General features: G+C 77.2%; 82 protein-coding genes, 1 pseudogene and 1 riboswitch. Of the genes and pseudogenes, 33 read left to right on the top strand and 50 right to left on the bottom strand.

Annotated elements, in window-relative coordinates; genetic code table 11:
* Positions 1–120 precede the first annotated feature (120 nt).
* Genes recD through recC form a run of 3 tightly spaced genes read right to left on the bottom strand, consistent with a single transcriptional unit; the run spans position 121 to position 9,193 of the window.
* Positions 121–2,205 carry an exodeoxyribonuclease V subunit alpha gene (gene recD, locus AB8M62_RS13010; RefSeq protein ID WP_369069829.1) on the bottom strand — a complete coding sequence of 695 codons (2,085 nt, stop codon included), beginning with the start codon at positions 2,203–2,205 and terminating at the stop codon, positions 121–123.
* Positions 2,202–5,690, bottom strand: a complete 3,489-nt coding sequence (locus AB8M62_RS13005; protein WP_444881715.1) for a UvrD-helicase domain-containing protein — start codon at positions 5,688–5,690, stop codon at positions 2,202–2,204. Before AB8M62_RS13005 ends, recD begins: the two co-directional genes overlap by 4 nt.
* Positions 5,691–5,722: 32 nt before the next feature.
* Complete coding sequence (gene recC / locus AB8M62_RS13000) at positions 5,723–9,193, bottom strand: exodeoxyribonuclease V subunit gamma (RefSeq protein ID WP_369069828.1); 3,471 nt, start codon at positions 9,191–9,193, stop codon at positions 5,723–5,725.
* A gap of 87 nt (positions 9,194–9,280) precedes the next feature.
* Here recC and AB8M62_RS12995 point away from each other — a divergent pair, with 87 nt between their 5' ends.
* Positions 9,281–10,306: an MsnO8 family LLM class oxidoreductase gene (locus AB8M62_RS12995; RefSeq protein ID WP_369069827.1), complete on the top strand. Its 1,026-nt coding sequence runs from the start codon at positions 9,281–9,283 to the stop codon at positions 10,304–10,306.
* 18 nt (positions 10,307–10,324) lie between these two features.
* On the opposite strand, the gene AB8M62_RS12990 is transcribed toward AB8M62_RS12995, so the two are convergent.
* Positions 10,325–11,911, bottom strand: coding sequence for a threonine/serine exporter family protein (locus AB8M62_RS12990; RefSeq protein ID WP_369069826.1), 1,587 nt, complete (start codon positions 11,909–11,911; stop codon positions 10,325–10,327).
* A gap of 124 nt (positions 11,912–12,035) precedes the next feature.
* Between AB8M62_RS12990 and AB8M62_RS12985 the strand changes: the two genes are divergently transcribed.
* On the top strand, positions 12,036–13,292 hold the full coding sequence (locus AB8M62_RS12985; protein ID WP_369069824.1) for an acetamidase/formamidase family protein: 1,257 nt from the start codon (positions 12,036–12,038) through the stop codon (positions 13,290–13,292).
* A gap of 40 nt (positions 13,293–13,332) precedes the next feature.
* Here AB8M62_RS12985 and AB8M62_RS12980 read toward each other — a convergent pair whose 3' ends face one another.
* The 10 genes from AB8M62_RS12980 to AB8M62_RS12935 form a co-directional block, all read right to left on the bottom strand.
* On the bottom strand, positions 13,333–13,731 hold the full coding sequence (locus AB8M62_RS12980; RefSeq protein ID WP_369069823.1) for a hypothetical protein: 399 nt from the start codon (positions 13,729–13,731) through the stop codon (positions 13,333–13,335).
* Positions 13,732–14,060: 329 nt separating this feature from the next.
* Complete coding sequence (locus AB8M62_RS12975; protein WP_369069821.1) at positions 14,061–15,116, bottom strand: zinc-binding dehydrogenase; 1,056 nt, start codon at positions 15,114–15,116, stop codon at positions 14,061–14,063.
* Positions 15,113–15,886, bottom strand: coding sequence for an SDR family oxidoreductase (locus AB8M62_RS12970; protein WP_369069834.1), 774 nt, complete (start codon positions 15,884–15,886; stop codon positions 15,113–15,115). The genes AB8M62_RS12975 and AB8M62_RS12970 overlap by 4 nt, the downstream gene beginning before the upstream one ends.
* A gap of 31 nt (positions 15,887–15,917) precedes the next feature.
* On the bottom strand, positions 15,918–17,831 hold the full coding sequence (gene ggt / locus AB8M62_RS12965; protein ID WP_369069820.1) for a gamma-glutamyltransferase: 1,914 nt from the start codon (positions 17,829–17,831) through the stop codon (positions 15,918–15,920).
* Between the two features lie 131 nt (positions 17,832–17,962).
* A complete protein-coding gene (locus AB8M62_RS12960) occupies positions 17,963–18,613 on the bottom strand; it encodes a nucleoside/nucleotide kinase family protein (RefSeq protein ID WP_369069819.1) in 651 nt (216 codons plus the stop codon).
* Positions 18,614–18,616: 3 nt separating this feature from the next.
* Positions 18,617–19,297, bottom strand: coding sequence for a histidine phosphatase family protein (locus tag AB8M62_RS12955; RefSeq protein WP_369055451.1), 681 nt, complete (start codon positions 19,295–19,297; stop codon positions 18,617–18,619).
* Between the two features lie 52 nt (positions 19,298–19,349).
* A complete protein-coding gene (locus AB8M62_RS12950) occupies positions 19,350–19,808 on the bottom strand; it encodes a hypothetical protein (RefSeq protein WP_369069818.1) in 459 nt (152 codons plus the stop codon).
* 142 nt (positions 19,809–19,950) lie between these two features.
* Positions 19,951–20,925, bottom strand: coding sequence for a Gfo/Idh/MocA family protein (locus tag AB8M62_RS12945; protein ID WP_369069817.1), 975 nt, complete (start codon positions 20,923–20,925; stop codon positions 19,951–19,953).
* Positions 20,922–21,686: a hypothetical protein gene (locus AB8M62_RS12940; protein WP_369069816.1), complete on the bottom strand. Its 765-nt coding sequence runs from the start codon at positions 21,684–21,686 to the stop codon at positions 20,922–20,924. Before AB8M62_RS12940 ends, AB8M62_RS12945 begins: the two co-directional genes overlap by 4 nt.
* The gene (locus tag AB8M62_RS12935) at positions 21,683–22,414 is read right to left on the bottom strand and encodes a metal-dependent transcriptional regulator (RefSeq protein WP_369055515.1); all 732 of its coding nucleotides are present in this window, start codon (positions 22,412–22,414) and stop codon (positions 21,683–21,685) included. The genes AB8M62_RS12940 and AB8M62_RS12935 overlap by 4 nt, the downstream gene beginning before the upstream one ends.
* 239 nt (positions 22,415–22,653) lie before the next feature.
* Here AB8M62_RS12935 and AB8M62_RS12930 point away from each other — a divergent pair, with 239 nt between their 5' ends.
* The gene (locus AB8M62_RS12930) at positions 22,654–22,911 is read left to right on the top strand and encodes a hypothetical protein (RefSeq protein WP_369069815.1); all 258 of its coding nucleotides are present in this window, start codon (positions 22,654–22,656) and stop codon (positions 22,909–22,911) included.
* 99 nt (positions 22,912–23,010) lie between these two features.
* Here AB8M62_RS12930 and AB8M62_RS12925 read toward each other — a convergent pair whose 3' ends face one another.
* Both AB8M62_RS12925 and AB8M62_RS12920 read right to left on the bottom strand, forming a co-directional pair.
* Positions 23,011–23,199, bottom strand: coding sequence for a DUF2795 domain-containing protein (locus AB8M62_RS12925; RefSeq protein ID WP_369055442.1), 189 nt, complete (start codon positions 23,197–23,199; stop codon positions 23,011–23,013).
* Positions 23,200–23,240: 41 nt separating this feature from the next.
* The gene (locus AB8M62_RS12920) at positions 23,241–24,059 is read right to left on the bottom strand and encodes an NAD-dependent epimerase/dehydratase family protein (protein ID WP_369069813.1); all 819 of its coding nucleotides are present in this window, start codon (positions 24,057–24,059) and stop codon (positions 23,241–23,243) included.
* A 163-nt stretch (positions 24,060–24,222) separates the two neighbouring features.
* On the opposite strand from AB8M62_RS12920, the gene AB8M62_RS12915 reads away from it, so the two are divergent.
* From AB8M62_RS12915 to AB8M62_RS12900, 4 genes are all read left to right on the top strand, one after another.
* Positions 24,223–25,377: an aminotransferase class V-fold PLP-dependent enzyme gene (locus AB8M62_RS12915; protein ID WP_369069833.1), complete on the top strand. Its 1,155-nt coding sequence runs from the start codon at positions 24,223–24,225 to the stop codon at positions 25,375–25,377.
* Positions 25,378–25,471: 94 nt separating this feature from the next.
* Positions 25,472–25,777: a YtxH domain-containing protein gene (locus AB8M62_RS12910; RefSeq protein WP_369055438.1), complete on the top strand. Its 306-nt coding sequence runs from the start codon at positions 25,472–25,474 to the stop codon at positions 25,775–25,777.
* A 75-nt stretch (positions 25,778–25,852) separates the two neighbouring features.
* The gene (locus AB8M62_RS12905; protein ID WP_369069812.1) at positions 25,853–27,691 is read left to right on the top strand and encodes a thiamine pyrophosphate-requiring protein; all 1,839 of its coding nucleotides are present in this window, start codon (positions 25,853–25,855) and stop codon (positions 27,689–27,691) included.
* 65 nt (positions 27,692–27,756) lie between these two features.
* On the top strand, positions 27,757–28,815 hold the full coding sequence (locus AB8M62_RS12900; protein ID WP_369055434.1) for an iron-siderophore ABC transporter substrate-binding protein: 1,059 nt from the start codon (positions 27,757–27,759) through the stop codon (positions 28,813–28,815).
* Between the two features lie 23 nt (positions 28,816–28,838).
* Here AB8M62_RS12900 and AB8M62_RS12895 read toward each other — a convergent pair whose 3' ends face one another.
* From AB8M62_RS12895 to AB8M62_RS12845, 11 genes are all read right to left on the bottom strand, one after another.
* The gene (locus AB8M62_RS12895; protein WP_373694934.1) at positions 28,839–29,408 is read right to left on the bottom strand and encodes a DUF6328 family protein; all 570 of its coding nucleotides are present in this window, start codon (positions 29,406–29,408) and stop codon (positions 28,839–28,841) included.
* On the bottom strand, positions 29,405–30,016 hold the full coding sequence (locus AB8M62_RS12890; RefSeq protein ID WP_369069811.1) for a DUF1697 domain-containing protein: 612 nt from the start codon (positions 30,014–30,016) through the stop codon (positions 29,405–29,407). Before AB8M62_RS12890 ends, AB8M62_RS12895 begins: the two co-directional genes overlap by 4 nt.
* Positions 30,006–30,209: a hypothetical protein gene (locus tag AB8M62_RS12885; protein WP_369055430.1), complete on the bottom strand. Its 204-nt coding sequence runs from the start codon at positions 30,207–30,209 to the stop codon at positions 30,006–30,008. The genes AB8M62_RS12890 and AB8M62_RS12885 overlap by 11 nt, the downstream gene beginning before the upstream one ends.
* Positions 30,206–30,847, bottom strand: a complete 642-nt coding sequence (locus tag AB8M62_RS12880; RefSeq protein WP_373694935.1) for a methylated-DNA--[protein]-cysteine S-methyltransferase — start codon at positions 30,845–30,847, stop codon at positions 30,206–30,208. Before AB8M62_RS12880 ends, AB8M62_RS12885 begins: the two co-directional genes overlap by 4 nt.
* A gap of 79 nt (positions 30,848–30,926) precedes the next feature.
* The gene (locus AB8M62_RS12875; protein ID WP_369069810.1) at positions 30,927–31,505 is read right to left on the bottom strand and encodes an RNA polymerase sigma factor; all 579 of its coding nucleotides are present in this window, start codon (positions 31,503–31,505) and stop codon (positions 30,927–30,929) included.
* Positions 31,506–31,554: 49 nt separating this feature from the next.
* The gene (locus tag AB8M62_RS12870) at positions 31,555–32,448 is read right to left on the bottom strand and encodes an alpha/beta hydrolase (RefSeq protein ID WP_369069809.1); all 894 of its coding nucleotides are present in this window, start codon (positions 32,446–32,448) and stop codon (positions 31,555–31,557) included.
* A complete protein-coding gene (locus AB8M62_RS12865; RefSeq protein ID WP_369069808.1) occupies positions 32,445–33,599 on the bottom strand; it encodes a Gfo/Idh/MocA family protein in 1,155 nt (384 codons plus the stop codon). The genes AB8M62_RS12870 and AB8M62_RS12865 overlap by 4 nt, the downstream gene beginning before the upstream one ends.
* Positions 33,584–34,291 (bottom strand): ThuA domain-containing protein, encoded by a 708-nt coding sequence (locus AB8M62_RS12860; RefSeq protein WP_369055422.1) that lies wholly within the window; start codon positions 34,289–34,291, stop codon positions 33,584–33,586. Before AB8M62_RS12860 ends, AB8M62_RS12865 begins: the two co-directional genes overlap by 16 nt.
* Before the next feature lie 95 nt (positions 34,292–34,386).
* The gene (locus AB8M62_RS12855; protein WP_369055420.1) at positions 34,387–35,274 is read right to left on the bottom strand and encodes a carbohydrate ABC transporter permease; all 888 of its coding nucleotides are present in this window, start codon (positions 35,272–35,274) and stop codon (positions 34,387–34,389) included.
* Positions 35,275–35,277: 3 nt separating this feature from the next.
* Complete coding sequence (locus tag AB8M62_RS12850; protein ID WP_369055511.1) at positions 35,278–36,174, bottom strand: carbohydrate ABC transporter permease; 897 nt, start codon at positions 36,172–36,174, stop codon at positions 35,278–35,280.
* A gap of 44 nt (positions 36,175–36,218) precedes the next feature.
* On the bottom strand, positions 36,219–37,556 hold the full coding sequence (locus AB8M62_RS12845; protein WP_369069807.1) for an extracellular solute-binding protein: 1,338 nt from the start codon (positions 37,554–37,556) through the stop codon (positions 36,219–36,221).
* 386 nt (positions 37,557–37,942) lie between these two features.
* Here AB8M62_RS12845 and AB8M62_RS12840 point away from each other — a divergent pair, with 386 nt between their 5' ends.
* Both AB8M62_RS12840 and AB8M62_RS12835 read left to right on the top strand, forming a co-directional pair.
* Entirely contained in the window at positions 37,943–39,004 is a 1,062-nt protein-coding gene (locus tag AB8M62_RS12840; protein ID WP_369055510.1) for a LacI family DNA-binding transcriptional regulator, read from the top strand.
* Between the two features lie 62 nt (positions 39,005–39,066).
* Positions 39,067–39,996, top strand: coding sequence for a nucleoside hydrolase (locus tag AB8M62_RS12835; protein ID WP_369069806.1), 930 nt, complete (start codon positions 39,067–39,069; stop codon positions 39,994–39,996).
* A 19-nt stretch (positions 39,997–40,015) separates the two neighbouring features.
* Here AB8M62_RS12835 and AB8M62_RS12830 read toward each other — a convergent pair whose 3' ends face one another.
* Positions 40,016–40,915: a Rieske (2Fe-2S) protein gene (locus AB8M62_RS12830; protein WP_369069805.1), complete on the bottom strand. Its 900-nt coding sequence runs from the start codon at positions 40,913–40,915 to the stop codon at positions 40,016–40,018.
* Positions 40,916–41,035: 120 nt separating this feature from the next.
* Between AB8M62_RS12830 and AB8M62_RS12825 the strand changes: the two genes are divergently transcribed.
* Both AB8M62_RS12825 and AB8M62_RS12820 read left to right on the top strand, forming a co-directional pair.
* The gene (locus AB8M62_RS12825; protein ID WP_369069804.1) at positions 41,036–41,764 is read left to right on the top strand and encodes an ANTAR domain-containing protein; all 729 of its coding nucleotides are present in this window, start codon (positions 41,036–41,038) and stop codon (positions 41,762–41,764) included.
* 102 nt (positions 41,765–41,866) lie between these two features.
* Positions 41,867–42,907 (top strand): NAD-dependent epimerase/dehydratase family protein, encoded by a 1,041-nt coding sequence (locus tag AB8M62_RS12820; protein ID WP_369069803.1) that lies wholly within the window; start codon positions 41,867–41,869, stop codon positions 42,905–42,907.
* Between the two features lie 7 nt (positions 42,908–42,914).
* On the opposite strand, the gene AB8M62_RS12815 is transcribed toward AB8M62_RS12820, so the two are convergent.
* The 4 genes from AB8M62_RS12815 to AB8M62_RS12800 form a co-directional block, all read right to left on the bottom strand.
* On the bottom strand, positions 42,915–43,826 hold the full coding sequence (locus AB8M62_RS12815) for a SigB/SigF/SigG family RNA polymerase sigma factor (RefSeq protein WP_369069802.1): 912 nt from the start codon (positions 43,824–43,826) through the stop codon (positions 42,915–42,917).
* A 184-nt stretch (positions 43,827–44,010) separates the two neighbouring features.
* Entirely contained in the window at positions 44,011–45,243 is a 1,233-nt protein-coding gene (locus AB8M62_RS12810) for a glycosyltransferase (RefSeq protein WP_369069801.1), read from the bottom strand.
* A gap of 16 nt (positions 45,244–45,259) precedes the next feature.
* Positions 45,260–45,679: an ANTAR domain-containing response regulator gene (locus AB8M62_RS12805; protein ID WP_369069800.1), complete on the bottom strand. Its 420-nt coding sequence runs from the start codon at positions 45,677–45,679 to the stop codon at positions 45,260–45,262.
* A 151-nt stretch (positions 45,680–45,830) separates the two neighbouring features.
* Positions 45,831–46,967, bottom strand: coding sequence for a CAP domain-containing protein (locus AB8M62_RS12800; protein WP_369069799.1), 1,137 nt, complete (start codon positions 46,965–46,967; stop codon positions 45,831–45,833).
* Between the two features lie 130 nt (positions 46,968–47,097).
* Between AB8M62_RS12800 and AB8M62_RS12795 the strand changes: the two genes are divergently transcribed.
* A complete protein-coding gene (locus tag AB8M62_RS12795; protein WP_369069798.1) occupies positions 47,098–47,574 on the top strand; it encodes a DUF4383 domain-containing protein in 477 nt (158 codons plus the stop codon).
* Positions 47,575–47,641: 67 nt separating this feature from the next.
* Here AB8M62_RS12795 and AB8M62_RS12790 read toward each other — a convergent pair whose 3' ends face one another.
* Positions 47,642–49,549 carry a glycoside hydrolase family 2 protein gene (locus tag AB8M62_RS12790; RefSeq protein ID WP_369069797.1) on the bottom strand — a complete coding sequence of 636 codons (1,908 nt, stop codon included), beginning with the start codon at positions 49,547–49,549 and terminating at the stop codon, positions 47,642–47,644.
* A gap of 213 nt (positions 49,550–49,762) precedes the next feature.
* On the opposite strand from AB8M62_RS12790, the gene AB8M62_RS12785 reads away from it, so the two are divergent.
* From AB8M62_RS12785 to AB8M62_RS12775, 3 genes are read left to right on the top strand one after another with little or no spacing between them, the layout of a single operon-like run.
* The gene (locus AB8M62_RS12785) at positions 49,763–51,130 is read left to right on the top strand and encodes an extracellular solute-binding protein (protein ID WP_369056176.1); all 1,368 of its coding nucleotides are present in this window, start codon (positions 49,763–49,765) and stop codon (positions 51,128–51,130) included.
* A gap of 43 nt (positions 51,131–51,173) precedes the next feature.
* Entirely contained in the window at positions 51,174–52,118 is a 945-nt protein-coding gene (locus AB8M62_RS12780) for a carbohydrate ABC transporter permease (RefSeq protein ID WP_369069796.1), read from the top strand.
* A gap of 1 nt (position 52,119) precedes the next feature.
* A complete protein-coding gene (locus AB8M62_RS12775) occupies positions 52,120–53,037 on the top strand; it encodes a carbohydrate ABC transporter permease (protein WP_369056178.1) in 918 nt (305 codons plus the stop codon).
* 37 nt (positions 53,038–53,074) lie between these two features.
* On the opposite strand, the gene AB8M62_RS12770 is transcribed toward AB8M62_RS12775, so the two are convergent.
* From AB8M62_RS12770 to AB8M62_RS12760, 3 genes are all read right to left on the bottom strand, one after another.
* Complete coding sequence (locus AB8M62_RS12770; RefSeq protein WP_369069795.1) at positions 53,075–53,410, bottom strand: hypothetical protein; 336 nt, start codon at positions 53,408–53,410, stop codon at positions 53,075–53,077.
* 70 nt (positions 53,411–53,480) lie between these two features.
* Positions 53,481–53,966 carry a DnaJ family domain-containing protein gene (locus AB8M62_RS12765; RefSeq protein WP_369069794.1) on the bottom strand — a complete coding sequence of 162 codons (486 nt, stop codon included), beginning with the start codon at positions 53,964–53,966 and terminating at the stop codon, positions 53,481–53,483.
* A 15-nt stretch (positions 53,967–53,981) separates the two neighbouring features.
* Complete coding sequence (locus tag AB8M62_RS12760; protein ID WP_369069792.1) at positions 53,982–56,018, bottom strand: alpha-amylase family glycosyl hydrolase; 2,037 nt, start codon at positions 56,016–56,018, stop codon at positions 53,982–53,984.
* Positions 56,019–56,073: 55 nt separating this feature from the next.
* Positions 56,074–56,185: riboswitch (SAM riboswitch) on the top strand.
* Between the two features lie 29 nt (positions 56,186–56,214).
* On the opposite strand from AB8M62_RS12760, the gene AB8M62_RS12755 reads away from it, so the two are divergent.
* Positions 56,215–56,679, top strand: coding sequence for a riboflavin kinase (locus tag AB8M62_RS12755; protein ID WP_369069791.1), 465 nt, complete (start codon positions 56,215–56,217; stop codon positions 56,677–56,679).
* Positions 56,680–56,705: 26 nt separating this feature from the next.
* On the opposite strand, the gene AB8M62_RS12750 is transcribed toward AB8M62_RS12755, so the two are convergent.
* Positions 56,706–57,347 carry a YitT family protein gene (locus tag AB8M62_RS12750; RefSeq protein WP_369069790.1) on the bottom strand — a complete coding sequence of 214 codons (642 nt, stop codon included), beginning with the start codon at positions 57,345–57,347 and terminating at the stop codon, positions 56,706–56,708.
* 128 nt (positions 57,348–57,475) lie between these two features.
* Positions 57,476–58,195: a VIT1/CCC1 transporter family protein gene (locus AB8M62_RS12745; RefSeq protein WP_369069789.1), complete on the bottom strand. Its 720-nt coding sequence runs from the start codon at positions 58,193–58,195 to the stop codon at positions 57,476–57,478.
* A 162-nt stretch (positions 58,196–58,357) separates the two neighbouring features.
* Here AB8M62_RS12745 and AB8M62_RS12740 point away from each other — a divergent pair, with 162 nt between their 5' ends.
* The 6 genes from AB8M62_RS12740 (at position 58,358) to cynS (ending at position 61,744) form a co-directional block, all read left to right on the top strand.
* On the top strand, positions 58,358–58,846 hold the full coding sequence (locus tag AB8M62_RS12740; protein WP_369069788.1) for a CrcB family protein: 489 nt from the start codon (positions 58,358–58,360) through the stop codon (positions 58,844–58,846).
* 8 nt (positions 58,847–58,854) lie between these two features.
* Positions 58,855–59,226 (top strand): fluoride efflux transporter FluC, encoded by a 372-nt coding sequence (locus AB8M62_RS12735; RefSeq protein ID WP_369069832.1) that lies wholly within the window; start codon positions 58,855–58,857, stop codon positions 59,224–59,226.
* Between the two features lie 85 nt (positions 59,227–59,311).
* Positions 59,312–59,833, top strand: a complete 522-nt coding sequence (locus tag AB8M62_RS12730; protein WP_369069787.1) for a hypothetical protein — start codon at positions 59,312–59,314, stop codon at positions 59,831–59,833.
* Positions 59,834–59,963: 130 nt separating this feature from the next.
* The gene (locus tag AB8M62_RS12725) at positions 59,964–60,329 is read left to right on the top strand and encodes an STAS domain-containing protein (RefSeq protein WP_369069786.1); all 366 of its coding nucleotides are present in this window, start codon (positions 59,964–59,966) and stop codon (positions 60,327–60,329) included.
* Positions 60,330–60,437: 108 nt separating this feature from the next.
* On the top strand, positions 60,438–61,295 hold the full coding sequence (locus tag AB8M62_RS12720; protein ID WP_369056188.1) for a formate/nitrite transporter family protein: 858 nt from the start codon (positions 60,438–60,440) through the stop codon (positions 61,293–61,295).
* Entirely contained in the window at positions 61,292–61,744 is a 453-nt protein-coding gene (gene cynS / locus AB8M62_RS12715; protein ID WP_369056189.1) for a cyanase, read from the top strand. Before AB8M62_RS12720 ends, cynS begins: the two co-directional genes overlap by 4 nt.
* 37 nt (positions 61,745–61,781) lie before the next feature.
* Here cynS and AB8M62_RS12710 read toward each other — a convergent pair whose 3' ends face one another.
* Both AB8M62_RS12710 and AB8M62_RS12705 read right to left on the bottom strand, forming a co-directional pair.
* Positions 61,782–61,952, bottom strand: coding sequence for a DUF1059 domain-containing protein (locus AB8M62_RS12710; RefSeq protein ID WP_369056190.1), 171 nt, complete (start codon positions 61,950–61,952; stop codon positions 61,782–61,784).
* A gap of 95 nt (positions 61,953–62,047) precedes the next feature.
* Positions 62,048–63,148, bottom strand: coding sequence for an EAL domain-containing protein (locus AB8M62_RS12705; protein WP_369069785.1), 1,101 nt, complete (start codon positions 63,146–63,148; stop codon positions 62,048–62,050).
* A 115-nt stretch (positions 63,149–63,263) separates the two neighbouring features.
* On the opposite strand from AB8M62_RS12705, the gene AB8M62_RS12700 reads away from it, so the two are divergent.
* The 4 genes from AB8M62_RS12700 to AB8M62_RS12685 all read left to right on the top strand — a co-directional run bounded on the left by AB8M62_RS12700 (position 63,264) and on the right by AB8M62_RS12685 (position 67,528).
* Positions 63,264–64,952 carry an ABC1 kinase family protein gene (locus AB8M62_RS12700; protein ID WP_369056192.1) on the top strand — a complete coding sequence of 563 codons (1,689 nt, stop codon included), beginning with the start codon at positions 63,264–63,266 and terminating at the stop codon, positions 64,950–64,952.
* A gap of 104 nt (positions 64,953–65,056) precedes the next feature.
* Positions 65,057–65,287, top strand: a complete 231-nt coding sequence (locus tag AB8M62_RS12695) for a hypothetical protein (RefSeq protein WP_369056193.1) — start codon at positions 65,057–65,059, stop codon at positions 65,285–65,287.
* A gap of 1 nt (position 65,288) precedes the next feature.
* Positions 65,289–66,569, top strand: coding sequence for a cupin domain-containing protein (locus AB8M62_RS12690; protein WP_369069784.1), 1,281 nt, complete (start codon positions 65,289–65,291; stop codon positions 66,567–66,569).
* A gap of 101 nt (positions 66,570–66,670) precedes the next feature.
* A complete protein-coding gene (locus AB8M62_RS12685; protein WP_369069783.1) occupies positions 66,671–67,528 on the top strand; it encodes a sucrase ferredoxin in 858 nt (285 codons plus the stop codon).
* A 68-nt stretch (positions 67,529–67,596) separates the two neighbouring features.
* On the opposite strand, the gene AB8M62_RS12680 is transcribed toward AB8M62_RS12685, so the two are convergent.
* Complete coding sequence (locus tag AB8M62_RS12680; RefSeq protein ID WP_369069782.1) at positions 67,597–69,360, bottom strand: purine-cytosine permease family protein; 1,764 nt, start codon at positions 69,358–69,360, stop codon at positions 67,597–67,599.
* A gap of 341 nt (positions 69,361–69,701) precedes the next feature.
* A pseudogene (locus AB8M62_RS20095) lies at positions 69,702–69,755 on the bottom strand (hypothetical protein); the annotation flags it as partial.
* Between the two features lie 191 nt (positions 69,756–69,946).
* On the opposite strand from AB8M62_RS20095, the gene AB8M62_RS12670 reads away from it, so the two are divergent.
* A complete protein-coding gene (locus tag AB8M62_RS12670) occupies positions 69,947–70,948 on the top strand; it encodes an NAD-dependent epimerase/dehydratase family protein (RefSeq protein WP_369056197.1) in 1,002 nt (333 codons plus the stop codon).
* Positions 70,949–70,985: 37 nt separating this feature from the next.
* On the opposite strand, the gene AB8M62_RS12665 is transcribed toward AB8M62_RS12670, so the two are convergent.
* Positions 70,986–71,411 (bottom strand): DMP19 family protein, encoded by a 426-nt coding sequence (locus tag AB8M62_RS12665; RefSeq protein WP_369069781.1) that lies wholly within the window; start codon positions 71,409–71,411, stop codon positions 70,986–70,988.
* A 177-nt stretch (positions 71,412–71,588) separates the two neighbouring features.
* On the opposite strand from AB8M62_RS12665, the gene AB8M62_RS12660 reads away from it, so the two are divergent.
* Positions 71,589–71,822: a hypothetical protein gene (locus tag AB8M62_RS12660; RefSeq protein WP_369069780.1), complete on the top strand. Its 234-nt coding sequence runs from the start codon at positions 71,589–71,591 to the stop codon at positions 71,820–71,822.
* A gap of 36 nt (positions 71,823–71,858) precedes the next feature.
* Here the strand turns inward: AB8M62_RS12660 and AB8M62_RS12655 are convergent, their stop codons facing one another.
* Genes AB8M62_RS12655 through AB8M62_RS12645 form a run of 3 tightly spaced genes read right to left on the bottom strand, consistent with a single transcriptional unit; the run spans position 71,859 to position 73,979 of the window.
* Positions 71,859–72,188: a DUF1905 domain-containing protein gene (locus AB8M62_RS12655; RefSeq protein ID WP_369056199.1), complete on the bottom strand. Its 330-nt coding sequence runs from the start codon at positions 72,186–72,188 to the stop codon at positions 71,859–71,861.
* Positions 72,185–73,054: a polyphosphate kinase 2 gene (gene ppk2 / locus AB8M62_RS12650; RefSeq protein ID WP_369069779.1), complete on the bottom strand. Its 870-nt coding sequence runs from the start codon at positions 73,052–73,054 to the stop codon at positions 72,185–72,187. The genes AB8M62_RS12655 and ppk2 overlap by 4 nt, the downstream gene beginning before the upstream one ends.
* Positions 73,032–73,979 (bottom strand): LysR family transcriptional regulator, encoded by a 948-nt coding sequence (locus tag AB8M62_RS12645; protein WP_369069778.1) that lies wholly within the window; start codon positions 73,977–73,979, stop codon positions 73,032–73,034. The genes ppk2 and AB8M62_RS12645 overlap by 23 nt, the downstream gene beginning before the upstream one ends.
* Positions 73,980–74,057: 78 nt before the next feature.
* Here AB8M62_RS12645 and AB8M62_RS12640 point away from each other — a divergent pair, with 78 nt between their 5' ends.
* Both AB8M62_RS12640 and fucP read left to right on the top strand, forming a co-directional pair.
* Positions 74,058–74,228 (top strand): hypothetical protein, encoded by a 171-nt coding sequence (locus AB8M62_RS12640; RefSeq protein ID WP_369056202.1) that lies wholly within the window; start codon positions 74,058–74,060, stop codon positions 74,226–74,228.
* A 155-nt stretch (positions 74,229–74,383) separates the two neighbouring features.
* Positions 74,384–75,709 carry an L-fucose:H+ symporter permease gene (gene fucP / locus AB8M62_RS12635; protein WP_373694933.1) on the top strand — a complete coding sequence of 442 codons (1,326 nt, stop codon included), beginning with the start codon at positions 74,384–74,386 and terminating at the stop codon, positions 75,707–75,709.
* 34 nt (positions 75,710–75,743) lie between these two features.
* Here the strand turns inward: fucP and AB8M62_RS12630 are convergent, their stop codons facing one another.
* Together AB8M62_RS12630 and AB8M62_RS12625 are read right to left on the bottom strand one after the other, a co-directional pair.
* A complete protein-coding gene (locus AB8M62_RS12630) occupies positions 75,744–77,261 on the bottom strand; it encodes a S8 family serine peptidase (RefSeq protein ID WP_369069777.1) in 1,518 nt (505 codons plus the stop codon).
* A 188-nt stretch (positions 77,262–77,449) separates the two neighbouring features.
* A complete protein-coding gene (locus AB8M62_RS12625) occupies positions 77,450–78,439 on the bottom strand; it encodes an SDR family oxidoreductase (RefSeq protein WP_369069776.1) in 990 nt (329 codons plus the stop codon).
* Positions 78,440–78,578: 139 nt separating this feature from the next.
* Here AB8M62_RS12625 and AB8M62_RS12620 point away from each other — a divergent pair, with 139 nt between their 5' ends.
* Positions 78,579–79,097 (top strand): DUF4383 domain-containing protein, encoded by a 519-nt coding sequence (locus AB8M62_RS12620; RefSeq protein ID WP_369069775.1) that lies wholly within the window; start codon positions 78,579–78,581, stop codon positions 79,095–79,097.
* Between the two features lie 13 nt (positions 79,098–79,110).
* On the opposite strand, the gene AB8M62_RS12615 is transcribed toward AB8M62_RS12620, so the two are convergent.
* Positions 79,111–80,121 carry a YeiH family protein gene (locus tag AB8M62_RS12615; RefSeq protein WP_369069774.1) on the bottom strand — a complete coding sequence of 337 codons (1,011 nt, stop codon included), beginning with the start codon at positions 80,119–80,121 and terminating at the stop codon, positions 79,111–79,113.
* Between the two features lie 94 nt (positions 80,122–80,215).
* Here AB8M62_RS12615 and AB8M62_RS12610 point away from each other — a divergent pair, with 94 nt between their 5' ends.
* Both AB8M62_RS12610 and AB8M62_RS12605 read left to right on the top strand, forming a co-directional pair.
* Entirely contained in the window at positions 80,216–80,431 is a 216-nt protein-coding gene (locus tag AB8M62_RS12610) for a DUF6458 family protein (protein WP_369056207.1), read from the top strand.
* A gap of 1 nt (position 80,432) precedes the next feature.
* Complete coding sequence (locus AB8M62_RS12605) at positions 80,433–81,170, top strand: HpcH/HpaI aldolase family protein (RefSeq protein ID WP_369069773.1); 738 nt, start codon at positions 80,433–80,435, stop codon at positions 81,168–81,170.
* Between the two features lie 21 nt (positions 81,171–81,191).
* Here the strand turns inward: AB8M62_RS12605 and AB8M62_RS12600 are convergent.
* A partial coding sequence (locus AB8M62_RS12600) for an alpha-L-arabinofuranosidase C-terminal domain-containing protein (protein WP_369069772.1) occupies positions 81,192–81,712 on the bottom strand: 521 nt, incomplete at its 5' end.

Raw genomic sequence — 81,712 nt, 5'->3', positions numbered from 1 at the left:
CCCACAAACGACCCGTGGGGCTAGCCCCCCCGCCACGGGCGCCCCCGGCCCCCCCCCCCCCCCCCCCCCCCCCCCCCTCCTGCGCGTCCGGGCCCGCACCGGCCGGAGGGCGGGTGCCGGTCAGCGCAGCCGGTCGGCCAGGCCCGAGGCCCGCGCCAGGGGTCGGCGCACCGCCGCCTCGACGGCCTCCGCCGAGCCGATGAGCCGCACCCGCGCCCGCGCCCGCGTCAGCGCCGTGTAGAGCATCTCCCGCGTCGCCAGCGGGGAGGTCGCCGGCGCCGCGACCACGGTGACGGCCGCGAACTGCGAGCCCTGGCTGCGGTGGACCGTCATGGCGTGCAGGACGTCCAGGTCCGCCAGCCGCGACAGCGGCACCAGCTGCGGGCCGCTGCCCCGCGCGACCGCGACGACGAGGTCGCCCGCGCGCCCGCCGCCCGCACCGGCGCGCTCCAGGACGACACCCGTGTCGCCGTTGAAGACCCCCGTCGCCGGGTCGTTGGCCGTCACCAGGACCGGCATGCCGACGTAGCGGCCGTCAGGACGGGGCCGCACCCCGACCTCCTCGACCGCCCAGCGGTGCGCCAGCGCCGTCCAGTGCGCCACCCCGCGCGGGCCGCGCCGGTGCGCGCACAGCACCCGGTGGGCGTCCATCGCGACCAGCGCGCCGTCCGCGTCCCCGGCCCGCGCGGCGGCCACGACGGCCGCGACGCGCTCGAGGACCTCCGCGCGCACGGCCTCCAGCGGCGGTCCCGCCACCGGCTCGTCCTCGGGCACCTCGTGGAACTCCACGGCGCTCTCGCCGGAGCGCAGCACCCGCAGCGCCGCCTCGGCGTCGCCCTCGCGCACCGCCGCCGCCAGCGCCGCGATGGCGCCGCCCTCGGCGAAGCGGTGCGTCGTGCGCAGCAGGACGACCCCGTCGGCGACCGACCCGCCCGCCCCGGCGTCCGGGACCGGTGCGGCCGCGCCCGGGGCCGGGACCTCCGCGTCGCGGGGCGGGTCCGGAGGCGGGTCGTGCGGCACGTCGTGGGGCACCACCCGCACGAGCCGGGCCGTGGAGGCCGCGCTGCGCGGCACCGCGCGCGCCGGGGCGACGAGGTCGGCCAGGACGGCGCCCACCTCCACCGAGGCCAGCTGGTCGGGGTCGCCGACGAGCACGAGGCGCGCGGTCGGGCGCAGGGCGGCCAGCAGCCGGGCGACCACCCCCAGCCCGACCATCGACGCCTCGTCGACGACGACGACGTCGTGCGGCAGGCGGTGCTCGGCGTCGTAGCGGGCGCGCACCGACCCGGGCCGCATCCCCAGCAGCCGGTGCAGCGTGGAGGCCCGCAGACCGCCGAGGAAGGCGGCGTCCTCAGCGGTGAACACCCCGTCGGGGTCGTCGCGCGCGGCGGTGGTGACGGCCTCGGTGAGCCGGGCGGCGGCCTTGCCGGTGGGCGCGGCCAGCGCCACGCGCGGCGGGGACCCGGCGGGCGCGAGCGCGCGCAGGGCCGCCGCCAGGCGCGCCACGGTGGTCGTCTTGCCGGTGCCGGGGCCGCCGCCGAGGACCGCGACGCCGGAGGTGAGGCAGACCGCGGCGGCCAGGCGCTGGTCGTGCGCCGCCTCCCCCGGCCACAGGCGGGCCAGCACGTCGCGGGCCGCGCCGGCGTCCAGGTCCGGCACCCGCGCGGCGCGCCGGCGCAGGTCGTCGGCGACGGCGACCTCCTGCCGCCAGTAGCGGTCCAGCCAGATCCCGCCCTCGTGCCAGCGCAGCGGCGGCGCGGTCCCGGCGGCCTCGCCCCCGCCGGCCGTCCCGTCCGGCTGCCCGGGCGCGGTCATGCGGCTGCCGCGCACGGCGGCGGCCCAGGCGCCCGGTTCCGGCCAGTCGACCTCGACGGCCCGCGCCTGGCCCGTGTCGTCGGTGTCCTCGGCCACCACGGAGGCGGCGACGTCGGCCAGCCGCAGCACCACCGAGCCCTGCCGCAGCGCGCGCACGGCCAGCGCGGCGGCCAGCAGGACGCGCTCGTCGTCCTCCCCGCACACCGCCCCCAGGCGGGTCGCCACGTGCACGTCGGCCGCGTGCAGCACCCCGAGGTCGTTGAGGCGGCGCAGCGCGCCCGTGGCGCGCAGCGCCAGGCGCGCGGCGCGGTCCGGCTCGACCGGGGCGGCACCGGGCACGGCCGGCGTGCCGCCCGGGGCGGCGGCCGCGAGGAGGGGGGCGGTGGTCACGGGCGCCTCCCGGCGAGCAGGTCGGACAGGTCCAGCACGAGGGCCGCGGGCGGTCGCCACGACCACACCCCGGGCGGCGCCTGGCCGGGCTCGGCCTCCACGCCGGGCCCGCACATGCCCCGCAGGAACAGGTACAGGACCCCGCCGAGGTGGACCTCCGGGTCGTAGCCGGGCTGGCGCCAGCGCAGGAAGCGGTGCAGCGCCACGCAGTACAGCAGCGCCTGCAGCGGGTAGTGCGCCTCGCGCACGGCCTCGTCGAGCGCGGCGCGGCGGTAGTGCCAGGCGGTGAGCGCCTCACCGGGCCCGGCCAGCCGGTTGGTCTTGTGGTCGACGACGAGGTAGCGCGCCGAGGCGCCCGCCCCGCGCCGCAGCACGGCGTCGATCGAGCCGGTGAGGTAGCCGGAGACCACCTCGGCGGCCAGCACCGGCTCCTGGAGCGCCTCGGCGTAGGGGCGCACGGGGTCGTCGGCGCCCAGGTGGTGGCGCAGCAGGCCCGCGACCTCGCCCAGGCGCGGCGGCGACCCGTCCCGGTCCGCGCGCTGGCCGGCGCGGTCGCCGCCCGCGAGCGGCAGCTCGAACTCCAGCTCGGCGAGGCGGTCGGCCACGGGGACGTCCTGCCAGGCGACGCCGCCGGCGAGCGGGCCCAGCGGGGTGGCCAGGGCGGCGGGCAGCGCGTCGGCCAACGGCTCGGCGAGCGCGCCGGCGTCCTGGGCGCGGGCCAGGGCGGCCAGGTGGGCGCGGCGGTCGGGCGCGGCGGGGTCGAAGTGCTCCAGCACGCCGTGCACGACCGTGCCGAAGCCCGCGCCGCCGGGCAGGTCGGCCATCGGGGACGGCACGGCGTGCCACGCCTCCTCCCGGGCGCCGGCGGGGCGGGCGGCGGTGCCGGCGTCCTCGACGTCGCCCTCGTCGTCGCGGGCACCGCGCTCGACCTCGCTGGCGACGGACGGGACCGGCCGCGGGGACGTGGCCGGCAGGAGGCCCGGCGCGCCGCCGGCCGGGTGGGCGGCCTCGTGCGCGGCGCGGGTCAGGCCCGAGTAGGAGGTCCGCCGCCACGTCGTGTCGAGGTCGCGGTCGAAGGAGGCGGGCGCCAGGGCCGCGACCTCCTCGCGCGGCGGCGTGTACGTCGCGGTGCCGGGCGGGTCGACGGGCACCACCCGCACCCCGGAGCCGGGGCGCGCGCAGGCGCCGAGGCGGGCCAGCACCTCCCCGTCGCCCGGCACCGGCAGCGTCCGCGGCGGGTGCGCCGGGTCGTCGGCGAGCAGCAGCCGGTGCAGCGGGCTGCCCGGGGTCGTCGAGGCCGGCGCCCACCACACGTGCAGGCGCGAGACCGCGCGGGTCAGCGCCACGTACAGCAGCCGCAGCTCCTCCCCGGCCTGCTCGGCGTCCTCGGCCGCGCAGACCTCGGCCAGCCCGGGGCTGCCGGGCCCGCCGACGTGCAGGACGCGGGCGCCGTCGGGGCCGTGGGCCACCGGCAGGCGGTCGCGCGGGCCGCCGGACGGCTCGTCCCAGGCGAACGGGACGAGGACGACCTCGAACTCCAGGCCCTTGCTGGCGTGCACGGTCGCGACCTGCACGGCCGCCCGGTCGGTGTCCAGGCGGCGCGAGCGCTCCTGGTCCAGGTCGCCGGCCGCCTCCTCGACGCGCGCGCGCAGCCACGACAGCAGGCTGGCCAGGCCCAGGCCCAGCCGCAGCGCCTCGGCGTGCAGGGTCTCGGCGATGTGCCGCAGGTCGGTCAGCAGCCGCTCACCGCCCTCGACGGCCAGCAGCCGCTCGGCCAGCCGCTGCTCCTCGGCCACCGCGGCGAACAGCCCGGCCACCCCGCGCGCGGCCAGCACCGGCGCCCACGCGCGCAACCGCTCGGCCTGCGCGTCGGTCAGCGCGGCACCGTCGGCGGCCAGCCGCGCGGCGTCGGCGCCGACGAACGACGACAGCGCCAGCCGGCGCACCCGGGGCGCCCGGTGGGGCTGCTCCAGGGCCTCCAGCAGGCACAGCCAGTCCCGCGCCGCGGGCGTGCCGAACACGCTCGGCCCGCGGGCCAGCACGCACGGCACCCCGCGCCGGCGCAGCGCCTCCTGCACGAGGACCGCCTGCGGGCGGGTGCGCACGAGGACGGCCACCTCGCCGGGGGTCAGCGGCCGCGACCGGGCGGCGGCGTCGTCGCGGGGGCGGCGCACCCGCGCGCCGGAGGTGAGCACGTCCACCACCTGCTCGGCGACGTCCGCGGCGACCGCGGCGCGCACCGCGCCCACCGCGGGCAGGCCCTGGGCGCGGGTGGTGGGCAGCCCGGTGCGGGGCAGCACGCGCAGCTGGACCGGCGCCGGGTCCTCGGGCAGCAGCGCCGCGACCGCGTGCGCGGCGCGCACCTCGCGCACGACGATGCCCTCCTCGCCCAGCACCGCTCCGCGCAGCAGGCCCTGCACGCCCTCCAGCAGGGCCGGGTCGCTGCGGAAGTTCGTGCCCAGGGTGGCGCGGGCGTCGGCGGCGCCCGCGGCCTCGAGGTAGGTGCGCACGTCCGCGCCGCGGAAGGCGTAGATCGCCTGCTTCGGGTCCCCGATGAGCACCAGCGGCACGTGCCCGTGGAACGCCCGGCGCAGCACCTCCCACTGCACGCCGTCGGTGTCCTGGAACTCGTCGACCAGCACGACGCGGTAGCGGCTGCGCAGCCGCTCGCGCGCCACGGGCCCGGTCACCGGGTCGGCCAGGGCCCCGCCCAGCAGCGCGAGCAGGTCGTCGAAGCTCAGCGCCCGCTGGGACTCCTTGCGCCGCTGCACCTCCGCGCGCACGGCCGCGGCGAAGCGCACCCGCAGGTCCGCGGGCGAGCCGGGCACGCGCGCCGCCGGTTCCAGCCGCGCGCCGGGGTGGGCGACGGCGGCGCGCGCCACGGCCAGCGCGGCGTCGCGGTCGAAGGGGACGCCCGCGGCGCCGGTGCGCTCGGCGTAGCCGGCGAAGCGCAGGTACAGGTCGTCGCAGACCTGCTCCAGGACGTCGGACAGGTCCTCCACCAGGGTGGCGCCGGGGTCGACGTGCGCGCCGGTGCCCAGCCCGCCCAGGACCTGCTGGCAGAACTGGTGCAGCGTCGCGACGGTCGCCGCGTCGAAGGAGGCCACGGCCGCCGCCAGCCGCGCGCGCCGCCGCGCGACCTCCGCGTCGCCCGCGTCGCCCGCGGCGCCCGGGGCCGGCTGCGCGAGCGCGCGCACCACCGGGTCGCGGTGCCCGCGGGCGGCGGCGGGGTCGGCCAGGGCGTCGCGGGCGGCGACCAGGCGCTCGCGCACGCGGCTGCGCAGCTCCCCGGTGGCGGCGCGGCCGAAGGTGACGACCAGCAGCTCCTCGACCCGGGCGGCGCCCTCGGCGACGTAGCGGGTGACGAGCCCGGCGATCGTGTACGTCTTGCCGGTGCCGGCGCTGGCCTCCAGGACGGTGGTGCCCCGCGGCAGCGGCCCGGTCAGGTCGAACACCGGGACGTCCCCCGCCAGGCCCCCCGACAGGTCACCGGGCGCGGCCGGGGTCGTGCCGGCGCTCACGCGGCCCACGTCCGCTGGGTGCGCAGCAGCGGCTGCCACACGCGCCGGCACAGCTCGTCGAAGCCGCCGGGCGTGCCGGGCGGGGCGTCCGGCGGCGGGCGCCAGTCGCGCAGCGCGGTGAACGGCGCGGACTCGCCCCAGACCAGGCGGTGCTCCTCGTCGGCGTCCTCGCGCGGCCAGCTGTAGCCCGAGACCCACTCCTTGGCGGCCAGGGCCTCGCACGCGGCGGTGGACGTGCCGCGGGCGCGGGCGGCCGCGTAGGCGCCGGCGGTGGCGACCGGCGCGGGCAGCGGCACGCACAGGCCGACCCGGCGCAGGGCGACCAGGTCGGCCAGCAGCTCGCGCGCCACCCCGGCGGGCACCGGGCCGAACGCGGTGGTGCTCACGCCGTCGCGGTCGCCGCGGCCGACGACGACGGCGGTCCACGACCGGTCCGGGTGGGCGGCGGACAGCGCCAGCAGCTCCACCCACGCCCGCAGCCGCTGCTTGGCGCGCACCGAGGAGTACGTGACGGTCAGGGCGACCGGGCCCGGCACGTCCCCCGCCGCGGCCCCGGCGACCTCCCGCACCCCGCGCACCGCGCCGGTCAGGCGGGTGCCGCCGGGCAGGTCGACCTCGACGTCCACCGAGGACGGCGACCCCGCCGCGGGCGCCCACGCGGCCGCCGCGGCGGCGATCCGGTCGGCGCGCTCGCCCACCCGGCGCAGCACGGCGGTGCCCAGCAGACCGGGCGGCAGGTCCCCGCGGGCCCGCTCCAGCTGCGCGACGCGGGCCTGCTCGGTGCCGGCGAGCCGGGCGCGCAGCACCCGGTCCCCCACCGCCCACTCGCGCAGGCCGTCCAGCGCCACGGGCAGGGCGTCCTCGGGCCCCTCCTCGCGCGCGGCCGCGCCGACCTCCAGGCGCTGGCGCAGCAGCCCGCGCACGGGGTGCTGCCAGAACTGCACGAGCGCGTCGAGGTCGAGGTCGCGCAGCTCGTCCTCGCCCGGGGGCGGCAGGGCGGCCGGCAGCAGGGCGGGCACCGGCCGCGGGGGCAGCTGGGCGGCCCGGGCGCCGGCGTGGGCGGCGGTGTCGAAGCTGACGGCGCGCTCGCCGCCCAGGGCGCCGGGCACGAAGTTGCGCGGGTCGGTCGGCTGCAGCGGGTGCTGGACGAGGACGCGGTCGCGGACCCGGCCGCCGGGGACGGTGGCGCAGGCGTCGAGGGCGTCCAGCAGCTCCCCGACCGGCACCGCGGGCGGCACCGGGGCCCCGGTGCGCACGTCGCAGCCGCTGTGCAGGACGACGAGGTGCTGGCCGGCGGCGCCGACGGCGTCCAGGAGCACCTGGCGGTCCTCGCTGCGCGGGTCGCGGTCGCCCACGTGCGGGTCGCGGGCCAGCAGGTCGTCGGCGTCGGGGCGCACGACGCGGGGGAAGGCCCCGTCGTCCAGGCCGAGCAGCACCACGACGCGGTGCGGCACGGCGCGCATCGGCACCATCGTGCAGACGGTGACCGCGCCGGTGCGGAACCCGGCGCGCTGCGGGCGGCCCGCGAAGCGGGCGGTGAGCAGGGCGGTGACGTCGGCCAGCGTCACCGGCGCGCTGCCGGCGCGGGCGGACTCGTCGCGCACGGCGGCCAGCTCGCGCCGCAGCTGCGCCTGCTGCCAGGCGCCGTCGCGGGGCACGTCGGTCAGCGCGAGCACCGCCGCGGCCAGCGCGTCGCACCAGTCGGCGACGGGCCGCGCACCCGACAGGTCCAGCACGGCGGTCTCCAGGCGGTCCAGCAGCTCGGCGAACACGCCGGCCAGCTCGACCCGGCTGGACTCCACGTCGTCCAGGGGCACGACGGCCCCGTCGCCGCCGGCCAGCAGCAGCCCGCCGTCCTCAGCGCCGCCGACCGCGACGCCCGTCAGCAGGCGGTCCAGCCCCGCGCGCCAGGAACCCTGCGCGAGGTGGCCCAGCTGCCAGGCGTCGCGGTGCCCGGCGCCCAGCCCCCAGTGCACGCCCGCGCCGACCGTCCAGTCCCGCAGGCCCTCCAGGGCGTCGTCGTCCAGGCCGAAGCGCAGGCGCACGGGCTCCAGCCCGGCCAGGTCGAGGACCTCGGTGGCCCCGACGCGACCGCCGGCCAGCGCGAGCAGGCGGGTGGCCACCCCCAGCAGCGGGTTGGTCTGCAGCGGCGAGCGGTCGGCGACGGTGACCCGCAGGGCGGCGCCGGGGTGGCTGCCGGCGCCGAACACGGCAGCCACCAGGGGCGCGAAGACCTCCACGTCCGGGCACAGGACGACGACGTCGCGCGGCTGCAGCGTCGGGTCGTCGGCCAGCAGGCCCAGCAGCACCTCGCGCAGCACCTCCACCTGCCGGGCGCGCCCGTGGCAGGCGTGCACCTGCACGGACCGGTCGCCCGCGGCCGGCGGCGGCGGGTCGGCGGGCACCTCGTCGGCGGCCAGCTGCGCCCGCAGCCGCGCCAGCAGCGGCGCGTCCGGCGACAGGGCCGGTGAGGCGGCCGGTGCGACGGGCTCGTCGTGCGGGACGTCCGCGTGGTCGGGGGCGGCCAGCGCCAGCCGCACCTGCAGCTCGCGCACGTCGCGGGCCAGGGACAGCAGCAGCGGGTGGCGCGCGGCGCGCTGGTCGGCCTCCTCGCGCTCGGCGCGGCGCACCGGGACACCGCCGGGAGCGCCGAGGCCCGCGCGCACGGCCTCCCACAGCGCCGGGCTGGGGTGGTGCAGCCACAGGTGCGCCTCGCGGTGCTCGGCGAGCGCGGCCAGCACCGCCAGGCGCGCGGCCGCCAGCCGGGTGACGGCCAGGACGCTGAACCGTTCGGGCAGGGCGGACGCGCCGGGGTCGGCGCGCAGCCGCTCGCAGGCGGGGCCGAGCAGCTCGGCCGGGTGCGGGACGCCGGCGCGCTCGCGCACGCGGCGGAACAGCTCCGGCTGCCAGCGCAGGTCGGCGGGCACCGGGCCGTCCTCCCCGCGCGCCCAGCCGGCCAGCAGGGCCGGGCGGGCCGCGCCGTACCGGGCCAGCAGCCCGGCGATCCGCTCGGCGGCCGCGAGGCGCCGCACGCGCGGCGGGCCGCCGCCGTCGGCCGGGCGCAGGTGGTGGCGCAGCACCGCGAAGCGCTCGTCCGCACCGGCGGGGCCGGCGAGGTCGTCGAGGACCTCCAGCACGTGCCACGTGGCCGCGGACGACCGCCAGCCCTCGACGGCGGCGGCGTGCTCGGGCCCGGCCGCGGCCAGGGCGTCGTCGAGCAGCTGCGCCGGGTCCGGCATCGCGACGCCGGCGCAGACGCCGTCGTCCACGACGTCGTCCGCGCCGTCCCCCCCGCCCGCGCCGAGGTGGTGCGACAGGCGCTGCGCGACCCAGCGCTCGGTGCCGCGCGCGCCGACGGCGACGACCTCGGGGGCGAACGGGTCCTGCTCCGCGCCCGGGGCGCGCAGGAGGTCCGCGAGGGCGGCGACGAGGACGTCGGCGCTCGCGGAGCGGTGGACGTGCAGCACGTCCCCTGTCTAGCCGACGTCGCCGACACGACCGGCGACGGCTCGCCCGCGGGACGCGCCGGCGCCCGCCGGGCGTTGCGCCCAGTGATGCCCCCCGCCACGCCGTCGTCCACGCCGTCGTCCACGCCGCCCGTCCCGCGCCCGGGCCTGGTGCTGCTGGACCGCTCGCGCACCCGCACCGGCGCGGACGACGCCGCGGCCGTGCGCGCGACGGTCCGGCGCGCGCGGGCCGCGGAGGCGCTGGGGTACGACGGGTTCTGGGTCGCCGAGCACCACGGCGTGCCGGGGGTGGTCGGCCCGGCACCGGCGGTGCTGCTCGCGGCCGTCGGGGCGGCCACGTCGCGGATCCGCCTCGGCTCCGGCGGCGTCATGCTGCCGCAGCACCCCCCGCTGGTGGTCGCCGAGCAGTTCGCGGTGCTGGCCGCGCTGCACCCGGGCCGGGTGGAGCTGGGCGTGGGCCGCTCGGTGGGCTTCACCGCGCCGGTGCGCCGGGCGCTGCGCACGCCGCCGGAGGCCGCCGACCGGTTCGCCGACGACCTGCGCGAGCTGCTGGACCTGCTGCGCGGGCGCTCGCCGGTGACGGTGCGCCCGGCGGTGCCGCGGCCGCCGGAGGTCGTCGTGCTGGCCTCCCGCTCGGGGCTGGCCTCGGCGGCGGCGCTGGGGCTGCCCGTCGTCGTGCCCGCCGGCGCCGACCCGGCCGCGACGGCCGCGGCCCTGGACGGCTACCGGGCGGCGTTCGCGGGGCCCGGCGCACCGCGGGCGGGGCTGCTGCTGGACGTCCTCGTCGCCGACAGCGCGCAGCGGGCGCGGCGCGAGCTGCTGCCGCAAGCGTGGTCGCTGGCGGTCTCGCGCACCCGCGGGGAGTTCCCTCCCCTGCCGGCGCCCGGCGAGGTCGACGAGGCCGCCCTGTCCGGGCGCGAGCGCCGCGCCGTCGAGGAGGCGCTGGCGGCCACGGTCCACGGCACCGAGGAGGAGGTGGGCCCGCGCCTGGCGGACCTGCTGGAGCGCACGGGCGCGCAGGAGCTGGTGGTCGCCGCGACGGTGCACGACCCGGAGCTGCAGGAGGAGTCCGACGCCCGGCTGGCCGACCTGCTGCTCGCGGGCGGCCGCTGAGGGTCCGCCGACCGCCGCTCAGAAGTTGCGGCTGAGCGAGCGCCGGCGCACCAGCCGCTCGACGCGGTCGAACTCCCGGCGCAGCGGCTGGGAGCAGAACTCCCCCAGCGTCACCCCGGCGGCCAGCGCCAGCGCGGTGCCGAGCGCCTCCACGAGCAGGCCGAGGCCGGCGGAGGTGCCGCCGCCGACGAGCGTGTAGATGGCGCGGTAGATCGCCAGGCCGGGCAGCAGCGGCACGATGCCGCAGATGGAGACCACGACGCCCGGCACGCCCCAGCGCCACGCGGTGCCCTCGGCGAGCAGCCCGACGACGAGGGCGGCCAGTCCGGTGGCGGCCAGCGCCCCGAACCCGAGCTCGCTGGTGGCCGCGAACGTCAGCCAGGCCAGCGCCCCGACGAGGCCGGACAGGACGACGGCGCGCACGTCGGCGTAGCCGGACACCGCCCAGGTCAGCGCCGCGCAGCCGGCGGCCGCGGCCTCCACGGCCAGCGGGTAGCCGCCGGTGGCCGAGAACGACAGGTTCAGGCCGATGCCGGCGCGCTGGCCGAGGGCGAGGCTGCCGGCGATGCCGATGACCAGGCCCGTCGTCAGCAGCACCGTCTCGAAGGCGCGCGCGGCGGCGGTGACGTAGAAGCCGGAGATGGCGTCCTCGGCGGAGCCGACGAGGGACAGCCCGGCCAGCAGGACGACGATGCCGGAGCCGACGACGAGGGAGGGGCGCAGGCCGCCGACCCACTCGGGCAGGAACGGGTCCCACACGAGCAGCAGCAGCGCCACGGCCGTGGCGATCGCGGCGCCGGCGACCTGCTGGAAGAAGGCGGGCAGGCCGCGGCGGTTGGCGGCGGCCAGGACGAGCTGGATGAGGGCCGTGGTCGCGGCGGCGGCCAGCGCGACGGCCCAGCCGCCGCCGAGGAGGACGGCGACGGAGACGGCCAGGCCGACGGCGGCGGCCGTGGACACGCGGCGGCGGTAGCGGCGGCGCTGGCTGAGGACGCGCTTGAGGCGGGCGGTGACCTCCTCGGCGTCCAGGCCGTCGCCGGCGGCGTGGGCGAGGTCGTACAGGCGCGACAGGCGCGAGTAGTCGGTGGCGCGCGCCCGCACGACGCGCACGGTGGTCAGCGGCGGGCGCTCCTCCGCGGCGGTGGAGACGGTGACGGCGGTGAAGGTGATGTCGACCTGGGTGCTGGCCAGCCCGGCGCCGTGGGCGGCGCGCAGGGTCAGGGCGGTGACGTCGGCGGCGGGGGCGCCGCAGGACAGCAGCGCCTCGGCCATGCGCACGAGGGCGTCGAGGACCTGCAGGGCCTCGCGCTCGGTGAGGCGGCCGGCGACGACGGGCTCGGCGGCGCCCTCCTCGGGGGCCAGGGCGCTGACGAGGCGGTGGCGCAGGGCGGGGACCCAGCGGGCGCGGGCGCGCCGGGGGGACGGCGGGCCGGAGGCCGGGTGGGCGCCCGCGGTGCCGGGCGGGCCCGCCGGCGCACCGCCGCCGCCGTCACCGTCGTGGTCGGTACCGGGCGGGTCGCCGGCCGGTCCGCCGGACTCGGCGTCCTGCTGCTCGTGCTCGCTCCCACGCCACACGTCGTCACTCTCCGTGAGCACTTGCGCCACGGGGCGACGGTACCGGCCGGCGGGCGCGTCCCCGCACGGCGGGTCGCCGCCGCCACCGGCCGGGGAAACACGGGGGCAACAGAGCCGACACAGCACCTTCACAGCAGCGTGGTGGTGTGCGCCCATGACGCTGCCCGCCCCCGCCCGCCGCTCCCTCCTGCGCGCCGCTGCCGGCCTGTCCGCCGGCGCGGGCGCCCTCGCCGCGACCTCCGTGCCCGCCCACGCCCACCCCGGCCGCCGCGGCAAGCCGTGGTCGCCGCGCGTCCTGCAGTCCGGGCAGGGGCCCGTGCGCGGCCTGTACGTGCCCAGCACCCCGGAGAACGTGCTGTGGGGCCGGCTGCCCAACCGCGACACCGAACCCGTCGCCGTCGTCTCCTCCGGCGACGTCGTCACCCTCGACACCGTCTCCCACGAGGGCATCCTCGAGGACCAGGGCCAGGACCCCCGCGCGTACTTCAGCGGCTTCGGCGTGGCCGCGACCGACGTCCTCGACGACGCGGCGGCCATCGCCGCGACCGTCCCCCACGACGGCCCCGGCCCGCACGTGGTCAACCGCCCCGTCGCCGTCACGGGCGCGGAGCCGGGCGACGTGCTCAAGGTCGAGGTCCTCGACCTGGCGCTGCGCGTGCCCTACGGCGTCGTCTCCAACCGGCACGGCCGCGGGTCGCTGCCCGGGGAGTACCCGGAGGCGTGGGCGGGCGACCCCTCGCTCGCCGAGTGGTTCAACCCCGGCGGCAACGTCAGCGTCTTCACGGCCGTGGAGGCCCGCGGCGGCTCGCTCGTCGGCGCGATGCCCGGCCCGGTGCCCGCGCGCTTCCCGCTGGGCCCCTTCCTCGGGCTGATGGGGGTGGCCCGCGACACCTCCGCGCTCGTCGACTCCGTCCCGCCCACCGACGCCGGCGGCAACCTCGACATCAAGGACCTCACGGTCGGCTCGACGCTGTACCTGCCGGTGCGGGTGCCCGGCGCCATGTTCTCCGTCGGCGACCCGCACATGGCGCAGGGCCACGGCGAGGTGGCGCTGACGGCGATGGAGGGCTCGCTGCGCGCCACGCTGCGCCTGTCCGTCGTCCGCCCCGGCGACGGGGCGCCGGCCGGCACGGCCGACTACCCGTTCGCCGAGACGCCCGAGCACTGGATCCCGCTGGGCCTGAGCGACCCCGACGGGCCGGTCGACGGGCAGGAGACCGACCTCGACGAGGCGATGCGCACCGCGGTGCGCCAGGCGGTGAGGTTCCTCACCGAGGACCTCGGCATGCCCGGCCCGCTCGCGTACACCTACCTGAGCGCCGCCGCGGACTTCCACGTCTCGCAGGTCGTGGACCGCACGACGGGCGTGCACGCCACGATCCGCAAGGCGGACTTCGACGGCCTGCGCTGAGACGCGCTGCCCGCCCTCGGCACAGCCCTCGGCAGGGCCCTCAGCAGAGCAGGCCGAGGGCGGGCAGCACGGCGTCGGGCGCGGTGCCGCAGCCGACCTGCGCGGTGCCCAGGTCGACGACCTCCCAGCCGTCCGGGGTCGCGCGCAGCAGCGCGGTCGCCGGGTCCAGCGCCTGCGGGTCCACCGGCTCCAGCGCGGCGGCGGCCCACACGTCGTCGGCGGTGCGCACGTCGGTGACGGTCCACGCGCCGTCGGGCACGCCGTCGGTGAACGGGCTCGCGGCGACCGCCGCGACGAGCGCGGGGTCCACCGCGGGGGCGGCGGGGGCGGCGGCGGGGGACGACGCCGAGGCCGGGGCGGCGGCGAGCAGGCCGAGGGCGAGGACGGCGGCGGCACCGCGCGCGGCGGTGCGGGTGCTGGTCCGGGGGGTGCGGGACACGGGTCCTCCTGCGGTGGCGGCGTGCGGTCGGCCGCCCCGCGGCGGGGCGACCGCGGGCTACGACGCGGCGGGGCGCCGGACGGTTGCACCGGGCCGCGGACCGTCCTGCGCCCTAGCCTGCGCAGGGTGAGCACACAGCCCGTGGACCCCGCCGACCCGCCCGTCCCCGCGCTGGAGGACGACGAGACCGTGCCGCCGCGCCCCGAGGAGGAGGTCGCCGACGCCGACCGCGCCCCCTGACCGGCGTCCCCCTCTCCTCCCCCACCGTGATCATGGATGGTCGAGCGTTCAACCGCGCATGATCACGGTGGAGGTGAGGGGCGCGGGGGTCAGAAGCGCAGGAGGACCTTGCCGGAGGCCGCGGAGTCGCGGGCGACCTCGAAGGCGCGGTGCGCGTCGGCGACGTCGACGGTGTGCGTGACGATCCCGTCCACGGCCAGCGAGCCGTCGGCCAGCGCCGCCAGCACGTCGGTGATCTCCTCGACGAACCGGAAGCTGCCGCGCAGGTCCAGCTCGGCGCTGATGGCGCGCGCCAGCGGGACGGCCACCGCCCCCGGCGGCTGCAGCCCCACCATGACGAGGACACCGCCGCGGGCCGCGCCGGCCACCGCGGAGGCGAACCCCGCGGGCGCCCCGGAGGACTCCAGGACGACGTCGGCGCCGACCGCGGCGACGGCCCCCGCGTCGCGGGCCGGCACCGCGCGCGCCGCCCCCAGCGCCAGCGCCCGCTGCGCCGCCGCCTCCTGCACGTCCGTGACGACCACCTCGCGGGCGCCCGCGCGCAGCAGGACGGCCACGCACAGCAGCCCGATGGGCCCGCACCCGACGACGAGCGCGCGCTTCCCGGCGACGTCCCCGGCGCGGGCGACGGCGTGCCAGGCGACGGCCGCCGGCTCGGCCAGCGCGGCCCGCTCCAGGTCCAGCCCGGCCGGCAGCGGCCGCAGCATCGACGAGGGCAGCACCACCCGGCGGGCGAAGGCGCCGTCGACGTGCGGGTGCCGGGCCGCGGAACCCAGGTACGTCACGGCCGGGGACAGGTTCGGGCGCCCCGGCGGGTGCGGGGCGGACGGGTCGCTCGTCCCGGCCGGGTGCACGGCCACGGGCGTGCCGGCGCCGGGCCCCGACCCGTCGGCGGCGGCCCGCTCGACCGTGCCGACGACCTCGTGTCCCAGCACCATCGGCTCGCGCAGCACCGACTCCCCCACGCGCCCCTCGGCCACGTAGTGCAGGTCCGAGCCGCACACCCCGCCGTAGGCGATCCGCACGACGGCCTCGTCGGCGGCCGGGGCGCGCACCGGCCGCGGCTCCACGCGCAGGTCCCCGGCCCCGTGCACGACGACCGCCAGGTCCTCCACCACGTCCACCAGGCCCTCCCCCGCGCTCACAGGACCGCCAGCATGCCGCCGTCGACGTGCAGGACCTGCCCGTTGACGAAGTCGGAGGCCGGCGAGCACAGGAACAGCAGCGGCCCGACGAGCTCCTCCACGCGCCCCCACCGCCCGGCGGGGGTGCGCTGGGCGACCCACGCGCTGAACGTCTCGTCCGCCACGAGCGGGGCGGTCAGCTCGGTGGCGAAGTAGCCGGGGCCCAGGCCGTTGACGCAGATGCCGTGCCCGGCGAGGTCGGCGCACATGCCGCGGGTGAGCATCTTCAGCCCGCCCTTGGTCGCCGAGTAGGGGGCGATGCCGGGGCGGGCCAGCTCGCTCTGCACCGACAGGACGTTGACGATCTTGCCGCGGCCGCGGGGGACCATCCGGTTGGCCACGGCGCGCGCGACGTAGAACGCGCTGGACAGGTTGGTGTCCAGCATCTTCTGCCAGTCCGCGGAGGAGAACTCCGTGAACGGCGCCCGCTGCTGCATCCCGGTGTTGTTGACGAGCACGTCCAGCGGGCCGGCCTCGTCCTCCAGGCGGGCCACGGCCGCCTCGACGGCGTCGGGGTCGGTGACGTCGAAGGCGCACGGGTGGGTGGTGCCGCCGGTCTCCTGCGCCAGCTCGCGGGCGGCGTCGGCCACGGCGTCGGGGTGGCGGCCGTTGACGACGACGGTGCAGCCGGCCTCCAGCAGCCCCTGGGCCAGCGCGCGGCCGATGCCGCGGCTGGACCCGGTGACCAGGGCGGTGCGCCCCGCCACGTCGAACAGGCGGCCGGTGGGGATCGTCTCGCTCACCGCCCCATCCTCCCGCCGCTCAGTCCGCCGGGCGCACGACCCCCGCGGACCCGCCGCCGCGGCGCACCGGCTCGGCGACGGCCTGCACGCGCCCGTCTTCGAGGAGCTCCAGCGCGGCGGCCGCGCCGATCTCGGCGGTGGGCACGAGCACGTGACCGCGCGCGGTCATCTCGCGGCCGAGGTCGGAGTCGACGTAGGCGGGTTCGGCGGCGGCACCGGCCTCGCGGTTCTGCTCCGAGACGCGGGGCGCGGCGACGGCCGCGGGCAGGTCCAGCCCGCGGTGCAGGCGGTCCACGAGGATCCCGTAGACGGTGCCGATGATGGTGGCGCCGCCGGGCGAGCCCAGCGCCAGGAACGGCCGCCCGTCGCGCAGCACGATGGTGGGGGCCATCGAGCTGCGCGGCCGCTTGCCCGGCCCGGGCAGGTTCGGGTCGGGCACGCCCTCGACGGCGGCGACGGGGTTGAAGTCGGTCAGCTCGTTGTTCAGCAGGAACCCGCGGCCGGGCACGACGATCCCGCTGCCGCCGGTCTGCTCGATGGTCAGCGTGTAGGAGACGACGTTCCCCGCCGCGTCGGCGGTGACCAGGTGGGTGGTGGACGGGCCCTCGACGGCGCCCTCGGCGGCCTCGCCGTCGGTGGCGCAGGTGCCGTCGGCGCCCAGCGCGCCCGGGGCCACGGGCCGCGGCAGCGCCCGCTCGCCGTCGACGAGGCAGGCGCGGGAGGCCGCGAAGGCCGGCGACAGCAGCTCGGCCAGGGGCACGTCCTGCACGTCGGGGTCGCCGACCCAGCGGTTGCGGTCGGCGAAGGCCAGGGCCGCGGCCTCCAGCCGGAAGTGCTCGAGGTCCGCCTCGCTGTGCATCCCGTCGTCGCCGGGCAGCTGGGCGAGGATGTTCAGGGCCTCGCCGACGGTGCTGCCGCCGCTGGAGGGGGGTGCCGTCCCGTACACCTCGACGTCGCCGTGCTCGACGCGCGTGGGCGCGCGGTCCACGGCCCGGTAGGCGGCCAGGTCCGCCAGCGTCATCCCGCCGCGCAGCACCTCGCGCTCGACGCCGTCGGCCACGGGCGGGTGCGCGACGGTGTCGACGACGGCGCGGCCCAGCTCCCCGGCGTACAGGGCGGCGGTGCCCTGCTCGGCCAGCAGCCGGTACGTCTGCGCCAGGTCGGGGTTGCGGAACGTCGAGCCGACCTGCGGCGCGTCGCCGCCGGGCAGGAACAGCTCGGCGGTGGAGGTGAAGCCGGCGAAGCGCCCGGCGTTGTCGAGGGTCTGCTGCCGGAACGTCTCGTCGACGGTGAACCCGCGCTCGGCCAGTGCCCGCGGGCCGGACAGCACCTGCGCGAGCGACATCGTCCCGGACTCCGCCAGCGCCCGCTCCCAGGTGGCCGGGGTGCCGGGGACGCCGACGGACAGGGTGCTGGCCACGAGCTCGGCGAAGGGGTACGGCTCGCCGGTGGCGGGGTCGACGAAGGCGTCGGGGGCCAGGGAGGCGGGCGCGGCCTCGCGGCCGTCGATCGAGGTGACGGTGCCGCTGGCGGCGTCGTAGGAGAGGAGGAACCCTCCCCCGCCGACACCGGCCGAGTACGGCTCGGTGACCCCGAGCGCGGCCGCGGTGGCGACGGCGGCGTCGACGGCGTTGCCGCCGCGGCGCAGGACGTCCAGGCCGGCGGCGGTCGCGTCGGCGTCGACGCTGGCGACCGCGCCGCCGTAGCCGGTGGCGACGGGGACCTTGTCCAGGCCGGGCACGCTGCCCGGCGGCCGCTCCGGGGCCGGTGGCGCGGGCGGCGCCGGCAGCGGCGGCGGTGACGGCTGCGGGGGTGCCGCGGAGGCGGGGGCCAGCGCGCTCAGGCCGAGGCCGGTGCACAGCGCGAGGGCCGCGGCGGACAGCCGGGCGCGGGCGCTCGGGCGGGGGGTCGTGGGCTGCTGCGTCACGGTCATGACGGCGCCTCTCGTCACGGGCGGTCCGCGGGCGTGCGGTGCGCGGAGCCTGGCAGCGGTGCGCGGCGAGCGCAACGGGTGGGGCGGGCGGGACGCGCGGGACCGGCGTGACGGACGGGCACCAGGCCGGGTCAGTCGTCGAGCACCACGACGAGGTCCGCGCGGTCCCGGCCGGCGGCCACGACGCGGGCGTTGGCCTCGTCGCTGCCCTCCGCCCACGCGCGCGCCGCCTCCGGCGCGCGCCCGAAGCGCTCGTGGCGGGCCACCAGGCGGGGCAGGCGCACCGCCGGCGGGACCTCCAGGTACCAGGTCTCGTCGAGCAGCCCCTCCAGCGCCGCCCACGGCCCCTCGCGCAGCAGCAGGTAGTTGCCCTCGGTGACCACGAGCGGGACGTCGCGCGGCACGGGCAGCGCCGAGCCGACGGGCTCCTCGATCTCGCGGCGGAACTCCGGCGCGTAGACGACCTCGTCCTCCGGGCCGGCGCCCGGCTGGGCGCGCAGCCGGCGCAGCAGCGCGGCGTACCCGCCGGCGTCGAAGGTGTCGGGGGCGCCCTTGCGCCCCCGGCGGCCCAGCGCGCCGAGGACGGCGTCGGCCAGGTGGAAGCCGTCCATCGGCACGAGCACCGCGCGCCGCGGGCCCAGGGCGTCGACAAGGGCGGCGGCCTGCGTCGACTTCCCGGCCCCCGGCGGGCCGACCAGGCCCAGCACGGTGCGGGGTCCGCGCTCGGCGAGCGCGGCGGCCCGCGCGACGAGGTCGGCGGTGCCCGTCCGCAGCGCGTCCACGGCTCAGAACACCGAGGGCGCGGCGGGCTCGCCGGCCGGGCCGGCGCCGGCGGCCTCGGCGCGCTCGGGGTCCAGGGCGGCGCCCATCCAGCTCGTGGCGGTCCAGCCGGTCTCCGGCTCGCCCTCCAGCGCGACGCAGCCGGTGTTGAGCAGGCCGGTGGCGACGACGTACTCCGCGGACAGGTTGCGCACCCGCGCGCCCGTCCAGCAGCGGATCGCGGCGCCGTGGCTGGTGGCGACCGCGACACCGGTGCCGAGCTCGCGGGCGCGGGCCACGACCCGCCCGACGGCGGCGTCGTAGCGGGCGAAGAAGGCGTTCCCGTCGGCGGCGCCGGGCATCGGCACGTCCAGGTCGCCGGTCAGCCAGGAGCCGACGACGCCGAGGTAGGCGCGGACGGCGGGCTCGTCGCCGCGCATCTCCAGCTCGCCCGCGGCGATCTCCTCCAGGCCCTCGACGACCTCCACGTCCAGGCCCAGGGCGGCGGCCAGCGGCGCGGCGGTCTGCCGGGCGCGGGTCTGCGGGGAGGAGGTGACCAGGCCGATCCCCTCGTCGCCGAGCAGGCCGACGAGGGCCTGCGCCTGCTCGCGGCCGACGTCGGTCAGCGCGGGGCCGGGCACCTGCGTGTCGAGCAGGTGCGCCACGTTGGACGGGCTCTGCCCGTGGCGGACGAGGAGGAGGCGCACCCCCTCACCCTGCCACCGGCCGGGCTCCCCGGGGACCCGGGGACCCGGGGACTCAGAGGACGACGTCCAGGCGCCCGGCGCGGTCGTCGCCGGCGAAGAACGCCCACAGCCGCAGCTGCACCTCGACGGGCACGGGGTCCGGGGAGGTGAGGGTGAGGTGGCCGATGGCGCGGCGCACGTCCTCGGCGGTCAGGTCGCGCCCGCCGGAGACGGTGCCGCGGGCGCGCTCGCGGGCGATCTCGGCGGCCAGCTGCGCGGCGGGGGTGCTGCGCAGGCGGTCGCGCACGACGTCGTCGCGCAGCTCCTCCGGGCGGTCGGCGTCGCGGCCGGAGAGGTCGAACCCGCCGTACAGGTGCCACAGCAGCGCGCGGTCGGACACGGTGAGGGCGTCGATCGGGTCCTCGTCGACGTAGTCCGGCGTGATGCGCTGCGCGGGGCGCACGGTGGCGAGCCGGTCGACAGCGGTGGTGCCGCGGGCGGCGGGGGGGACGAGGGCGGATCCGAGGCGCATCACGGGCTCCTGACTTTGGTGACGCTGTGTCAATCAGTGTGAACCCTGAGCGAGATCATTCTCGACGTCCTTGAGGCCCCGTCCCCCGGACGGAGCAACGCGCACCACCCGTGCGGCCCGGCGGGACGGGCGCGCGGGCGCCTCAGCCGAGCTCGCGCACCCGTGTCACCCCGACCTGGTCCAGCACCTCCTCCAGCACCGCCTGCACCTGGAGCGATCGCGACAGCGGCAGCAGCGGGCTCTCGGTCGCACCGCGCGCCAGGCAGTCGTGCACGTGCTCGAGCATGAAGCGGTGCCCGTCGGCCACGGCGTGCTCGTGGCGCGTCGCGGCGCCGTCCGCGTGCACCGTGAACGCCGGCACCGAGTGCACGGGCGCCTCCACCTCCACCCACCCGCGCGAGCCCTCCACCCACGCCCGGCCCGCGGCCTGCGCCACGACCGTCGTCGACAGCGACGCCACCGCGCCCGAGGCCCAGCCCAGCGCGATCGACGTCTGCCGGTCCACGCCCTCCGGCGACAGCGACCCCACCGCGCGCACGGTCTCCGGCGCTCCCAGCAGCAGGTGCGCCAGCCCCACCGGGTACGGGCCCAGGTCCAGCAGCGACCCGCCGCCGAGCGCCGGGTCCCAGAAGCGCCGCGCCTCCGGCGGCGCCGGGAAGCCGAGGTCGGCGTGGACGGCCCGCACCTCGCCGACGGCGCCCGAGCCGAGGACGTCCAGCAGCGCGGCCGTGCCCGGCAGGAAGCGCGTCCACCACGCCTCCATGCAGAACACCCGGCGCTCGCGCGCGGTGTCCACCAGGTCCCGCAGCGCCGCCAGCGTCACCGTCACCGGCTTCTCCACCAGCACCGGCGTGCCCGCCAGCAGCGCGGCCCGCGCCGGGGCGTGGTGCTGCGGGTGCGGGGTGGCCACGTAGACGGCGTCCACGGCCGGGTCGGCCAGCATCCGCTCCACGTCGTCGTAGCCGCGCTCGGCCCCGTGCTCGGCGGCGAAGGCCTCCGCCCGCGCGGCGCTGCGCGAGCACACCGCCACGAGCCGCCCGCCCGGCACCAGCTCCAGCGCCCGCGCGAGCGTGCGGGCGATGCCGCCCGTGCCCACGAAACCCCAGCCCACGCTCACGGCGTGCTCCCTCCTGTCGGCGGCAGGACCCTCGTCGGCCCCACCTCGTCCCGGTGCGGCGGCCCGCCGCGCTGCGCCGTCCCGGCCGCGCGGGCCGCCACGTGCCCGGCCCAGCGGACCGCGTCGACGAGCCCGAGCCCGCCCAGCAGACCGTCCACCAGCCCGTCGGCGAAGGCGTCGGCGACGGCGTCCGCGGACGGGGTCGCGTCCAGCGGCACGGCGGCGTGCCCGCCGGGGGTCACGACCACCGCGCCGGCGCCCGCCCCGACCACGACGCTCGTCTGGTCCGGGCGCAGCGCCCGGACCCGCGCGACGACGTCGTCGAGGTCTCCCGGGTCCCCCGGCCCGTCCGCTCCGCCGGCGAGCGCGGCCAGGTCCGCCCGGCGGGCCACGAGCAGGTCCACCCGCCGGCGCAGCGCCGGCGGCAGCGACCGGGCCGCGGGGCGCAGGACGAGCAGCCCGGTGCACAGCTCCGCGGCGGCCGCCAGCGCCCCGTCGGGCACCGCCGGTCCCGCCAGCACGACGCGCGCGCCGAGGACGGCCGCCGCGGCGGCCCGCACGCCGGCGCCCGTGCGGGCGGGCGCGAGGGCGGTGCTGCGCCCGAGGGCCCGCAGCAGGGCGTCGCCCGGGACCTCGCCGCCGGCCCCGCCGTCGAGGACGGTGACGTCGTGGGTCGTGGCGGCCAGCGGGCGGCCGTGCTCGTCGCGCGCGACCCCGCCGGCCGGACCGTGCGGCCCGCCCGGGCCCGCGGGAGCGCTCACCGGGCCGGCAGCACCCACACCGACGCCACGGCGGGGTCGCCGAGGTCGACCTCGCGCCCGCCGTCGCCCCCGATGCGCACGACGGTGGTGCCGGCGAACCCGCGGCGCTGGACGACCTCCACCCGCACGTCGAGGCCGAGGCCGAGCTCGGCGAAGTAGCGCAGGACGTCCGGGTCGGCGTCGGAGATGCGCGCCACGACGCCCGCGGAGCCCTCGGCCAGGTCGCCGAGGGCGTGCGCGCCGGGCTGGGGCACGGTCCCGTCCGGCTGGGGGATGGGGTCGCCGTGCGGGTCGCGCTCGGGGTGGCCGAGGCGGGCGTCCAGGCGGTCCAGGAGCCGGTCGGAGACGACGTGCTCGAGGACCTCGGCCTCCTCGTGGACCTCGTCCCAGGAGTAGCCGAGGTCGGCGACGAGGAAGGTCTCCAGCAGCCGGTGGCGGCGCACGACGACGAGGGCGCGGGCGCGGCCCGCCTCGGTCAGCTCGACGCCGCCGTAGCGCTCGTGCAGCAGCAGGCCGGCGTCGGTCAGCTTGCGCACGGCCTCGGAGGCGGTGGAGGCGGACACGCCCATCTCGCCCGCGAGCATCGACAGGGTCACCTTGCGCTCGGACCACTCCCCCGCCGTGTAGACGATCTTGAGGCAGTCCTCGGCGGCGGGGGTGAAGACCTCCGCCCCGCCGCTGCCCGCGGGCTGGGTGCGGGTGGCAGCGGTCCGCTTGGCGGTCGGCACCACGTCTCGGGCCTCCCCCGGGGACGGTGTCCCCCTCGTCGTGCCGGCCGGGTGCGCTGACGCGCGGCGCGCACCGCCCGGCGCCGCGGCCCGCGCCGCGACGGGCTCAGCTTGCCACCGCGCCCGGGACCGCCCGCGGAGCGCACCGCCGCACCCGCGGCTCCCGGACGCTCCAGTTGCGTGTTCGGTCCGCCGAACTCACAATCAGTGGCAGACGCAGGTCGAGGAGAGGGGGCACCGTGGACACGACGGCACGAGCTCGCTGGGTCGCCGCCGGCGACCTCCTCCTGTGCGCGGCGCTGCTGGCCGCCGCGGTCGTGCTGGGCGCCGGCGGCAGCGCTCTGGGCGCCACCGCGGCCGTCCTCGCGGCCGCCGCGTACGGCGCCCCGGCCGCGCTCCGCTGGCGGCGCGCCGTCCCCGCCGTCGCCGCCGTCCCCGCGGCCCTGCCGGTGACCGACGCCGCCGTCGCGCCGCGCGCCTCCGGCCCCACCGCCTGACCCGCCCGGGCCCGCACCTCCCGCGGCACCCCCTCCCGCCGTGATCATGGGTGGGTGAGGTCTCACCCGTCCATGATCACGGCGGGGGTGGCACAGGGGTCAGTTGAAGATCTCGGCCGACACGCCCGTCGGGCCCTCGTACTCGCGCTCGGGGATGCCCTTGACGGCCTCGAGCACCTCGCCCGACGCCCCGTTGCCCTCGGCGGCCTGCACGAGCGCGTCCTTGCTGGCCGGGTACTCGACGCCGTGCAGCGCCTTCTGGACGTCGATCGGGCTGACGCTGGCCATGCTGGTCTCCTCCCGCGGCCCGCGGGCGCGGGCCTGCGCGCTCAACCCTGCACGTCGCACGTGCCCAGCGCGAACCGGGTGAAGCTCCCCCCGACCACGTCCACCGGCACCGGCTCGCCCCCGGCGCGCTCCACCTCGGCGGCGAAGACCTCGGCGTCGTCGGCGGGCCGGTAGCCGATCGCCTCGCCCTCGGCCAGCGACCACCAGCGGCGGGTGTTGCGCGAGACGCCCCACACGAGGTGGAAGCCCGTGGTCGCCGGGTCGACGGACGCCTCGACGAGGCGGGCGCAGTCGTCGGGCGAGAGCCAGGTGGCCAGCTCGCGCACGTTCTGCGGCCGCTCCCGGCACGAGCCGATGCGCAGCGCGACGACGTCCAGGCCCGCGCGCTCGACGAACAGGCGCCCCAGGGACTCCCCGGCGGTCTTGGACCAGCCGTAGTAGGTGTCCGGGTGGAACGGGGCGTCGGCCGGCAGGTCGGCGTCGCCGCGGCGGGTCATGCCGACGGCGTGGTTGCTGGAGGCGAGCACGACGGTGCGCACGCCCGCGCGGGCGGCCTCGTCCAGCACCGTGAACGTGCCGTGGACGTTGACCTCCAGGACGTCGCGCCAGGGGCCCTCGACGCTGATGCCGCCGAGGTGGAGGACGGCGTCGACGCCCTCGACGGCGGCCGCCACGACGGCCGCGTCGGTGACCGAACCCTCGACGAGCTCGACGCCCGCCGGGTCCGCGCGATCGGCGAGCCCGTCCGGGTGGTGCAGGTCGAGCAGCCGCAGGCGGCGGTCGGGCCGCGCGGCGGCGAGGCGGTCGACGAGCAGGCGTCCGACGGTCCCGCTGGACCCGGTGATGAGCAGCCGTTGCACGTGCCGCACCCTAGCGCCCTGCCACCGACGTGGACAGCGTCCGGCCCGCTGGCCGGACAGCGGAACGCGCTGCTGGCACGATCCCGCCGTGACCACCGAGCCCACCCGTGCGACCGACACCGAGCACGCCGACGACCCCGCCGACGACCCCGCCGAGGACCTCGTGCCGGGCCTCGGCGCCGCCCACCGCGCCGCCCGCCCGCCGCGGACCCTGCGCCACCTGGACTCGGCCGCCGCCGGCCGCAGCAGCACCGCGGTCCTGGACGCCGTCGCCGCGCACACCCGCCGCGAGGCGGAGGCCGGCGGGTACGTGGCCGCCGCGGAGGCCGCCGGGGTCCTCGACGGCGCCCGGGCCGCTGTCCGCACGCTGCTGGGCTGGGACGAGGACGGGCACGGGGACGGGCACGGGGGCGGGCACGAAGGCTCGGTCGCCTGGACGCACTCCGCGCACGACGCCCTCCTGCACGTCCTGCTGGCCCGGCCCGGCGGCCCGCCGCGCACGGTCCTGCGCGCCCGCGGCGAGTACGGCCCCAACCTGACCCTCCTGGCGTCCGTCGGCGCGAGCGCCCCGGCGCTGCCCGCTCCCGACGCACCCGGCCCGCACCGCCTCGACCCCGCCGACCTGGCCGCGGCCCTGCGCGCGCGGCGCCCGGACCTGGTGCACCTGACGTGGCTGGGCAGCCACGCCGGCACCGTGCAGCCCGTGCCCGAGCTGGTCGCGGTGTGCGCGCGCGCCGGGGTGCCGGTCGTCGTGGACGCCGCGCAGGCCCTGGGCCACCTGGACGTGCGGCTGCCGCTGACCGGGGACCTGGCCGGCGCCGACGTCGTCGTCTACGCGACCTCGCGCAAGTGGCTGGCCGGCCCGCGCGGGGTCGGCCTGGTCGCCGCCTCCCCCGGCTCGGCGTGGCGCGGGCGCCTGGGCGACCGCTCCGAGGGGCACGTGGCCGGCCGGGTCGGGCTGGCCGCGGCCCTGGCCGAGCACCTCGCGCTCGGGCCGGAGCGCGTGCGCGCCGGGCTGGCGGCCGTGGGCCGCGCCGTGCGCGAGGGGCTGGCGGACGTGCCGGGCTGGACCGTCGTGGAGGACGCCGCCGAGCCGAGCGCGACGGTCACCCTGCGCCCCGACCGGGACGACGTCGACGTGCTCGCGGTGCGCGCGCGCCTGCTCGCCGAGCACGGCACCGTCACCACGGCCGCCGCGCGCGAGCGAGCGCCGGAGGAGATGACCCGCGACGTGCTGCGCGTGTCGGGGCACCTGGACACCACCGCCGGGGACGTCGCGGCGCTCGCGGCGGCGCTGACCGCGGTCACCGGGCGCTGAGCAGGCCGTCGACGGCGGCTCGGCGCGCGGGCCGCGGCCCGCGCTGCCAGAGTGGACGGGCGAGATCACGACCACGACCCCAGGGAGGCACGTGATGAAGGGCAAGGCCCTCTTCCTCGTCGCCGGCGCCGCCGGCTACGTCCTCGGCACCCGAGCGGGCCGGGAGCGCTACGACCAGATCGCCGCGGCCGCCGGGCGCCTGTGGGGCAACCCGAAGGTGCAGGAGAAGGTCGTCGACCTGCAGGACCGCGGGACCGACATGGCCAAGCAGGCCGGGGCGAAGCTGTCCGACTCCGCGGGAGCGGTGGCCGGGCAGGTCAAGGACAAGGTGACCTCCGGCGGCGGCAGCGGTGACGGCGCGCTGGGCGACCAGCACCACACCCGCATGCCCAGCGACTGACCAGCCCGCGACGGGCGCCGACGGCCGCCCCGCACCTGAGGTGCGGGGCGGCCGTCGCGCGTCGAGGGTGGGGCGATGAGCTCCCCCACGGTCGGTGACCACGTCGTCTCGCGCCTGGCCGCGTGGGGCGCGCGCCGCTTCTACGGCTACCCCGGCGACGGGATCGGCGGGGTGGTCTCCGCGATCGGCCGCGCCGTGGAGGCCGGCGAGGCGGAGTTCGTGCAGGTGCGCCACGAGGAGACCGCCGGCTTCGCCGCCACCGCGGACGTGAAGTACGGCGGCAGCCCGCTGGGCGTCGCGGTCGTCACCTCCGGGCCGGGCGCGGTCCACGTCCTCAACGGCCTGTACGACGCCAAGCTGGACCACGTCCCCGTCGTCGCCCTGCTGGGGCAGACCGCGACCCCCGCGCTGGGCTCGCAGTACTACCAGGAGCTGGACCTGGTCCGGCTGTTCGGCGACGTGGCCGGCGACTTCGTCTTCCAGGTCTCCGCGGCCAGCCAGGTGCAGCACGTGGTGGACCGCGCGGCCCGCACGGCCCGCGAGCGGCGCACGGTGACGGCCGTCGTGCTGCCCAGCGACCTGCAGGACGCCGACGCGGTGCTCCAGGTCCCCCACGGGCACGGGTACGTGAGCACCAGCGCGGTGCCGGGCTCGCTGCCGGGCGTCCCGCGGCCGGAGGCGCTGGCCCGGGCCGCGGAGGTGCTGCGCTCGGGCCGGCGGGTGGCGGTGCTGGCGGGAGCGGGTGCGCTGGGCGCGACCGAGGAGCTGACCGCCGTGGCCGACCGGCTGGGCGCGGGCGTGGCGAAGGCGCTGCTGGGCAAGGCGGTCCTGGACGACCGGCTGGACTGGGTGACCGGCGCGATCGGGCTGCTGGGCACGCGCCCGAGCTGGAACCTCATGCAGGAGTGCGACGTACTGCTGCTGGTCGGCACGACGATGCCGTACAGCGAGCACTACCCGCCGCCGGGGAAGGCGCGCGCCGTGCAGGTCGACGTCGACGGCACCCGCTGCGGGACGCGCTACCCCACCGAGGTCAACCTCGTCGGGGACGCGGCCGAGACGCTGCGGGCGCTGCTGCCGCTGCTGGAGGGCGCCGACCCGGACCCGTCGTGGCGCGAGGAGATCGCCGGGTGGAACCGCGACTGGCGGGCGTGGAGCGCCGAGCGGGCCCGCGCCGCCGCGGACCCGCTGAACCCCGAGCTGCTCGTGCGGGGGCTGTCCGAGCGCCTGAGCGACGACGCGATGATCGCCGTCGACTGCGGCACGGCGACCAGCTGGTACGCGCGCGACCTGGACCTGCGGCCGGGGATGCTGGCGTCCCTGTCGGGCACGCTGCTGTCGATGGGCGGCGGGATGCCGTACGCGCTGGCCGCCAAGCAGGCCCACCCGGACCGGCCCGTGCTGGCGCTGGTCGGGGACGGGGCGATGCAGATGAACGGCGTCAACGAGCTGATCACCGTGGCGCAGCGCTGGCGCGGGTGGGCGGACCCGCGGTTCGTCGTGGTGGTGCTGGACAACGCGGAGCTGTCGTTCGTGGCGTGGGAGGCGCGGGCGGTGCAGGCGGAGGTGCCGTTCCGGCCCGCGATGGAGGTGCCGTCCCTGCCGTACGACCGCTACGCCGAGCTGCTGGGGCTGGGCGGTCTGCGCGCGGACTCCCCCGAGGGCCTGGACGCCGTCCTGGACCGGGCGGTGGCCGCGCGCGAGCCCGTCGTCGTGCACGCCGTGGTCGACGCGAACGTGCCGATGATCCCGCCGCACACCACCCGGGAGCAGCTGGTGTCGACCGCGAAGGCCGTCGTCCGGCAGGCCGTGTCCTCCGACGCCGGGGAGCGCGCGGGCGCCCGCGAGATCGTCGTCGACGGGGTGCGGCAGACGGTGGGGGCGGCCGCCCGCGCGGTGCGCCGGCGGGACTGAGCGGCTGCCGGGTCGGGACCGGCCCCTCCGGCCCCTCTGAGTGAGGTGAGGCTACCCTCACGGACATGTCGATCACCGCTGACCTCCGTCCCGCCCGCCCCGCGCCCCTCCCCAGCCGCCGCGGCCTGCTCGCCGGCGCCGCGGGCACGGTGGGCGTGGTGGGCACGGCCCTGCTCGGCGCGGCCGGGTGCGCCGGCGACGCCCCCGCCGGACCGGTCGCGGCCACCGGCGCCGGGCCGGGCGGCCCGTTCCCGCTGACCTTCGAGAGCGAGTTCGGCACCACCGAGGTGCCCGCGGCGCCGCAGCGGGTCGTCAGCGTGGGCGTCAGCGACGCCGACGTGCTGCTGGCGCTGGGCGGGCAGCCGCTGGCGACGACCGGCTTCACCTTCTACCCGGAGACGGGGCTGGGGCCGTGGGCCGAGCCGCTGCTGACGGGGACGCCGGTGCGGCTGGGCTCCGACGCCGAGGTCAGCGTCGAGGAGGTCGCCGCGCTGCGCCCCGACCTCGTCCTGGCGGTCTCCTCCGGGCTGCAGGCGCCGCTGTTCGAGCAGCTGTCGCGGGTGGCGCCGGTCCTGGCCCGGCCCGCCGGCACGACCGCCTACGCCGTCGACCGGGCCGTCCAGACCCGGCTCATCGCCACGGCGCTCGGCCGGGAGGAGGCCGGGCGCCGGCTGGAGGAGGACGTCGAGCGGGCGTTCGCCGACGCCCGGGCGGCGAACCCCGAGTTCGCCGGGCGCACCGGCGTGGTGGCGCTGCCCTACGACGGGCGCTACGGGGTGTTCCTGCCCGGGGACGCGCGCGGGCAGGTGATGGCCGACCTGGGCTTCGCCCTGCCCGAGGCGGTGGCCGCCGCCGACACCGGCGACAGCTTCTTCGTGGAGGTCTCCCGCGAGCGCCTGGACCTGCTGGAGGCCGACGTCCTCGTCGTGCTCACCGACGACGGCTCGCGCGCGGGCGTGGAGACCGACGGCGTGCTCGCGTCCCTGGACGTCGTGCGCCGCGGCGCCCTGGTGCTGCCCGACCTCGACGTGCGCGGGGCGATGAGCTACGGCACCGCGCTGTCGGTGCCCTACGCGCTGGACCACCTCGTCCCGGCCCTGGCGGCGGCCCTGTCCGGGTCCTGAGCACCGGCCCGCCCGTGCCGCGGTCAGCCGCCGTTCTCGCGGCGGGCGAGCCGGACGGCGTTGCGGGGCATCACCCACCAGAACAGGACGACCAGCGCGGCGATGGTCGAGCCGGCCGCCACGCCCCACGCGCGCCCGAGGACGACGTCCACGACGAGCAGCACGACCCCGCTGACGACGAGCGCCACCGTCGTCAGCCCGGCCTTGGCGAAGCGGGTCCCAGCGTCCACGAGCCGGCGCTTGGACCGGCGGCGGAACAGGGCGCGGTGGTAGCCGACGGGGGCGACGAACAGGACGGTCGCCGTCACGGCCAGCAGCATCACGACGACGTAGACCGTGCGCTGGAAGGTGTCCAGCTCCGCGAAGCGCGCCTGGAACGGCAGCGTCAGCAGGAACCCGGTGAGCAGCTGGACGCCGGTCTGCACGACCCGCAGCTCCTGCAGCAGCTCGACCCAGTTGCGGTCCTGCCGCTCGGTGGGCGTCTCGCTGCGCAGCCCGGCGTACGGGTCGCCCGGGTCGGCGGGAGCAGCGGCACCGGTGGGGCCGGCGGGGCCGGTGGGGACCGCGGAGCGGCCGGTCGAGGGGTCGGTCACGGGGCCTCCGCCGCGGTGAGCACCCGGCGCAGCGTGCGCACGGTGCGGGTGGTGACGTGCGGCTTCCAGCGCGCCGCGGCCAGCGCCCGCGCGAAGGGCGTGTCCGTGCTCGAGCCGGCCGGCACCGCCCAGTACAGGACGTCCCCGGCCAGCCGCACGCGCTCGCGCTCGCCGACGGGGGCGGTGGCGTGCAGGTCAGCCAGCCGCGCGGGGTCGGAGGTGAGGACGCAGTGCTCCCGCACCCCCTCCTCGTGCCCGAAGGGCCACCCGTCGGCGACCTCGGCCAGGCGCGCGGGGGTCATCGCCACGACCCACGCCTCGTACCCGAACCCCGCCCGCAGCGCCGCCTCCGCCCGCGCGCGCACCACCTCCGCGCCGTCCGCGCCGCCCTCGCCGTCGTCGCCGGCCGGGCCCGCCTCGCCGGCCTCGTCCGCCACGTCCACGACCGCGTTGCCGGAGGCCAGGACGGTGCGCACGCCGGTGAACCCCGCCCCGGTCAGGCACGCCGACAGGGCGGCGCCGCGGACGGTGATCCGGCCGACGTTCACCCCGCGCAGCAGCAGCACCCAGCGCACCGCGGGCCTCCCGCTCGTCCGCTCACGCGCCACCAGCGGGCTCGTCGGCGTCGTCCGGGTCGTCCACCGGGACGTCGCGCTCGTCGGCGTCGCTGGGCTCCGGGCGCTCGCCCGACGGCTCGCGCACCCGCTCGACGGCCTCCTCGACGGCCTCGGTGTCCTCGGGCCGCAGCGCGGGGTCCGGCGCGTAGTCGGGCGCGTCGTGCTCGCTGACGTCCTCGCTCACCGGTCACCTCCCGCTCGGGCACCGCGCGGTGCTCCACCCTCGTCCCGATCGTGCCGCGCCCCCTCCAGGAGCAGCAACCGCAGCTTCACGTCGGCCCCGCCCAGGTACTGCCCGGCGCGGCCGTCGCTGCGCACGACCCGGTGGCAGGGCACCACCAGCGGCAGCGGGTTGCGCGCGCACGCGGTCCCGACGGCGCGCACGGCCGCCGGGCTGCCCGAGGCCGCCGCCACCTGCGCGTACGTGGCGGTCCCGCCGTAGGGGATGCGCCGCAGCGCGGCCAGCACCTCGCGGCGGAAGCCGCCGCGCGCCAGCGCCAGGTCCAGCGGCACGTCCACCGCGCGCCGCCGCCCGGCCAGGTAGGCGTCCAGCTGGCGGGCGGCCTCGTCCAGTCGTCCCGGCGCGTGCAGCACGCGCGGGCTGACGCGGTCGGCGAGGTCCTGCAGCACCGCCTCGTGCCCCTCGACGGCGAACGCCACGCGCACCAGCCCGCGCGGGGTGGCCGCCAGCAGCAGCGGCCCCAGCGGGCCGTCCACGACCCGGTAGGCGACGTCGAGCAGCTGCTCGGCCTCCGCCCGGCGCACCAGGTCCCGCAGGAGCCGCTCGACCGCGCTGCCCCCCCGGTGCTCCCCGTCGTCCAGAGCCCCGTCCAGAGCCCCGTCGAGAGCCCCGTCCAGAGCCCCGTCGAGAGCCCCGTCCAGAGCCACGTCCAGCTCCACGTCACCGCCCACGGAGCACCCCCTGCGTCGTCGACCGCTGCTCGTGCGTCCCACCCGCCGCGCCCGCCCCGCCCGGGGCGTCGTCCGGGTCCGCCGTCCAGGTCCGCCGCAGGGCCCGCACCCCGTCGGAGGCGGCCCGGCGGGCGGCCGCGGGCGTGCCGCCCACCAGGGCGGCGACCTCGGCGTGCGGAAGCCCGGCGAGGTGGTGGTAGGCCACGCAGCGGCGCTGCTTGTCCGGCAGCGCCGCCACGGCCTCCCACAGGTCCTCGCGCCAGGAGCCGGGGCCGGGCACCGCGCCGGCGCGGTCCCCCTCCTCGGGCAGCGCCCCCACGGGCACGGGCCGGCGGCGGCGGGCGCGGTGGTCGTCCAGGGCCTTGCGGTGGGCGATCGTCACCAGCCAGGCGCGCACGTCGCTGCCCGGCGGCAGCCGCGGGTAGGCGCGCAGCGCGGCGAGGAAGGTCTCCGACCAGGCGTCGTCGGCCGCGTCGAGGCCGACCACGGCGCGGCACACCCGCAGCACCGCCGGCCCGTGCCGCCGCACGACCGCCTCGAAGGGCTCCGGGCCCCGCTCCGCTCTCACACCCGGTAGACGTCCGGGAGGGCCGCGGTGTGAGGTCGCGGGTGCGGTCTCACACCGCGGTGTCGGCGGGGGCGCCGGCGCGGTGCTCGGCGTACCACCGGCTCAGGCGCTGCAGGCTGCGCGCGCAGGAGAGCTCCTCGGGGCGGTTGAGGTGCCCGTGCACGGTGCCCTCCTCGACCTCCACGCGCACCGGGACGGCGGCCTGGCGCAGCGTGCGGGCGAAGTCCTCGCCCGAGGGCCGCAGGCCGTCGACGTCGCCGAGCAGGACGTAGGTGGCCGGGAAGGCGGCGACGTCCTCGGGCCGGGCGGCACCGGGCACGGCGGCCAGCGGCACGTCCACGGCGCCCTCACCGCCCGCGCCGGAGGTCTCCAGCAGCGCGGGGCCGAGGAGGTTGGCGTACATGCCGCGCACCTGCTCCGGGCCCCAGCGGTCCTGCGCCGGCAGCGACAGCAGCGCGGCGGCCAGGTCGTCGCCGGGCGGCGGCTGCACGACGTGCAGCGTCGGGTAGGCCAGCACCAGCGAGCGCGGCACCGCGCGCCCGCGCTCCAGCAGGCGCAGCACGGCGCCCGCGGCCAGGTTGGCGCCGGCCGAGCACCCGCCCAGGTGGACGGGTGCACCGCCGGCGCGGGTGGTGACGAGGTCCCACGCGGCGAGCACGTCGTCGGAGGGCACGGGCCAGCGCACCGGCCAGCGGGGGCTGTCCTCCAGCCGGGTGGCCAGCCGGTGGTCGACGGTGACGACGGTCAGGCCGGCGTCGGCGGCCAGCCACCGCGCGACCCCGTCGGCCTCGTGCATGTCGAGGTCGCCGGCGACGAACCCGCCGCCGTGGACCCACAGCAGCCAGCCGTCGCCGGCCCCCGGGTGGACGCGGACCGGGACGGGCCCGTGGGGGCCGTCGGCCTCCAGCCCCCGCCAGCCGCCGTCCACCCGGGTGCCGCTCACGCGCCGACGGCCGCGGCGGTGAGGTCGACCGGGGAGGCGATCGCCTCCGGTCGCTCGCACGTCGTGGTCAGCTCGACCGAGCCGCGCGTGGCGGCGGCGCGCTGCACGGACTCCATGACGTCCAGGACGTGCAGCGCGACCTCGTCGCTGGCGCGGTGCGCGCGGCCCTCGCCCAGCGCCACCGCCAGGTCGGCCAGGCCGTAGCCGCGGCCGGCGTCGAGGTAGCCCGCCCGCACACCGGCGTCGCGCCAGTTGGCCTCGTGGTCGGCGCCGGGGCCCGGCTCGGGGGCGCTGGCCGCCGAGTAGACCTCCACGGTGCCGTCGAAGAGGTTTGGGTCGGGCACGGACAGCGAGCCGCCGGTGCCGTGGACCTCGATGCGCGGCAGCCGCGCCGCCCAGGTGTCGAAGCTCATGACGAGCGTGGACACGGCGCCCGAGGCGTGCACGAGGATCCCCGCGGTGGAGGAGTCCGTGGTGACCTCGAAGCTCTCCCCGGCCCGCGGGCCGCGGCCGATCGTGCGGGTCGGCGAGGGGCGCCAGGAGACGCCGACGACGCGCTCGACGGGACCGAGCAGGTGCACCAGCGAGGTGATGTAGTACGGCCCCATGTCCAGCAGCGGGCCGCCGCCCGGCTGGTAGTAGAAGTCGGGGAAGTGGTGCCAGCGCTCGTGCCCGGGCGTGGTCATGAACGCCGTGGCCGAGTGCGGGACGCCGATCTCGCCGGCGTCGACGACGGCGCGGGCGGTCTGCACGCCGGTGCCCAGGACGGTGTCGGGCGCGCAGCCGACGCGCAGCCCGGCGGCCGCGGCGGCCTCGACGACCCCGCGGCCCTCGGCCACGTCCATCGCCAGCGGCTTCTCGCCGTACACGTGCTTGCCGGCGGCCAGCGCCTGCAGCGCGATCTCGGCGTGCGTGCGCGGCAGCGTGAGGTTGAGGACGACGTCGACGTCGTCGGCGGCCATCAGCTGCGGCAGCTCCAGGACGCGGGCGCCCTCGTGCTCGGCGGCCAGGGCGCCGGCCCGCTCGGCCGACAGGTCCGAGACCGCGGTGACGCGCAGCTGCGGCAGCCGCTGCAGGCACGCGGAGTACTGCGCGCTGATCGTGCCGGCGCCGACGACGCCGACGCGCAGCGGGTTCACCGTGCCGCCCACAGCAGGCCCCTCTCGATGATGGTCTTGACGTTCTCGTCCTTCAGCACCTCGACGTTGTGCCCGGGGGTGCTGACGAACATGCGCCCCTTCCCCCACTGGCGGGTCCAGATCGCCGGGGAGGTCACGGGGCGGTGCCAGGGGTCCCACGCGCGCACGGCCTGGGTCGTGGTGGCCAGCACGTCGAGGTAGTCGTCGGTCAGCACCCAGTACTGCTCGGTGACCAGGTCGAAGTCGCCGATGCCCTGCGTGATGGGGTGGTCGGCGGCCGCGGGCAGCATCTCGACGCGGTAGGGGACGTAGTTGTCCGACTGCTCGCCGGTGAGCTCCTCGGGGGCCTTGCCCGGGTGGCAGGCGAACTGCCCGCCGATGAAGTGCAGGTAGTCGGAGGAGTTGCGGTAGGAGTCCGCGATCCCGCCGTGCCAGCCGGCCATCCCGGTGCCGTTCGCGACGGCCGTCATCAGGCCGGCGAGCTGGTCCTTCTCGATCGTGCTCATCGTGTTGCACTGCACGACCAGGTCCACCCCGGCCATGTAGTCGCCGTCGGCGTAGACCTCGGGCGAGCCCTCGACGCGGACGGTGAACCCGTTCGCCTCCAGGTGCGGGATGAACAGGTCGGTGGCCTCGACGGGCTGGTGCCCGTCCCAGCCGCCTCGGACGACGAGCGCGGAGCGCCCGCCCGCGGGGGATGTCACAGGAGGTCCTTCCGGGTGCGGTGCGAACAGGTGGTCCCCGGGGCCCGCCGGGCCCCGGGGACGGTGTCGTGCGGTCGTGCGGTCGTGCGGTGGGGCTACTTGGAGAAGCCCGCGGTGAGGCCGGCGATGAGCTGGCGGCGGCCGACCACGTACAGGACGAGGATCGGCAGGGTGCTCAGCACGACCGCGGCCAGGACGGCCGGGATGTTGACCGTGTACTGGCCCTGGAACGTCCACAGCGCGAGCGGCAGCACGCGCTTGTCGGGGCTCTGGGTCAGGACCAGCGGCAGCAGGAAGCCGTTCCAGACCTGCAGCGCGTTGTAGATGCTCACCGTGACGATCGCGGGACGGGTCAGCGGGAACGCCAGGCGCCACATGCTGCCCCACTCGCTGGAGCCGTCCAGGCGCATGGACTCGAACAGCTCGTTGGGCACGTCGCGGATGAAGTTGCTCAGCAGCAGGACGGACAGCGGGATGGCGAACGCGATCGAGGGCAGGATCAGCGCCCAGAGCGTGTCGTACAGCTCCATCCGGATGATGATCAGGTAGACGGGGATGATCGTCGCCTGCAGCGGGATGGCCAGCCCCATGAGGAAGATGCCGTTGACGGTGCGCAGGAACCGCCCGCCGCCGCCGCGCACGATGGCGAAGGCCGCCATGAACGACATGAGGATGGCCGGCACCACCGTGCCCACGGTGATGATGACGCTGTTGAGGAAGTAGCGGGCGATGTCCGACTCGATGACCTGCTGGTACGCCGCGAAGGTGGGGTTCTCCGGCAGCGACAGCGGGTTGGTGCGGAAGTACTCCGACTGCTCCTTGAAGCTGGTGACCAGGATCCAGTAGATCGGGACGATGATGATCGCCAGCCAGATCCACCCGGCCAGGCCGCCGAGGTAGTTGCGCGAGGTGCTGGTGGCACCGCGCCGGCTGGCGCGCGGCGCCGCCTTGGTCTCGGGGGGCGTGTCGACCGTCGTGGCCATGGGTCAGGCCCCTTCCAGCTGGCTGCTGTTCGCGTCCTTGCCGCCCAGGCGCCGCAGGAGCAGCGCGAGGGCGAGACCGACCAGCACGAGGATGACGGCGATCGCGCTGGCCTGCCCCATGAGGCTGGCGCGGAAGCCGCGCAGGTACATGTCCAGGGCCAGCGCCCGGGTGGCGTTGCCCGGTCCGCCCTGCGTCAGGACGAAGATGAGGTCGAAGAACGTCAGCGACCCGACGACCATCAGCGTCGAGGACGTGATGATCGTGTACTTCAGCTGCGGCACGGTGATGTGGAAGAACTGCTTCACGCGCCCGGCGCCGTCCAGCTGCGCCGCCTCGTACATCGAGGCCGGGATCTGCCGCACGCCGCCCTGGTAGATCAGGGAGTGGAACGGCACGAACTGCCAGGAGACGACGAAGATGACCACGCCGAGGGCGAGCCAGCGCCGGCCCAGCCAGTCCTGGTCGAGGATGCCCAGCCCGAGGCTGGCGCCGATGCCGAAGTTCGGGTCCAGCAGCGCCTTGTAGACGATGGCGATGGCGGCCGAGCTCAGCAGCAGCGGGATGAAGTACAGGACCGCCAGGAACGCCCGGTAGCGCTGGTAGCCGGCGGTGAAGACGCCGATGAGCAGGCTGATGGGCGTCTGGAAGAGCCAGGACAGCGCCATGATGAGGAAGGTCACCAGCAGGGCGTTGGGCAGCTCGGGGTCGCGCAGGACGGCCGTCCAGCTGCTCAGGCCGGCGAACTCGACCGGGCCGATGCCGTCCCAGTCGGTGAAGCTGAGGGCGAAGACGCCGACCAGCGGGACGATGCCGAAGAAGGTGAAGAAGGCCAGCGCCGGCAGGACGAGCCACCACAGCGTGCCGGTCCCGCCGGTCTTGGAGCTCCCGCGGTGCCCCACCGCCGCGGCCGGACGGGCCGCGGCGGTGGTGCTGGCTGCGCTGCTCACTGGGCCGTGGCCGCGTTCATCGCGTCGGCGAACTGCTGCGGGGTGTACCCGTCCGGGTTGCCGAACAGCTGCTCGATGTTGGTCAGCAGCTCCTGCGCCGCGGTCGGGCTCAGGGCCTGGTCCCAGGACATGCCGAAGAAGGAGGCGTTGACGGCGGTGTCGTAGACGAAGGACAGGAACTCGCCGTCCTCGGCCGCCGCGAGCTGGTCCTCGACGCCCTTGAGGATCGGGACCTCGCCGCCCTCGTTGATGAAGGCCTCGGCGATCTCCTCGGTGAGGACGCCGTTGGCCAGGTAGTCGCGGGCGATCTCCTTCTGCTCGTCCGTGGCGTTCGCGGAGATCGAGTAGTACTGCGCCGGGTTGCCGACGGTGCTGGTCGGGTCGCCCGCGCCGCCGGTGACGACGGGGAAGGACTGGTAGCCCAGGTTGCCGCCGGAGACGAAGTCCCCGCCGTCGGCCTTGATGGAGCCGAAGCACCAGCTGCCCTGCAGCAGCATCGCCGCGCGGTCGGTGTACAGCAGCGCCTGGTCGGCGTTCTGGTCGGCGACGATGGAGTTGTAGCCCTCCACGAAGCCGCCGGCGCGCACGAGGTCCTGGGCGGCGGTGAGCGCCTGCAGGACGGCCGGGTCCGACCACGCGTCGGGGGCGCTGTCGTTGATCGCCTGGTAGGCGTCCTGGCCGGCGATGCGCAGGACGAGGAACTCCAGCCACATCATCGTGGTCCAGCGCGACTGGCCGGCCAGCGAGATGGGGGCGATGCCGGCCTCGGTGAAGACGGGCACGAGGGCGAGCAGGTCGTCCCAGGTCTGCGGCGGCTGGGCGCCGACCTGGTCGAACAGACGCTTGTTGTAGTACAGGAAGACGGGCTGCACGGTCTCGTGCGGAACCGCGTAGATGGCGCCGTCGACGATGCCCGGGTTCCACGCCGCGTCGAACAGGCGCGTGCGGACGTCGGGGTTCTCCTCGATCCAGCTGGTGAGGTCCTCGATCTGGCCGGCCTGGGCCCAGTCGCGGACGCTGCCGCCGCCCCAGCTGAAGATGAGGGTGGGCGCCTGGCCCGCGCCGATGGAGGTGCGGATCTTGGTCTTGTAGGCGTCGTTCTGGTAGGCGACGGGGGCGAGCTGGCCGGTCTCGGAGGACTCGTTGAAGCTCTCCACCGACTGGTTGCGGATCGCCTCCTTCGGCTCACCGGTGAGGAACCAGATGGAGGCCTCGCCCTCCGCGGCCTGGCCGGGCCCGGAGGACCCGCCGCAGGCGGTCAGGGCCGTCGCGGCGAGGGGGGTCGCCATGGCCAGGGTCAGGAAGGACCGACGAGAAGTTCGCTGCTGATCCACTTCGATCTCCGATGCGCCGAGCCGCTCCCTCGCGGCTGCTCCGTCCGACGGGGTCGTGGGTGACCGCGCCGGGGGCCGAGGCCCCGATTGCTGTCGCGACGTTGCCGAAAGCTTTCGACCCCGCCGTCGTCGCAGCGACCATAGGAGCCCGATCCGGCCCGGTCAAGCGAGTCGCCCGAAGAGACCGTGAGAGCGTGCTCTTCCAGCGTTGGAACGGCCTGGGCTGCGACGACGCGGCCACCGGCACGGCACGGCGGGGTCTCGAAACGGTCTCGAAAACTTGCGGTGGCGAGTGCTGGTCGCGGCGGTCGCCGCGGAGCTACAGTCGTCGCCGGCGAGGACGCGACGTCGCGACCTCCGACGACGGGAGGCACCTCGTGACGGAACTGCAGCGGGAACCCGCCCGCACCCGCGGCCGTCCCGCGCTGGCCCCCCGGGGCCGCCCCACGCTGGCGACGATCGCCGCGTCGGCCGGCGTGTCGGTCGCCACCGTCTCTAAGGTCGTCAACGGCCGCGACGACGTGTCGGCGGAGACCCGGGCGGCGGTCGAGGCGCTCCTGCGCGCCCACGACTACAACCCCCCGGTGGCCCGGCGCACCCCCGCCGCCACGACGGTGGAGTTCCTCGTGCACGGCGACTTCGGCGCCTACCAGACCCAGATCATCGACGGGGTGGTGGCCGGCGGCGAGGAGGTCGGCGCCTCGGTCGTCGTCGGCAAGCTCGTCGACGGCCGTCCCGGCACGGCACCGCGCGCGTGGGCGCGCGAGCTGGCCGCCGCCGGGCGCAGCGGCGTCGTGGTGGTCACCGGCGAGCTGTCCGCCGCCCACGTGGACGCCCTGGAGCACGCCCGCCTGCCGCTGGTCGTCATCGACCCGCTGAACCTGCCGCGCCGCGAGGTCGTCAGCGTCGGCTCGACGAACTTCGCCGGCGGCATGACCGCCACCCAGCACCTGCTGTCCCTGGGGCACCAGCGCATCGCCTTCGCGGGCGGGCCGCCGGGCTCGGGGTGCAACCAGGCGCGGCTGCACGGGTACCGGGCGGCCATGGAGGTCGCCGGGCTGCCGGTGCGGCCCGAGCACGTGCTGCACGACGACTTCCAGTTCGAGTCCGGGCGCCGCCTCGGCGCGCAGCTGCTGGCGCTGCCCGACCCGCCGACCGCCGTCGTCGGCGCCTGCGACACGCTGGCGCTGGGGGTCATGGAGGCGGCCCGCGTGCGGGGCCTGCGGGTGCCCGACGACCTCAGCATCACCGGCTTCGACGACACCGAGCTGGCCGGGGTGTCCACCCCGCCGATGACGGTGATCCGCCAGCCGCTGCGCGAGATGGGCCGCGTGGCGGTCCGCACGCTGCTGCGGATGGCCGCGGGCGAGGAGCTGGACTCCCACCACGTCGAGCTGGCCACCGAGCTCGTCGTGCGCGGGTCCACCGGCCCGGTGCCGTCGCGGTGAGCGCCGGGGCCGGCGCTGCGGCGGGTGCGGCGGGCGGGGCGGGAGGCGCCCGGCACCGGGTCGTGCTGGACACCGACCTGTCGCTGGGCGAGCCGGGCAGCGAGGTCGACGACGGCTTCGCCCTCGCGCTGGCCCTGGCCGACCCGGGGATCGACCTGGCGGCCGTGACGACGGTCTACGGCAACACCGACCTGTCCTCGGTCACGACCCTGACGCTGGACCTGCTGCACCGGCTGGGGGCCGCGGGCGTGCCGGTGCACGCGGGCGCGGACCGCCCGCTGCTGCGCCCGGGCCCGCCGCCGGGCCGCGTCCCGGCGGGCACGCCCGTGCGCGCGCCCGCCTCCACCCGGGCGGCCGCGGTCCTCGTCGACGTCGTGCGCTCGGCGCCGGGCGCGGTGACGGTCGTGGCGATCGGGCCGCTGACCAACGTGGCGCTGGCCGCGCGCCTGGACCCCGGCTTCGCCGCCGACGTGGGCCGCCTGGTCGTCATGGGCGGCACGTACCTGTCCCCCGCGCCCCGGGCCGGGATGCCCGGGGAGTTCAACGTCTGGAACGACCCGGAGGCCCTGCGGATCGTCCTCGACGCCGGGCTGGTGCCCGACCTGGTCGGCCTCGACGTGACGCTGCGGGTGCGGCTGACCCGCGAGCGCGCGCGGGAGATGGCCGCCGACGGGCGGCCGTTCCCGGCCTTCGCCGGCGAGCACGCGCTGGCCTGGATCGACCGGCTGGAGCGCGACGGGGAGGAGCGGGGCGGCTCCTGCGCGCTGCACGACCCGCTGGCCGTGGCCGTCGTCACCCGCCCGGACCTGGTGGTCTGGCGCGACGCGCACGTGGTGGTGTCCACGGACGACGCGCTGCGCGGCGCGGTCCTGGCCGACCTCGCCCCCGCGCCCGACGGCGGTGACGGGCCGCGCCGCAACGCCCGCGTCGCCGTCGACGTGGACCCCGCGGCCTTCACCGAGCACTTCACCGCCTGCCTGGCCCGCGGCTGAGCCGCGGGCGCGCGGTCCGTCAGGGCTTCGGCGGGCCCTCCACGCGCCCGAGCACGCGCCCGCCGCGCACCCGCACGGCCACCACGGGCTGCGGGGCGGTGCCGGGGCCGTCGAGGACCTCGCCGTCGGTGAGGGAGAACGCCGTGCCGTGCCAGGGGCAGACCAGCGCGGTGCGCCCGTCCACGTCGCGGACCTCCCCGTCGTGCAGCGGGCCGCCCAGGTGGCTGCACGTGTCGACCAGGCCGTGCACGCGCGCGCCGCGGCGCAGCAGGCACACGGGCGCGTCACCGACCCAGCGCTGGGTCGGCACGCCCTCGGGCAGCTCGTCCAGAGACCCCAGGTCGGTGGAGCCGTCGGCGTCGGCGGGCGCCAGCTCGGCCAGGTGCGGCAGGTGCTCGGCGTGGTTCGGGCCGGCGGCCCAGCGGTAGGCCAGGTGCCCGCCCAGGGCGCCCGCCGCGCCGGCGGCCAGGGTGCCGGCGGTGCGCAGCAGCGGGGCGCGCCGGCCGCCGACCAGCGACAGCGACCACAGCGCCACGGCGACCGCGTTGCCGGCGGCGTGCACGAGCGCGGTGCGCTGCTGGTCCTCGTGCAGCCCCGTGTAGTCGGCCCAGCCCATCGCGGCCGTGGGCCCGGCGGCGGCCACGCTGACGGCTGTCAGCCCCCGCGCGGGGGCGCCCAGGGCCCGTCCGCCGGGCAGCACGACGGCGGCCGCGTCCAGCAGCAGCGCCGAGACGGACGTGCCGACGGGCAGCATCGCCGCGGCCGGGTGCAGCGGGTGCCCGGCCGGGCGCCCGTGCAGCCACCCGCGCACCCGCCCGCCCGGGAGGACCCGGTCGGCGGTCTCCTTGGCGCGGGCGGCGAGCGGGTCGAGGACCGTCAGCCGGCTGGGGGCGTCGAAGACGCGCTGCAGGACGCTCACCGGCCCCTCCTACCCCCTCGCGCCCCCCGTCATGCGCGGCGCGGGGCGACCTGGCAACCTTGTCGCGTTTCCGCACCCCCCGTTGAGCAGCAGCGGTCCCCCGAGGAGGTCTGCGCTGTGATGCCCGTCCGAGCCGACGCCGTCGCCGCCGCCGTCAACGACGTGGCGCAGGTGCTCGCCGCCCACGGCGACCCGCTGGACCTGGCCCACCGGCTCGTCCACCACTGCCAGGACCTGCTGCGCGCCGACTCCGTCGGCCTCCTCCTGGACGACGGCACCGGCTCGCTGCACCTGCTGGCCGCCTCCTCCAGCGAGACCCGCGTGGTGGAGCTGTACCAGCTGCAGCAGGACGAGGGACCGTGCCTGGACGCCTACCGCAGCGGCCGCACGGTGGACGTCACCAGCCGCGCGGCCCTGCGCGAGCGCTGGCCCCGCTTCGCGGTCCTGGCCGAGCGGGAGGGCATCTCCTCGGTGCACACCGTCCCGCTGCTGGTGGGCGGGCGGGTCGTCGGCGCGCTGAACCTCTTCCGCCGCGAGGAGGGCGGTTTCGAGGCCGTCGAGCGCGACGTCGCGCAGGCGATGGCCTCCTTCGGCGCCGTGGGCATCACGCAGCTCGAGCACGTCGCCGAGAGCAGTCGCGTGCGCGCGCAGCTGCAGGAGGCCCTGGACAGCCGCGTCCTGCTGGAGCAGGCCAAGGGCGTGCTGGCCGAGCGGCACGGCGTCCACCCCGACGACGCCTTCGCCCGCCTGCGCGGGGAGGCGCGCGCGAGCCGGCGGCGGCTGCGCGACGTCGCGCAGGAGGTCGTGGACCGGCTGGGCGCCGGCGACGACACGCCCGCACCGGTCTGACGCGGCGCCGCGCGGGCGCCGCGCGGTGCGCTCGCGGGCCGTCCGCGGGGGCCGGCGGGCACCGCACGTTCGCCGCGGGCGCGTTCCGGGTAGGGGCCCGGCATGCGCATCGCCGTGACCGGAGCCTCGGGCAACGTCGGGACCGCTCTGCTGCGCCGCCTGTCGGGCGCGGGGCACGAGCTGGTCGGGATCAGCCGGCGCCCGCCCGACGCCACCGCCGAGCCCTACGACCGGGTCGAGTGGCACCACCTGGACGTCGCCGCCGACCCCGCCCCGCTGCGCGCGGCCCTGCGCGGCTGCGACGCCGTCGTCCACCTCGCCTGGCTCATCCAGCCCAGCCGCGACGAGCGGGAGCTGACCCGCGTCAACGTGGGCGGCTCGCGCGCCGTGGTGCGCGCCGCCCTCGACGAGGGCGTCCCGCACCTGGTGCACGCCTCCTCGGTGGGCACCTACTCCGACCACCCGCACGACGACTCCCCCGTCGACGAGAGCTGGCCCGTGCACGGCGGGGTGCGCTCGCTGGAGTACTCGCGCAGCAAGGCCGCGGTCGAGGCGCACCTGGACGAGGTGGAGCGCGAGCACGACCAGCTGGCGGTGGCGCGCGTGCGCCCCGCGCTCGTCCTGCAGCACGACGCGGCCAGCGCGATCGGCCGGTACTTCCTGGGCGCCCTGGTGCCCACCCGCCTCGTGCGGCGCGTGCCGCTGCCGGTGCTGCCCCTGCCGCGGCGGCTGCGGCTGCAGGTCGTGCACGCCGACGACGTGGCGGACGCCTTCGCCCGGGTCGTGGAGCGGGGCGCGCGCGGCGCGTTCCACGTCGCCGACGAGCCGGTCCTCGGCGGGCGCGACATCGCCCTGGCGCTGCGCGCGCGGCGCCTGCTGGCGCTGGACCACCGCCTGACGCGCGCGGCGGTCGCGGCCAGCTACCGCGCGCGCGTGCACCCGGTCCCGCCGGGCTGGCTGGACCTGGGGCTGTCCGTGCCCGTCATGGACACCGCCCGGGCGCGCACCGAGCTGGGCTGGGAGCCGCGCCACCGCTCCGGCGACGTGCTGCGCGAGCTGCTGGAGGGGCTCGCGCAGCACGGCTCGAACCCCTCCCCCGTCCTGCGCCCGCGCGGCGCGGGAGGCTCGCGCGTCGGGGTCTGAGCGCCCCTCAGCTGGCCCGGGGCAGGGCGCCGTGCTCGGTGCCCCGCCCGCGGGCCGGCCGGACGGCCGCGTCGTCGCCGGTGGCGGCGGTGCCGTCGTCGGCCGTCAGCGAGTCGCGCAGCGAGGCCAGCGCGGCGGACAGCAGCCGCGAGACCTGCATCTGCGTGATGCCGAGCTCGGCGGCGATCTGCGACTGGGTGGCGTCGCGGTAGAAGCGCAGCGCGAGGATCCGCTGGTCGCGCGGGCGCAGGCGCGCCAGCAGCGGGGCCAGCGAGGCGCTGTCGACGACGGCCGCGATGTCGTCGCTCTCGTCGACGAGCTGGTCGCCCAGCGTGGGGTCGCCGTCGCTGTCGCCGAGCGGCACGTCGATGGAGACGCAGGAGTACGCGGCGGAGGCGGCGCGGGCGGCGCGCACGTCGGCGACGCTGGCGCCCACGCGCTCGGCGAGCTCCTCCTCGCCGGGGGCGGCGTCGAGCTCCTGCTCCAGCTCCCGCTCGGCGGACAGCAGCCGGGCGCGCAGCTCCTGCAGGCGCCGGGGCGGGCGCACGTCCCACCCGTGGTCGCGGAAGTGCCGGCGCAGCTCGCCGGTGATCGTGGGCACCGCGTAGGCGGAGAACGAGGGGCCGGCACCGGGCCGGAAGCCGCGGGCCGCCTTGACCAGGCCGAGGCAGGCGACCTGCACGAGGTCGTCGACGGGCTCGCCGCGGTCGCGGTAGCGGCCGGCCAGGGAGCGGGCCAGGGGCAGGTGCTCGACGACCAGGTCCTCGCGCCCGTCCAGCCCGTCCAGCTCCCCGGGCCCGTCCACCTCGTCGGCGGGCACGGCGGTGGGCACGGCGGCGGGCGGGTCGGCGGGCGGGGTGGGCAGGACGGTCGGCAGCTGGACGACGTCCTCGACGGCACGGACGGTGGTGCTGCTCATGCATCGCTCCACGGCGGGTACGGGAAGGGGTCCGGGCGATTCCCTGCACCCGTGGTGCGGCCAGTCGAGCACCACCCGCAGGAGGCGGCAACCGCAGACCGGCGGGGTCCCCGGGCCCGCGCGGGGGCGACCCGGGGCGCGCCCGCGGGCCGTGCCCCGCCCCGTCCCGCCCCGGGCGGACGCGTCAGTTGGACCAGGTGCCGGCCGGCGGCGCGGCGCGCGTCGCGGCCGCGGGGTCGCGGTGGGCGCCGCCGGACCACCCGACGCCGACCGCCGGCCCCCCGCCCGCGGGCGGCCCGGCGGGCCCGGCGGGCTCGGCGGGCGGCGCGACCGACCGCGCGGCGGCGGCCACCTGCGCGGCGACGTCCTCGGCGCGGAAGCGGCTCTCCAGCCGGTCCAGCCCGCCGACGCCCAGCGCCTCGCACCGGAACGGGTCGCGCGCCAGGGCCAGCAGCTCCCCGGCCGCCGCGTCGGCGAGGGCGGCGTCCGCGACGGGCGGGTGGACCCCGGCCGCCAGGGCGTCCCCGCCGCTCTCGCCGGCCACGAGCACGCCCGTGACGGCGTCGACGACCACGTCGTCGGCGCCGGGGCGGTCCAGGGCCAGCACGGGGCGCGAGCGGCTCATCGCCAGCAGCGGCACGAGGGTCACGTCCTGCCCGCCGGGGTCGACGACGACGTGGGCGGCGTCCAGGACCGCGGCCAGCTGGGCGGGGCTGGCCTCCGGCAGCAGCCGCAGGCGCTCGCGCACCCCGAGGCGGACGGCCGCCGCGTGCAGCGCGGCGGCGGCGTCGTCCTGGCGGGTGCCGACCACGTCGGCGCGGGCGCCGGGCTCGTCGGCCAGCAGGCGCAGCAGGGCCCGCCGCAGCGCGGCGCCGCGCGGGGGCCCGCCGACCACGGCCACGACCGGCCCCGGGCGCTCGGGCGCGGCCGACGCCGGCACGGCGCGCACCCGGTGGGCGAGCAGGGCCTGCACGGGCAGGGGGACGGGGTGGACGCGGGCACCGGCCGCGGCGAGCCGGTGCGCCTCGGCGCCGGTGCGGGCCGCGACGAGGTCGGCCGCGCGCAGCAGGGCGGTCAGCTCCGCGTGCCGGGAGCCGGTGGCGGCGCTCAGGCCGAGGGTCCCGACCAGCAGGACGGGCGGTCCGCCGGCGGAGCGGGCGGCCAGGGCGGCGGCCGCCCCGGCGGCGTCGAGCCCGACGACGGCCGCGACCGGGGCGCCGCCCGCCCTGCCCTCCTGGCCGGTGCCCGCGTGGGCGGCGACGGCGCGCAGCACCTCGCCGGCGTGGTCGGCGCCCTCGCGGGGCGTGGGGCCGCCGCCGAGACCCAGCGGGCGGGCGGGGGCGCCGGCCGCGGTGAGACCGTCCGCGAGGGCCGCCGCGAGGTGCCGGTGCGCGCTGTGCGCGACGAGCAGGTCCACGGTCGCCTCCGGCGCCTCAGCGGGGCGGGTCCTGGCCCGCGCGCGGCGCGGTCCAGTAGTGGCGGGTCAGCTCGCGCGGCGTCGCGCTGCGCCCGGGGGGCGCGGCGGCGCGCCGCGGCGGCTGCTCGCCCTCGCGCAGGTCGGCGAGCAGGGCGGAGGCCAGGTCGAACAGCTTGACGTTGTGCTGCTGGGACACCTGCGACAGCTGCCGGAAGGCCGTCTCCTCGTCGCAGCGCGTCATCGCCATCACGGCGCCCTTGGCCATGTCGATGACCGGCCGGCGCGTCAGCGCGGTGCGCAGCTGCTCCAGCTCGGCCCGCAGCGCGGCCGGGTCGTCCTGCGGGCCGGGCGCGCCGTCAGCACCGTCAGCACCGGCGGCGCCGTCCTGGTACGGGAGGGAACCGGGCGTTCCCGTGGGGTGGGTCCCGCCGTGCATGGGTGGTGCTGACCTCCGCTGCGTCCGTCCGGTGCCGCCCTGGCTCCCGGGGGGTGTCCGTGCGGCGAGGTCTGGGCCGTCGGTGCTGCCGGGATTCTAGCCACGGCTCCCGCGGCGCCGTCACCTGCGACGACGCCCCGTGCCGGGCGGGTCAGCGCAACGTCACCGTGGTGGCGCGGGTGGCGGCGTCCCAGGTGACGCTGCCGCCCGTGAAGTCCTGGCGGGCGCCGCCGGGGACGGGCCGCTCGGCGCCGGTGGGCCAGCCGAGCCGGCCGCGCTCCCAGCCCTGCCGGGCCCAGGCCCCGCGCACGTCGCCGCGCACCGGCTGCGCGCCCGTGCGGGGCGTCCAGTACAGCGAGCCGCCGGCGAAGTGCTGCCCGGCGCCCCCGGGCAGGGCGAACTCACCGGTGACGGGGTAGCCGAGCCAGCCGCCCTCCCAGCCCAGCGCCGCCCACCGGTCGCGGACCGCGCCGCGCACGGGGTGGGTGCCCGTGGCCGGGCTCCAGTAGAGGGAGCCGCCCGCGAAGGCCTGCCCGTACCCGCCGGCGCGCAGGGGACCGAACTCGGGGGCCAGCGGCAGCCCGAGGACCCCGGTGTGGGTGCCGAGGCGGTCGTAGCCGCCGAGCAGCGCCCCCTTGACGACGACACCGGCCCAGGTGCGCGAGCCGTCGGCGTTCGCGGCGCCGAGCGCCGGGACGCGGCGGCCGGCGGTGACGTCGGCGACCCACCAGGTGCGCCAGACGTCGCGGCCGCCCTCGCGGGAGCGGGTGTGGACGAGGCCGACGCCCACGTCGGTGAAGCCGCGGTCGAGCAGGACGGCCCGGTGCGGCGGGGACTGCATCCAGGTGCGCACGGCCATCGCCCCGTCCAGCTGCCCGCGCACGTCCGGCGCGCCCGTCCCGGCGCTGGCGACGACCTCCCCCCACCGGCTCGCCCCGCGCACCTCCTCGGCCAGGCGAGGGTTGTGCGCCAGCTCCCCGCGCCGCCCGACGACGTCGGCCCAGCGCTGGGCGACGACGCTCAGGGCCGGGTCCAGGCGCAGCGGCGGCGCGCCGGCGCGGGCGCGCTCGGCGTTGACGCCGTCGAGGACCTGCCGCTCCTGCACGGGCACCGGCACGGCCGGGGCCAGCAGCTCCGCGGCCGGCGCCGCCGCGGCGGTCGCCGCGGGAGCGACGGGCAGCGCGGTCAGCGCGGCGGGGGCGCCGGCGGCCACGACCAGCAGCGCGGCCAGGCGCGCGAGCGCTGCGAGCGGGCGGGGGCGCCGGGGGGAGCGGGCGGGGGCGGTCACCCCCCGGTCGTCGTCGCGCGGCACCGGTGTCCTCAGCCGCCGGCCGGGCGGCCCCCGGACGGCGGGCGCGGTGACGCTGGGTGGCGGGCCAGGGCGAGCAGGCGCCGGGCGCTCCTGCCACCATGAGCGCATGAGCACTGCCCAGCCGATGAGCACCCCCGCCCTCGAGAGCTCGCAGTCGAGGAAGCTCGGGCCCGTCCAGCGCAACACCCTGGTCACCGGTGGGCTGCTGGGCCTGCTGGGTCTGCTGGGCTTCCTGCCCTTCCTCCTCACCGACTACGACCAGTACGGCTTCTTCCGCAGCGGCGCGCAGCTGTTCGGGATCTTCACCGTGTCGGTGGTCAGCTCGTTCCTGCTGCTGCTGTTCGGCGGGACGATGATCGCCTTCGTCGACTCGGTGAAGCACTCGCACAAGAACACGATCTTCCACGGGTGGATCCTGGTCGGCATGGGCGTGGCCGGGACCGGCATGGTCAACACGGCGGCCTCGTTCCCGACCGTGTCGAACTGGGCCAGCAACCTGCTGTACCTGGCGCTGGGCCTGCTCCTGCTCGCCACCGGCACCCGGGCGCGGGTCCGCCAGGTGCGCGAGCACGGGATCTTCTGACCCCGGCCCCCACCACCGGCGCGCGCGCCGGTCCGCACCCGCGGGCCGGCGCGCGCGTGCGTGCGGCTCAGCCGGCGGGCTCGTCCGGCTCCCCGGGCCAGGCGGTCTCCACGGCGGCCGGGCGCTGCTGCGCCGCCCGCACGCGCTCGACGTCGAGCTTGGTGGAGCGGTCGAAGGAGTAGACGCCGTTCTGCTCCTGGAAGACGTCGGTCAGCTGCGTGTAGCAGTAGCCGAACACCAGCGGGTCGTCCAGGAGGGCGGCGGTCAGCCCGGCGAAGCGGGTGTGGAACTCCTCCTCGCTGCGCGGGGCCTGCCCGTACCCCCAGGAGCTGTCCGCGCCGCGGTCGACCGAGCTGTCGCTGGCCTCGGTGTCCGGGCGCCACCAGATGCCCCCGAACTCGCTGCAGAACCACGGCTGCCCGCCGTAGGGCAGCGACCACACCTGCCCGTCCGGGCCGGTGTTGGTGTGCGGGCGGCCCTGCGCCAGGCCGCCGACCTCGGCGCGGAAGGCGGCGGGGTCCTGCGTGTAGTCGTGGGAGTCCCACACGTCGCTCTCGGCGACCCGGTGGGCGTACCCGGAGGCGTCGAGCACCGGCCGGGAGGTGTCGGCGGCCTTGGCCGCCAGGAACATCGCGCGGGTCACGTCGTCGAGGACGGTGATCCGGTCGGTGATCGGCTGGTGGGTCTCGTTGAGCCCGCACCAGCCCACGAGGCTGGGGTGGGAGGCGTCGCGCTCCAGCGCCTCCAGCCACTGGGTGACGAAGCTGGCGGTGGGGCGCTGGTACTCCCAGGCGGTGGCGGTGCCGTCCTCGCGGGCGCCCCAGTCGCCGAACTCGCCCCAGACGAGGTAGCCGAGCCGGTCGGCGTGGTGCAGGAAGCGCTCCTCGAAGACCTTCTGGTGCAGCCGGGCACCGTTGAAGCCGGCGGCCCGCGCCAGCTCGATGTCGCGCACGAGCGCGGCGTCGTCGGGGGCGGTCATCAGCCCGTCGGGGTACCAGCCCTGGTCCAGCACGAGGCGCTGGAAGACGGGCCGGCCGTTGAGCAGGACGGCCTTGCCGTCGATGCTCACCGACCGAAGCCCGGCGTGGCTGTCGAGGGCGTCGACGAGGTCGCCGGCGGCGTCGAGCAGCTCCACCCGCAGGCCGTACAGGTGCGGGTCGTCCGGCCCCCACCAGCGGACCCGGTCGTCCGGGACGGTCAGCACGAGGCGCGGCGAGAGGTCGAGGTCGGCGCGCACCCGGGCGCTGGCCACCTCGCCGCCGGCGTCGGTGAGGACGGCGCGCACGGTCCACCCGCGCCGGTCCCCCGCGGTGCCCGTGCCGCTGCGGCGCAGCGGCTGCTCCAGGTGGAAGCAGGAGCCGGCGAGGTCGGGCGTGACGCGGGTGCGGGCCAGCGACACGTCGGGCACGGGCTCCAGCCAGACGGTCTGCCAGATCCCGGTGGTGCGGGTGTAGACGCACTCGTGGTTGGCGTAGCGGGTGGACTGCTTGCCGCGCGCCTGCGGGCCGCGGTGGTCGTCGCGGGCGCGCACGACGACGGTCAGCTCCCCCGTGCGGTGGCCGAGGTCGGCGGTGAAGGGGGTGAACCCGCCGCGGTGGCGGACCACCTCCTCGCCGTCGACCCACACGGTGGCGTCGTGGTCGACGGCCCCGAAGTGCAGCAGGACGCGCCGGCCGGCCCACGCGGGCGGCACCTCGACGGTGCGCCGGTACCAGACGGCGGGCAGGAAGTCGGTGACGCCGACGCCGGACAGCTGCGACTCGGGCGCGAAGGGGACGGTGATCGTGCCGGTCAGGGGGCGGTGCAGCAGCCCGCGCTCGAGGCCGGAGTCGCCGGCGTCGACCTCGAACTGCCAGGGGCCGTTCAGGCACAGCCAGTCCTCGCGGCGGGACGTGGGGCGGGGGTGCTCGGGGCGCGGGACCGCGGGGGCGCCGGGCTGGTCGGGCGGGGTCGACGTCGTCGTCGGTGGGTTCACGGGACCTCCTCGCCGACCGATCATGCCGTCCGGGTGACGGCCGGACAACAGTTGCGGGCAAGTTCTTTTCAGCGTTGCAAAGCGCGTGCTAGCTTCCTGGCACCGCACGGGCCGGCGGCAACGTCGTCACCGGTCACCGCGCGGTTCTCCACGCACCGACGGGGGTGCGGGGGGACGCAGTCCCCTCCGCCACGGAGGAAGGGAACGGAACGCGTGAACAGCACCACAGGACTCCCCCGCCGCGGGCTCTCGCGACGCTCGCTGCTGCGCGGCGGGCTCGCGACCGCCGGCGGCCTCGGGCTGACGGCCGGGCTGTCGGGGTGCGCGGGCACCCCGCTCGCCGCCGGCCTGGTCGGCTCCGAGCTGTCACCGGGGACGGTGACCTTCTGGAACCTCTTCGGCGGCGGCGACGGAGCGCGCCTGCAGCTCATGCTCGAGGAGTACCGGCGCCAGCAGGGCAGCGCGGACTCCCTGCAGGCGGCGACGTTCGCCTGGGGCAACCCCTACTACACCAAGGTCTCGCTGGCGACCCTCGGCAACAAACCGCCGGACGTGGCGGTGGCGCACCTGACGCGCGCCAGCAACCTGGCGGCCGCCGGCCTGCTGGAACCGATCACCGACGACGTGCTCGCCCTGGCGGGCCTGTCGCCCGCGGACTTCAACCAGCGGGCCTGGGAGGCGTCGCAGTACGAGGGGCAGTCGTACGCGATCCCCATGGACACCCACCCGTGGGTGCTGTTCTACAACGTCGACGTCTGCGAGGAGGCCGGCCTGCTGGGCCCCGACGGCCTGCTGGCGCCCATCGAGGGCGTCGAGGGCTGGGAGGAGGCGCTGCGCGCCGCCCAGGCGGTCACCGGCGAGTTCGGCGCGGCCACCGCCAACGTCGGCGACACCTCCAACAGCTGGCGCTTCTTCCACACCCTGTACCGCCAGCGCGACGGGCACACGCCGTTCCTGTCCGAGGAGGGGCAGGCGATCACCTTCGACGACGCCCTCGTCGAGGACACGCTGGCGACCATGCAGAGCTGGACCGCGGACGGGCTGATGCCCCGCAACGTGGACACCCCGGCCGCGCAGACGCTCATGTTCACCGGCCGGTCGGCGTTCTTCCTCAACGGCGAGTGGGAGATCACCACGGCGCAGGGCATCGAGGGGCTGAACTTCGGCATGGCCCCGTTCCCGCAGCTGTACGACACCCCCGCCGGCCACGCCGACTCGCACGCGTTCGTCCTGCCGCGGATGGACCGCAGCCCCGAGCAGCTGGAGCGGGCGATGGGCTTCGTGCAGTCGATGCTCGGCCAGAGCCTGGCCTGGGCGGAGGGCGGGCACATCCCCACCTACCTGCCGACGTTCGAGAGCGCCGAGTACCAGGCGCTGGAACCGCAGTCGAACTACGCCGAGGTCGCCGACTACGCGGTCTACGACGACCCGGCCTGGTACTCCGGTTCCGGGTCGAACTTCGAGACCGTGACGGGCTCGGAGATCGGCCTCGTGCAGCAGGGGCTCACCAGCCCGCAGGCGGCCGTGGCGAGCGTGCGCTCACAGCTGCAGAACTACGCGAACACGGCGAACCCGCTGTGAGCGCGCCCGACACCCGTCCCGCCCGTCCCCGGGAGGAGCTCCGATGAGCGCGCAGACCGTCCAGACCCGGCCCGCCGCCGACCGCGCGTCCGCCGCCGACCGCGGCGGCGGCGAGCAGCGGCCGCAGCGCTCGGCGTGGCTGTTCATCGCGCCGTTCGCGGCCGTCTACCTGCTCTTCCTCATCGGCCCCGCGGCGTACATGCTGATCGCCAGCTTCACCGACACCAGCCTGGTGCAGGGCGGGCTGGGCGCCTGGGCGGGGCTGGCGAACTACCAGGAGATGCTCACCTCGAGCCTCTTCTGGTCCGCGATGTGGCACACGCTGCAGTTCACCCTCTACACCGTCCCGCCGCTGGTCGTCCTGTCGTTCGTCTTCGCGGTCCTGGCCAACCGGATGCAGCGCGGCCACGTGTTCTGGCGGATGGCGTTCTTCGTGCCGTTCATCCTGCCCTCGGCGTCGATCTCGCTCATCTGGGTGTTCATCTACACCGGCGACACCGGCCTGCTGGCGCAGGTGCAGCAGTGGTTCGGCATCACGGCCCCCACCCCCGTGCTCGCCGACCCGGCCACCGCCATGATCGGCATCGCGGTGGCGACGATCTGGTGGACCATCGGGTTCAACTTCATCCTCTACCTGGCGGGCCTGCAGGACATCCCCCGCGAGCTGTACGAGGCGGCGGCCATCGACGGCGCCACCCCGTGGCAGCAGATCCGGCACCTGACGATCCCGCTGCTGCGGCGCACCACGACCCTGGTGGTCCTGCTGCAGATCATCGCCAGCCTGAAGATCTTCGACCAGGTGTACCTCATGACCGACGGCGGGCCCGGCACCAGCACCCAGACCGCCCTGCTGCTCATCACCCGCACCGGGTTCACCGACTACCGGATCGGCGCCGCGGCAGCGGCCTCGGCGCTGCTGTTCGTCGTCATCGTCGCGATCGCGGTCGTGCGCCAGCTCGTCGACCGCGCGCAGCAGAAGGAGGCCTGAGATGGCGACCCCCACCACCTCGACCGGCGCCGGCACCACGACCCGGGCGCGCGGCGTCTCGGCCGCCGCCCCGCCGCAGCGCGTCCGCGCCACCGGCAGCAGCCGCACCTTCAACACCGCCTGCGTGGTCGTGCTCTCCGTCTTCGCCGTGCTGTGGCTGATCCCGAGCCTGTGGGCGATCAAGACGTCGTTCACCGACAACGCCGTCTCGTCGCTGGGCGCCCAGGCGATCCTGCGCGACACGAACCCGACGCTGGCCTCCTACGCCACCCTGCTGGGCGGCGGGGACCTGTGGAACTGGTACCTGGCCAGCTTCATCACGGCCACCGGCGCGGCCTTCCTCGTCGTGCTGTTCGCCTCGATGGCGGCGTTCGCGCTGTCGCGGATGCGGTTCCGCGGCCGGCAGCTGGTCTTCGTGCTGGTGCTCGCCGGCATCATGATCCCCGCCGACGTGCTCATCGTGCCGATCTTCCAGATGCTCAACGCCGTCGGGCTGCTCAACACCTACTGGGCGGTCATCTTCCCGCAGACGGCCAGCGTCATCGCGCTGTTCGTCTTCAAGCAGTTCTTCGACGGCCTGCCCAAGGAGCTGGAGGAGTCCGCGCGCCTGGACGGCGCGTCCAGCTGGCGGATCTACCGCTCGATCATCATGCCGCTGTCCAAGCCGGTCATCTCGGCCATGGCGATCGTCACGTTCGTGTGGACGTGGAACAACCTGATCCTGCCGCTGTTCGTGCTGTCCAACCCCGAGCTGATGACGATCCCCGTCGGCCTGGCGACGGTCCAGGGCTCGTTCGGCCAGCGCTTCTCCGACATCCAGGCGTCCACGATCCTGGGCGCCCTGCCGCTGGTGGTGCTGTTCCTGCTCTTCCAGCGCCGCATCGTCGAGGGCGTGGCGGGCACCGGCCTGAAGGGCTGAGCCCGGCCGCCCGCGGGGCGGCGGTCCGGTCCCGGTGTCAGCCGGGCGCCGGGCCACCGCCCCGTCCCGCGTCCGGGCCCGCGCCGGGACCCGCGTCCGGGCCCGCGTCCTGCCCCGGGGCCCGCGGGGGCAGGTCGCCGGCCGCCCGGGCCGCCTCCAGGGCGGCGCGGGTGCTGCTCGTGCCGTACGCCGCGCGGGCGCGGCGCAGCCGGTGCGCCACCTCCACCACGTCCAGGCCCAGCGCGCGGCCCGCGAGCACCCCGGGCAGCCCGTCGCCGACGAGCTCCAGGACCCGCAGGTCGGTGCCGTCCAGCCCGCGGTCGGCGGGGTCGCGCGCCCCGCCGGGTCCGGGCGAGCTCGGGTCGTCGTCCACGCCCACCACCTCCTGCCCGGGTCGAGAGCCCGCGGACCAGGACCTCACGCTCGTCGAGGTGTGACCTGCGTCACTTCCGGCGCCGGCGCCACCAGCGCCGCCGCCGCTGCGCCGCCACCGGCGGAGCCTGCCGCACCGGCGCGGCGGGCGCGGGCCGGGCGGCCCGCCAGCGCGCCACGAGGTCCTCGACGTCGACCAGCGGCACCACCACCAGCGGGCCGTCGGCGGGGCGGCGGTACAGCTCGCGCACCCGCGCGTTGAAGTCCTCGCCCACCGCGCGGGCCTCCGGCTCCGAGCGCAGCGCGGCCACCCCCGCCTCGTCGAGGAGCTGCTCGCGCTCGCGGCGCAGCGCCAGCGCGGGCGGCAGCACGGCCGACAGGTCGAAGCCCTCGCGGCGCACCTTCTCCGCCGCCCACCCCTCGACGGTGAACTCCCGGTCCAGCCCGCGCAGCGGCCGCCCGGCGCCCGGCAGGTCGTCGAAGGCACCGCGCGCCTGCGCCTCGCGGACCTGCCGCTCGACGCGGTCGTCGAAGGGCCGCCGGACCGGTTCGCGCACCCGCCCATCCTCACCTCACGGCGCGGGCGGGCGCACCTCCTCCACGGGCCGGTGCAGCCACACCGCCCGCCACGGCGCCAGCCACAGCTGACCGTCCCCGCCCCAGGGCGCCGGCTCCCCGCTCAGCGCGTCCACCGCGCCGGCCAGGCCCAGCTCCTCGACGCGGTGCCCGGGGAAGGGGCGCCAGGAACCGGTGACGTTGAACAGGCACAGCAGCTCCCCCAGCGGGTGCCGGCGCACGAACGCCAGCACCCCGGGGTCGGACGGCTCCAGCACGTCCGCCGCGACGCTGGCGTGCAGGTGCGGCAGGCCAGCGCGCGTGCGCGCCAGGTGCCGCAGCCCGGCCAGCGCCCGCCCCGGCACCGACGCGGGGTCCCGGGCGGCGGCCAGGTCCCGCTCGTCCAGCCGCGGCCGGTGCGCCCACCGGTTGTCGGCGGCGTGCGCCGGGTCGGCGGCCCAGTCCGGGTCGCCGGGCGCGGCGACCTCGTCCCCGGACCAGACGACGGGGATGCCGCCCCAGGCGAAGACGACGGCGTGGGCCAGCAGGTGCCGGGCCAGCGCGGCGTCCACCTCGGCCTCCAGCCCGGCGCGCGCCCGCGGGTCCCCCGTCCCGGCGGCCAGCGCCTCGCGCGCCGCGGTCAGCCCGACGAGGTCCGCGCACGTGCCGCTGATGCGCCGGTCCCCCGTCGCCGGGTTCTCCTGGAACACCAGGCCCCGCGCGGTGGAGCCCTCGAAGGCGCCGGAGTACCAGTCGGACAGGAACGAGCGGTGGGCGTGCCCGTCGAGGCCGACGGCCGCGGCGTCGGCGTCGGAGACGGCCCAGCCGATGTCGTCGTGGCAGCGCGCGTAGGTGATCCACGCGGTCGTCGTCGGCACGGTGGGCAGCGCCCGCAGCGCCTGCGCGGCCAGCCGCACGTCCTGCGCCGCCAGCGACGACCACACCTGCACCATGAGGGTGTTGTGGTACGCCAGGTCGCTGACGCGGCCGTGGTGGCGGCCCCGGCCGAGGTAGTGCACCAGGTCGTCGGGCGCGACGATCGCCTCCGCCTTCAGCAGCACCGCGGGGCAGGCGATCCGGGTCAGCGCGCGCAGCACCTGCACCACCGAGTGCACCTCGGGCTGGTTCTGGCAGTTCGTGCCCATCCGCTTCCACAGGAACGCCACCGCGTCCAGGCGCAGCACCTCCACCCCGAGCTCGGCCAGGAACAGCACGACCTCCGCGAACTCGGCGAGGACCTCGGGGTTCGACCAGTCCAGGTCCCACTGGAAGGAGTTGAACGTCGTCCACACCCAGCCGCCGAGCTCCTCGTCGAAGGTGAAGTTCCCGGGGGCGAAGTCGGGGAACACCTCCGGCAGGGTGCGCTCGTAGGCGTCGGGCAGCTCCCGGTCGGCGAACACGTGGAAGTAGCGGCGGTAGCGCTCGTCGCCGGCGCGGGCCGCGCGGGCCCACGCGTGCTCGCGGGCGACGTGGTTGAGCACGAGGTCCAGCACGAGGCTGGTGCCGCGCGCGCGCAGGGCGCTCGCCAGCGCGCGCAGGTCCTCCACGTCGCCGAGGTCCTCGCGCACGGCGCGGTAGTCGGCCACGGCGTAGCCGCCGTCGCTGTCGCCCTCGCGCGGGCGCAGCAGCGGCATGAGGTGCAGGTAGGTGACGCCGAGCTCGCCGAGGTGGTCCAGCCGGCCGGCGACGCCGGCCAGGGTGCCCGCGAACCGCTCGGTGTAGGCGGCGTAGCCGACGGCGCGCGGGGACTGGAACCAGTCGGGGCGCAGGGTGCGGGCCTGGTCCAGGCGGTGCAGGTCGTCGGGCCGGCGGGCGCACGCCCCGGCGGCCAGGCGCAGCAGCCGGGCCGCCAGGTCGTCGGCGACGTCGGGGGCGTGCAGGCCGGCCAGGCCGCTGCGCAGGTCCTCCCACCAGCGCTCCACCCGCAGCGCGAACACCTCGCGGCGCGCGGGCGGCAGGGCGCCCAGCAGCCCTTCCACCAGCCCGGCGGGCACCTGCCACGCCGCGCCGCCCGCACCACCACCCGCGCCGCCGGTCGTCGTCGTCCCGGTCATCGGTCCCCCCGCGCTGCTGTTGACACGTCCAGGACCCCTTCCTACCGTGACCGCAGGTCAAGAGCGGCAGCGTGAAGCCCTGGCTGGCTGCCCGGCAACCCTCCACCGCGGTGGGGTGCTCCAGGTGACGACCCGGCCGGGCGGTGGGCGCCCGGCAAGCGCGGCTCCGCGGAGCCCGGCCCGGAAGCAGGTCCTCGTGCCCGAACGCCCCAGCGCCCTGACCACCCGCGTGCCCGCGCAGCACCGCCTGCGCGACGCGCCGGCCCTGCTGCACGTGGAGGGCGTGGTCGAGCACGGCGACGAGCGCGGGCGGCTGCTGGGCTTCCCGACGGCGAACGTCGCGGTGCCCGAGCACGGGCTGCGCGACGGCGTGTGGGCCGGCACGGTGCAGGTGGACCCGGCCGCCGGCGGGCCGGTGCACGTGGCCGCCGTGTCGGTGGGCCACCGCCCCACGTACTACGGCAAGGACGGGCAGCGGCTGCTGGAGGCGCACCTGCTCGACTTCGACGGCGACCTGTACGAGCGCACCGTGCTGGTGCGCCTGCACGAGCGGCTGCGCCCTCAGCGCCGCTACGCCGGCTCCAGCGAGCTCGTGGAGCAGCTGCGCCTGGACGTGGCCGCGACCCGCGCGTGGGCGCTGCGGGCGGGCCTGCCCGGCTGAGGGCGCTCCCGCGGGCACCGGCCGGGTCAGCTCCCGGTGTAGCGGCCGGGGCGGTGGTTCATCGCCAGCACGAGGTTGAGCACGACCGCGCCCGCGGCCGACAGCGCGGCCACCGCCGGGCCGACGACCGCGACGGACGCGGTGACCACGGCGACGTCGAGCACCATCTGCACGTAGCCGGCCCGCCAGCCGAGCCGTTCCTGCAGCACCAGCGCCAGGACGCCGAACCCGCCGAGGCTGGCGCGGTGGCGGAACAGCACGAGCAGGCCGGTGCCGGCCACGAGGTTGCCGGCGAGCACCGCGTAGACGGGGTCGATCCGCAGGTCCGGCAGGCAGGCCGCCTGCAGGGGGCTGAGCAGGGACACCGCCGCCACCGCGAGCGCCGAGCGCAGCGTGAACGCCCAGCCCTTGACCCGCACGGCCAGCACGACGAACGGCAGGTTCACCAGCGGGAACAGGACCCCGAAGGGCAGCCCGGCCGCGTAGCCGAGGAGCAGGGCGAGCCCCGCGGTGCCGCCGGTGACGGCCGAGGCCGCGTGCAGCAGGTGCAGGCCCAGGGAGGCCAGGAACGTCCCGACGAGCAGGCCGGCCACGTCCTCGGCGCGCGAGTGGGGCAGCGGCGCTGCCGCGGCGGGTGGCCGGGTCGCGGCCGGTCCGGTCGTCGTCACCCGCGCAGCGTCGCGACGCCGGACGCCGGTGCGCAAGCGGGACTGCTCCGGACGGGCAGATCGTTCACCGGCGGACCCGTGCAGCGGCAGATTGCGCAGTAGAGCGGTGCCGGTCGGGGCCGGCGGCCTCAGAGAGCCGTGCCGAGCAGCGAGCCGATCCCGTAGGTGACGAGCATGGCGACGGCTCCCCCGCCGGTGACGCGCAGCACGGCCCGGCGCGGGTCGGCGCCACCGAGGCGGGCGCTGACGACACCGGTGGCGGCGAGCGCGAGCAGGACCGCGGCGAAGCAGGCCGACGCCCGCACCGCGTCGGGGGGCAGCAGCACGGCCAGCAGGGGCAGCGCCGCGCCGAGGGTGAAGGCCAGCACCGACGCCCACGCGGCCTGCCAGGGGCGCACGACCTCGTCCGGGTCCAGGCCGAGCTCCGCCTCGGCGTGCGCGCCCAGGGCGTCGTGGGCGGTCAGCTCGCGGGCCACCCGCCGCGCCAGCGCCGGGGAGAGCCCCTTGGCCGTGTAGATCGCGGTCAGCTCGTCGAGCTCCTCGTCCGGCATCTCCGCCAGCTCGCGCCGCTCGCGCGCCAGCAGCGCGGACTGCGTGTCGCGCTGGGTGCTGACGGACACGTACTCGCCCACCCCCATCGACAGGGCACCGGCCACGAGCCCGGCCAGGCCGGTGGTGAGCAGGACCCCGCGGTCGTCGGTGGCGGCCACGACGCCGAGGACGAGCGCGGCCACGGAGACGATGCCGTCGTTGGCGCCGAGGACGCCGGCGCGCAGCCAGCTGAGGCGGCCGCTGACGGAGCCGAGGTGCTCGGCGGGTTCGCGGTCGTGGGGGGCGAGGTCCGTCACGGCCGCCACGCTACCCGCCCGGACACCCCCTGCTCTCCGCTTCCGTTTGCAGCGCAACGGGATCGCGGTCCGGACAAGCCAGCCTGCCCTCACCGGCGGCCGGCTCGTACAGTGGCGCGCGCCGCCTGTCCCGGCCCCGCGCCACCGCGATCGGAGCGACCCGTGCCCGCTCGAGCACCCCACCTGTCCCCGCGCCTGCTGGCCGTCGTGCTGGCGGGCGGGTTCTGCGGGACGGCGCTGCGCGGCGCGGCGGAGAGCCTGTGGCCGCCCGCGGCGCTCGGGTGGCCGTGGGCGACCTTCGGCGTGAACCTGCTGGGCGCCTTCGGCCTGGGCGCGCTGCTGGAGGGCCTGGCGCGGCGTGGTCCCGACGAGGGGCGGCGCCGGCTGCTGCGGCTGGGCCTGGGCACCGGTCTGCTGGGGTCCCTCACGACGTACAGCTCGCTGGCGAACGAGGCGGACCTGCTCGTGCGGGACGGGGCGCTCGCGGCGGGCGCGGCCTACGCCGTGACCAGCGTGGTCCTCGGCCTGCTGGCGGCCGGGCTGGGGGTGGTCGCGGCCGCCCGCCACCACCGGTGGCGGACCGCGCGGCGCGCGGCGGCGTCGGTGGCCCCGGTGGACCCGGTGGACCCGGACGCGGACGGCCCGCGGTGAGCGCCCTGCTGGTGCCGCTGGCGGTGTGCCTGGCCGGGGCGCTGGGGGCGGTGGCCCGCTTCGTCGTGGACGGGGAGGTGCGGCGCCGGTGGCCCACGACGTTCCCGTGGCCGACCGTGGGGATCAACGTCTCCGGCTCGCTGCTGCTGGGCCTGGTCACGGGTCTGGTGCTGGCCGGCGTCGGGTCGCAGGACCTGCGCGCCGTCGTGGGCCTGGGCTTCTGCGGCGGGTACACGACGTTCAGCACGGCCGTGCTGGAGAGCGTCCGCCTGGCGCAGCGGGGCGCCTGGTGGGCGGCCGCGGGCAACGCGGCCGGGACGCTGGTGGCGACGAGCGCCGCCGCCGCCGCGGGCCTGGCGGCCGGGCTGGCCCTGGGGTGAGGCGCCGTGGCGGCGCCCGAGGTCCGTGAGAGTCCTCTCACCGTCCTCTCGCGCGCCTCTCACGCCGCGCTGGTCGACTGTCCGCATGGCTGACCGGACCACCGCCCGCACCCGCACCCGCGCCGCGGGGCTGCTCGCCCTGCCCGCCGCCGCGCTGCTCCTGCTGCCCGCTTGCGGCGGGGACGACGCCGCCGCGCCGGCCGGCGACGCCGTGACCCTGAGCCCCGGCGAGCAGGGGGCGGACACCGCGAGCCCGGGGACCTCGCCGGACGCCTCCCCCAGCACCTCCCCCAGCACCTCGCCGGAAGCCGCCCCCGCGGCGCCCGCCGGGCCCCGGCCCGCGAGCGGCACGTGCACCGACGTCCCGGTGCCCGGGGACGGCCGCTACGTCGTGGCCGACGCCGGCTCGGCGGTCGTGCCGTTCACCGACGGGCGCCTGTCGCTGGCCGACGTCCAGGCGGCCGAGGGCTGGACCACCGAGGTCGACGTGGACGACGACGACGAGGTGGAGGTCGAGTGGCGCCGCGGGCAGGAGCGGCTGGACCTGGAGGTCGAGCTCGACGACGGCCGGGTCACCGCCCAGCTGTGCGCCGACGACGACGACTGACCACGGCCGCCCCGCCGGCCGGCCCCGGCCGGCGGGTGTGACGGGGACCACACCGTTCCGGCCGTGACACCCGGCGGAGGGGAGACTCCACCTGTCGAGGACGACCACGTCCACGGACGGGAGGTGCACGGTGACGGGTGAGCGCGCGCAGGAGCGGGCGACGTCCGGGTCGGTGCGCACCGCGGTCGACGCCGCGATGGCCCGCGTCGTCCTCGCCGGCGAGGTGGACGCGGCGCTGGGCGAGGAGCTGGAGCGCGCCGTCGCGGACGTGGGTGCCTCCGGGCTGCCCGTGGTGGTCGACACCCGCGGCGTGACGTTCATGGACTCCACCGGCGTGGGGTTCCTGGCGCGGCTCGCGGTGCGGGTGCGCCCGCACCGCGTGCAGGTGCTCGACCCGCCGCCCGTCGTCCGCTTCCTGCTGCAGACCACGCGCGTGGCGACGCTGGTCGACCTGGTCCCCGGCGAGGGGCCCCTGCCGCACCCGCCGGCGGCCTGAGGGCGGGCCCCGCCTCACAGGGCCGCCGCCGCGCTGTGCGGGGACGGTGACCGACCCGACACGACGGGCTGACCGGGCGGTAACAGGCGCGCGGCAGGGTCGGTGCCCATGTCCTACGTGAGCCCGCCGGACTTCGTCACGAAGATGATCGACGCGGGGCAGTCCAAGGTCCTCATGTCCACCCGCGACACGCTCGTGCGCGCCTACATGGCTGGCGCGATCCTCGCGCTGGCGGCGGCGTTCGCCGTCACCGTCACGGTGCAGACGGGGAACGCGCTCGTGGGAGCGCTGCTGTTCCCCGTCGGCTTCTCGATCCTCTACCTGCTCGGGTTCGACCTGCTGACCGGCGTCTTCACGCTGGTCCCGCTCGCCCTCATCGACAAGCGGCCCGGCGTGACGTGGCGCTCGATGCTGCGCAACTGGGGCCTGGTGTTCACCGGCAACCTCGCGGGCGCGCTGACGGTCGCGCTGATGATGTCGGTCGTCGTCACCTACGGGTTCGCCGTCGACCCGAACGAGGTGGGCCAGCGCCTCGGGGAGATCGGCGAGGACCGCACCCTGGGGTACGCGCAGTACGGCGCCGCCGGGATGCTCACGCTGTTCGTGCGCGGCGTGCTGTGCAACTGGATGGTCTCCACCGGCGTGGTGGGCGCGATGCTGTCGACGAACGTGTCCGGCAAGGTCATCGCGATGTGGATGCCCATCATCGTGTTCTTCTACATGGGCTTCGAGCACTCCGTGGTGAACATGTTCCTGTTCCCCACCGGCCTGCTGCTGGGCGGCTCGTACTCGCTGCTGGACTACCTGGTGTGGAACGAGGTGCCCACGGTGGTCGGCAACCTCGTCGGCGGCCTGACGTTCGTGGGGCTGGCGCTCTACACGACGCACGCGCGCACCGGGCGCCCGCGCGCGGTGCTCCCCCGCCAGGCCGACGTGCGCGAGCGCGGCGCGGAGGTGGCCCGGTGAGCGAGCGGCTGACGACGAAGCAGGAGGCCGCGGAGGCCGTGCGCGCGGCGCTGCGCCGCACCGGGTTGCGCTGGGCCGACGTGGCCGGGCACCTGGGCACCCCGCCCGTGTGGACGACGGCCGCGCTGCTGGGCCAGCACCCCGTGCCGGCCGGGCACGCGCGCCGCGCCGGGGAGCTGCTCGGCCTCGGCGAGGACGTCGTGGAGGCGCTGCAGCTGCAGCCGTACCGCGGCGCCGACCCGGCCGCCGCGTCCGACCCGACGGTGTACCGGTTCCACGAGGCGCTGTCGGTCTACGGGCCGGCGCTGAAGGAGCTGATCCACGAGGAGTTCGGCGACGGCATCATGAGCGCGATCAACTTCCGCGTCGACGTCTCCCGGCGGGCCGACCCGGACGGCGACCGCGTGGTCGTGACCTTCGACGGCAAGTTCCTCGACTACCGCTGGTAGGACCCGCCGGGTCCGCGGGGGTCCGCGGAACGGCCCTTCAGGCGTCGACCATGGCGGCCAGGACGCGGCCGACCAGCTCGGCCGGGACGTCCGGCAGGCCGTGGTCGGCGCGGGCGTGGCCGGCGACCTGGGTGAGGACGTCGGCCTCGGTGCCGTGGAAGGCGCGCGTGCACCCGGGGACGACGTCGCCGCAGCGGAACTTCTTCACGGGGTTCTCCTCACCGTCGAGCGACCCGCGGGACCGCGGGTGCAGCACCGACGTCGTCGCCGCGGGCCCGCGCCTTGAGCCGCGCGGGCCCGCTGTCACCCGGCCAGCCGCGCCAGCGCGGTCAGCAGGCCGTCCACGCGGACCACGCCGAGGTAGCGGCCGGTGCCGTCGGTGCACACCAGCGGGGTGAAGCGGTCGGCGGCGGGCCGGGCGGCGGCGCGCCGCGCGGCGTCGGCGACGGGCGTGGAGGGCGCCAGCACCGTGGGGCGCGCCCACCCGCCGCCCTGCCGGCGCACCGACACGGGCCGGTCGCGGGCGTCGAGGAGGACCTCCGCGAGCGCCTCGTCGCGCCCGGCGGGGGCCGGGCCCAGGAGGCTGGCGACGTTCTCGGCCAGGCCGACGCGCGCGGCGGTGCCGCGCACGAACTCCACCGTCGGCTCGGGCAGCGCGGGCAGCATCCGCGCCGCGGGCCGGGCCAGCGCCCACCCCTGCCCCAGCGGCACGCCCAGGGCGATGCAGGCGGCCAGCTCGGCCTCGGTCTCCACGCCCTCGGCCAGCAGCCAGGCGTCCATCCGGCCGGTGAGGTCGCCGAGGACCTCCACGAGGGCCCGCTTGACGGGGTCGGCGTCCAGGCCGGTGACCAGCTCGCGGTCCAGCTTCACGACGTCCGGGCGCAGCTGCAGCAGCAGGCCGAGGCTGGCGTAGCCGGTGCCCGCGTCGTCCACGGCCACGAGCCCGCCGCGGCGGCGCACCTCGTCCAGGACGCGGTTCAGCGCCGCGGCGCCGCCCTCGGCGCTGGTGTGCTCGGTCAGCTCCACGACGACGCGGCTGAGGTCGTCGTGGTCCGTCAGGGCCCCGGCGACCTCGGGGTGCACCAGCAGGTGCGGGTCGACGTTGACGGTCAGGAAGGTCTCCGGCGGCAGGTCGCCGCGGGCGGCGACGGCGCGGCGCACCACGTCGGCCTGCAGCGGCGCGCCCAGCCCGCAGCGGTCGGCGGCGGCGAACCACGCGTCCGGCGGGGCGTCGGGGAAGGGGACCGGCTCCCCGCCGCCCGGCGCGCCGAAGCGGGACAGCAGCTCGTACCCGGCGACCTCCCCGGAGGTCAGCTCCACCAGCGGCTGGGCGTGCAGGGCGAGCAGGCGGGGGTCGTCGAGGACGGCGTGCAGGGCCGCGGCCCAGGTGGCGTCGTCGGGCACGCCGTGGCATCGGCCGCCCGTCGCGCGGCCTGTAGCCCCGGGCCGTCCCGCGCCCGCCCGCTCCTGCTGAGAGGCTGTCCCCGCGGCACGAGCGGGAGCGGACGGGAGGGCGCCGGTGCGACGCCAGGAGCGGTACCTGCAGATCGCGCGCACCCTGTCGCGCCACGGGCTGGACCACCTCGTGGACGTGCTGGACCTGCAGCGGTGGCTGCCCGCGGGGCTGACGGGCGGGCTGGCGGCCGTGGCACCCGTGTCGGTGCTGCGCGAGCGGCACGTGCCGCCGCGCACCGGCCCGGAGCGGCTGCGCGCGGTCATGGAGGACCTGGGCGCCACCTTCGTCAAGCTCGGGCAGATCGTCTCCACCCGCCCGGACCTGCTGCCGCCGGACTACCAGCGCGAGCTGACCCGGCTGCAGAGCGAGGTGTCCCCGGTGCCGTGGGAGGCGGTGCGCGCGACGGTGGAGAGCGAGCTGGGCGCGCCGCTGGAGGAGCTGTTCGAGCACGTCGACCCGAAGCCCCTGGCCAGCGCCTCGATCGGGCAGGCGCACGCGGCGACGCTGCCGGACGGCACGGCCGTCGTCGTCAAGGTCCGCCGCCCGGGCGTGGTGGAGCAGGTGCAGGGCGACCTGGAGGTGCTGCGGGACCTGGCCGCGCGCGCGTCGCGGCGCTGGAGCATCGCCGCCGACTACGACGTGGTGGGGCTGGCGCAGGACTTCGCCGACACGCTGCGCGCCGAGCTGGACTACCTGCAGGAGGGCCGCAACGCGGACCGCTTCGCCCACGACTTCGCGGGCGATCCCGAGGTGCACGTGCCGAAGGTCCACTGGGACCGCACGACCTCGCGGGTCATCACGCTGGAGCGCCTGCGCGGCGTGCGGGTCAGCGACGGGGACGCGCTGGACGCGGCGGGCATCGACCGCCCGGCGCTGGCGGCGCGCGCCACGCGGATCGTCGCGGACATGGTGTTCGTGCACGGCTTCTTCCACGCCGACCCGCACCCGGGGAACCTGCTGATCGGCCCGGGCGGGGAGATCGGGCTGCTGGACCACGGCATGGTCGGCGAGGTCGACGAGCGCACCCGGCTGCGGCTGGCCGCGCTGGTGGCCGCGTTCGTGCGCCACGACGCCGACCGGGTGGCCTCGGCGGTCACGGACATCGCCCTCTCGCGCGGGCGGGTGGACCGGCGGCGGCTGGCCGACGACGCGGCGCGGCTGCTGGCCCGCTACCAGGGGCTGCCGCTGTCGGAGATCAGCATCGGCGCGTACGTGCGCGACGTGCTGGCGATCCTGCGCGCGCACCGGATGACGCTGCCGCGCAACCTGGCGCTGGTCGTGCGCATGGTGGTGATGCTGGAGGGGATGGGCGCGGAGCTGGACCCGCGCTTCCACCTGGGCGAGGTCCTGGCCCCGTACGTGCGGCGGCTGATGGCGCACCAGCTGGGACCGACGGCGCTGGCGCGCCGGCTGGGCCGGGTGGGCCTGGAGGCCGCCGAGCTGGGCGCGGAGCTGCCCGGTCAGCTGCTGCGCATCCTCGACGACGTCGAGCGCGACGGGCTGTCGGTGTCGCTGCGCACCGACGAGCTGGAGTCGTACGTGCGCCGGGTGGAGCGCATCGGCAACCGCGTCGTCGTGGGCGTGGTGACGGCCGCGGTCATCGAGGGGCTGGCCGAGCTGGCGGCGGTGGACCCGCCGCGCTGGCAGCCGCACCAGACGAAGATCGTCGGGGCGGGGGTGGCGGCCGCGGCCGCGCTGACGGGGTACCTGGGCTGGACGGCCCGCGGGCGCCGGCCCTCCTCGCGCTGGTGAGGCGCGGGCCCGCGCCCCGGGGTGGCGGGGCACCGGTGCGCGCGACAGCATGGCGCCGCACGACGATCGACACCACCTCGAACGCACCACGAACCGGAGGCGCAATGTCCCTCAGCGACGACGACATCACCACGAGCACCCAGGGGACCGGCCCCGGCGGTGACGCCGACGCCGGCGACAGCGACTCGACGCAGGTCGACCCCTCGGGCTCGGACCCCTCGGGCGTGGACCCCGCCGGCGGCGAGGGCGGTGACGCCGACGCCGGCGACTCCGACAGCACCCAGGTCGACCCCGCGGGTTCGGACCCGGCCGGCACGGACCCGGCCAACGGCTGAGGTGACCACCGAGCTGACCGCCCCGGTCCCCGCCACCGCGGGGGCCGGGGCGTCCCCGCTGGCGCGCTGCTTCGCCACGACCCCGGAGCGGTTCGCGGCCGAGCACTGGAACGCCCGCCCGCTGCTGGTGCGCGCCGCCGACCGCGCGGGCGCCGACGCCGCACCGGGCTTCGACGACCTGCTCTCGCCCGCGGACGTGGACGAGCTGCTGGGCCCGCGCGGGCTGCGCGTGCCGTTCTTCTCGATGGTGCGCGACGGGGTGTCCCTGCCGCGCAGCGCGTACACGCGCGCCGCGAACGCCGGCAACCAGCGCCTGGCCGACCTGCCCGACCCGGACGGGATCGCCGCCGCGCACGCCGAGGGCGCCACGATCGTGCTCAACGCCCTGCACCGGGTCCACCCGCCGCTGGCCGCGTTCTGCCGCGACCTGGCCGTGGAGCTGGGCCACCAGACGCAGGTCAACGTGTACGTGACGCCGCCGGGTGCGCAGGGCTTCAAGCCGCACCACGACACCCACGACGTGCTGGTGCTGCAGGTCGACGGCCGCAAGCACTGGACGATCCACCCGCCGGTGGTCGAGCTGCCGCTGCGCAGCCAGCCCTCCAAGGACCTGGGGCCCGACCCGGTCGGCGGGCGCGCGCCTGTGGTGGACACGGTGCTGGAACCGGGCGACGCCCTCTACCTGCCGCGCGGGTGGCTGCACTCGGCGCAGACCACCGACGAGCGCTCCATCCACCTGACGGTGGGGCTGCTGTCGACGACGTGGGCGGACGTGCTGGGGGACCTGCTGACGGGCGCCGGGCACGAGGACGTGGCGCTGCGGCACGCGCTGCCGCTGCCCGGGCAGGGCGACGGCACGGAGGTCGCCGCGTTCCGCCGCGCCGCCCTGGCGTGGCTGGAGTCCGTGGACGACGCGGCCGTGGAGCGCGTGGTGGCCGCCCGCCGGGCGCGGGCGGTGCCCGTGGAGCCGGTGGGGGCGCTGGCGCAGGACCGCGCCGCCCGCACCCTGGGCCCCGGCGACGGGGTGCGCCCCCGGGTCGGGCTGCGCTGGACGCTCGGTCCGGACGGCCCGGAGCGGGTGGCGCTGGCCCTGGGCCCCCGGCGGATCTCCCTGCCGGCGTGGACGGAGCCGGCGCTGCGCGAGGCGCTGGCGCGCCCCACGTCGCCGCGGGCGCTGGCCGCGGCCGGGGTCGGGATCGACGCCGACGACGCGCAGGTGCTGCTGCGCCGGCTGCTGCGCGAGCGCGTGCTGCTGCCGGCCGGGCCGGGAGCCGCGTCCTGACCGTCACCGGCACGGGGCGCCACGGCTGCGCGCCGGAGGACCTGCACCCGGCGCAGCGGCGGTTCTCGTGCGCCGCTGCGTCGCAGGAGCGCGGGGAGGCGGTGCTCGGCACCGCCTCCCCCACCCGCGCCTGGCTGCTGGTGGAGGAGCCGGGGCCGTGGGGGGCGGGCGGTGTCCCGGAGTCCCGGCTCGGCCCCGAGGTCACGGAGTCGCTGCGCCGCACCGCGTCCGGCCTGTCGGCGCGGTTGCTGCTGGTGCGCCGGCCCGGGCAGGCCCGCGGGGACGACGGCCGGCGGACCCTGTTCCTCGTCACCTGCGCCCGCGGGCGCGAGCGCGTCCTGGTGCGCACGTGCGCGGCCGCCGACGTGGCTGCGGCCGCCGCGGACGAGGACGGCTGGAGCGAGCGGCCGGGGAACCTGTTCCTGGTGTGCACGCACGGGCGCAAGGACTGGTGCTGCGCGCTGCGCGGGCGCCCGGTCGCGCAGGCCCTGGCGGCGCTCGCGCCGGAGGACGTGTGGGAGTGCTCCCACCTGGGCGGTGACCGCTTCGCGGCCAGCGTGCTGACCCTGCCGACGGGCTGGACGTACGGGCGCGTGGACGCCGACGACGCCGCGGACCTCGTGGCGGCGACCGCCGCCGGCCGCGTCCTGCCCGCCCTGGCGCGCGGGCGCTGCAGCGAGGCGATGGTCGCGCAGGCCGCCGACGTCCACGCCCGCCTGGCGCTGGGCGTGGACGACGTGACGGCCCTGCGCCCCATGGCGGCCCGCCGCGACGGGCGCGACGAGGCGCTGTGGCACGTGGACCTGGCCGACGCGCCCGGGGGCGGGACGCTGCGCGTGAGCGTGCGGCGCACCGCCGGGTCCGAGGCCGCGCTGCTGACGTGCGGCGCCGCGCAGGAGCAGCGCCCGCCCGCGTGGGACCTCGTGGACGTGGTGGCGCGGGAGCTGCCCACCGGCTGAGCGCGGCCGAGGGACGACGACCCCGCGCTCACGACGACGAGCGGGCGGAGGCGCCGGTGCACCGGTCGTCAGGCGGACCGCTGGGCCCGGTGCTCGACGAGCGCCTCCTCCGCCCGGCCCTTCCGGCGGCGCAGCTCCCAGTAGGCGCAGGTGAAGTAGACGACGGTCCCCGCTGCTGCGACCGCCCAGAACTGCTCACGCCGCGTTTCGTAGGCGGGGACGTCCGGGCTGGACAGGAGGACGAGCAGGGCGGCCGCGAAGACCACCACGAGGTCGACGATCCAGACCACCCTCAGCACGCGGGTCAGCCGCCGGCGGTCCCTGGTGTCGAGCCCAGCGGGAGTCCTCGCCGCCTGCTCGGCGTGGAAGGCGTCCACCCGCTCCTGGAAGAACTCGTCGGCGGCCTCGCCCTCGGGGTAGTTCCCGGTGGCTCCCATCCTCCTGGCGAGCAGGACGTACAGGGCGGCGCTGAGGAGGAAGGCGGGCACGAACGCGATGAACTCGGGCATGAGGCCGAGGGCGACCGCCGTGGCCGCCGCGGCGATCGAGGTCCCCCAGGCCAGCAGCGCCGGCACGTTGGTCACACCCTTGTAGCGCGCCCAGAACCTCGTCATCCCCAGGCGCGGCAGGAGGTGGTGCTCGGCGAAGAGGATCCCGCCGATCGGCACCAGCGCGATCCCGGCGTAGGTCACGAAGATGAGGTAGTTGCGGTAGACGAACGGGAACGCGGCCGCCGCGACGACGACCACGCCGGTGATGAGGGTGACCTTCTGGCGCGAGAGCTTCGGGAAGACGCCCTGGCCGGCCAGCCCGGAGCGGTACAGGTTGGCGTTGGCCGTGGTCCAGCCGGCGACGACGACGGTCGCCAGCCCCGCGTAGCCCAGCGCCTCGAACGCCACCGTCCCGGGCTCGATCACCTCGATCGAGGTCGTCGTGATCGCGGCGGCGGCCGCGCCCATGACGCCGGCCGAGACCCAGGCCATGTAGTGCCCGATGAGCATCCCGGTGGCCGTCGTGTAGCCGTACCGGCTCTTGCGGGCGTACCGCAGGAGCGACATGTCGATGAGGCCGGCGTGCGCGAAGCTGTTGGCCGCCCAGGAGAACCCGATGATCCCCACCAGGCTGATCCCCGCCCCCCCGTCGGGGGTCCGACCGGTGAAGACGGCCTCTTCGCCGATCTGGACGAACCCGCTCCAGCCGTCCACCACGGTCGATCCGGTCACCGACTGGGCGACCGCCGGCAGCAGGACGAGGCCACCGGTGGCGAACATGACCACCAGCCAGGGCGCGCAGGTGCTGGCGAACTCGGCGAGCGCGTTGAAGCCGAAGGCCGCCACCAGGACGGCGACGAGGCCGAACGCCAGCGCGAGGACGACGAAGGCCGCGCTCGTGGGGTAGGCCTCCGTCTGCGCCGGGAAGTCGAGGACGAGGCGCAGAGCGGTGGCCGACACGGTGATCATCGCCGCCGCGATGATCGCGAAGAGGAACGCGTTGAGGGCGTTGAACAGCTTCGACGTCGCTCCGCCGGCGACCCGGCTCAGGTAGGTGTACACGCTCATCCGCGTCCGCACGGCGATCGGCGCGGTGACGAACCGGAAGGTCAGCACCGCGAGCAGGTTGCCGACGAGCAGACCGATGAGGACGTCCTTCATGGAGGCGCCGAGGACCACGAAGGTCGCGCCGAAGATGAACTCCGTGCCCGCGACGTTCTCGGCGGCGTACAGGCCGGCGAAGTGCCCCGGGCCGTGCTGCTCGTGCTCGCCGGCGGGGAGCTGCTCGGCGTCCATCCCCGCGATCCGCTGGTCGACCTGGGCTGCGCTCGCTCGGGGCACGCGGTTCCTCTCGACTGGTGCGGCCGTCAGGTCCAGCTGCGCGGTCGGGCTCCCGTCGCCCGGGCCTCCCGTGGTCCGGACCAGGTGGACGCCGCCCCGTCGAGCGGTCTCCCGCACCGCTCGTGTCGTTGGACACTCGCTCCCGGTCGTGCTCGTGTCAACCGGAGGCGGGGCGCGGCTCGGCGTCGTCACCGACGGCGGCCACCAGGTCCTCGGGGGTGTCGTCGACGACGTCGGCGACGACCACCCGCCCCTTCCAGGCCCCGGGACGACGCGCCCCGCGTGAGCGCGGGAACCAGGCGAGCCACGGGCTCGCCGGAGCGGGCGATCACCACGTCCTCACCCCGCTCGACCGCTCCGAGCAGGCGGGACAGGTGCGTCTCCGCCTCCTGCACGTCGACCGTCCACGTCACGGCTCCACGGTGGGGACCGCCTCGGACAGGGTCGACCGTCTCCGCGGTGCGCGGCGGTCGTCGCGACGTCGCCACCGCCCTGCCCGTGGAGCCGGCCGCCGGCTGACGCTCCGGGTGTTCGCCCGCGGGGGAACCGGGTGACGGCCGGGCGCGCGGACGGCCACGATCGGGCCGTGGACCTCCTGGTGCTGGGCGGCACCCGCTTCGTCGGCCGGGCGCTGCTGGACGCCGCGCTGGCGCGCGGCTGGGACGTCACCGCGCTGCACCGCGGCCGCACGGGCACGCCACCGCCGGGGGTGCGGGTGCTGCACGCCGACCGCACCGACGCTCGGGCGTTCGCCGCCGCGGTGGCCGGGCGCCGCTGGGACGCGGTGGTGGACACGTGGGCCGGCGCCCCGCGGGTGGCGACCGCGGCCGCCCGGGTGCTGGCGGGCAGCGCCGGTGGGTACGCGTACGTGTCCAGCGCCTCGGTCTACGTCTGGGGCGAGCACGTGGACGAGAGCTCGCCGCTCGTGGACGGCGACCCCGCCGCTGGTGACGAGGTGGACTACGCGGCCGCCAAGCGCGGCGCCGAGCTGGGCGTCCTGGCCTCCTCCCCCGGCGCCCTGCTGGCCCGCGCCGGGCTGGTCCTGGGCCCGCGCGAGGACATCGGCCGGCTGCCGTGGTGGCTGCGGCGCACCGCGGCCGGCGGGCGGGTCGTGGCCCCCGGCCACCCGGGCCGGCCGCTGCAGTTCGTCGACGCCCGCGACCTGGCGGCCTTCGTGCTGGACCGGCTGGCGGCCGGTGCCGGCGGCGCGGTCGACGTCGCCAGCCGCTCCGGGCACACGACGACCGCGGGTCTGCTGCGGTCGTGCGTCGAGGTGACCGGCTCGGACGCGGAACTGGTGTGGGTGGACGAGCAGCGGCTCGCCGCGGCCGGTGCGCAGCCGTGGACGCACCTGCCGTGCTGGGTGCCCACCGGCGGGGAGTTCGCCGGGTTCCTGGAGGCGGACACCTCCCGCGCCGCGGCCGCCGGTCTGCGCTGCCGGCCGGTGGAGGAGACGGTGGCCGACACGTGGGAGTGGCTGCAGCGCGCGGGGTTCCCGGCGCAGCGTCCGGACCGGCCCGTGCACGGGCTGCCGCCGGAGCTGGAGGAGGAACTGCTGCGGGTAGCGGCCGGGGACGCGCGGGGCTGACGACGGTCGTGCGGACCCCGGTGCGACGACCACGCGGTCAGGACGGCAGCAGCTCGGGTGCGATCTCGTGCAGGTGAGCGGCCACCGCCGCCTCCAGCCGCTCCGAGGGAGCGATCGCGGAGTACGCCGAGTCGAGCTGGTCCCAGAGCGAGGCGTCCGTCTCCGAGAGCTCCTCCCAGCCAGTGGGCCGGAACCGCAGGTACTCCTCGCGGGCGCGGGTGACGAGCTCGGCGACGTCGCTCAGACCGAGCCAGCGGTAGCCCTCGACGGCGTCCTCGATCGATCGCAGGTCGTCGCTGAAGAAGACGTTCTCGACGCCTCCACCGACCAGTCCGCCGTTCTCGGCGATGCCGTGCAGGGCCATCACCGCACCCAGGGAGCGGAGGCCGGGAAGGGCCGACGCGTCTCGGCGCTCGTAGGCGTGGACGGCGCGGACGTTCAGCGCGTCGATCAGCGGGGTCATCGTCCGCGCCCTCCCGGTCGTGAGCAGGTCGGGTCCGGACGCTAGCGCTCGCCTCCGACGCTCCCTGCGACTCACCGGTCGTCCCGCTCACCGGGTGGGCGGCCGAGGTCGGCTCCACCTCACGGTCCCGTCGCTCCGGCGCTCGCGGGACCGCTGCGGCAGCGTCACCATGGCGGCGTGCCCAGCGCGCCGACCGAGGACGTCCCCGACGAGACGCACGCCGCCCCGCGCCGCCGCGCAGCCCGCGCCCACCAGTCGCCCCGGGAGCGACGGCTGACCAGCCTCGTCGAGGAGGAAGGCACCCCCGCGCTCGACGAGGTGCTGGAGCGCACCGGCGGGCGGGCCGGTGGCAGCGTGTCGTTCGGTGACGCGGTCGAGGCGGTGCGTGAGGACCGCGACGGCCGGTCGTGACCGTCGTCGACGCCGCCGCCGCCGACGCGGCCACGCCTACCGCAGCACCTCCACCCGCAGCCGCGCGGTGTCGCCGACGCCGATCCCCTCGGCGCGCCGTACCGACCGCTTCAGCGGCACGACGTACGCGCCCTCGGCGGACTCCGGGAACACCGACGTCGTCCAGGTCGAGGCGCCGCAGGTGACGCGCACCCGCACGGACCCGAAACCGCTGGGCGGGCGCGGCAGGGCCCGCACGTCGTCGGAGGCGTCCCGCGGCAGCCGCGCGAACACCCACTCGTCGGCGCGCGCCTCCCACCGCCACAGCGGCGCGCTGAACTCCACGACGAGCGCGACGGGGTCGTCGGCGCGGTCCGCGTCGCTCACCCGCGCAGCGGCCCGGTCACGTCGGGCACGTACCGGGAGGCGCTGCGCGGCGGCCGCCGGTACTCCCCCGCGGCGGGCCGTTCGCCCAGCTCCAGCTGCTCGGGCTCGACGTGCTCGTAGGGCACCTGGGCGAGCAGGTGGGAGATGCAGTTCAGCCGGGCGGCGCGCTTGTCGTCGGCCTCGACGACCCACCAGGGGGCGTGCTCGGTGTCGCAGCGGGCGAACATCTCGTCCTTGGCGCGGGAGAACTCCACCCACCGGCGGCGGGACTCCACGTCCATCGCGGACAGCTTCCAGCGGCGCATCGGGTCCGACAGGCGCGAGCGCAGCCTGCGCTCCTGCTCGGCGTCGCTGACGGAGAACCAGTACTTCACGAGCACCGTGCCGGAGTCCACGAGCAGCCGCTCGAACACCGGCGCCTGCTGCAGGAACACCTCCAGCTCCTCGGGGGTGCAGAAACCCATGACCCGCTCCACCCCGGCGCGGTTGTACCAGGAGCGGTCGAACAGGACGATCTCGCCGGCGGTGGGCAGGTGCTCGACGTAGCGCTGGAAGTACCACTGGCCGCGCTCGCGGGCGTCGGGCGCGGGCAGGGCGGCGATGCGCGCGGAGCGGGGGTTCAGGTACTGGGTGATGCGCTTGATCGTGCCGCCCTTGCCGGCGGCGTCGCGGCCCTCGAACACCACGACGACGCGGGTGCCGCTGCGCCGGACCCACTCCTGCATCTGCACCAGCTCGGCCTGCAGCTCCAGCAGCCGCCGCTCGTAGGCGCGGCGCGGGACCTTGCCCGCGCCGCCCTCCTCGCGGTCGCCCCCGGGTTCCCGCTGCTCGGGCTGCTCCCGCTCACCGCTCCGTCGCGTCGCCACCCCTCGATCGTGGACCCCGGCGACCCCCGGGGTCCAGGTCCCGCGGCCCCTCGCGCCCGGCGCGGTCGGTGACGTGGGCGAGGAACCGCTCGGCGGCCGGCAGCAGCCGGCGCTCGGGGGACCACACCGCGCCGACGTCGCGGTGGGCACCGGCGTCGGTCAGGGGGACGGTCCGCACGGCGGGGTCCTGCTCGGGCCCGTCGGGGACGACGGCCACGCCCAGGCCGGCCGCGACGAACCCGCGCAGCGAGGGCAGGTCCCCGCACTCGAAGGCGACGGCGGGCGCCAGGCCCGCGGCCGCGCACAGCTCGTCGGTGCGGCGGCGCAGCAGCGACGTGGGCGGCAGGACGAGGAACGGCTCGCCGGCGACGTCGGCGAGGGCGAGCGCGTCGCGCCGGGCGAGGCGGTGGCCGGCGGGCAGTGCCAGGAGCAGCGGCTGGCGCGCCAGGAACCGCCACCGCAGCGCCGACCCCACCGGCCGCAGGGCCGTCAGCTCCACGTCGACGTCGCCGCGGGCGGTGAGCAAGGAGGTGAGCTCGTCGCGCGCCGGGCGCAGCTCGAAGCCGACCCGGGGGTGCCGCGCGCGGAACCCGGCCAGCAGGTCGGGCACCAGCCAGGTCCCCAGCGACGCCTGGAAGGCCAGCACCACGGTGCCCGCCCCGGGGTCGACGACCTGCTCCACGGCCGCGAGGCCGTCGTCGAGCGCGTGCAGGGCGGCGTCGACGTGCCGCTTGAACGCGGCACCGGCGCGGGTGGGGCGCAGCGAGCGCCCGGAGCGGCGCAGCAGCGGCGTGCCGACCTCGGCCTCCAGCCGGGCCAGGGCGCGGGAGACGCCGGACTGGCTGACGCGCTCTCCGGCGCTGACGTCGGTGACGCTCACGCCGTCGGCGACGAGCTGGAACCAGCGGAGGGCCTGCGTGTCCATCCCGCATGACGCCACGTCATGGGTGTCATGCGCAAGGTTCATTGGACGCATGGACGAGGTGCCGCGGACACTGGACCCATGACCGACCCCCGCACCGCGACCCCCGTCACGGCCCGTTCCGGCTGGCTGTCCGCCCTGCGCCACGTCGCCCGCCCGCGCCCGTCCGAGCAGACCGTCGTCGCCGCGATGCCCGCCACCCGGGGCGCCTCGGTCGTCGTCCTGCCGGCCGCCCGCCGCGCCGTCGACTGACGCGCGGACCCGCGCCGCTCCGCCCTGGAGGGTGGGGCGGTGACGTGCTAGACCTGCCTGGGGCCCTCGGGCCCGAGGCGTCGCCGGCCGACCCGTGACGGGTCGCTGGCCGGTGGGCACCTCCTCACGTCGACGAGGACACGAGGAGCACGGCCGTGACGACACGTCCGACGACCGGCGGGGACCTGACCGTCGAGAGGTCCCCCTTCCTGAACCCCGGGGCCAAGCTCCCCTTCGTGCTGCTGGTGACGTGCTTCGCCGCGTGGGGCACCGCCGCGAACATGACCGACCCGCTGGTCAGCGTCTTCCGCACGATCTTCAGCATGAGCAACTTCCAGTCGGCGCTGGTGCAGTCCGCCTACTACGGCGCCTACTTCCTGCTCGCGCTGCCGGCGGCGTTCGTCAACCGGCGCTTCTCCTACAAGACCGGCGTCCTGCTGGGCCTGGGGCTGGCGGCCGCCGGCGCCTTCCTGTTCTTCCCCGCTGCGCAGTCCATGACGTACGGGATGTTCCTGGTGGCCCTGTTCACCCTGGCCGCCGGGCTGTCCGTGCTGGAGACGTCCGCGAACCCGTTCGTCATGGCGATGGGTCCGGAGGCCAGCGCCACCCGCCGCCTCAACCTGGCGCAGGCGTTCAACCCGGTCGGCACGAACCTCGGCGTCCTGCTCGCAGCGGTGCTCATCCTGCCGAACCTGAACACGGCCACCGCCGAGGAGCGCGCCGCCCTGGACCCGGAGGCCCTGCGCGCCGTCCAGTCCGCGGAGCTGGACGCGGTCATGACGCCGTACCTGGGCTTCGGCGTCGTCCTCGTGCTCATCTGGATCGGCATCGCCGCGGTGCGGATGCCCGACCACGTCGGCACCGACGTCGAGGAGGGCCACGAGGCGCACTTCGCCGCGACGCTCAAGCGGTTGCTGGCCAACCGCCACTACCGCTTCGGCGTCGTCGCCCAGTTCTTCAACGTGGGCGCGCAGACCTGCGCGTGGACGTTCACCCTGCAGTACGCCGCGGAGGCCGTGGGGGCGTCCTCGACCGAGCAGGGGATCTGGCTGCAGGCCAGCCTGATCGTGTTCCTCGTCTCGCGCTTCCTCATGGTGTGGCTCATGGGGTACGTGCGCGCGGCGTTCCTCATGCTGCTGATGACCGTGCTGGGGGTCGTGCTGTGCGCGGTCGCGGTCCTCGCCCCGAACCTCGTGGGGATGCTGGCCGTCGTGGGGCTGTCGCTGTGCCTGTCGCTGCTGTTCCCGACGATCTACGGGATCGCGCTGCGGGGACTGGGCGAGGACACCAAGTTCGGCGCCGCCGGCCTGGTCATGGCGATCCTGGGCGGGGCGCTGCTGCCCCTGGTGCACGGGGCGACGATCGACGCGACGAGCGCGACCACCGCCTACCTGGTGCCGGGGGCCTGCTTCGCCGTGGTGGCGGCCTACGCGCTGTTCAGCCTGCGCGCGGACCGCGGACCCGCGGCGGCACCGGCCTGAGGGACCGGGCCGGGCGCCGCCGCGGGTCGTGGGATCAGCGGACGGCCGCGGCCGCGTCGACGAGACCCTCGCCGAAGAACCCGTTGCGCTCGGCGGTGCCGGTGCACTGCTGCGCGGTCGCCGGGCAGGGCACGTCGGTCGCCTGCTGCTCCAGGCGCTCGACGAGCTGCGCGCCGCTGAGCTCGGGGTGCGCGGACTTCATCAGCGCCAGGACGCCGGCGGCGTGCGGGGAGGCCATCGAGGTCCCGCTCTTGAGCCCGTACCCGCCGCGCAGCGTGGTGGACAGGATCGAGCGGCCGGGGGCGGCGACGTCGATGACGCCGTCGCCGTAGTTGGAGAAGCTGGACCTCGCGCCGCTGGCGTCGGTGGAGGCGACCGTCACGACACCGTCGATCTCGGCGGGGATGTCGAGGCAGTCGTTCCCGATCGGGCGGGAGACGGGCGTGCTGTCGTTGGGGCTGGAGGTGTCGACGGTCTTGTTCGCCAGGTCGACGTTCGAGTTCCCCGCGGCGGCGACGTTGGCGATGCCCTTCGCCCGGGTGTGCTCGACGGCGCGCTGCACGGCGGTCTTGACGGCGCGCTGGTCGGCGTCGTCGTCGCACCAGAACTGCCACGGGTCGATGTAGTAGCTGTTGTTGGTGATGTCGGCACCGGTGGCGGCCGCGTGCATGAACCCGCAGATCGCGGCCTCGGCGAAGATGAACCCGTCGTCGTTGACGACCTTGACGGCGGACATCCGCACGCCCGGGGCGACGCCGACGATGCCGACGCCGTTGCGGGCCGCGGCGATCGTGCCTGCGACGTGGGTGCCGTGGTCGCTGGTGGTGGGCTGCCACGCGGCGTAGGAGCTGTCCGGGACACCGCTGAGGCAGCTGGCGGAGGCGGCGGCGTCGACGTTCGGCGCCAGGTCGGGGTGGTCGCCCTCGATCCCGGAGTCCAGCACGGCGACGAGCACGTCGCGGCTGCCGTCGGTGACCTGGTGGGCGGCGTCGGCGCCGATGGCGCGCAGGTCCCACTGCTCGCCCTCGCGGGGGTCGGGCACGGCGGTGGTGGCGGCCTCGAGGTCCTGGCTGCGGTCGGCGCGCTCGGCCAGCGTGCGGGCGTCCCGGCGGCCGGGCTCACCGGGGCGCAGCGGGTCGCTGACCCCCCAGGTCGGGTCGGTGCTGGTGACGGCCGCCGTGCGGGTGGCGCCGACGGACTCGACGGCCTTGTCGGCGCGCAGGCGCTCGGCGAAGGCGGGGTCGGCCGACTGCGCGACGACGACGCCGATCTCGGCCCAGGACTGCACGACGGTGCCGCCGGCGGCGGTGACGGCGCGCTCGGCCTTGAGCGTCTGGCCGCGGTTGGCCTTGGCCACGTTGACGGCGTAGTTCATCGGGACCGCGGTCGCGGCGGTCGCGGTGCTGCCCGCGGTCGCGGTGCTCGCGGTGGGCGCGGCACCCGCGTGCGGGGCGCCGACGGTGAGGCTGATCGCGGCGGCCAGGGCGGCGCCCGTGGCCAGGGTCCTGCGGGTGCTGGTCGTGCGGGTGCTGGTGGTCGTGGTGCGGGGCACGGCGCTCCTCGGTGAGTGCCGGGCGCGGTGGCGGGCAGGCGTCACCGCGCCCGGGTCAGGGCTGTTTCCACGAGCAACGTGCTCACGGACGAGAGCCGTATCTGAACACAACGTCGCCGGAGCGTCCAGTACGCCGCGGCAACTTCCAGGCCCGCCGCGGCGCCCGCGCGGACCGGTGGAGCCCCCGCTCAGCCGATCCGGAAGCGCGCCACGAGGTCGTCCACGAGGGAGTTCCAGTCCTCGTCGACGACCCGGCGGGCGGGGTCGGCGTCGTACCAGTCGACGATCTCGCGCGCGCCCCGCTCGAAGGGGACGGTCGCCGTCCAGCCCGGCACGACGGAGCGGACCTTGCTGTTGTCGAACACCGCCGAGTGCGTCTTGTCGCCCAGCAGCGAGGCGCCCCGCTCGGGGTCGGCCGCGGCGATCTGCTCGGAGGGCACGTGGACGATCCGGGCCTCGACCCCGGCCGCCGCGGCCAGCGCGTGCGCGACCTGGTCCCACGTCAGCACGTCGTCGGAGGTGATGTGGAACGCCTCCCCCAGCGTGCGCGGGTGGCCCAGCAGCGGCACGAACGCGCGCGCGAAGTCGGTGTGGTGCGTCAGCGTCCACAGCGAGGAGCCGTCCCCGTGCACGACGACCTCCTGCCCGCGGCGCATGCGCTCGACGGCCGACCAGCCGCCGTCGAGCGGGACGAGGGTGCGGTCGTAGGTGTGCGAGGGGCGCACCACCGTGGCCGGGAAACCGCGGTCGCGGTAGGCGTGCACGAGGAGGTCCTCGCAGGCGGCCTTGTCGCGGCTGTACTGCCAGAACGGGTTGCGCAGCGGCGTGGACTCGGTGATCGGCAGCCGCGCCGGTGGCGTCTGGTACGCGGAGGCGGAGCTGATGAACACGTACTGCCCCGTGCGCCCCTCGAACAGCTCCAGGTCGGTGCGCACGTGATCGGGCGTGAAGGCGACGAAGTCGGCGACGGCGTCGAACTCGCGGTCCCCCAGCGCCTCGCGCACCGACGCGGGGTCGCGCACGTCGGCGACGACGCGCTCGACCGCCTCCGGCAGGTCGCGCCGCCCGCTGCCGCGGTTGAGCACGGTCACCTCGTGCCCGCGCTCCACCGCCTCGGCCACGCAGGCGGAACTGATGATCCCGCTACCACCGATGAACAACGTCCGCAGGGCGCTCACCCGCCGCACCGTACGCAGCCGCCGGGACGGGGGCGAGCCGGGCGGTGGCGGAGTCCGCGTGTGAGGACGGCGACGGCGGGTAGGGACACGGTGACGGACCGACCACGGACCACCACGACCACCCACCCGCGGAGGAACCATGGCCAGCGACCGCAGCGCGTCCACCCGCGCCGACGACCTCACCGTGAGCAGGTCCCGGCGCACCCCCGTGCAGCTGGCGTCCCTGCTGGTCGGCGCGACGTTCCTGCTCGTGGGGGTCCTCGGCTTCGTACCGGGGATCACGACCGGCGTCGGGGACATGACCTTCGCCGGGCACGAGTCCGGTGCCCACCTGCTGGGCGTCTTCCACGTCTCGGTGCTGCACAACCTGCTGCACCTGCTGTTCGGCGTGGCGGGGATCGCGCTGGCCCGCACCGCGGCGCTGGCGAAGGCGTTCCTGCTCGTCGGCGGCGTCGCCTACCTCGGCCTGTTCGTCTACGGCCTCGTCGTCGCGGAGACCAGCGGGGCCAACTTCGTGCCGGTCAACCGGGCCGACGACTGGCTGCACCTGGGCCTCGGCCTGGGCATGGTCGGCCTCGCGCTGCTCATGCCGGGGCGCCTGTCGCACGGCACCGCCGTGGGCCGCAGCGGCCGCACCGCCGGCGGGAACGCCCAGTAGGGCCGGCGGGGCCTCACAACCCCAGGAGCCGCACCCCCGCCAGGGCGACGCCCGCCACGAGCCCCCAGGCCGCCAGCCCCAGCGCCAGCGAGCGCCGGTCGGTGCGCACCAGCCGCGGCACGTCGATGCCGGTGCCCAGCCCGAACAGCGCCGCGACCAGCAGGACGTCCTGCACCCGCGCGGCGCCGGACAGGAGCTCCGCGGGCAGGGCACCGGTGGCCCGCAGCGCCACGGCGGCGACGAACCCCAGCACGAACAGCGGCAGCAGCGGGGGCCGGTGCGCGCGGCCGCTCGTGCGGGCGCGCCGCCGCCGCGACAGCCCGACGAGCAGGACGAGCGGGGCCAGCAGCAGCACCCGCGCCAGCTTGACGGCCACCACGGTCGCCAGCGCCCCGGCCACGAGGTCGCCGACCGCGACGGCCTGGCCGACGTCGTGCACGCTGGCGCCCGCCCACGCCCCGAACCCCTGCACGTCCAGCCCGAGCGGGCCGCGCAGCAGCGGCAGCACGCCGATCGCCAGCGTCCCGCAGAGGGTGACGAGCGCGATCGCCGTGGTGGTGTCCTCCTCGTCCGCGTCGGTGGCCGGGCGCACCGCGGCGATGGCGGAGGCCCCGCAGACCGCGAACCCCGTCGCCACGAGCAGCGTGCGCTCGCGCCGCACCCGCAGCAGCCGGCCCAGCAGCAGCGTGCCGGCGAAGGTGGTGGTGACGGTGCCCAGGACGAGGACCGCGCCGGCGGCGCCCAGGCCGAGGACCTGCGCCAGCGGGACCTGCAGCCCGAGCAGGACGACGGCCGTGCGCAGCAGGCGGCGGGAGGCGAACGCGGTGGCCGCGCGGAACGCCGGGCGGTGCAGGCCCGTGCTGCCCAGCACCGCGCCGAGCACGACGGCCGCCGTGGACGCCGGCAGCAGCGGCAGCGCGGCACCGGCGGCCAGCGCGGCCGCGGTGGCCGCGACCACGAGCACGGCCCCCGGCCACCAGGACGGCGGGCGGGCGGGCCGGGGGGCGGTCACCGGGTCGGGCACCGGACCAGGGTGGTCGCAGGTCCCCGGCGCCCCCGCGGCGGGGTCGCCCGCGTGTCCGCCTTGCGCGATCACGGGATCGGAGGAAGCTTCGGGTGTGCGCCTGGGAACAGCCATCTTCCTGCTCGCCGTGGGGGCGGTCCTCCGCTTCGCGGTGACCCTCGAGGTGTCCGGGGTGGACCTGCAGACGGTGGGGGTCATCCTCATGGTCGTGGGGGTGCTCGGGATCGTCCTGGAGTTCGCGTTCTTCCGGCCGCGGTCCCGCGCCAGCAGCACCCCGACCGACCGCGGGTACTCCGACCGCGGCCTCTGAGGTGCGTCCCGGCGCGTGGTCGACGCTGGGCAGCCCGGCCGCGGCCGCGGCGCTGGCCCGCAGCGGGGTCGCTCGCGTGGTCCTGGACGCCCAGCACGGCCTGTGGGACGAGTCCTCGGTGCTCGCGGCGCTCGCGGTCCTGACCGGGACGGCACCGCCGGGCGTGGAGGTCCTCGTGCGGGTGCCGCGCGAGGACCCGGCCTGGGCCGGGCGCGTCCTGGACGCCGGGGCCGACGGCGTCGTCGTCCCCCTGGTGGAGGACGCGGCAGCTGCCGGGCGCGCGGCCCGCGCCTGCCGCTACCCGCCGCGCGGCGGGCGCAGCTGGGGGCAGCTGGCGCCGCTGTGGACGGGAGCGGTGGAGGACCCGGCGCGGGCGGACGCGCGGGTGCGCTGCGTCGTCATGGTCGAGTCGCCCGGGGCGCTGGAGCGGGTCGAGGAGATCGCCGCCGTCCCCGGGGTGGACGAGGTGTTCGTCGGCCCGTACGACCTGGCGCTGTCGCTGGGGACCACGCACGCGGAACTCCTCGCGGCCACCGCGCCGGGCGACCCGCTGCCGCGGGTGGTCGCGGCGTGCCGGGCGGCGGGGATCAGCGCGGGCGCCTTCGGGGGCGCGCCGGAGCCGGCCCGCGCGCTGGCGCAGATGGGTTTCGACGAGGTCGTCGTGGTGGTGGACGCCACCGCGCTCGCCGAGGGAGCGGCCGCGTCGGTGGCGGCCCTCGCCGGGAGCGACCGGGACTGATCCCGGCCGCCCCCGCGGGTCTCAGGCGGTGACGGCGAGGCTGACGGTGGCGAACGAGTGCTGCGGAAGCCGCACGCGCAGCCGGCCGCCCTCCAGCGTCGCGATCTCGTCGGCGTCCCGGACGACGACCGGGGTGGCGTCGGCGGTGTTGTGCGCCGCCAGCTCGTCGGCCGTCAGCAGCCGCACGCGCGCGTCGGAGACCGCGGCCCCGCGCAGGTCGAGGTCCACCTCGAGACCGTCGGCGGCGTCGAGGTTCGTCAGCGAGACGAGCACGCGGCCGTCCTTGGTGCTGGCGGTGGCGGTGAACGTCTGCAGCTCCTCGTCCCCGACCGTCCGCACCGGCGAGGGGGTGCGCAGGTGCAGGGGCAGGGAGTCGGCGTCGTGGTGGCCCTTGTTCATCGCGAACACGTGGTAGGAGGGCGTCAGGACCAGCGCGTCGCCGTCGGTGAGGATCATCGCCTGCAGCACGTTCACCGTCTGGGCGATGTTGGCCATCACCAGCCGGTCGGCGTGGCGGTGGAAGCCGTCGAAGTGCACGCTGG

Source organism: Kineococcus terrestris, from assembly GCF_041020755.1.
GTDB lineage: Bacteria > Actinomycetota > Actinomycetes > Actinomycetales > Kineococcaceae > Kineococcus > Kineococcus terrestris.
Note: the sequence above shows the minus strand (reverse complement) of the source record. Positions and strands in the feature narration are given on the sequence as shown.

What these genes read in the sequence shown, in the direction of transcription:
- AB8M62_RS12995 (WP_369069827.1), top strand. Translation starts at nt 9,281, where the DNA reads ATGCCCCCCGCCACGCCGTCGTCCACGCCGTCGTCCACGCCGCCCGTC.
- AB8M62_RS12985 (WP_369069824.1), top strand. Translation starts at nt 12,036, where the DNA reads ATGACGCTGCCCGCCCCCGCCCGCCGCTCCCTCCTGCGCGCCGCTGCC.
- ggt (WP_369069820.1), bottom strand. Translation starts at nt 17,831, where the DNA reads ATGACCGTGACGCAGCAGCCCACGACCCCCCGCCCGAGCGCCCGCGCC.
- AB8M62_RS12950 (WP_369069818.1), bottom strand. Translation starts at nt 19,808, where the DNA reads ATGCGCCTCGGATCCGCCCTCGTCCCCCCCGCCGCCCGCGGCACCACC.
- AB8M62_RS12925 (WP_369055442.1), bottom strand. Translation starts at nt 23,199, where the DNA reads ATGGCCAGCGTCAGCCCGATCGACGTCCAGAAGGCGCTGCACGGCGTC.
- AB8M62_RS12910 (WP_369055438.1), top strand. Translation starts at nt 25,472, where the DNA reads ATGAAGGGCAAGGCCCTCTTCCTCGTCGCCGGCGCCGCCGGCTACGTC.
- AB8M62_RS12905 (WP_369069812.1), top strand. Translation starts at nt 25,853, where the DNA reads ATGAGCTCCCCCACGGTCGGTGACCACGTCGTCTCGCGCCTGGCCGCG.
- AB8M62_RS12900 (WP_369055434.1), top strand. Translation starts at nt 27,757, where the DNA reads ATGTCGATCACCGCTGACCTCCGTCCCGCCCGCCCCGCGCCCCTCCCC.
- AB8M62_RS12855 (WP_369055420.1), bottom strand. Translation starts at nt 35,274, where the DNA reads ATGGCCACGACGGTCGACACGCCCCCCGAGACCAAGGCGGCGCCGCGC.
- AB8M62_RS12825 (WP_369069804.1), top strand. Translation starts at nt 41,036, where the DNA reads ATGCCCGTCCGAGCCGACGCCGTCGCCGCCGCCGTCAACGACGTGGCG.
- AB8M62_RS12820 (WP_369069803.1), top strand. Translation starts at nt 41,867, where the DNA reads ATGCGCATCGCCGTGACCGGAGCCTCGGGCAACGTCGGGACCGCTCTG.
- AB8M62_RS12815 (WP_369069802.1), bottom strand. Translation starts at nt 43,826, where the DNA reads ATGAGCAGCACCACCGTCCGTGCCGTCGAGGACGTCGTCCAGCTGCCG.
- AB8M62_RS12805 (WP_369069800.1), bottom strand. Translation starts at nt 45,679, where the DNA reads ATGCACGGCGGGACCCACCCCACGGGAACGCCCGGTTCCCTCCCGTAC.
- AB8M62_RS12795 (WP_369069798.1), top strand. Translation starts at nt 47,098, where the DNA reads ATGAGCACTGCCCAGCCGATGAGCACCCCCGCCCTCGAGAGCTCGCAG.
- AB8M62_RS12780 (WP_369069796.1), top strand. Translation starts at nt 51,174, where the DNA reads ATGAGCGCGCAGACCGTCCAGACCCGGCCCGCCGCCGACCGCGCGTCC.
- AB8M62_RS12775 (WP_369056178.1), top strand. Translation starts at nt 52,120, where the DNA reads ATGGCGACCCCCACCACCTCGACCGGCGCCGGCACCACGACCCGGGCG.
- AB8M62_RS12760 (WP_369069792.1), bottom strand. Translation starts at nt 56,018, where the DNA reads ATGACCGGGACGACGACGACCGGCGGCGCGGGTGGTGGTGCGGGCGGC.
- AB8M62_RS12730 (WP_369069787.1), top strand. Translation starts at nt 59,312, where the DNA reads ATGGCTGACCGGACCACCGCCCGCACCCGCACCCGCGCCGCGGGGCTG.
- AB8M62_RS12720 (WP_369056188.1), top strand. Translation starts at nt 60,438, where the DNA reads ATGTCCTACGTGAGCCCGCCGGACTTCGTCACGAAGATGATCGACGCG.
- AB8M62_RS12695 (WP_369056193.1), top strand. Translation starts at nt 65,057, where the DNA reads ATGTCCCTCAGCGACGACGACATCACCACGAGCACCCAGGGGACCGGC.
- AB8M62_RS12665 (WP_369069781.1), bottom strand. Translation starts at nt 71,411, where the DNA reads ATGACCCCGCTGATCGACGCGCTGAACGTCCGCGCCGTCCACGCCTAC.
- AB8M62_RS12645 (WP_369069778.1), bottom strand. Translation starts at nt 73,979, where the DNA reads ATGGACACGCAGGCCCTCCGCTGGTTCCAGCTCGTCGCCGACGGCGTG.
- AB8M62_RS12640 (WP_369056202.1), top strand. Translation starts at nt 74,058, where the DNA reads ATGACCGACCCCCGCACCGCGACCCCCGTCACGGCCCGTTCCGGCTGG.
- AB8M62_RS12620 (WP_369069775.1), top strand. Translation starts at nt 78,579, where the DNA reads ATGGCCAGCGACCGCAGCGCGTCCACCCGCGCCGACGACCTCACCGTG.